Annotated in this window: 125 protein-coding genes, 3 tRNA genes and 1 pseudogene (1 of these 129 cut by a window edge); 88 read left to right on the top strand and 41 right to left on the bottom strand. The window is 45.4% G+C overall.

The genetic code is table 11. From position 1 onward, the window contains the following. From aceF to A2X74_RS08675, 14 genes are all read left to right on the top strand, one after another. Positions 1-603, top strand: the final stretch of a protein-coding gene (aceF, locus tag A2X74_RS08740) for a dihydrolipoyllysine-residue acetyltransferase (RefSeq protein WP_293626900.1). The gene continues 708 nt to the left of window position 1, outside the view; the window shows 603 of its 1,311 coding nt (coding positions 709-1,311); its start codon lies beyond the left edge, outside the window; its stop codon occupies positions 601-603. A 9-nt stretch (positions 604-612) separates the two neighbouring features. After that, positions 613-2,397: a dihydrolipoyl dehydrogenase gene (gene lpdA, locus A2X74_RS08735; protein WP_293626902.1), complete on the top strand. Its 1,785-nt coding sequence runs from the start codon at positions 613-615 to the stop codon at positions 2,395-2,397. 71 nt (positions 2,398-2,468) lie between these two features. Continuing rightward, positions 2,469-3,329 (top strand): AraC family transcriptional regulator, encoded by an 861-nt coding sequence (locus A2X74_RS08730; protein WP_293626904.1) that lies wholly within the window; start codon positions 2,469-2,471, stop codon positions 3,327-3,329. 124 nt (positions 3,330-3,453) lie between these two features. Continuing rightward, a complete protein-coding gene (locus A2X74_RS08725) occupies positions 3,454-6,441 on the top strand; it encodes a molybdopterin cofactor-binding domain-containing protein (protein ID WP_293626906.1) in 2,988 nt (995 codons plus the stop codon). After that, positions 6,438-7,277: an FAD binding domain-containing protein gene (locus A2X74_RS08720; protein ID WP_299765322.1), complete on the top strand. Its 840-nt coding sequence runs from the start codon at positions 6,438-6,440 to the stop codon at positions 7,275-7,277. The genes A2X74_RS08725 and A2X74_RS08720 overlap by 4 nt, the downstream gene beginning before the upstream one ends. Next, positions 7,274-7,768: a (2Fe-2S)-binding protein gene (locus A2X74_RS08715; protein WP_293626908.1), complete on the top strand. Its 495-nt coding sequence runs from the start codon at positions 7,274-7,276 to the stop codon at positions 7,766-7,768. Before A2X74_RS08720 ends, A2X74_RS08715 begins: the two co-directional genes overlap by 4 nt. Continuing rightward, complete coding sequence (locus A2X74_RS08710; protein WP_293626910.1) at positions 7,761-9,296, top strand: AMP-binding protein; 1,536 nt, start codon at positions 7,761-7,763, stop codon at positions 9,294-9,296. The genes A2X74_RS08715 and A2X74_RS08710 overlap by 8 nt, the downstream gene beginning before the upstream one ends. 19 nt (positions 9,297-9,315) lie before the next feature. Beyond that, complete coding sequence (locus A2X74_RS08705; RefSeq protein ID WP_293626912.1) at positions 9,316-10,125, top strand: enoyl-CoA hydratase/isomerase family protein; 810 nt, start codon at positions 9,316-9,318, stop codon at positions 10,123-10,125. A gap of 19 nt (positions 10,126-10,144) precedes the next feature. Continuing rightward, complete coding sequence (locus tag A2X74_RS08700; protein ID WP_293626914.1) at positions 10,145-11,329, top strand: ABC transporter substrate-binding protein; 1,185 nt, start codon at positions 10,145-10,147, stop codon at positions 11,327-11,329. A gap of 88 nt (positions 11,330-11,417) precedes the next feature. Then, entirely contained in the window at positions 11,418-12,302 is an 885-nt protein-coding gene (locus A2X74_RS08695) for a branched-chain amino acid ABC transporter permease (protein WP_293626916.1), read from the top strand. After that, a complete protein-coding gene (locus A2X74_RS08690; protein WP_293626918.1) occupies positions 12,295-13,287 on the top strand; it encodes a branched-chain amino acid ABC transporter permease in 993 nt (330 codons plus the stop codon). Before A2X74_RS08695 ends, A2X74_RS08690 begins: the two co-directional genes overlap by 8 nt. Continuing rightward, complete coding sequence (locus A2X74_RS08685; RefSeq protein ID WP_293626920.1) at positions 13,280-14,038, top strand: ABC transporter ATP-binding protein; 759 nt, start codon at positions 13,280-13,282, stop codon at positions 14,036-14,038. Before A2X74_RS08690 ends, A2X74_RS08685 begins: the two co-directional genes overlap by 8 nt. Then, complete coding sequence (locus A2X74_RS08680; protein WP_293626922.1) at positions 14,035-14,745, top strand: ABC transporter ATP-binding protein; 711 nt, start codon at positions 14,035-14,037, stop codon at positions 14,743-14,745. The genes A2X74_RS08685 and A2X74_RS08680 overlap by 4 nt, the downstream gene beginning before the upstream one ends. Before the next feature lie 14 nt (positions 14,746-14,759). Further along, on the top strand, positions 14,760-15,746 hold the full coding sequence (locus tag A2X74_RS08675) for a tripartite tricarboxylate transporter substrate binding protein (RefSeq protein ID WP_293626924.1): 987 nt from the start codon (positions 14,760-14,762) through the stop codon (positions 15,744-15,746). Positions 15,747-15,768: 22 nt separating this feature from the next. On the opposite strand, the gene A2X74_RS08670 is transcribed toward A2X74_RS08675, so the two are convergent. Further along, positions 15,769-16,662: a LysR family transcriptional regulator gene (locus A2X74_RS08670; protein ID WP_293626926.1), complete on the bottom strand. Its 894-nt coding sequence runs from the start codon at positions 16,660-16,662 to the stop codon at positions 15,769-15,771. 101 nt (positions 16,663-16,763) lie between these two features. On the opposite strand from A2X74_RS08670, the gene A2X74_RS08665 reads away from it, so the two are divergent. From A2X74_RS08665 to A2X74_RS08630, 8 genes are read left to right on the top strand one after another with little or no spacing between them, the layout of a single operon-like run. Next, positions 16,764-17,942 carry a mandelate racemase/muconate lactonizing enzyme family protein gene (locus tag A2X74_RS08665; protein ID WP_293626928.1) on the top strand — a complete coding sequence of 393 codons (1,179 nt, stop codon included), beginning with the start codon at positions 16,764-16,766 and terminating at the stop codon, positions 17,940-17,942. A 21-nt stretch (positions 17,943-17,963) separates the two neighbouring features. Further along, on the top strand, positions 17,964-19,418 hold the full coding sequence (locus tag A2X74_RS08660; protein ID WP_293626930.1) for an aldehyde dehydrogenase family protein: 1,455 nt from the start codon (positions 17,964-17,966) through the stop codon (positions 19,416-19,418). A gap of 29 nt (positions 19,419-19,447) precedes the next feature. Continuing rightward, positions 19,448-20,431 carry a tripartite tricarboxylate transporter substrate binding protein gene (locus A2X74_RS08655; protein ID WP_293626931.1) on the top strand — a complete coding sequence of 328 codons (984 nt, stop codon included), beginning with the start codon at positions 19,448-19,450 and terminating at the stop codon, positions 20,429-20,431. A 6-nt stretch (positions 20,432-20,437) separates the two neighbouring features. Continuing rightward, entirely contained in the window at positions 20,438-21,589 is a 1,152-nt protein-coding gene (locus A2X74_RS08650; RefSeq protein WP_293626933.1) for an alpha-hydroxy acid oxidase, read from the top strand. 24 nt (positions 21,590-21,613) lie between these two features. Then, entirely contained in the window at positions 21,614-23,296 is a 1,683-nt protein-coding gene (locus A2X74_RS08645) for a thiamine pyrophosphate-binding protein (RefSeq protein ID WP_293626935.1), read from the top strand. A 32-nt stretch (positions 23,297-23,328) separates the two neighbouring features. Next, positions 23,329-24,753 (top strand): UbiD family decarboxylase, encoded by a 1,425-nt coding sequence (locus A2X74_RS08640; protein ID WP_293626937.1) that lies wholly within the window; start codon positions 23,329-23,331, stop codon positions 24,751-24,753. A 6-nt stretch (positions 24,754-24,759) separates the two neighbouring features. After that, complete coding sequence (locus A2X74_RS08635; protein WP_293627132.1) at positions 24,760-25,338, top strand: UbiX family flavin prenyltransferase; 579 nt, start codon at positions 24,760-24,762, stop codon at positions 25,336-25,338. Beyond that, positions 25,335-25,619, top strand: coding sequence for a DUF4936 family protein (locus A2X74_RS08630; protein ID WP_293626939.1), 285 nt, complete (start codon positions 25,335-25,337; stop codon positions 25,617-25,619). Before A2X74_RS08635 ends, A2X74_RS08630 begins: the two co-directional genes overlap by 4 nt. 59 nt (positions 25,620-25,678) lie before the next feature. On the opposite strand, the gene A2X74_RS08625 is transcribed toward A2X74_RS08630, so the two are convergent. After that, positions 25,679-26,221, bottom strand: a complete 543-nt coding sequence (locus A2X74_RS08625; RefSeq protein WP_293626941.1) for a phasin family protein — start codon at positions 26,219-26,221, stop codon at positions 25,679-25,681. 203 nt (positions 26,222-26,424) lie between these two features. On the opposite strand from A2X74_RS08625, the gene A2X74_RS08620 reads away from it, so the two are divergent. Together A2X74_RS08620 and A2X74_RS08615 are read left to right on the top strand one after the other, a co-directional pair. After that, positions 26,425-27,312 carry a DMT family transporter gene (locus tag A2X74_RS08620; RefSeq protein ID WP_293626943.1) on the top strand — a complete coding sequence of 296 codons (888 nt, stop codon included), beginning with the start codon at positions 26,425-26,427 and terminating at the stop codon, positions 27,310-27,312. Between the two features lie 90 nt (positions 27,313-27,402). Then, positions 27,403-28,455 (top strand): serine hydrolase, encoded by a 1,053-nt coding sequence (locus A2X74_RS08615; RefSeq protein WP_293626945.1) that lies wholly within the window; start codon positions 27,403-27,405, stop codon positions 28,453-28,455. Positions 28,456-28,480: 25 nt separating this feature from the next. Here the strand turns inward: A2X74_RS08615 and A2X74_RS08610 are convergent, their stop codons facing one another. The 13 genes from A2X74_RS08610 to A2X74_RS08550 all read right to left on the bottom strand — a co-directional run bounded on the left by A2X74_RS08610 (position 28,481) and on the right by A2X74_RS08550 (position 40,279). Then, positions 28,481-29,299 (bottom strand): IclR family transcriptional regulator, encoded by an 819-nt coding sequence (locus tag A2X74_RS08610; protein ID WP_293626947.1) that lies wholly within the window; start codon positions 29,297-29,299, stop codon positions 28,481-28,483. Between the two features lie 82 nt (positions 29,300-29,381). Beyond that, positions 29,382-30,413 carry a quinone-dependent dihydroorotate dehydrogenase gene (locus A2X74_RS08605; RefSeq protein ID WP_293626949.1) on the bottom strand — a complete coding sequence of 344 codons (1,032 nt, stop codon included), beginning with the start codon at positions 30,411-30,413 and terminating at the stop codon, positions 29,382-29,384. A gap of 9 nt (positions 30,414-30,422) precedes the next feature. Then, complete coding sequence (locus A2X74_RS08600) at positions 30,423-31,178, bottom strand: arginyltransferase (protein WP_293626951.1); 756 nt, start codon at positions 31,176-31,178, stop codon at positions 30,423-30,425. Next, positions 31,175-31,912 carry a leucyl/phenylalanyl-tRNA--protein transferase gene (gene aat, locus A2X74_RS08595; RefSeq protein WP_293626953.1) on the bottom strand — a complete coding sequence of 246 codons (738 nt, stop codon included), beginning with the start codon at positions 31,910-31,912 and terminating at the stop codon, positions 31,175-31,177. The genes A2X74_RS08600 and aat overlap by 4 nt, the downstream gene beginning before the upstream one ends. Positions 31,913-31,925: 13 nt before the next feature. Continuing rightward, positions 31,926-32,486 carry an NUDIX hydrolase gene (locus A2X74_RS08590; RefSeq protein ID WP_293626955.1) on the bottom strand — a complete coding sequence of 187 codons (561 nt, stop codon included), beginning with the start codon at positions 32,484-32,486 and terminating at the stop codon, positions 31,926-31,928. Positions 32,487-32,495: 9 nt separating this feature from the next. Continuing rightward, complete coding sequence (locus A2X74_RS08585; RefSeq protein WP_293626957.1) at positions 32,496-34,322, bottom strand: bifunctional anthranilate synthase component I family protein/class IV aminotransferase; 1,827 nt, start codon at positions 34,320-34,322, stop codon at positions 32,496-32,498. 35 nt (positions 34,323-34,357) lie between these two features. Continuing rightward, positions 34,358-34,933, bottom strand: a complete 576-nt coding sequence (locus tag A2X74_RS08580) for a peptidylprolyl isomerase (RefSeq protein WP_293626959.1) — start codon at positions 34,931-34,933, stop codon at positions 34,358-34,360. A gap of 54 nt (positions 34,934-34,987) precedes the next feature. Continuing rightward, positions 34,988-35,629, bottom strand: coding sequence for a DsbA family protein (locus tag A2X74_RS08575; RefSeq protein ID WP_293626961.1), 642 nt, complete (start codon positions 35,627-35,629; stop codon positions 34,988-34,990). Beyond that, the gene (locus tag A2X74_RS08570) at positions 35,626-36,939 is read right to left on the bottom strand and encodes a replication-associated recombination protein A (RefSeq protein WP_293626963.1); all 1,314 of its coding nucleotides are present in this window, start codon (positions 36,937-36,939) and stop codon (positions 35,626-35,628) included. Before A2X74_RS08570 ends, A2X74_RS08575 begins: the two co-directional genes overlap by 4 nt. Before the next feature lie 10 nt (positions 36,940-36,949). Continuing rightward, a complete protein-coding gene (locus A2X74_RS08565; protein WP_293626965.1) occupies positions 36,950-37,429 on the bottom strand; it encodes a DUF3429 domain-containing protein in 480 nt (159 codons plus the stop codon). A gap of 42 nt (positions 37,430-37,471) precedes the next feature. Then, positions 37,472-38,326 (bottom strand): 3-hydroxybutyryl-CoA dehydrogenase, encoded by an 855-nt coding sequence (locus tag A2X74_RS08560; protein ID WP_293626967.1) that lies wholly within the window; start codon positions 38,324-38,326, stop codon positions 37,472-37,474. Position 38,327: 1 nt separating this feature from the next. Next, positions 38,328-39,035 carry a glutathione binding-like protein gene (locus A2X74_RS08555; RefSeq protein WP_293627134.1) on the bottom strand — a complete coding sequence of 236 codons (708 nt, stop codon included), beginning with the start codon at positions 39,033-39,035 and terminating at the stop codon, positions 38,328-38,330. Positions 39,036-39,076: 41 nt separating this feature from the next. Beyond that, on the bottom strand, positions 39,077-40,279 hold the full coding sequence (locus A2X74_RS08550) for a methionine aminotransferase (RefSeq protein WP_293626969.1): 1,203 nt from the start codon (positions 40,277-40,279) through the stop codon (positions 39,077-39,079). Positions 40,280-40,347: 68 nt separating this feature from the next. Between A2X74_RS08550 and yaaA the strand changes: the two genes are divergently transcribed. After that, positions 40,348-41,124, top strand: coding sequence for a peroxide stress protein YaaA (gene yaaA, locus A2X74_RS08545; protein ID WP_293626971.1), 777 nt, complete (start codon positions 40,348-40,350; stop codon positions 41,122-41,124). 11 nt (positions 41,125-41,135) lie between these two features. Beyond that, the gene (locus tag A2X74_RS08540; protein WP_293626973.1) at positions 41,136-42,347 is read left to right on the top strand and encodes a DUF2863 family protein; all 1,212 of its coding nucleotides are present in this window, start codon (positions 41,136-41,138) and stop codon (positions 42,345-42,347) included. 82 nt (positions 42,348-42,429) lie between these two features. Here A2X74_RS08540 and A2X74_RS08535 read toward each other — a convergent pair whose 3' ends face one another. Further along, a complete protein-coding gene (locus A2X74_RS08535; protein ID WP_293626975.1) occupies positions 42,430-42,798 on the bottom strand; it encodes a hypothetical protein in 369 nt (122 codons plus the stop codon). Positions 42,799-42,810: 12 nt separating this feature from the next. After that, entirely contained in the window at positions 42,811-43,800 is a 990-nt protein-coding gene (locus A2X74_RS08530; RefSeq protein ID WP_293626977.1) for a malate dehydrogenase, read from the bottom strand. 150 nt (positions 43,801-43,950) lie between these two features. On the opposite strand from A2X74_RS08530, the gene A2X74_RS08525 reads away from it, so the two are divergent. The 25 genes from A2X74_RS08525 (at position 43,951) to A2X74_RS08405 (ending at position 67,243) form a co-directional block, all read left to right on the top strand. Next, the gene (locus A2X74_RS08525) at positions 43,951-44,688 is read left to right on the top strand and encodes a GntR family transcriptional regulator (RefSeq protein ID WP_299765296.1); all 738 of its coding nucleotides are present in this window, start codon (positions 43,951-43,953) and stop codon (positions 44,686-44,688) included. A 142-nt stretch (positions 44,689-44,830) separates the two neighbouring features. Then, entirely contained in the window at positions 44,831-45,250 is a 420-nt protein-coding gene (sdhC, locus tag A2X74_RS08520) for a succinate dehydrogenase, cytochrome b556 subunit (RefSeq protein WP_293626981.1), read from the top strand. A 24-nt stretch (positions 45,251-45,274) separates the two neighbouring features. Beyond that, positions 45,275-45,640: a succinate dehydrogenase, hydrophobic membrane anchor protein gene (sdhD, locus tag A2X74_RS08515; RefSeq protein WP_215374285.1), complete on the top strand. Its 366-nt coding sequence runs from the start codon at positions 45,275-45,277 to the stop codon at positions 45,638-45,640. Positions 45,641-45,644: 4 nt separating this feature from the next. Next, positions 45,645-47,423, top strand: coding sequence for a succinate dehydrogenase flavoprotein subunit (gene sdhA, locus A2X74_RS08510; RefSeq protein ID WP_293626984.1), 1,779 nt, complete (start codon positions 45,645-45,647; stop codon positions 47,421-47,423). Positions 47,424-47,440: 17 nt separating this feature from the next. Further along, positions 47,441-48,145 (top strand): succinate dehydrogenase iron-sulfur subunit, encoded by a 705-nt coding sequence (locus A2X74_RS08505; RefSeq protein ID WP_015421181.1) that lies wholly within the window; start codon positions 47,441-47,443, stop codon positions 48,143-48,145. Beyond that, entirely contained in the window at positions 48,142-48,414 is a 273-nt protein-coding gene (locus tag A2X74_RS08500; RefSeq protein WP_293626987.1) for a succinate dehydrogenase assembly factor 2, read from the top strand. The genes A2X74_RS08505 and A2X74_RS08500 overlap by 4 nt, the downstream gene beginning before the upstream one ends. Positions 48,415-48,496: 82 nt before the next feature. Continuing rightward, positions 48,497-49,810: a citrate synthase gene (gltA, locus tag A2X74_RS08495; RefSeq protein WP_293626989.1), complete on the top strand. Its 1,314-nt coding sequence runs from the start codon at positions 48,497-48,499 to the stop codon at positions 49,808-49,810. Between the two features lie 18 nt (positions 49,811-49,828). After that, positions 49,829-51,238, top strand: a complete 1,410-nt coding sequence (gene leuC, locus A2X74_RS08490) for a 3-isopropylmalate dehydratase large subunit (protein WP_293626991.1) — start codon at positions 49,829-49,831, stop codon at positions 51,236-51,238. Positions 51,239-51,249: 11 nt separating this feature from the next. Further along, entirely contained in the window at positions 51,250-51,456 is a 207-nt protein-coding gene (locus A2X74_RS08485) for a hypothetical protein (RefSeq protein WP_293626993.1), read from the top strand. 28 nt (positions 51,457-51,484) lie between these two features. After that, positions 51,485-52,132 (top strand): 3-isopropylmalate dehydratase small subunit, encoded by a 648-nt coding sequence (gene leuD, locus A2X74_RS08480; RefSeq protein ID WP_293626995.1) that lies wholly within the window; start codon positions 51,485-51,487, stop codon positions 52,130-52,132. A gap of 23 nt (positions 52,133-52,155) precedes the next feature. Next, positions 52,156-53,229 (top strand): 3-isopropylmalate dehydrogenase, encoded by a 1,074-nt coding sequence (gene leuB, locus A2X74_RS08475; protein ID WP_293626997.1) that lies wholly within the window; start codon positions 52,156-52,158, stop codon positions 53,227-53,229. 51 nt (positions 53,230-53,280) lie between these two features. Next, positions 53,281-54,438, top strand: a complete 1,158-nt coding sequence (gene asd, locus A2X74_RS08470) for an aspartate-semialdehyde dehydrogenase (RefSeq protein ID WP_293626999.1) — start codon at positions 53,281-53,283, stop codon at positions 54,436-54,438. Further along, positions 54,438-55,823, top strand: a complete 1,386-nt coding sequence (locus tag A2X74_RS08465; RefSeq protein WP_293627001.1) for a FimV/HubP family polar landmark protein — start codon at positions 54,438-54,440, stop codon at positions 55,821-55,823. Before asd ends, A2X74_RS08465 begins: the two co-directional genes overlap by 1 nt. 8 nt (positions 55,824-55,831) lie before the next feature. After that, positions 55,832-56,659, top strand: coding sequence for a tRNA pseudouridine(38-40) synthase TruA (truA, locus tag A2X74_RS08460; protein ID WP_293627003.1), 828 nt, complete (start codon positions 55,832-55,834; stop codon positions 56,657-56,659). A 38-nt stretch (positions 56,660-56,697) separates the two neighbouring features. Then, positions 56,698-57,372 carry a phosphoribosylanthranilate isomerase gene (locus A2X74_RS08455; protein ID WP_293627005.1) on the top strand — a complete coding sequence of 225 codons (675 nt, stop codon included), beginning with the start codon at positions 56,698-56,700 and terminating at the stop codon, positions 57,370-57,372. A gap of 32 nt (positions 57,373-57,404) precedes the next feature. Beyond that, positions 57,405-58,598 (top strand): tryptophan synthase subunit beta, encoded by a 1,194-nt coding sequence (gene trpB, locus A2X74_RS08450; protein WP_215333246.1) that lies wholly within the window; start codon positions 57,405-57,407, stop codon positions 58,596-58,598. A 48-nt stretch (positions 58,599-58,646) separates the two neighbouring features. Beyond that, positions 58,647-59,444 carry a tryptophan synthase subunit alpha gene (trpA, locus tag A2X74_RS08445; protein WP_293627012.1) on the top strand — a complete coding sequence of 266 codons (798 nt, stop codon included), beginning with the start codon at positions 58,647-58,649 and terminating at the stop codon, positions 59,442-59,444. Positions 59,445-59,466: 22 nt separating this feature from the next. Then, on the top strand, positions 59,467-60,354 hold the full coding sequence (accD, locus tag A2X74_RS08440) for an acetyl-CoA carboxylase, carboxyltransferase subunit beta (protein ID WP_293627014.1): 888 nt from the start codon (positions 59,467-59,469) through the stop codon (positions 60,352-60,354). Between the two features lie 5 nt (positions 60,355-60,359). Then, complete coding sequence (gene folC / locus A2X74_RS08435) at positions 60,360-61,685, top strand: bifunctional tetrahydrofolate synthase/dihydrofolate synthase (RefSeq protein ID WP_293627016.1); 1,326 nt, start codon at positions 60,360-60,362, stop codon at positions 61,683-61,685. 3 nt (positions 61,686-61,688) lie between these two features. Then, positions 61,689-62,486 carry an SPOR domain-containing protein gene (locus tag A2X74_RS08430; RefSeq protein WP_293627018.1) on the top strand — a complete coding sequence of 266 codons (798 nt, stop codon included), beginning with the start codon at positions 61,689-61,691 and terminating at the stop codon, positions 62,484-62,486. Continuing rightward, positions 62,486-63,052 carry a CvpA family protein gene (locus A2X74_RS08425; RefSeq protein WP_293627020.1) on the top strand — a complete coding sequence of 189 codons (567 nt, stop codon included), beginning with the start codon at positions 62,486-62,488 and terminating at the stop codon, positions 63,050-63,052. The genes A2X74_RS08430 and A2X74_RS08425 overlap by 1 nt, the downstream gene beginning before the upstream one ends. Before the next feature lie 4 nt (positions 63,053-63,056). Continuing rightward, entirely contained in the window at positions 63,057-64,595 is a 1,539-nt protein-coding gene (gene purF / locus A2X74_RS08420) for an amidophosphoribosyltransferase (protein ID WP_293627022.1), read from the top strand. A gap of 69 nt (positions 64,596-64,664) precedes the next feature. Beyond that, positions 64,665-65,873 carry an O-succinylhomoserine sulfhydrylase gene (locus A2X74_RS08415; protein ID WP_293627024.1) on the top strand — a complete coding sequence of 403 codons (1,209 nt, stop codon included), beginning with the start codon at positions 64,665-64,667 and terminating at the stop codon, positions 65,871-65,873. Between the two features lie 33 nt (positions 65,874-65,906). Beyond that, positions 65,907-66,530 (top strand): class I SAM-dependent methyltransferase, encoded by a 624-nt coding sequence (locus tag A2X74_RS08410; RefSeq protein ID WP_293627026.1) that lies wholly within the window; start codon positions 65,907-65,909, stop codon positions 66,528-66,530. Beyond that, positions 66,527-67,243 (top strand): Crp/Fnr family transcriptional regulator, encoded by a 717-nt coding sequence (locus A2X74_RS08405; RefSeq protein WP_293627028.1) that lies wholly within the window; start codon positions 66,527-66,529, stop codon positions 67,241-67,243. Before A2X74_RS08410 ends, A2X74_RS08405 begins: the two co-directional genes overlap by 4 nt. A gap of 64 nt (positions 67,244-67,307) precedes the next feature. Here the strand turns inward: A2X74_RS08405 and A2X74_RS08400 are convergent, their stop codons facing one another. Continuing rightward, the gene (locus A2X74_RS08400) at positions 67,308-67,616 is read right to left on the bottom strand and encodes a high-potential iron-sulfur protein (RefSeq protein WP_293627030.1); all 309 of its coding nucleotides are present in this window, start codon (positions 67,614-67,616) and stop codon (positions 67,308-67,310) included. 202 nt (positions 67,617-67,818) lie between these two features. Here A2X74_RS08400 and A2X74_RS08395 point away from each other — a divergent pair, with 202 nt between their 5' ends. From A2X74_RS08395 to A2X74_RS08365, 7 genes are all read left to right on the top strand, one after another. Continuing rightward, the gene (locus A2X74_RS08395) at positions 67,819-68,394 is read left to right on the top strand and encodes a rhodanese-like domain-containing protein (RefSeq protein ID WP_293627032.1); all 576 of its coding nucleotides are present in this window, start codon (positions 67,819-67,821) and stop codon (positions 68,392-68,394) included. 150 nt (positions 68,395-68,544) lie between these two features. Next, the gene (locus A2X74_RS08390; RefSeq protein ID WP_293627034.1) at positions 68,545-69,069 is read left to right on the top strand and encodes a YeeE/YedE thiosulfate transporter family protein; all 525 of its coding nucleotides are present in this window, start codon (positions 68,545-68,547) and stop codon (positions 69,067-69,069) included. A 1-nt stretch (position 69,070) separates the two neighbouring features. Beyond that, entirely contained in the window at positions 69,071-69,640 is a 570-nt protein-coding gene (locus A2X74_RS08385) for a YeeE/YedE thiosulfate transporter family protein (RefSeq protein WP_293627036.1), read from the top strand. Positions 69,641-69,659: 19 nt separating this feature from the next. After that, positions 69,660-69,893, top strand: a complete 234-nt coding sequence (locus tag A2X74_RS08380; RefSeq protein ID WP_293627038.1) for a hypothetical protein — start codon at positions 69,660-69,662, stop codon at positions 69,891-69,893. Between the two features lie 8 nt (positions 69,894-69,901). Next, positions 69,902-70,525, top strand: coding sequence for a hypothetical protein (locus A2X74_RS08375; RefSeq protein ID WP_293627040.1), 624 nt, complete (start codon positions 69,902-69,904; stop codon positions 70,523-70,525). Positions 70,526-70,538: 13 nt separating this feature from the next. Further along, positions 70,539-71,516, top strand: a complete 978-nt coding sequence (locus A2X74_RS08370) for a rhodanese-like domain-containing protein (RefSeq protein ID WP_293627042.1) — start codon at positions 70,539-70,541, stop codon at positions 71,514-71,516. Between the two features lie 67 nt (positions 71,517-71,583). After that, positions 71,584-71,799: a DUF2892 domain-containing protein gene (locus tag A2X74_RS08365; protein WP_293627044.1), complete on the top strand. Its 216-nt coding sequence runs from the start codon at positions 71,584-71,586 to the stop codon at positions 71,797-71,799. A gap of 50 nt (positions 71,800-71,849) precedes the next feature. On the opposite strand, the gene A2X74_RS08360 is transcribed toward A2X74_RS08365, so the two are convergent. Both A2X74_RS08360 and modB read right to left on the bottom strand, forming a co-directional pair. After that, on the bottom strand, positions 71,850-72,971 hold the full coding sequence (locus tag A2X74_RS08360; protein ID WP_293627046.1) for an ABC transporter ATP-binding protein: 1,122 nt from the start codon (positions 72,969-72,971) through the stop codon (positions 71,850-71,852). Further along, entirely contained in the window at positions 72,971-73,621 is a 651-nt protein-coding gene (gene modB, locus A2X74_RS08355; RefSeq protein WP_293627048.1) for a molybdate ABC transporter permease subunit, read from the bottom strand. The genes A2X74_RS08360 and modB overlap by 1 nt, the downstream gene beginning before the upstream one ends. 103 nt (positions 73,622-73,724) lie before the next feature. Here modB and A2X74_RS08350 point away from each other — a divergent pair, with 103 nt between their 5' ends. The 17 genes from A2X74_RS08350 (at position 73,725) to mnmH (ending at position 86,534) form a co-directional block, all read left to right on the top strand. Then, complete coding sequence (locus A2X74_RS08350) at positions 73,725-74,066, top strand: metalloregulator ArsR/SmtB family transcription factor (protein WP_293627050.1); 342 nt, start codon at positions 73,725-73,727, stop codon at positions 74,064-74,066. 38 nt (positions 74,067-74,104) lie between these two features. Then, positions 74,105-75,505, top strand: a complete 1,401-nt coding sequence (gene soxC, locus A2X74_RS08345; RefSeq protein ID WP_293627052.1) for a sulfite dehydrogenase — start codon at positions 74,105-74,107, stop codon at positions 75,503-75,505. Then, positions 75,489-76,568, top strand: coding sequence for a c-type cytochrome (locus A2X74_RS08340; RefSeq protein ID WP_293627054.1), 1,080 nt, complete (start codon positions 75,489-75,491; stop codon positions 76,566-76,568). The genes soxC and A2X74_RS08340 overlap by 17 nt, the downstream gene beginning before the upstream one ends. A gap of 85 nt (positions 76,569-76,653) precedes the next feature. Next, positions 76,654-77,106 carry a thiosulfate oxidation carrier protein SoxY gene (gene soxY, locus A2X74_RS08335; protein ID WP_215300805.1) on the top strand — a complete coding sequence of 151 codons (453 nt, stop codon included), beginning with the start codon at positions 76,654-76,656 and terminating at the stop codon, positions 77,104-77,106. A 54-nt stretch (positions 77,107-77,160) separates the two neighbouring features. After that, a complete protein-coding gene (gene soxZ / locus A2X74_RS08330; protein WP_015421154.1) occupies positions 77,161-77,469 on the top strand; it encodes a thiosulfate oxidation carrier complex protein SoxZ in 309 nt (102 codons plus the stop codon). A 37-nt stretch (positions 77,470-77,506) separates the two neighbouring features. Continuing rightward, on the top strand, positions 77,507-78,349 hold the full coding sequence (soxA, locus tag A2X74_RS08325) for a sulfur oxidation c-type cytochrome SoxA (protein ID WP_293627057.1): 843 nt from the start codon (positions 77,507-77,509) through the stop codon (positions 78,347-78,349). A gap of 18 nt (positions 78,350-78,367) precedes the next feature. After that, complete coding sequence (gene soxX / locus A2X74_RS08320) at positions 78,368-78,973, top strand: sulfur oxidation c-type cytochrome SoxX (RefSeq protein WP_293627059.1); 606 nt, start codon at positions 78,368-78,370, stop codon at positions 78,971-78,973. A gap of 45 nt (positions 78,974-79,018) precedes the next feature. Then, a complete protein-coding gene (soxB, locus tag A2X74_RS08315; protein ID WP_293627060.1) occupies positions 79,019-80,752 on the top strand; it encodes a thiosulfohydrolase SoxB in 1,734 nt (577 codons plus the stop codon). A 15-nt stretch (positions 80,753-80,767) separates the two neighbouring features. After that, positions 80,768-81,202: a DsrE family protein gene (locus tag A2X74_RS08310; RefSeq protein WP_293627062.1), complete on the top strand. Its 435-nt coding sequence runs from the start codon at positions 80,768-80,770 to the stop codon at positions 81,200-81,202. A gap of 15 nt (positions 81,203-81,217) precedes the next feature. Next, the gene (locus tag A2X74_RS08305) at positions 81,218-82,189 is read left to right on the top strand and encodes an MBL fold metallo-hydrolase (RefSeq protein WP_299765267.1); all 972 of its coding nucleotides are present in this window, start codon (positions 81,218-81,220) and stop codon (positions 82,187-82,189) included. A gap of 60 nt (positions 82,190-82,249) precedes the next feature. Next, positions 82,250-82,567: a hypothetical protein gene (locus tag A2X74_RS08300; RefSeq protein ID WP_293627066.1), complete on the top strand. Its 318-nt coding sequence runs from the start codon at positions 82,250-82,252 to the stop codon at positions 82,565-82,567. Between the two features lie 16 nt (positions 82,568-82,583). After that, positions 82,584-83,705 carry a YeeE/YedE family protein gene (locus A2X74_RS08295; RefSeq protein ID WP_293627068.1) on the top strand — a complete coding sequence of 374 codons (1,122 nt, stop codon included), beginning with the start codon at positions 82,584-82,586 and terminating at the stop codon, positions 83,703-83,705. A gap of 21 nt (positions 83,706-83,726) precedes the next feature. Then, complete coding sequence (locus A2X74_RS08290) at positions 83,727-84,164, top strand: YeeE/YedE thiosulfate transporter family protein (protein WP_293627070.1); 438 nt, start codon at positions 83,727-83,729, stop codon at positions 84,162-84,164. Between the two features lie 3 nt (positions 84,165-84,167). Beyond that, the gene (locus A2X74_RS08285; protein WP_293627136.1) at positions 84,168-84,599 is read left to right on the top strand and encodes a DUF6691 family protein; all 432 of its coding nucleotides are present in this window, start codon (positions 84,168-84,170) and stop codon (positions 84,597-84,599) included. Between the two features lie 61 nt (positions 84,600-84,660). Continuing rightward, positions 84,661-85,005 (top strand): TIGR01244 family sulfur transferase, encoded by a 345-nt coding sequence (locus A2X74_RS08280; RefSeq protein WP_293627072.1) that lies wholly within the window; start codon positions 84,661-84,663, stop codon positions 85,003-85,005. A 27-nt stretch (positions 85,006-85,032) separates the two neighbouring features. Beyond that, on the top strand, positions 85,033-85,452 hold the full coding sequence (locus A2X74_RS08275) for a thioesterase family protein (protein WP_293627074.1): 420 nt from the start codon (positions 85,033-85,035) through the stop codon (positions 85,450-85,452). 8 nt (positions 85,453-85,460) lie between these two features. Then, positions 85,461-86,534, top strand: a complete 1,074-nt coding sequence (gene mnmH, locus A2X74_RS08270; protein ID WP_293627076.1) for a tRNA 2-selenouridine(34) synthase MnmH — start codon at positions 85,461-85,463, stop codon at positions 86,532-86,534. On the opposite strand, the gene A2X74_RS08265 is transcribed toward mnmH, so the two are convergent. Beyond that, positions 86,531-87,709: an acyl-CoA dehydrogenase gene (locus A2X74_RS08265; RefSeq protein ID WP_293627078.1), complete on the bottom strand. Its 1,179-nt coding sequence runs from the start codon at positions 87,707-87,709 to the stop codon at positions 86,531-86,533. The two genes, mnmH and A2X74_RS08265, sit on opposite strands and share 4 nt — an antisense overlap. Before the next feature lie 96 nt (positions 87,710-87,805). Between A2X74_RS08265 and A2X74_RS08260 the strand changes: the two genes are divergently transcribed. After that, positions 87,806-88,516, top strand: a complete 711-nt coding sequence (locus tag A2X74_RS08260) for a queuosine precursor transporter (protein WP_293627080.1) — start codon at positions 87,806-87,808, stop codon at positions 88,514-88,516. A gap of 101 nt (positions 88,517-88,617) precedes the next feature. Continuing rightward, positions 88,618-90,225, top strand: a complete 1,608-nt coding sequence (locus A2X74_RS08255; RefSeq protein ID WP_293627138.1) for an ABC-F family ATPase — start codon at positions 88,618-88,620, stop codon at positions 90,223-90,225. On the opposite strand, the gene A2X74_RS08250 is transcribed toward A2X74_RS08255, so the two are convergent. The 8 genes from A2X74_RS08250 to A2X74_RS08215 form a co-directional block, all read right to left on the bottom strand. After that, complete coding sequence (locus A2X74_RS08250; RefSeq protein ID WP_293627081.1) at positions 90,222-90,476, bottom strand: DUF1289 domain-containing protein; 255 nt, start codon at positions 90,474-90,476, stop codon at positions 90,222-90,224. The two genes, A2X74_RS08255 and A2X74_RS08250, sit on opposite strands and share 4 nt — an antisense overlap. Next, entirely contained in the window at positions 90,473-91,645 is a 1,173-nt protein-coding gene (locus A2X74_RS08245; protein ID WP_293627083.1) for a GNAT family N-acetyltransferase, read from the bottom strand. The genes A2X74_RS08250 and A2X74_RS08245 overlap by 4 nt, the downstream gene beginning before the upstream one ends. A gap of 15 nt (positions 91,646-91,660) precedes the next feature. After that, entirely contained in the window at positions 91,661-92,047 is a 387-nt protein-coding gene (gene gloA, locus A2X74_RS08240; protein WP_293627085.1) for a lactoylglutathione lyase, read from the bottom strand. Between the two features lie 90 nt (positions 92,048-92,137). Beyond that, positions 92,138-92,932, bottom strand: a complete 795-nt coding sequence (locus tag A2X74_RS08235) for a peptidylprolyl isomerase (protein ID WP_293627087.1) — start codon at positions 92,930-92,932, stop codon at positions 92,138-92,140. Between the two features lie 51 nt (positions 92,933-92,983). Then, positions 92,984-93,268 carry a BolA family protein gene (locus A2X74_RS08230; protein WP_293627089.1) on the bottom strand — a complete coding sequence of 95 codons (285 nt, stop codon included), beginning with the start codon at positions 93,266-93,268 and terminating at the stop codon, positions 92,984-92,986. Further along, positions 93,265-93,813, bottom strand: coding sequence for a septation protein A (locus tag A2X74_RS08225; RefSeq protein ID WP_293627091.1), 549 nt, complete (start codon positions 93,811-93,813; stop codon positions 93,265-93,267). The genes A2X74_RS08230 and A2X74_RS08225 overlap by 4 nt, the downstream gene beginning before the upstream one ends. A 26-nt stretch (positions 93,814-93,839) precedes the next feature. Next, positions 93,840-94,253, bottom strand: a complete 414-nt coding sequence (msrB, locus tag A2X74_RS08220) for a peptide-methionine (R)-S-oxide reductase MsrB (protein WP_293627093.1) — start codon at positions 94,251-94,253, stop codon at positions 93,840-93,842. A gap of 18 nt (positions 94,254-94,271) precedes the next feature. Further along, positions 94,272-95,738 carry a protein adenylyltransferase SelO gene (locus tag A2X74_RS08215; protein WP_293627095.1) on the bottom strand — a complete coding sequence of 489 codons (1,467 nt, stop codon included), beginning with the start codon at positions 95,736-95,738 and terminating at the stop codon, positions 94,272-94,274. Between the two features lie 54 nt (positions 95,739-95,792). Here A2X74_RS08215 and A2X74_RS08210 point away from each other — a divergent pair, with 54 nt between their 5' ends. Then, positions 95,793-96,278, top strand: coding sequence for a PaaI family thioesterase (locus A2X74_RS08210; protein WP_215300764.1), 486 nt, complete (start codon positions 95,793-95,795; stop codon positions 96,276-96,278). A gap of 19 nt (positions 96,279-96,297) precedes the next feature. On the opposite strand, the gene A2X74_RS08205 is transcribed toward A2X74_RS08210, so the two are convergent. Together A2X74_RS08205 and A2X74_RS08200 are read right to left on the bottom strand one after the other, a co-directional pair. Next, the gene (locus A2X74_RS08205) at positions 96,298-97,155 is read right to left on the bottom strand and encodes an NRDE family protein (protein ID WP_293627099.1); all 858 of its coding nucleotides are present in this window, start codon (positions 97,153-97,155) and stop codon (positions 96,298-96,300) included. A 27-nt stretch (positions 97,156-97,182) separates the two neighbouring features. Continuing rightward, positions 97,183-98,190, bottom strand: a complete 1,008-nt coding sequence (locus A2X74_RS08200; RefSeq protein ID WP_293627101.1) for a folate-binding protein — start codon at positions 98,188-98,190, stop codon at positions 97,183-97,185. A 19-nt stretch (positions 98,191-98,209) separates the two neighbouring features. On the opposite strand from A2X74_RS08200, the gene mltG reads away from it, so the two are divergent. From mltG to A2X74_RS08170, 6 genes are all read left to right on the top strand, one after another. Beyond that, entirely contained in the window at positions 98,210-99,286 is a 1,077-nt protein-coding gene (gene mltG, locus A2X74_RS08195) for an endolytic transglycosylase MltG (protein WP_293627103.1), read from the top strand. Between the two features lie 5 nt (positions 99,287-99,291). After that, the gene (gene tmk, locus A2X74_RS08190; protein ID WP_293627105.1) at positions 99,292-99,930 is read left to right on the top strand and encodes a dTMP kinase; all 639 of its coding nucleotides are present in this window, start codon (positions 99,292-99,294) and stop codon (positions 99,928-99,930) included. Beyond that, positions 99,931-101,076 carry a DNA polymerase III subunit delta' gene (locus tag A2X74_RS08185; RefSeq protein ID WP_293627107.1) on the top strand — a complete coding sequence of 382 codons (1,146 nt, stop codon included), beginning with the start codon at positions 99,931-99,933 and terminating at the stop codon, positions 101,074-101,076. Between the two features lie 11 nt (positions 101,077-101,087). Next, on the top strand, positions 101,088-101,876 hold the full coding sequence (locus tag A2X74_RS08180) for a TatD family hydrolase (protein ID WP_293627109.1): 789 nt from the start codon (positions 101,088-101,090) through the stop codon (positions 101,874-101,876). Next, on the top strand, positions 101,873-102,574 hold the full coding sequence (locus tag A2X74_RS08175) for an ankyrin repeat domain-containing protein (RefSeq protein WP_293627111.1): 702 nt from the start codon (positions 101,873-101,875) through the stop codon (positions 102,572-102,574). Before A2X74_RS08180 ends, A2X74_RS08175 begins: the two co-directional genes overlap by 4 nt. A gap of 76 nt (positions 102,575-102,650) precedes the next feature. Next, positions 102,651-103,187: an ion channel gene (locus A2X74_RS08170; protein WP_293627113.1), complete on the top strand. Its 537-nt coding sequence runs from the start codon at positions 102,651-102,653 to the stop codon at positions 103,185-103,187. 9 nt (positions 103,188-103,196) lie between these two features. On the opposite strand, the gene A2X74_RS08165 is transcribed toward A2X74_RS08170, so the two are convergent. The 4 genes from A2X74_RS08165 to hyi form a co-directional block, all read right to left on the bottom strand. Further along, a complete protein-coding gene (locus tag A2X74_RS08165) occupies positions 103,197-104,210 on the bottom strand; it encodes a DUF3108 domain-containing protein (protein WP_293627115.1) in 1,014 nt (337 codons plus the stop codon). Positions 104,211-104,214: 4 nt separating this feature from the next. Further along, positions 104,215-104,802: a YqiA/YcfP family alpha/beta fold hydrolase gene (locus A2X74_RS08160; RefSeq protein ID WP_293627117.1), complete on the bottom strand. Its 588-nt coding sequence runs from the start codon at positions 104,800-104,802 to the stop codon at positions 104,215-104,217. Between the two features lie 9 nt (positions 104,803-104,811). Then, the gene (locus A2X74_RS08155; protein ID WP_293627119.1) at positions 104,812-105,708 is read right to left on the bottom strand and encodes a 2-hydroxy-3-oxopropionate reductase; all 897 of its coding nucleotides are present in this window, start codon (positions 105,706-105,708) and stop codon (positions 104,812-104,814) included. Between the two features lie 89 nt (positions 105,709-105,797). Further along, positions 105,798-106,580: a hydroxypyruvate isomerase gene (hyi, locus tag A2X74_RS08150; RefSeq protein WP_293627121.1), complete on the bottom strand. Its 783-nt coding sequence runs from the start codon at positions 106,578-106,580 to the stop codon at positions 105,798-105,800. A 152-nt stretch (positions 106,581-106,732) separates the two neighbouring features. Here hyi and A2X74_RS08145 point away from each other — a divergent pair, with 152 nt between their 5' ends. The 3 genes from A2X74_RS08145 to A2X74_RS08135 all read left to right on the top strand — a co-directional run bounded on the left by A2X74_RS08145 (position 106,733) and on the right by A2X74_RS08135 (position 109,329). After that, a complete protein-coding gene (locus tag A2X74_RS08145; RefSeq protein WP_293627123.1) occupies positions 106,733-107,332 on the top strand; it encodes a hypothetical protein in 600 nt (199 codons plus the stop codon). Positions 107,333-107,361: 29 nt separating this feature from the next. Further along, entirely contained in the window at positions 107,362-108,192 is an 831-nt protein-coding gene (locus A2X74_RS08140) for a M48 family metallopeptidase (RefSeq protein ID WP_293627125.1), read from the top strand. A gap of 78 nt (positions 108,193-108,270) precedes the next feature. Further along, entirely contained in the window at positions 108,271-109,329 is a 1,059-nt protein-coding gene (locus A2X74_RS08135; protein ID WP_293627127.1) for a 3'-5' exonuclease, read from the top strand. 50 nt (positions 109,330-109,379) lie between these two features. Here A2X74_RS08135 and A2X74_RS08130 read toward each other — a convergent pair. The 4 genes from A2X74_RS08130 to gltX form a co-directional block, all read right to left on the bottom strand. Continuing rightward, positions 109,380-109,456, bottom strand: a tRNA-Asp gene (locus A2X74_RS08130). Positions 109,457-109,511: 55 nt separating this feature from the next. Then, a tRNA-Glu gene (locus A2X74_RS08125) sits at positions 109,512-109,587 on the bottom strand. A 41-nt stretch (positions 109,588-109,628) separates the two neighbouring features. Then, a tRNA-Ala gene (locus A2X74_RS08120) sits at positions 109,629-109,704 on the bottom strand. An 81-nt stretch (positions 109,705-109,785) separates the two neighbouring features. After that, a complete protein-coding gene (gltX, locus tag A2X74_RS08115) occupies positions 109,786-111,189 on the bottom strand; it encodes a glutamate--tRNA ligase (protein ID WP_293625851.1) in 1,404 nt (467 codons plus the stop codon). Between the two features lie 67 nt (positions 111,190-111,256). Between gltX and A2X74_RS08110 the strand changes: the two genes are divergently transcribed. Next, complete coding sequence (locus A2X74_RS08110) at positions 111,257-112,222, top strand: Hsp33 family molecular chaperone HslO (protein ID WP_293625849.1); 966 nt, start codon at positions 111,257-111,259, stop codon at positions 112,220-112,222. 9 nt (positions 112,223-112,231) lie between these two features. On the opposite strand, the gene ftsB is transcribed toward A2X74_RS08110, so the two are convergent. Both ftsB and eno read right to left on the bottom strand, forming a co-directional pair. Continuing rightward, a complete protein-coding gene (ftsB, locus tag A2X74_RS08105; RefSeq protein WP_293625847.1) occupies positions 112,232-112,558 on the bottom strand; it encodes a cell division protein FtsB in 327 nt (108 codons plus the stop codon). 21 nt (positions 112,559-112,579) lie between these two features. After that, positions 112,580-112,792: pseudogene (gene eno, locus A2X74_RS08100) on the bottom strand (phosphopyruvate hydratase); the annotation flags it as partial.

Here is a 112,792-nt window from a genome sequence, read left to right as displayed (position 1 = left end):
ACTTATCACGAAGATGCTGATATTACCGATCTCGAAGCATTCCGAGTTCTGACGAATAAAGAGAATGAAAAGCAGGGTCTTAAAATCACGATGTTGGCTTTCTTGATGAAAGCTGCTGTTGCTGCGCTTAAGAAATTCCCTGAGTTCAATAGCTCTATTGATGGCGATGACTTGGTGTTGAAGAAATATTTCAATATTGCATTTGCCGCAGATACGCCAAATGGTTTAGTGGTACCAGTGATTCGTGATGCGGATAAAAAAGGTATCTTTGAGCTCGCTCGCGAAACTTCAGAGTTAGCTGCCCTAGCCCGAGATGGAAAACTCAAGCCAGAGCAAATGCAGGGCGCTAGTTTTACGATCTCTTCTTTAGGTGGAATTGGTGGTACGTATTTCTCACCGATCGTGAACGCACCGGAGGTGGCAATTTTAGGGGTAAGTAAAGCTGCTATGAAACCAGTGTGGGATGGTAAGCAATTTGTACCGCGCCTAATTTGCCCATTGTCCTTAAGCGCAGATCATCGCGTGATTGATGGCGCTTTGGCAACTCGTTTCAATGTCTATATCGCTCAGTTGATGTCCGACTTCCGTCGTGCAGCGCTATAAGGAGAAGATATGGCTAAGCAAATTATTCTCGTCCCAGATATTGGTGATTACTCAGACGTACCCGTAATTGAAGTGCTCATCAAAGTGGGCGATGTTATTGAAAAAGAACAGCCATTACTTGTGCTCGAGTCTGACAAGGCTACTATGGAAGTTCCGGCTGATGCTGCCGGCACTGTTCTAAGTATTTCCGTTAAGGCTGGCGACAAGGTTAGCAAGGGTAGTGCGGTTGCTGAGATTGAAGTAGGGGCTGCATCTGCGCCTCAGGCTTCTTCACCCTCAGCTAGTCCAACTCCGGCACCAGCCCCAGTAGCAGCGCCAGTCATTGCTGCTCCTATCGCCGGCCAATATAGCGGCAAAGTCGACCACGAGTGTGAAGTGCTCGTATTAGGTGCGGGTCCTGGCGGCTATAGCGCCGCATTCCGCAGCGCTGATTTGGGTATGAGCACTATTTTGGTGGAGCGCTATGCGACTTTAGGCGGCGTTTGCTTGAACGTGGGCTGTATTCCATCAAAAGCCTTGCTCCATACGACTGCAGTGATGGATGAAGTCAAGACGATGTCTAAGCATGGCATTAGCTATGGCGCCCCAAAAATTGAAATAGATCAACTGCGTGGCTACAAAGATTCTGTCATTGCCAAGTTAACTGGCGGATTGGCTGGCATGGCCAAAGCGCGCAAAGTGACTGTGGTGCGCGGATTAGGGCGCTTCTTAGATGCAAATCACGTTGAAGTAGAGTTAACGAAAGGTGATGGCCAGGATCTGGCCGGTCAAAAAGAAGTAGTGCGCTTTCAGAAGGCAATCATTGCAGCCGGAAGCCAGCCGGTAAAACTCCCGTTTTTGCCTGAAGATCCTCGTATTGTCGATAGCACCGGGGCCTTATTGCTCAAGAGCATTCCAAAACGCATGCTAGTCATTGGTGGCGGCATTATTGGTTTGGAAATGGCTACTGTCTATAGCACCTTAGGCTCTCGTATTGATATTGCCGAAATGATGGATGGCCTGATGGCCGGGGCTGATCGTGATTTAGAAAAGGTTTGGGAGAAATTTAATGCCGGCCGTTTTGAAAAGATCATGCTCAAGACTCGTGCATCTAAAGCTGAAGTGAAAGCCGATGGTATTCAGGTGAGCTTTGAGGGTGAGAACGCTCCGGCAGAGCCGCAGACTTACGACTTAGTATTGGTCGCAGTGGGCCGCACACCTAACGGTAAAAAGATTGATGCAGCGGCTGCAGGCGTCATCGTTGATGAGCGTGGCTTTATTCCGGTCGACAATCAAATGCGCACTAATGTAAATAATATTTTTGCTATTGGTGACATCGTTGGCCAACCTATGCTTGCCCATAAAGCCGTGCATGAGGGTCATGTTGCTGCCGAAGTAGCGGCTGGTGAAAAGTCTTATTTCGATGCCAAGCAAATTCCATCTGTTGCCTATACCGATCCAGAGGTGGCTTGGGCCGGCTTGACTGAAGAGCAATGTAAAGCTCAAGGAATTGCTTATGAGAAGGGCTTATTCCCATGGGCTGCCAGTGGCAGGGCGATTGCTAACGGTCGTGATGAAGGTTTCACGAAGCTTATTTTTGATGCTACAAGTAAGCGCATTATTGGCGGCGGTATTGTAGGCACCCATGCTGGCGACTTAATTGGCGAAGTCTGTCTTGCGATTGAGATGGGTGCTGATGCCGTTGATATCGGCAAAACCATTCATCCGCACCCAACTTTGGGTGAGTCTGTTGGCTTGGCTGCGGAAGCAGCTCATGGCCACTGTACCGATCTCCCGCCGGTTAAGAAGAGGTAACAGCGCATTATTTTGCAGTGCAATATAGCAATGCTTAGCACTGCGGTTTGCTCTGTGAGATCATCTACACCATGTCAAAGGTAATTCGTTTATTGCATGGTGAATTTGGAAGGGTGGCACTCCTAGAAATGGATGCCCCTCTTGTGACTCATGCGCACCATCACTGCCACATACTTTGCAAGGTGGCGGGCCCTGACATTGCATTTCAGGTAAGGGGTGCGCATTGTCCTTTGACGAGCGATAACGCTGTTTTAATTAATGCTTGGGAAGAGCACTCCTATTTACATTTGCCGGTAAATGGAGAGAGTCCCATACTGCTCGCCTTATACCTTGAGCCAAAGTGGCTTGCTTCCTTTAGTAAGAAATTCTTAGCCAGTAGTCACCCTCGTTTTTTCTCAAGTAATCTTTCGGCGATGAGCGCTATGCAAAAGCAGATTCTTGAGAAGATCTCAATGGAACTATGGTGGTCTGATCAAATTACCCATGACCATCTAGAGTCTCTGTTGTTAGACCTCACAGCCACTTTTATGGAAGATATTGGATATATATCTCAAGGTGACCTCCGCGCTGCGGGAAGTGCTTTAGCTTTCATGGACCCAAGAATTCGTAAGGCAATTCATTTGATGCGGACATCTCCGCAAGGCTTTAGCGATATCTCTACCATTGCTAAAAGCGTTGATTTATCGCGCTCTCACTTTTTTGATCTTTTCCGTCGCTGTACTGGCCTATCGCCAGTTGTTTTTGCAAACGTACTCAAGATGGAGTTTGCCTTCGATGCGCTTGCCAGTAACGAAGAAAGCCTCATCCACATTGGCGATGAGCTCGGTTTTTCTGCGCCTAGTCATTTCACCAGATTTTTTAAGCAGCATCAAGGCGTAGCACCAAGTCAGTATCGACTGCAGGTAGAAAAGACCTCCAAGCTCGATTCCTAGGGTTTTCCTGATATATAAAATCAGACTCTGGGGTAAGTGATCCGACTCTAAGGTAAGCGCACGCGGCAACAGTTCATTACTCTTCTTTCAGGTTTAGAAGTATTCCATTTTCTGAAAGACGGTATTGACTCAAACTTCGATCCATTTAGGTAGACCCCATGAGCGCGTAGAGGATGCTGCGCTTTTGACTGGTGCTGGCCGCTACCTCGATGATTTACCTTTACCGATTGGCACGCTTTACGCTGCCATCGTTCGTTCGCCCATTGCGCATGGAAAAATTCTATCGGTAGATATCCATGAGGCTTTGGAGATAGCCGGAGTGCGCGCTGTCTTGACAATCGAAGACGTACAGTCTTGGTCCAATCCATTGGTGGTTGCAGTTAAGACGCCAATGCGCCAATGGGTTTTGGCTGATCAATTTGTTCGTTATGTTGGTGAGCCCATTGCTGTTGTCATTGCTGAATCGAGGGCCTTGGCTGAGGATGGTGCTGAAAAAGTTCAAGTAAATATACAGCCGCTCCCAGCCGTGGTCGATGTAGATGCGGCCTTAATGGATGACGCGGTAATTTTGCATGCGGATATGGGTAGTAATTGCGTCTCGGACCGCTCATTTCATTATGGGGATCCAGATAAAGCCTTTTCACAGGCCAATCATGTAATTGAGGTTGATATTCGCTATCCTCGTAACTCATGCACTCCGATGGAGACGGGCGGGGTGATTGCGCAGTGGCGCGCTAGTGATTCCTCTTATGAGGTGAGCTCAAATTTTATGGGGCCATTTTCACTTCACGTAGTGATGGCTGCCGCATTAAAAATTCCAGGAACAAAATTACGCCATCATGTGCCTCCTGATTCAGGGGGTAGCTTTGGAGTGAAGCAATCGGTTTTACCTTACATTATTCTCTCCTGTCTGGCCTCTCGAAAAGCGGGTGCTCCTGTTAAATTTATTGAGGATCGTTTAGAGCATTTGCAGGCTGCCACCTCTGCAACGGCACGTCATACCCATTTACGGGCGGCAGTTGATTCTGATGGAAAGATTCTCGCTCTAGATTACGACCAAATTGAAGATTGCGGTGCATATCTTAGAGCTCCTGAGCCGGCAACACTATACCGAATGCACGGTTGCGTTACTGGCCCATATCAGATTGAGAATGTAAAAATTCGTAATCGAGTGGTATTGATTAACAAAACCCCCACTGGACTGGTGCGGGGCTTTGGAGGTCCTCAGGTGTATTTTGCACTAGAGCGACTAGTTCATCAGATTGCTAAACGGCTTGGCAAATCCCACCTAGAGATTGCGGCACTCAATTACGTAGAGAAAAATCAGTTTCCATATCAAGCTGCTGCAGGGGCATTGCTCGACTCAGGAGACTATCAACAAGCGCTTGCTACCGTAAAGTCTTCGCCTGAATATCAAAGATTAATAGCGCGTCGCGATGAGGCAAGAAAAAATGGTCGTCACTATGGCATCGGTGTTGCATCCATTGTTGAACCATCCGTATCCAATATGGGATATATCACCACCGTATTGACTCCAGAGCAAAGGGCAAAATCCGGACCTAAAAATGGGGCAATTACATCGGCGACAGTCAGTGTTGATCCATCAGGCAATGTCGCCGCCAATATTGCATCTGCACCCGCTGGTCAAGGCCACCAAACTGTAATTGCCCAACTTTTAGCCGATGTTTTTGGTCTTACTCCTGCGCAAATACAGGTCAACGTGGATTTTGATACCGCCAAGGATGCATGGTCGATTGCGGCAGGGAATTACTCCAGTCGTTTTGCTGGCGCGGTAGCAGGGACGGTATTTTTGGCGGCTGAAAAATTAAAAGCACGTATAGCCGCTTATGCTGCCCATGTCCTTAAAGTCAATGCAGATCAATTGCTGTTTGCGAATGGCCACATATCCTTCGTAGGTCAAAGCGAAGGGTCGATACCGTTTTCAAGAGTCTGCGGAAATTTCCATTGGTCGCCAGGCCTTGTTCAAGAGGCCCTTGGTAAAGACGTTACTCTAGCGTTACAAGAAACCTCATTCTGGAGTCCCGATGTACTTCATGCTCCAGATGGAAATGACCGTATTAATACATCTGCCGCATACGGATTTGCGCTTGATGTTTGTGGTATTGAAATTGACCCTGATACCTGCTTTGCTAAGGTTGATGAGTACATCACCGTTCATGATGCTGGAAAAATTCTTAATCCATTGCTTGCGGATGGTCAGATATATGGCGCGTATTCGCAAGCGGTAGGTGCGGCCTTATTCGAGGAGTTTGTATACGGTAGTGATGGTAATTTCTTATCGGGTACTTTTGCTGACTATCGTTTACCAACAGCAAGTGAGATTATTCCTCCAAAAATTTACCATCAAGAGTCCCCAAGCCCCTTTACTCCAATGGGGGCAAAGGGAATTGGCGAGGGTAACAGCATGAGTACTCCGGTATGTATTGCCAATGCAATTGCTGATGCTCTTGGGGTCGAAGATATTGTCCTGCCCGCAACGCCAAGTCGAATTCATGCGCTACTCGTATCTCAAGGTAAGTTAATAAAAGATATTGAGCCCACAACATCATCCGCATTGAAGGTCAACCATGACTACCCACTTAGGGCGCAGGGCCAGATTAGATTAAAGGTTGTCCCAGAAGAAATTTTTGCTGTTCTCTTGGATCAAAATCGTTTGAAGAATGTCATTCCTGGTTGTGAGTCTATTAAAGAGTCATCCATTCAGAATGGAATTCGATTTGATTGTGTAGCCGTTGTCAGAATTGGTGTTGCAAAAGCACGCTTTAACGCAAAAATTGATTTGACCGATATCGTAAGACCCACTAGCTTTTCATTGGGAGGCGAGGGAAGGGGTCCCTTAGGCATGGCCCTTGGAATGGGTGGTGTGCGCCTAGAGGCGATCGATGGTGAAACACTGTTGCATTATGACTATCAAGCCCAAGTCTCCGGAAAGTTATCTGCAATTGGTAGTCGTTTATTAGAAGGCGCAATTCGCTTGGTTCTAGATCAGTTATTTCGCGCCTTGGCTAAAGAAGCTGGAGCCCAAGGCGGGCAGAATGCATTGATGAGCTTATTCACTCAACTCTTATCTGTATTGGGGTTAAAAAAGTGAAATCAGCCGCCTTTCAAATGCATCGACCAAGTTCGATAAGAGAAATTTTGGATTTATTAGAGTTGCATGGTGAGGATGCCCGCATTCTAGCCGGCGGTCAAACTTTGGTACCCATGTTGGCTATGCGTGTTGCTAGCCCTGCCCATTTAATTGATTTATCTCTTACTCAAGAGTTGCATCAATTTAATGTAACGAAAGGGTCCCTGCGTGTTGGAGCGGGTGTAACTCAGTCGACACTAGAGGGGTGGGATCTACTAGCAATCACGCAGCCATTATTAAAGATGATGTTTCCATGGGTGGCGCACTCCCCAATTCGTAATCGTGGCACTGTATGTGGATCTATCGCGCATGCTGATCCAAGCGCTGAGATGGTTTTAGCGCTCATGACTCTCGGCGGATCTGTCACGCTTGCCTGTAAAAAGCGGGAACGAAGAGTTAAGGCTGCCGATTTCTTTCTTGGCGCTCTTCAGACTAGTCGTGAGTCGAATGAGTTGATTGTATCTGTTGAATTTCCGATTCAATCAGCAGGGACAGGTTTTGGTTTTGCTGAATATGGCTATAGGCATGGTGATTTCGCTGTTGTAGCGGTAGCCGTAGTCAGAAATGGTAAATCCTGGACGATTGGATTTGGTGGTGTGGATGATACCGTCAAAGTATCCCGTATCGAAGCTAGTTCGCTGGCTGAAGTTAATGAACATATTAATAAATTAGCCAGCACAATTGAAGTGCGCGAAGATCCTACCGCTACTTCAGGTTTGAGGAGGCATCTGATGCGCTCTATGGGGGCTCGAGCAGCAAAACAAGCATTTGAATTTGAGGGCGAATACCAATCATGACAGAGCAATCGATTCACTTAACCATCAATGGTATCGAGAGAGCGGCAAAGTGTGAGGACCGCACCGCATTACTTGATTTCGTGCGTCACGATCTTGGATTGACGGGCACTCATGCAGGCTGTGAGCACGGTGTGTGTGGCGCATGCACGGTTGAGGTAAATGGCCAAATTGTGCGCTCATGTTTGATGTTCGCTTGCCAGGCAAATGGAGCAAGCGTTAAAACTGTTGAAGGCATTGCACAGGCTGGTGAATTATCGGATTTGCAGGCTGCCTTTAAAAAGCATCATGCCTTGCAGTGCGGATTTTGCACCCCCGGTTTTTTAATGGCGGCAGAGGATCTGCTCCAAAAAAATACCTCCCCCTCGGATTCAGAGGTGAGAGAGGGTTTATCTGGGAACTTATGTCGATGTACCGGTTATGTTGGCATCGTTGAGGCTGTTCTAGAAGTTGCCGAACAAAGAAGAAATGCGATTGGAGATACCCATGCTTGATTTAGGCAGGACATTTTTACAGGCTGTTGAGCGTGAGCCTGATCGGCTGGCCATCGTGGATGGTGATCGTAGGTTAACTTACCGTGAATGGGCTAATTGTATTGGTGCGCTGCAGAAGTCTTTCTATAAAAGAGGACTCACTCGCGGTGATCGCATATTAACTATTTTGCAAAATCGTTACGAAGCGGCAACCATTCATTGGGCTTGTCAGATGTCCGGCATCGCTGTGGTTCCTCTTAACTGGCGTTCAAAGCCTGAAGAAATTGACTATTGCGCTCAAAATTCTGATGTAAAGCTCGCTTTTGTGGAGGAAATTTCGCTACAAAATTACCTGGACTCCGAGACTAGCAAATCAATCCCCGTTGTTCTATGTACGGATACAGCCTCTTCAAGTACTCACGTCTATTTTGATAGCTTGATGGAGGAGGTCGGCGAACCTACCCCTGATGGGCATGTTGAAGATATCTCTGTGATGCTATTTACCTCGGGAACTACAGGCAAGCCAAAAGGGGTTCCTCGGAAGCAACGAGCAGAGCGGGCGGCTGGAGTCGCCCATGTCGCTCAAAATCAATATGCCATGGGTGAGGTCACTCTTGGTGTGATGCCGCTCTACCATACGATGGGAGTTCGCACATTGCTTTCACTTTGCATAGTGAATGGAACTTATGTTGCTGTTCCACGCTGGGATGTTGAAAAAGCGATCGATTCAATTGAGGCAGAAAAGGTCACGCATTTATACCTCGTTCCCACTCTGTATCACGATATGCTGGAATCAAAAAATTTCAGTCCATCGCGCGTCTCCTCCGTTAGAAAACTTGGCTTCGCTGGTGCTCCGATGCATGACGCACTTTTATTGAAATTAGATAAAGCATTTTCTCCTGAATTATTTGTGAATCACTATGGATCTAGTGAGATCTACACCTATACGATTAACCAAAGTGCTGTTGCTAAGCCTGGCTCGACAGGCAGGGCCGGCATTAACGCGCGTATTCGCGTCGTGAAACTAGATGCAGGTTCTCAAGTGACTGCTCCAACGGATTTGGCTACCCCAAATGAAGAGGGTCAAATTATTTGCGATCTATGTGGGGATGAAGCCTTCGAAGGATATTGGAAGCGCCCTGATGCAGATCAGAAATCGATACGGAATGGATGGTATTTCACGGGGGATACCGGTTATTTCGATGAGTCTGGCGAGCTTTTTGTTACGGGGCGAGTCGATGACATGATTATTTCTGGTGGAGAAAATATCTCTCCGGTAGAAATCGAATCCATACTTTCTTTGCATCCCTCGGTGAGCGAGGTTGCTGTGGCAGGCCTCAAGGATGATCGCCTGGGACAAAAGGTAGTTGCATTTATTAAGACTGCTGCATCAGTTGATTCAAAATCGCTAGACGATTATTGCCGAGGTTCTGACTTGGTGAATTTTAAGCGCCCAAGAGAATATATATTTGTAAAAGAAATTCCCAAATCGCCCGTGGGAAAAGTATTGCGACGTAAATTAGTGGCCGGCGAATATGAAAGTGTTTAATTTTTACTAGAAAGACCTTATGACAACAGCTTTAAAACACCCCTTTAGCAATATTCTGGATAATCTCGATGGCTTTTATGTTGAGATTGATGCTGACCATGAAAGGGCTGATATTGTTCTCAAGCGCCCGCCATTTAACGTCATCCAAATGCCACAAAGAGATCAGTTGCGTGCGACATTTGAAGCTTTGGATGCCGATGATCGTGTGCGAATCATTGTGTTGCGAGCCGAAGGTGAGCATTTCTCAAGCGGTGGCGACATTAAGGGATTCTTGGAGGCTACACCAGAGCACGTCTCTAAATTAGCTTGGAATATTGCTGCTCCTGCGCGCTGTACGAAGCCAGTGATTGCAGCTAATCATGGCTATTGCTTTGGCGTCGGCTTTGAGATTTCGCTTGCATGCGATTTCCGGATTGCTGCCGAATCTACTTTGTATGCACTCCCAGAGCAAAAACTAGGTCAAATTCCAGGCTCTGGTGGTTCCGCACGCTTGCAGAAAATGGTTGGCATTACCAGAACTAAAGATATCGTGATGCGTTCTCGAAGGATTAAGGGTCAGCAGGCTTACGAGTGGGGGGTTGCAACAGAGTGTGTCCCTGATGCTGAGTTGGCGCAGGCCGTCTCAAAGTTAGTTGACGAGTTGAGAGCCTTCTCGCCAATGGCCCAAAGAATCGCTAAGAAAATGTTGAATGAGACTGAAGATTGTTTGTTAACAACAGCAATTGAAGTGGAGGGTCATTGTTATAGCCGTTTGCGTAACTCTGAAGATTTTAAAGAAGGGGTAGAAGCTTTCCACGGAAAGCGTCAACCCAAATTTGTTGGTCGTTAATTTTTCACTGGAGACATGAATGATGCAAAATGAATTTAAAGCTAAAAAAATTGCTATTGCTGCAGCCCTAAGTTTTGGTATGTCAATTGCGATGGCCCAGTCTGGCCCAATCAAAATTGGCGTAGTAACTCCACTTTCCGGGACATATACCCCAATTGGTGAGCAAGTCAAAATGGGTTTAGATTTGGCAGCCAAGGAGATTAATGCTGCGGGTGGTATTAATGGCCGAAAAATTAACCTTATCTATGAAGATGAAGAGGCTAATCCCGCTGTCGCGACTCAAAAAGCTGAAAAGCTGTTTCAAGTTGAAAAGGTGGATTTTTTAACTGGTACTGTCAATTCTGGATCAACACTGGCTGTTGGTCAGCTGGCAGAGCGCAACAATAAACTGATTGCCACTACAGTTTCTTTTGCTGACTCAATTACGGGTGATAAGTGCTCTCCTAACGTATTTCGAGTTAACGCACGCGCAGGTATGCAATCTGCAGCTTTGGCGGCTTGGGTTGATAAAGAGATTCCAAAAGCTAATATTTTCTTCATCGGGCCTGATTATGAAATGGGTCGCAGTACCGTAGCTGCATTTAAGAAGGCTTCAACTGAAAAGGGAGCTAAAGATGTTGGTGAGGTATTTGCGCCATTGGATAACAAAGACTATTCACCATATTTTGGACAAGTTCGCGCCGCTAAGCCTAATGTTATCTATACTTCAGTAGCTGGTAACGATACTGTCCGTCTATTTAGTCAGATGGAAGAATACGGTGTTAATAAGGGCGTTACCGTTGTGGGCGCTTCGGGCACTGTTACTTCCCAAAATATGGGAGCGATTGGTAAGTCGGCTAACGGCTTTGTTACTGGTGTTGGTTATTCTCCAAAATTGGATAACCCGGCTAATAAGAAATTTGTTGCTGACTTCCAGAAGGCCTATAACAAACTGCCTGATCTCTACGGCGCTGATTCTTATGGTTTGCTGTACTTCTATAAGGCAGCTGTTGAAAAAGCAAAATCTACTGAGACCGATAAGGTGCGTACTGCTATGAATGATTTAACTTGGCAGACTCCACAAGGCGCAAAGAAGATGCGTGCTGGAGACCATCAAGCTATGCAGGATATGTTTGCTGTACGCGTTGAGAATGGTGAATTCAATATTGTTGGAAAAGTGGCATCTGATCAGGCAATTGGTCCTGATGCTTGCACACGCTTCTAATTTATTTGCGTATCAACCCCATGCTTGAGATGAAGCTTGAGCATGGGGGTTTATAAGTATTTGATTTTAAATATGCGATTGGTTTTCTATGCTTGAAGCCTTACAGTACATCTACACGCCACAAGTGATTAATGGTCTTTCGATAGGTGTGGCCGTCATATTAATGGCCCTCGGTTTGACCATCATTTTTGGTTTGCTTGACGTGATCAATATGTCTCATGGTGAGTTTTACGCTGCCGGAGCATTTATTAGTGTGACTCTGATGGCGATGGGAATTTCCTTTTGGTTGTGTCTACTTTTAGTTCCTTTGCTATTAATTCCCATTGGGTTTGCCATGGAAAGGCTCTTAATCCAAAAAGTATTTCATTACAAAGATCGTCATATTCTGACGCTCTTGTTGACGTTTGGCGTTGCAATGGTGCTGGAAGATGCCTATAAGATTATTTGGGGAGCAAACCCAATTAAGCCATCTGCGCCGATTTCTGGGGCTAGTGAGTTTCTTGGGGTGATGTTTCCAAACTATCGCCTATTTCTGATGGGATTTGGTGCGATATTAATTTTTTGTGTTTGGGCTGTGATTTATAAAACCCAAATCGGAGCGATTGTGAGGGCGGCTGCTTACGATAAAGAGATGAGTTCATCTCTAGGTATTCCGGTAATGAGGGTCTATGCACTCACATTTGCATTTGGAATTGCGCTAGCTGGCCTAGCTGGGGTTTTGCTTGCGCCGATTTATTCTGTTTTCCCAACGATGGGCCGAGATTTTATTTTGATGGCATTTAGCGTGGTGATTGTGGGTGGTCTCGGAAGTATTAAGGGTGCTGTCGTTGCTGGCCTTCTATTAACTCAACTGCAATCGATCTCCTCACTGTTTATTTCACCAGTTTGGTCGGACCCTTTGGTTTTTTCTGTCATGGTCTTGGTGCTCATGTTTAAACCCGCCGGATTGTATGGGGGGATGAAAAATGCTTAATACGAAAGCGCGCGCTATTCGACTGGTGGAGTTAGTGCTGCTTGGTTCGGCTGCAGCTTTATTTATTGTTGGTACTTATCTTGGCGATACTTTCTTCCTAAGACTGGCTACAGAGTCACTCATCTTTGGTGGACTAGCACTCTCTGTTGATCTATTGCTGGGCGTTGTAGGACTTCTATCTCTGGGACAGGCGCTGTATTTTGGATTTGGTGCTTATTTATCCGCACTGATACTGAAAGAGCTCGCATCTTCATTCGCTCTAGCAATTTTAATTGTGACTATCGCCTCGGCCATCTTAGGCTGGGTGGCTAGCTTCATTGCATTAAGGTCAAAAGGAGTGTACTTCGCATTGATTACCTTTGGCTTGGCGCAAGTAGCGGCAAAGGTTGTGTACAACACGCGCAGCCTTGGGGCATCTGACGGCATGATGGGGGTTCCCATTCTCCAAATTTGGACTCCTTTTGGTCTGATTGATACGTCTCATCCAGGTATATTTTTCCTGATTTGTTTATTAACGATTTCTATCTTGTATGGCATCTTGAAATATTTCCTATCAACACCAACAGGCTCACTTTGGCTGGCTATTCAGTCTAATGAGAATAGGCTTGCCTATATTGGGTATAAATCAAAAGGGCCAAAACAAGTTGCATTTATCTTGGCCGCAGTAGTTGCCGCTGTATCTGGCGCTCTTTATCCTATGCTCAGAGGTTTTGTTTCTCCCGAACTAATGTTCTTTAGCGTCTCGGGAAATGCCGTTGTTACTGTTGTACTTGGTGGTGTAGGCACATTGATTGGACCTATTTTAGGAAGCGTCTTGCTCACCTCCTTTAAGTCTGTCATTGGCACCTGGACTTCCCACCACCATATTGTGATTGGACTTATTTTTGTGGCTATTGTTATTTCAGCGCCTAAGGGCTTGATTGGTTTAATTGTGACCCGTATGAATAAAGTCGATGCTAAAAAAGAAGAGGGAAAGCATGAATAACGCGCATTCCATCATTCTTGAAGCAAAAGGTCTAAGCAAACGATTCGGAGGCTTAATTGCTGTGGATGAGGTTTCCATAGCCGTTCAGAAACTCGGTGTCACTTCAATTATTGGTCCGAATGGGGCGGGTAAAAGCACACTCTTTAATTTATTGAGCGGAACCTTTCTTCCAGATAATGGCGCTGTTCATATTGATGGCGTAGATGTAACCCGTCTTAGCCCAGAGGGTCGGTTATTCTGTGGAATGGCTAGGTCTTTTCAGATCACCAATTTATTTTTTGATTTGACGGTGATGGACAATTTGAGAATTGCCAGTCAGGTTCTTGAGCCACGTTCACACTTATATTTACCTTTAGGAAAAAGCGAAATTGCTCTCAAAAGGGCAAATGAGCTTCTTGAAGAATTTGGTTTAGAGGAGTCACGTGATCAGCTGGCAGGTGCTTTATCCCATGGTCAGCAAAGGCGTCTTGAAATTGCCGTTACTTTAGCCACCAAACCAAAATTACTGTTATTGGATGAGCCTACCCAAGGGATGTCTCAGGTGGATACCCATGAAACCGCGGATTTGATAAAACGTGTTGGCCTTAATACAACCGTGTTGTTGATTGAGCATGATGTTGATCTTGTAATGGATCTGTCTAAAACAGTGTTTGTCATGGCTCAGGGGCGAAAATTGGCTGAGGGTACTCCCGCTGAAGTTCGTAAAAATCCCTTAGTTCAGGCCGCCTATTTTGGCGAGGAGCTCGCATGATTCTGCAGATGAAAGATGTCCATGTAAACCTGGGACTCTCCCATGTATTGCAAGGCGTTAATTTGACCATTCAAGCTGGTGAAACAGTAGGCCTTTTTGGTAGAAATGGTGTCGGTAAAACTACTATTGTTAAAACGATAGCAGGCTGGCATAAGCCCTCAAAAGGTGAAATTGTTTTTGATGGAGCCAAAATTGATTTACTTCCAGCAAATGAAATTACCCGTCTTGGTTTAGGTTTGGTACCCGAGGATCGCCGTATTTTTCCTGGTTTAAGTGTCGAAGACAATCTGAAGCTTGGATTAATGCAGGTTCCTTCAAGTGGCCGTGATGCGGCTAAGGAGCGTATTGAGCAAGTTTTTGAACGCTTTCCTAGGCTAGGTGAGAGGCGTCATCAAGCTGGTACGACGCTTTCTGGCGGCGAGCAACAGATGTTGGCGATGGGTCGCGTTTTAGTTGGTAAGCCAAAATTACTCTTAATTGACGAGCCTACAGAGGGTCTCGCGCCTATGGTGGTTGTCGAGATCTTCAAATTAATGGAGGAGCTCAAGTCACAAGGCATCGCTATCTTATTGATAGAGCAAAACATTCATAAGGCTATTCATTTATGCGATAGACATTATGTAGTTGAGCGAGGTCAAGTTGTGCTTGAAGGTAATTCAAAGAATGAAAACGAACGTGAAAATTTAATTAAAAAAGTCAGTGTATAACTGAAGGAGATAGCATGAAAATCAATCTAAAGCTCGGTATTCTGTCATTAATGTGTGGGATGATTTTTTCATCTGTGAGCGGTGTTTACGCCCAAAGCGCAGATTCCTATCCCGATAAGCCAATTACGATTGTTGTCCCGTATCCTCCAGGTGGCTTTAACGACACACTGGGTCGCATTGTAGGAAAAAAACTCAGTGATGCTTGGGGAAAGACAGTTTTAGTTGAGAACAAACCAGGGGCTGGAACGGTTATTGGCAGTAATTTTGTTGCCAAGTCTGCTCCAGATGGCTATACGATTTTGGTTGCGCAGTTTCCATTTGCAGCCAACCCCTATTTATATAAGTCGCTGCCATATGACACGCTAAAGGCCTTTGTTCCAGTCATTTTGGCCGGTAGGTCCCCGATGGTCTTGGTTGTCAATTCCAACTCTCCGATTAAAACAACTGGTGATTTACTAGCTTTAGCTAAAGCAAAGCCAGGCTCGGTCAATTATGGGTCTTCAGGGCCGGGATCTTCCAACCATTTATCAATGGTGTTATTCGAGAGTATGTCTGGTACAAGTCTTACTCAGGTGCCTTATAAAGGCAGCACACCATTACTCACTGACTTGGCTGGAGGGCAAGTAGAGGTTGCTTTTGATGCATATCCCCATGTACGCCCATTCCTCCAGTCTGGAAAAATTAGACCTATTGCCATTGCTACTGAATCTAGATCTTCGTTAATGCCAGAAGTTCCTACGATTAATGAGTCTGGCGTTAAAGGTTATGAGGCATCCTCTTGGCATGGATTTGTTGTTCCAGCTGGAACACCTCCTGCAGTTGTGGATAAGTTAAATAAACAAATAAATTTAATCTTGAAGCAGGAAGACATCAAAAAAACATTTCAGGAGCAGGGCGTTGTTCCTGATGGTGGAACTAGCGCACAATTTGAAATCTTTATTAAGAAGCAAATGGAAATCTGGAAAAAGGTTGTTGCTCAATCAGGCATTACACCAGAGTAACTTGCTATTGGTTTGAAGGCCATTACTTTGCATGGGTTTCAATTGATAATCGCGTGCATATTTCTATGAAGCTTGCGACGGCTGCATTGAGCGGTCGTCGCGGGTGTGATACGCAGGATATCTGGCGAGTGAGGGTGGGAGAATGAATGCTATTAATCAACCATTTCGCTCTATTAACCCCCTTCAAGGCAAGTTGCGGTAATAACGTTACGTAATCGCTGATTTCTACCAATTGCATAATTGCATTGATTGAGTCAATCTCATGAACTGGGGATAACTCTAGATTTTCTGAAGAGGTAATGCTGTCCAAAATCTTCCGTAAGCCGTGCTGCTTAGTCGGCAATACCATCTTTAAGCCTAATACTTTTTTGAGTGTTAAATTTTCCTTGTCAATGTTCGCTTTTGCCCCACTGACGAGTACTATTTCTTCATCTAGCATGAGATCGTTTCGTAATGTCAATCTGGTTCGTGGTCTATTAATGATTGCGGCTTCAAGCTGTCCGCCGGCGACTAGATCGCATAATGCCTCGCTAAATCCCTCTGTGATGGAAAGACTCACTCTAGGGTGTTTTGCTGTGAATTCATTCACCACTTTTGCCAATATGCTCTCGGCAATGGATGAAATAACGCCAATTCGAATATTCCCCGATAGTTCGGCATGGGAGTTGATCACCTGATTTTTCGAGCGTTCAAACTCTTCTAGGAGCGGTTGAAATAACTGATACATTCTTCGTCCCGCAGGGGTGGGATGCATACCTTGGGAGCTTCTTGTGAACAATAATTCACCAATGGATCCTTCGAGGTTCTTAATTTGTGTGCTCAGGGCGGGTTGAACAATGTTTAATCTGTTTGCCGCACGGGTGACAGTACCTTCTTCGTATAGGCAGGCGAAGTACTGTATTTGCTTAAATTCCATTGCGTTTTATCCATCATTTTAAGTGATGGGTAGTATAAATAAGTATTAATTGATTTGATACCACTAAATCCATACACTGACAGCATAAAAATAGTAAGGATATGCACTTGAGACAGCATGGCGAGCACAGCAACTCGGATTTGGAGATTTCCGACGTAAAAGCCTGGGCAATTTCTTTCCCAGTATCACCAAAAAATAGCGTTCGCTTGGGTGTGGGCCAGGCTTTAAAGCGAGATGCTGTTGTGGTTAAGGTGACAACTGCATCTGGTCTTTATGGGTGGGGAGAGTCCCATCATGGAAGGGCGCCATCAAGCATTGCCCATTTCATTAACCATGCATTAAGGCCTATGGTAGTGGGTAAAGATGCCAGCAATGTTGTTGGCATATGGAAAGATATTTATTCCAAGCAATTAGCCGCCATGGGGATTGGTGCGGGTTGCGCGATTGCGATGAGCGGTATTGATATGGCGCTTTGGGATATTAGGGCCAAGGCAGTGGGGTGGCCGCTTTATAAATTGCTCGGTGGAGCTTCCAAAAGCATTCCCGCATATGCCGGTGGTGTTGCGTTAGGGTGGCAGGAACCAGAAAAATTAGTTGAAGAAGCTCGAGTATTAATTGAGTCTGGATATAAGGCGATTAAATTAAGATTGGGCGAGAGCGTTCACCATGATTTGAGTAGGATTACGGCTGTTCGTAAGGAATTTGGATCTCAAGTGGAGATCTTGGGCGATGCCAATTGCGCATACTCATTAGATGATGCAAGAGCCATTATTCCGGCCTTGGATGAATTGGGTTTGGGGTGGCTGGAAGAGCCCTTTCCAGCGCATGATTATCGCCAGTATGAATTAGCTAGAAGTTTTGGCAAGATTGCATTTGCGGCTGGTGAGAATCATTACACGCGCTTCGAATTTAATCGGTTGGTGGATGATCGGGTCGTTAATATTCTTCAGCCAGACCTGTCAAAAACGGGTGGCCTTACCGAGGCCTTGCGGATCGCTGCCTTGGGGTCCGCTTACAAATTGCCAACCCATCCACATACCTCCATGACTGGAATTAATATGGCCGCAACAATTCATTTCATTTCATCCATTGAACAAGGTGGGTACTTCGAGGCGGATGTATCTAAGGAAAATCTATTTAGGGATGAATTAGTCAGCACTCCTTTTAGTTTAGATGTGAATGGCTGTGTAAGACCTTTGGATCTTCCGGGAATTGGTGTTGAAGTGAACGAGGATTTTATAAAGTCGCACCCGGTTATTGAGGGTCCCGCATATGCATAAGCTGGCTAAAGACTATTAACGATGATTACAGCACTTAATCTGATCAATGGCTCGTGGCAAGCATCTGCGACTGGAAAATTTTCCACTTCCCGCGACCCACTAAATGGTCAGGTGATTGGGCGATTTTCGGATTCATCCGCTGCAGATGCCAAAAATGCAGTAGATGCCGCAAACGTCGCATTTGAGAATCCGCAATGGTCGCAAAACCCCCGTTTGAGGCAGATGGTTTTGATGCGCTGGGCGGATCGTCTTGAGCAAAACTTGGAGTCCTTGGCGGTTCTATTGACGCGAGAAAATGGCAAGGTCATCGCCCAGTCGCGCGGTGAAATGGCTGCCGCTATTTCAGAGATACGCTATTACGCTGGCCTCAGTAGATACATGCCTGGACATGTGTTTGAGGTAGAGCCTGGCGTGTTCTCCACGATACTAAAAGAGCCTGCTGGAGTTGTTGGCATTATCGTGCCATGGAATGCCCCAGCAGTTTTGCTTATTCGCTCTCTTGCGCCAGCGCTGGCTACTGGTTGCACCGCCGTCATTAAGCCGGCACCACAAACAACTTTAATTACTGCGGCCATTATTCAAGAGTTGATATCTGTAGAGGGATTTCAACCTGGTGCTGTCAATATAGTCAGCGAGGAGTCATTTGAAGCAGCTTCTTATTTGACAGCCTCACCCGAGGTGGCTGTATTGAGTTTTACAGGCTCCAATATTACTGGTCAAAAGATTATGTCTGCCGCAGCGCCAACGATGAAAAAATTATCGCTTGAGTTGGGCGGTAAGTCAGCTTGTTTAGTGTTTCCAGATATCGATATTGCTAGCGTCGCATCGCATCTTGCCAATGCGGCAACGATTATTTCGGGACAGCAGTGCACAGCCGCAAGAAGGGTGTTGGTTCACGCTAGTTGTTATGAAGAATTCAAACTGGCTCTTGCGTCTAGGTTAAAAAATATCCGCGTTGGATCTGGATTTGAGGATGGCATTCAAATGGGTCCGATGATTGATGTGGAAAGCGCCAATTTAGTCGGCAAGCGTATTGAAGAGGCTATGGCTTTGGCAGATGAGGTCGTGGTGAAGGGCTCAACCAGAGTAACTTGCGCTGAAGATGGTGCATTCTTGACGCCGACTTTGCTAGCCCATGAGGATTGCAAGGCCAGCTTCATTCAGGAAGAGATTTTTGGCCCCCTAGTGGTGATCGAAAAATTTGCTGATGAATCTGATGCGGTAATGCGAGCAAATGATTCTATTTTTGGTTTGTCGGCTAGCGTATGGACGAGCGATGGAGCTCGATCGATGCGTGTGGCTAGAGCCCTGAAGAATGGTACGGTATGGATTAATGATCACAACAAGCTCATTGCTGAGGCTGAAACAGGCGGCTATCGTCAGAGCGGACTAGGGCGATTGCATGGGTATGATGCATTGATTGATTTTCAAGAGATTAAACATATTTACCAAAACGTTGGCGTTCTTAAACAGTAGTGTTTTTTATAAATTATTGGAGTTACAGTATGAAAATTATTAAAAATATTTGGCATCTACTTGTATTGGCCTCAATATTTGGAGCTTCCTTCGCTGCTTTCGCGCAGTCGACTGCCAACTATCCGGATAAGACAATCAAAATTATTGTTCCTTATGCTCCGGGTGCGTTTAATGATGCAATGGCAAGAATTTTTGCTAGAAAATTACAGGCTTCAATGGGTCAACCGGTTGTAGTCGAGAACAAGCCTGGTGGCGGCACTGTTATCGGGACTGATGCGGCCGCAAAGTCTGCCCCAGATGGTTATACCTTGGTAGTGAATGGATTTCCGTTAACAGTAAATCAGTTTTTGCTTGCTAAACTTCCATACGATACAAAAAAAGATTTGACCCCAGTGATTCTTGGTGGCGAAACACCTAATGTTCTCCTCGTAAGGGAGGATTCCCCATTTAAGACGCTTCAGGAGTTCGTTGCATATGCAAAAGCAAATCCTGGAAAACTAAATTACGCAGCATCTGGCGCGGGAACTTCGCAAGCTTTATCGATGGAGTATCTTAAAAGTATCGCTGGCATTTATGTGACTCAGATTAACTATAAGGGAAGCGCCCCTATGGTGACGGATTTGCTGGGTGGTCATGTAGATGTAATGTTTGATAACTTCCCCAATGCGATGCCACATGTTAAGGCTGGAAAAATGCGCGCACTAGGAATCACCTCTGCTAAACGAGTCGCTAGCGCCCCAAATATTCCAACTATTGCTGAACAAGGATATCCAGGCTTTGATGTTTCAGTTTGGTATGGGATATTTGCACCGGCAAATGTGCCTGCACCTATATTGCAAAAACTGAATGCTGAATTAAATAAGGCTTTAAAGAGTGACGATGTAAAAGATAATTTTGCCGCTGCTGGCGTATTTATTTTGGGCGGCTCTATAGACGACTTCGCAAAATTCAATAAAGCTCAGGACGCAAAATGGAGTTCCGTCATTTCTAAATCTGGAATTAAAGCGGAGTAATTGCTAATGGGTATTGCTGCCGCTCTCTCCATTTCTGATTTGCGCTTGCTCGCCCAAAAGCGTTTGCCGGCTAGTATTTTTGGATACATCGACGGTGGCTCCGAAGATCAGGCTACCGTATTAGCTAATAGACGTGCATTTTCAAAGTGGGCTTTTCTTACTCATCCTTTGGTTAACGTGTCGCAACGGGATCTTTCTGTAGAAATTTTTGGCGAGCGGTTTGAATTGCCTTTTGGCATCAGCCCAATGGGCGTCTCTAGTTTGTGCGAATTTGAGGGTGATCTCGCCTTGGCAAATGCTGCAAAGAGTGTTGGCTCCCCCTTCATTCTGAGCGCAGCATCCACTGTTCCATTGGAGCGGGTCATGACGCTGTACCCAAATGCTTGGTATCAGGCATATATTCCGGCCAATTTTGATGTCATTACGCCATTGCTTGCGCGTTTGGAGCGTGCTAAGGTGAAAGTGTTAGTCATTACGGTAGATGTTCAGCTTGCTTCTACGCGTGAAAATGAGTTGAGAAATGGGTTTTCATTACCCCTTAGACCTAATCTGAAATTACTCATTGGCGGAATATTGAGGCCGCGCTGGGTGATGAATGTATTCTTGCGAACCTTATTACTAAAAGGAATTCCGCATTTTGAAAATTTCACGGCTGAGCGCGGAGCCCCTATTGTTAATGTCGTCAAAGGTGATCACCGCTCGGGTAGGGCGGCCATGACTTGGGATGAGGTTGCAAAGATTCGCAAGGCCTGGACTGGAAAGCTTGTTCTCAAGGGTTTATTGAGGCCTGAAGATGCATTACAAGCAGAAAAAATTGGAGTTGATGGAATTATTGTTTCTAACCATGGCGGTAGACAGCTTGATGGTGCTGTTGCTTCGCTTGATGTGCTGCCGGAAATTATCGAGTCCGCCCCTAATTTGACGGTAATGCTGGATGGCGGTATTCGTAGAGGTACAGATGTATTGAAGACTTTGGCTTTGGGTGCCAAATGTGTTTTTATCGGTCGCCCAGCATTGTATGGCCTAGGTGCAGGTGGTGAGAGGGGTGTCCTACGCGCTTTGAATATTATTAAGAGTGAGGTGGATGTTGATTTGGCTTTACTGGGTTGCCCCCACTCAAAATCTCTTGATTCCTCTTATATAACCCCTGTTAATTAACTATATTTCTAAATAAAGCTTTTTATGATCAATAAAGAAAATATAAAGAAAAGTGGCGGCCAGATTCTGGTGGATGCGCTGATCGCTAATGGCACTAAAACAATTTATTGTGTGCCTGGAGAGAGCTTTCTGCCCGTAATTGATGCGCTGTACTTATCGAGAGAAAAGATTCAAACGGTTGTCTGTAGGCATGAAAGCGGCGCTGGCAATATGGCCGAAGCTTATGGAAAATTAACCGGTGAGCCTGGTGTATTTTTTGTGACTAGAGGTCCTGGTGCTACTAATGGCAGCATCGCAGTTCATACGGCTAGACAGGATTCAACGCCAATGATTTTATTTATTGGCCAAGTGGAAAGAGCTACGCTTGGTAGGGAGGCTTGGCAAGAAATTGACTATAAAAAAATGTTTGGTGATATCGCAAAGTGGGTTGATCAGATCGATGATGTGAAGCGATTGCCTGAAATGATTTCGCGGGCCTATAGCATTGCTACATCTGGTAGACCTGGTCCGGTAGTCTTGGCGCTACCCGAGGATATGCTTTCAGAACTGACTGACAGCGTAGACTTGAAAAGATATCAGCCATCAGGGGCCGCTCCATTGGATGCCGATATTGCAACAGCCGTTCAATTGATTGCAAATTCAAAAAATCCCATCATGATTTTGGGCGGTAGTGGCTGGGATACTGCGTCAAGTGATCAGATTAGCGGTTTTGCTGAGCGCCTTAACCTCCCTATTGCATGCGCATTTAGGCGTCAAGATATTGTCGATAACCAGCACGTTAATTATGTTGGTGAAGCAGGTTTGGGTATGAATCCAAAGCTGACCAAGAGAATTAGTGAAGCTGATTTAATTTTATGTGTCGGTGCTCGCCTAGGCGAAACAACTACCAACGGCTATACGCTATTAAATATTCCAAGACCTACTCAGAAACTCATTCATGTGCATGCTGATCCACTTGAGCTAGGGAAAATTTATCAGGCACAACTATCCATTAATGCAACGCCAAAGAATTTTGCGGCCGCCGTTTCCTCGATTGAAGCGCTGAATTCTGGTAATACTGAAAGAATATCTTGTCTTGCTTCAGCTAGGGAAGATTATCTAGAGACTCTTAATCCTGTTGCATCTGCTGAAGGTGCAAATTTAAGTGAGATTATGAAATCTCTCAGGGAAATGTTGCCTGCAGACTCCATTATTACTAACGGTGCTGGAAATTACACATTATGGGTTCAGCGTTTCTATCAGTATCGCGGCTTACGTACGCAATTAGCTCCAACTAGCGGAACGATGGGCTACGGATTGCCAGCGGCAATCGCTGCAAAGCTACTTTACCCATCTCGAACAGCGGTGTGTTTTGCGGGTGATGGCTGTTTTTTGATGACGGGTCAAGAACTTGCGACAGCCGTTCAATACGGAGCAAATATCATTGTGATCGTGGTGAATAATAATATGTATGGCAGCATTCGCATGCACCAGGAACGGCATTACCCAGGAAATGTCTGGGCAACAAGTCTGAATAATCCACATTTTGTGGATCTCGCAAAATCATACGGCGCTTATGCAGAAAGTATTTCTGACGCAAAAGATTTTGAGGCCGCATTTAAGCGTGCACTTGCATCAAATAAGCCTGCGCTCATTGAAGTACTGACTGATCCTAACGCCTTAACTCCGCGCTTAACAGTACAAGACCTCCGAGGGGCTAGTGTTTAAGCGCTTTTAACGACTCCATAATGTAAATATCTATGAAAAAATATACCGAACTCAGATCTTGGCTTAAGCAATTGGCCCAAACAAATCGACTGGTTGCCACTCAAAAGAATATTGTGTTGAAGCATCAACTTGCCGCCATTGCTAAAAAGTTAGACGGTGAGAGCGGAGTGCTTTTCCCGGCGCCTGATGGTCATGCCATTCCCGTTGTATCTGGATTTATGTCTTCTAGATCTTGGATTGCCGAAGCGATGGGCGTTGAAGAAGGGCAACTTTTGGACTCTTTTAGAGCGGCTGCCGACAATCCGTTACCTTGTCATATCGTCAAAGATGCACCATGCCAGCAAATCGTCCATAAAGACTTTGATTTAAGAGTGCTGCTGCCAGTCCCAACGCATAGCGAGCATGACAGCGGTCCTTACATTACTGCAGGTTTAGTGATTGCAAAAAACCCAAAAACTGGTGTTCAAAACGTATCTATTAATCGTATACAGGTTAATTCAAAAGACCGGATGGCAGTATTGATTTTGCCCCGCCATTTGCATGCCTTTCAGCAAGCAGCTGAAGAGATGAATCAGTCTTTACCAGTTGCCGTAGTGATTGGTGTCGATCCACTAACATTACTTGCATCTCAGGCAATTGCACCAATCGATTCTGATGAACTCGAGATTGCTGGTGCTCTTCATGGAAAGCCTTTGGATGTTATCTCATGCCTAACGAATGATGTATTGGTTCCTGCAAACGCTGAAATCGTGATTGAAGGACACATCCCTCCAAATGTTCGCGAAATCGAGGGGCCATTTGGTGAGTTTCCTAAATACTATAGTTCTCAAGAAAAGCGCCAAGTGATTGTTGTTGACGCTGTTACGCATCGAAAGGATCCAATATTCCATACGATCATTCCGGCCGAATTAGAGCATTTACTGTTAGGTTCGATACCTCGAGAATCCACCATTCTTTCTCACCTAAAGCGAAGCTTCCCGAGCGTTCGTGATGTGCATCTTTCTCTGGGAGGCGTTGGCCGATACCATCTATACGTGCAGATTAAGAAAACCCATGAGGGTATGCCAAAGAATGTCATCCTGGGTGCGTTTAGCTCGCATTACGATGTTAAGCATGTGATAGTCGTTGATGAGGATGTTGATGTGCATGACCCAGCCCAAGTTGAATGGGCCATTGCAACTCGCTTTCAGGCCAAGCGCGATTTAGTGGTCATACATGATGCTCAGGGCTCTGTGCTTGATCCTTCTACAACTGTTGGTTTGCCAGTGGATGCTGATGGTGTGATTCCTATGTCCTATCAAGGCATGAGCTCTAAGGTGGGTTTTGATGCCACTAAGCCGCTCACTTATGAAGGACATGTCTTTACAAAGGTGAGGATACCGGGTGAAGAATCAGTCGATTTGAATCAGGTTCTCGACCCCAGTGTTTCTATCGAATCTTTTCTGAATGACAAGTAAGGAAATATTTTGAAAAAGCGCTTAATAGTTGCCATTACCGGAGCATCAGGAACGATTTATGGTGTTCGAATTCTGGAGGCTTTAAAGGATTTGAATATCGAGTCGCATCTTGTGATGAGCGACTCGGCCAAATTAACGATGGCAGCGGAGACCGACTATAAGCCAGCTCAAATTGAGGCATTGGCTGATTTTGTGCATTCAGCAAAGAATATCGGGGCATCAATATCTTCGGGCTCCTTTCACACTATGGGAATGGTAATTGCACCTTGTTCAATCCGAACGCTTTCTGAAATCGCCACTGGAGTTACTAGCAGTTTGGTCTCTCGTGCAGCCGATGTCATTTTAAAAGAGCGTCGCCGCCTAGTATTGCTAGTCAGAGAAACCCCGCTTCATGCTGGACACTTGCGTTCGATGACTCAGGTCACTGAGTACGGCGCCATTGTGATGCCGCCAGTCCCAGCCTTTTATGCCAGACCAAGCTCTTTAGATGAGATGGTCAATCATACGGTGGGTAGATGCTTAGACCTTTTTGATCTTGACAATAATATGGTCAAGCGTTGGGATGGCATGGGTGGTGAAAAATGAATCTCTATGTTTACTATAAATTTCTGGTCGATGAATTGCCGGGAGTATCTAGCGTAGTTCAGCGTGTACAGGAACAACTCGCTAAAGAGTTTCCGGGTCTTGAGTTTGATTTATTAAAAAGGCCAAATAAGGATGATGCTGGTAGGGAGACGTGGATGGAGATTTATATCTTGAGCGATGCTGTGCTTCCACAATTTCGATTGAGGCTTGATCAGCTTGCTCTTGAGGAGGGTTTGCCACACCCACGTCTGAATGAGCTATTTGTGCCGATAGACTCATAAAAGAAATTGGCCTCGAAATTCGAAGCCAATTATTTACCACTACTATAGAAATAATCTGACTATTTCTTTTTGCTTGTCTTGCTAGCGGCTGTTGCTGAGTTAGTGGCCTTGCTGAGATTGCTTTGTGCTACCTCCACCGCATGCTTTACCGCTTTTTGACTAGTCTCAAAAACATTATTAGCGGATGCGATAGCTTGTTTCATTGCTTGAACAGCAGCATCAGAGCCGGCTGGTGCATTTTTCGTCCAGTCTTCAACTAGGGCGTTGATTTTCTTTTGCCCAGCCTGAAATTCTTTTTCAGCTGACTCTGTAAAGCTCGCTTGAGTTTCGTGGGCCAATTCATAGAGATGGCGACTGTAGGCCATGATCTTTTCCGCCATTGGCTGAACAGCCGCTGCTTGATGTGCGAGTAGCTGCTGGATATCTTTTACTTCTAGCGCCTTTTTAGCGCTGCTCATGCTATCGCTCAAACTTTGTTTGGCAATATGCATATTAAGCTCTACTAATTTTTCTATGCTTTGAAGTGCTTGATTTGTTAATCCACTCAAGGTTTCTAAATTCGCTTTTTGAGCTGCTGCAATTTGTTCCGGCGTTAAGTTCATCTCAATCCCTTATCTTGTGGCTTTGACTTATTTTGCCCGTGATAGCTAATTTTTGTTGCTGTTTTTTTGTTGTGGTTTGTACCCATCCCTTATTGCGTTGCAACATTAAATTCCCCGAGTGAGGTAATTGAGCTGTGTGAGATGTAAATAAGCCTAAAATCATGGTTTACAGAAAAAATTGCCCCAATTTCAATAAGTTGCTTATGACTTTCAAGCTTGATAGCCTCATTGCCCCCATATTTGTATTGATTTGGAGTACCGGATTTGTCATTGCTAGGATGGCAATGCCTTATGTAGAGCCAGCAACCTTCCTTTTTTGGCGTTTTTCTGGGGTTTTGATGGCTATGGCCTGTTTAAGCCTTGTTTGGAAAATTACTTGGCCAAGTTGGTCGCAAATGCGGCATATCGCTATAGCGGGCGTATTACTTCAGTTTGGATATTTAGCAGGGGTTTGGTTTGCAGTTCGCTTAGGCATGACCGCGGGATTGGTCGCTATTATTGTGGGGCTTCAGCCGATTTTGACGGCATGGCTGGCCGCCTGGGTTTCTGAAAAGGTGACAACGAGACAGTGGGTTGGACTCGCTTTTGGTTTTGCTGGAGTCGCTCTAGTAGTTTTTGAAAAGATTGGTTTTGCGCATATTCCACTATTAAGTTACATGCTTGCATTTGCGGCGCTACTGTCAATTACTTTTGGCACTCTTTATCAGAAGAAATACTGTCCTGTATTTGATTTGCGCGCGGGATCGTCTATTCAATTTGGCACCTCAGCCATCCTATGCTTTATCTTGATGTTTTATTTCGAGTCTGGAGTGATGGTGTGGAATGCCTCAGTCACCGGGGCTTTGCTCTGGTCGATCTTTCCGATATCGATTGGGTCTATCAGCTTGCTCTTTATGATGATTCGCAAAGGGGCGGCAACCAAGGTGACCAGCTTGCTCTATTTAACGCCTCCAACTACGGCTGCAATGGCTTGGCTTCTATTTGATGAGCCTTTTACGATATTGATGGCAGGAGGTTTAGCTCTCACAATGACTGGCGTTGTATTGGTTAATGCGCGGCAATCAAACTCAGTTGCGACGATTGCTGAGTGAGTTTCTGGGGCATGAGGATGAATAAGATTTGCTGATGAGTAAAAGTTATTTATTATTCGGTATGTTAAAAGTTTTGGAAGGCAATTTGGGATGCATTTGAATCGATTTTGGCGTATCGCTTTAGTTGGACTAATGTCATTCGGCCTATCTACTTCTTTTCAGGTGAGTGCGGCTAATAATGATTCTAAGTCTGCCAAATCATCTAAAACATCGTCTAATTCAGCCGCTAAATCAACTACCAAAGTAGTTGTAAAGAAGTCTGCAAAATCCACTAAGAAATCTAAATCCGTTCGAACTACGGTCACGCGTTCAAGCGAGCCAGTTGTAGCAGCAAGACCTTCATTTGCAACTGCTTTGGGCTTACGTGGGCAGCATGATGATCTGAATCTTAAGTCCAGCGTTGCCATGGTCGTTAATCAAGATACCAAAGATGTCTATTTTGAAAAGAACTCCTCAGTGAGTTTGCCGATTGCATCCATTACTAAACTGATGACCGCAATGGTAGTGCTCGACTCTAAATTGCCAATGGATGAAACACTGGTCATTAACTCAGATGACGTGAACATTTATAGAAGCTCTCGTCTTTCTGGTGGCACGGTTTTAACGAGAGAAGAGGCCTTATTGCTGGCTTTGATGTCGTCTGAAAATCGTGCAGCATATACCCTTGGTCGAAATTATCCGGGTGGTATTTCAGCCTTTATCGATGCCATGAATCGTAAGGCCAAAGAGATTGGCATGACGCATTCCAACTTTGCTGATCCTACCGGTCTCAAGAGTGAGAATGTCGCTTCAGCGGAAGACCTCGCCCGTATGCTGAGCGCTGCTTACCAATACAAAGTAATTCGCGAGTTTTCCACCTGGCCTGATTTAACTATGGTGATTGGAAAGCGACCCCAGAAATTCGTAAACACTAATCGTTTGGTGCGCGCTGGTGATATGAATATTGGCCTGCAAAAAACGGGCTTTATTAATGCGGCAGGCAGATGTTTAGTGATGCAGGCCAGAGTCAATAACACACCCTTGCTATTGGTTTTCTTGGACTCGGTCGGTACGCAATCGCGTTTTGCTGATGCGGTAAGGGTTCGGGATTGGTATGAGCACATGCCCTCAGGCGAGCCTCAAGCTATTCGTCGCTTAATGTAATTGAAGTTACAAGCCTAATTGTTCTTCAATGATTATTTTCATTGACCTTGGGTTTGTAGCCCATTCCTTTGGAAATCTGCAAGGCGGTGTCTTGCAGGAGTTTTAACCAGTCAGACTGAATGCGATCGGTAGGGGAGCTTAAGGAGAGCCCTGCGACCAATTTACCGCTGTCATCATAAATCTCAGCAGCAACGCAACTCACACCTAGCTCCAATTCTTCATTGTCGCTTGCATGACCCAATTTACGTACTTGATTTAGCTCTACATCGAGTTTACTTAGCTCCGTAATGCTATTCCTAGTATGTCCCGCTAAGCCAGTACGCGTGACATAAGCACGTACTTGACTCGGATCATCACTCGCTAAGAATAATTTGCCTACCGAAGTGAGGTGTAGTGGTGCACGTCCACCAATCGCACGGACTACTTGCATGCCAGAACGTTCGCTATAGGCTCGATCAATGTAAACAATCTCATCACCTTGTCTAACAGAAAGATTGATGGTTTCACCGGTGAGCTTATGCAGGGCACGCATCGGTGCTTGTGCAGCTTCGCGGACAGATAAGCGCGCCTTTACGAGGTTGCCAAGCTCCAGCAGCTTGAGGCCTAGCCTATAGGTTCCGCCATCACCTCGCTCAACCAAGCGGCAGGCTACTAGGTCATTGAGGATGCGGTGAGCTGTGGAGGGGTGTAGATCGGTTTCTTCAGCAAGACTTTTAAGGCTGGTGGACTCTTCATGATTAGCCAGGGCATCCAGTAGGTTCATCATGCGCTCAACCACCTGAATCGCTGTTTTACCAGCCTCACCAGGTGTTTTTGACACTTTTTCGGTTTTGCTCGTACTCATATTGTCAATTGTAGCGATTTTTGGTGAAATTGCACAATATGAAATGCAGAATACCTGTGTAGACCCATATAGGCCTATCTATTTACCTCTTTAGAGCAGCGGCACACTCGGTAATCAGTTGAGGGCCTCGGTAGATAAGCCCGCTATAGATTTGCACTAGGCTGGCACCTGCCTCAACTTTTTCCAAAGCATCCTTACCCGAGAGAATGCCACCAACACCAATAATTGGAATGGCATCGCCCAAATATTGTTTGAGATTTTGAACTATTTCTGTGGAGGCAATTCGAACTGGTGCACCAGAGAGACCACCAAGCTCCTCTCCAAACTGGAGTCCTTTCACTGCATCTCGTGCAATGGTTGTATTAGTTGCGATGACAGCATCAATCTTAAATTCCAAAAGGAGATCGGCAATGAGTTTGATATCGGTTTGATCTAAGTCTGGTGCAATCTTTAAAAAGAGAGGCTTGCGTACGCCATACTGATCACTTAGTGCTTCGCGTGATAAATCTAGTGAGCTTAGGAGGGCACGCAGCATATCTTCACCCTGAAGTGCACGCAAGTTCTGGGTATTGGGAGAGGAGATGTTGACGGTAATGTAAGAGGCAACTTCATAAACTGCTTGCATCGCAGTGATGTAATCACTCGCAGCATTCTCAATTGGGGTGCTTGCATTCTTGCCAATATTTAATCCAACAATGCCACCATTCTGCCAATAGTTAGAATTCCGTACGCGCTTGACGCAGGCATCGACACCATCGTTATTAAAGCCCATGCGATTGATGATGGCTTGCGCTTCAGGCAGGCGAAACATGCGGGGTTTTGGATTGCCGGGCTGTGGTTTCGGTGTGACGGTTCCAATTTCTAAAAAACCAAAACCTAAGGTAGCTAGCGCATCAATATGCTTACCATCTTTATCAAGCCCGGCAGCAAGCCCCACGGGATTCGGAAAAGTGATGCCGCAAAATTCGCGTGGATCCAAATCGGGTTGATTCACTAAGCAACGTAACAGTCCCCAACGCTGAGCGCGATCCAGATTGCTCAGGGTGAGGTTGTGAGCTTGCTCTGAATCTAAAGAAAAAAGCCAGGGGCGCAAAAGGGGGTAGCTATCGATCATGGGTAGATATTATGGCCCAATGATTGGCTGCCAGTAATCATTGATTAGACCCTCAATAGGCTGAAATTTAGCCTTATAGGACATTTTTTCACTATTCTGAATGTAGTAGCCTAGGTAAAGGTAGGGAAGATCCAACTCTAAAGCTTGTTGAACTTGCCATAGGATGCTGTAACTCCCATAGCTTGCCGAGAGATTGCTGGTGTCATAGAAGGTGTAAACAGAAGAGATGCCCTGATCCAAGATATCGATCATGCTAACCATGCGCAGACGACCAGGTTCGCTTTCGTCTGGACCATCCCGAAATTCAACGATTCTGGAATTCACTCGACTTTGCAATAGAAATTGCATGTACTGATCTTGGCTCTCGTCCTTACTTTCATCCATATCGTTAGCAGCATGACGATCATTTTGGTAGTTTTGATATAGCTGGAGGTGCTCTTCTTGGTAGCCCAAATTGAGAATGCGAATCTCCAGTCCAGCATGCTTCTTCAGTGCGCGCTTCTGGCTGCGATTAGGCTTGAAGTCTTTAACTGGAATGCGGGTTGCGGTGCAGGCATTGCATTCATCGCAATAGGGGCGATAGGTATATAAACCACTTCGACGAAATCCCGCGTTGACTAGCTCGCTATATAAATCAGCATGTATTAAGTGCGATGGGGTTGCTACCTGTGAGCGCGCAGTTTTGCCCGGCAGGTAGCTGCAAGGGTAGGGCGCTGTTGCATAAAACTGTAGCTCGGTTAAAGGCAGCTCTTTTAGTTGTGTCATAGCCAGTGACGCAGAATTTCTTTATTAAATTTCCAAGGAATCTCTATATTAGTTTGCTTTAAGGTAATTTGCAGACGGGCTAAAAAATGATCGCGTGAAATTGGTGCCGCGCCTAGCGAGTCAAGATGGGCAGTCTCCTGCTGACAGTCAATCATTTCCACCTGATGTTGCTCGCACCAAGCTGCCAGAGCTGCTAAGGCAATTTTTGAAGCATCGGCTTGGTAGCTAAACATAGACTCCCCGAAGACCATCCCACCAAAAGCGACGCAATAGAGTCCGCCTATCAGATGCCCATCCTCCATTACAGCAATACTGTGGGCGTGACCTTGTTCATGAAGGCCGGTATAGGCGTCCATGATTTCATGGGTGATCCAGGTTCCGTCCTGATCTTTTCTGCTGGCAGTTGCACAGGAGCGAACGACTGCTCCAAAATCATGATCAACCCAAATATCTCTCCTAGAATCCACTAAAAAATGACGTATGGTTTTCTTTAATGAGTCATGGCATTTAAATTGTGCAGGCTTTAACACCATTCGAGGATTGGGAGACCACCAGAGCACTGGTTGGTTGTCCGAGTACCACGGAAATATTCCCATCTGATATGCACGTTCCAGTTGTCCGGGATAAATGCGTTCACTAACTGCAATTAAACCTGGCACAGTTGGATCGGGATCTGGACAATTTATTGGATTTGGAAATTCATCCTGAGATCCTAGCCAATTGATGTTGCTCATAAACTTGCTGCGTCTAGATCTTTTCTGTTGGAAGAATATCTCTACTGCGCACGCTAAACTCTTTGCTTGTATCAAATAACCCTTCAGCACGATCAGCAAAGAACCACTCTAAGGTTTGCTTGACTGTCGGAAATGCGATCTCACTCCAGGGGATATCCTTTTCATCAAACAGCGCAACCTCTAAACTCTCTTCTCCAGCCTGAAAATCTGGTGAGTTCATTGTGGCGAGATAAAAAAGATGTACTTGCTCTGCATGCGGCACATTGAGTAGTGAATAAAGTGGGCCAATTTGAACAATGGCACCAGCTTCTTCTTGTGTTTCTCGAGCCGCTCCAGTAGTCGTGCTTTCACCTAACTCCATAAAGCCAGCTGGCAGGGTCCAAAAGCCATGTCTAGGTTCAATTGCGCGACGACACAATAGGACTTGATCGCGATAGACTGGAATGGATCCAACTACATTGCGGGGGTTGAAATAATGAATGACACCGCAAGAGTCGCAAACATGACGCTCCCGCGAATCATCTGCAGGAATCTTGATGCTAATTGGTGATGCACAGTGAGAGCAAAACTTCATGCAGTCTTTCTAAAAATGGGCAGAGATGTGGCCGCGTAAGGCGTTACTAAGCATAATCTCTTTTGCATTTAGAACATCCTCAATAGTCAGGTTAGCCTCATGGGCATTCCACTCTGGATTATTCAAGATGATTGATCTCATTACCCCTGGAAGAAGACCGGCGGAGACTGGTGGTGTGAGCCAGCGATTTCCGGACTTAATAAAAACACTACTTCTCCCACCTTCAGTCACGAAGCCATTTTCATTAATAAATAGGGCATCAAAGCCACCGCGTTCCTCTGCTAACTTCCAAGCTTGGTCATAGACATCTCGACTATTCACCTTATGCTTCAATAAGATATTGCCCGAGTGAAGGGTGGCTTTACTTGGGTCGGGAAGAATATCGCTCGCCCAAAAGATCTTTACTGGACCTTGCAGTGGTTCAATTGGATATGTTTGGCAGCTCGGTTTGCCGGCGAAGTTCAAATCTAATCGCAATCGATAGTGAGTTGCTTTAGTGCAGTTTGCGCACGCATCTTCAATAGATTTAAGGATATTGCTCAAGTCGCAGGATATACCTAGTGCCAGCGCAGAGTCAGCCAAGCGTTTCAAGTGGAGCTGCAAATATTGAGCCTTGCCTTGATGAACTAGGATAGTTTCAAATAATCCTATTTCGCTTGGCATCTCGCTCAAGAAGGCTGCTTTAATTTGGCACTCCTCCCATTCTTGATTCGCCTCAGAATCAATCGTGATGCCGGCGCCAATGCCCAAAGTAAAAGGTGAGGCTAGGGTCTTTGGATTCCGATCAATTTCAAGGGTGCGAATCGGCACGCTAAATGCAAAGTCACCACTGGGATCAATCCAACCAAGTGCCCCACAATAGTAGCCGCGATCTTGCCCCTCTAATTCTTGGATAATCTCCAGGCTGCGCTTCTTGGGTGCGCCAGTAACTGAGCCACAGGGGAAGACTGCATGAATGACATCCCGTAATTCAATCCCAGGTTTCACCTCTGCCTTAACTGTTGAGGTCATTTGTAGAACGTCACCGTATCTGGCAACCTCAAAAAGTTGAGGAACACTTACCGTTCCTGGCAGGGCTAAGCGACTCAGATCGTTGCGGAGTAAATCAACGATCATGACGTTCTCCGCTTGATTTTTGGCATCTGCCGATAAGTGCTCTGCTGAATCATTCAGCGCACTTGCGGTCCCTTTCATCGGCATAGCCTTTAAAGTGCCGCCTTGCTTCTGAATAAATAATTCAGGGGACTGGGAAAGAATGTAGTTCGAGTCACTCTCAATAAATGCCCCAAATCTTCCTGGCTGGCGATTTCTTAGTCGCGCATACAGTGCGAGTGGGTCACCATAGGTCTCTCCCGTAATTCGAAAGGTGTGATTAATTTGATACGTATCACCATTACGAATGTACTCTTGAATAGCCTCAATATCAGACTTAAATTTCTCTACATTAATGGAAAAATGAAGATTGCTAACGCCTGCAATTTGAGAGTCAGAATCAAGCGTCTTAACTCTGCCTCTAATGAGTGCATCAACTTCCTGCTTGCTTAAGCTCTCATAGGATTTAAACGACCATGCTTGAACTAGTGGATGCTGATGCTTTACGCCATCAAGGCGCCGATCAATGTTGTGAATGTATAGGCCTAATTCATAAGCAAATGCAGCGACAACATATTCACCGCGAGTCAATGCTTCATTAATGCTCCGCAGACATTCATCTACCGCAGTGATTGTTTGTGAGGAGCTGGATTGGGCATACACAGTCCAGCACTGCAGTGCCTGTTCATAGAGGCGACTGCTCGGCTCTGCCTGAGTGCTTTGTGCGTCATCTAGCAATATCATGCTATTGACTATCAGGGTTCAAGTAAGGATGAAAACTACTTCAAAACAGTTGCAGATTCAATCGTGACAGTCTTGCTGGGCACGTCCGACATACGTCCCATTTTTGGCGCTGTTGCAAGCATAGTTGGGATCTTGCGAATGGCATCAATGGTTTGCGTACCAGAAATCACTTTCCCGAATACGGTGTAGCCATTGCCCATCGCATTGGGATAATTTAAGCCTTCATTATCTTTAACATTAATAAAGAACTGAGCTGTAGCTGAATCAGGATCTGAAGTGCGCGCCATAGCAATGGTGTAAGTTTGGTTCTTGAGGCCATTTTGAGCCTCTGAAGCTACCGGCGCATTAGTAGGTTTTTGAACTAGGTCTGGAGTAAAGCCTCCACCTTGAATCATGAAGCCATCAATCACGCGGTGAAAAATGGTACCGTTATAAAAACCGCTATTCACATAGTTTAAAAAATTGGCCGTGGTCTTTGGTGCCTTGACCGAATCCAACTCAACAACAAAATTACCCATGGTGGTTTTAAATTCCACCTTAGGACCTGCAAAGCTTGCGGCACTAGCAATCAGGCTGGTGATAATGAATAGAGAAGCAATGATCTTGCGCATAGTAGTAGGTCCTTAAAAATCAAATAAAAAATAGCTAATGACTGATTGTATTGCTCAAAGTCCAGATGGGACTTGGGCGGCATAGCGATAAGCCGCTTCTTCAAACATGTTTGGCCTATCAAGATAATCTAGTACCCAGGCAATGGTGTCTACACCCCAAAAAGCATGGTCATTGATGATGAGGGTTGGCACTCCAAACGCACCATCCGTTTTTGCGCGTTCGGTATTGCTAATCAGCTTTGCCTTAATTTCCGGCGCATCTGGCTTGGGGGTGTCGGCTGATAGGCCAAGGTGTAGACAAAATTCCGGCCAAGATAAATTGGGATCCTTGCCCTCAACCCAAACATACTCGAATGCACGCTCAACCATTTCCCAATCAGCATGTTCTTGAACCAGTAAACGCTGTGCTGCCACTGTAAGAAAGGGGTGATGTTCAGGAAAACGAAAAGGTAAACCTAACTTTTCAGCAAGCCATACACAGTATTGGTAGGTGTGAGGGCGCTTTGCTTCTACTTCACCTGGGCCGCGATTATCTGTCGCTCGAAAGAGGCCGCCGAGCAAGATTGGGACTGGTTCAATATCTATGCGATGATCAAGTTGATGGCGCTGCTTGACATAGAAGTATGAAAATGGAGAAATGATGTCGTAATAAAAAGTCCCTTTAAGAACCTTAGTGCCAGTCTTATCTTGAATCATTTCTTTTTAGACTCCCTGTCTAAATTACGCAAGAACGCCATCTTCTCGGCAATTTGGCTCTCTAGTCCACGATCAACTGGCTCATACCAATGAGGCTCTGCCATTCCTTCTGGAAGGTAGGACTCGCCGGCAGCGTAGGCATGGGGCTCATCGTGCGCATAGCGATATTCTTTTCCATGTCCCAATTCTTTCATGAGCTTGGTTGGAGCGTTGCGTAAATGGTTAGGTACGGGTTTACTTTGATCGTTGGCAACATAGGCTCTAGCGGCATTAAAGGCCTTGTAGCTTGCATTACTCTTGGCAGCAATCGCCAAATAGACGACTGCTTGACCAAGCGCTAGCTCTCCTTCGGGAGAGCCGAGTCTTTCAAAGGTTTGGGCTGCATCGTTTGCTAGCTGCATTGCTCTGGGGTCGGCAAGACCAATATCCTCCCAGGCCATGCGAATAATTCTTCTTGCGAGATAGCGGGGATCAGCACCACCGTCGAGCATTCGGCAAAACCAGTACAGTGCAGCATCTGGATTAGAGCCGCGCACAGATTTATGTAGCGCAGAAATCTGATCGTAGAAGTGGTCGCCCCCTTTATCAAAGCGACGTGCTTGAACAGTCAAAGCATTTTCAATAAATTGCTGGTCTACCATCTCAATATTCGAGTTTGGTGTGGAAACTGCATTGCGTACTTGCTCTACTAAATTGAGTAACCTCCTAGCATCACCATCTGCATGCTCTATGAGGCTGTCTATTGCTGGTGATTCAAACTGGATACCAGGCATGGCATATTCACGTGCCCGATCAAATAATTGCTTAAGCTCCTCAGTGCTTAATGATTTGAGTACATAGACTTGTGCGCGCGAGAGGAGGGCTGAGTTAACTTCAAATGAGGGGTTTTCGGTGGTGGCGCCAATGAAGGTAAACAACCCAGACTCAACATGGGGCAATAAAGCATCTTGTTGGCTTTTATTAAAGCGATGGATCTCATCTACAAACAAAATAGTTTGTCTGCCGTATTGAGACATGCTCTGTTGGGCCTGTTCAATAGCTTCACGAATTTCTTTTACACCGGCAAGAACAGCTGATATTGCTATGAATTCTCGGTCAAAGGCTTTTGCTGAAAGTCTTGCTAAGGTAGTCTTACCAACACCTGGCGGCCCCCAAAGAATCATTGAATGCGGCTTGCCAGAAGCAAAGGCGAGATTAAGTGGCTTACCGGAGGCTAGTAGATGTGTTTGTCCAATAACCTCTTCAATGCTTGATGGGCGCAAGGCTTCCGCCAATGGAGGCGGAGGCGCTTGATCAAATAGATTGCCCATTTTTAAGGATTTAGTTTTGTACAAACAAAATAACTAGCGCGGCCCAAATTAAGCAGCTGACAGAAACAAATGTCAGTCGATTGCGCAGGGTGATAAAAGCTGCGCAAGCCTCTTCACTAGAAAAATAGTACTGATAGGTTTCTTTATCAATATTGCGCTGTATCACCAATGCTGATGCCAAGATTACCAAGCCAACCGGAATATAAATATGTAACGCAACCCAGGCTACTATTGCTGGTATCACACCCCAAATCCAGGCGTTGCGGTCTTCCCAGCGGTCGCCCGGAGGTGCCTTCCCCAGCGTATGTAAATTAGCACCCCAATGTAATGCGCCCATAAAAGCAGTAATCACAGCCCCATAACCGGCTAGTGATTCAGCGCTTAAGTAGTTGAGTGGAGTTGGTGCAAGCTGCACCATTAAAGCGAGACTCACAAAAGGGATGAGACCAGCGTAGGCTAATTTACGAACAAGAGGGGGTAATGGGTTCACAAAAACTTCTTTACTCGGATTAATGGATGATGGGATGAAAAATTATTGATCGTAGGTATAGACGCCACGACCCGTCTTGCGGCCGAGATATCCTGCTGCAACCATCTCACGAAGCAATGGGCAAGGGCGGTACTTGGAATCACTGAAGTTCTCAAAATAAACTTCCATTACCGCCAAGCAGGTATCAAGACCAATCAGGTCAGCTAAAGCAAGTGGGCCAATGGGTTGATTGCAGCCCAATTTCATACCAGCATCAATGTCCTCCGGGCTAGCTAGCCCTTCGTGCAGGACAAAGAAGGCTTCATTAATCATCGGCAACAAAATGCGATTGACAACAAAGCCGGGTGAGTTCTTGACTGTGATGGGCTCTTTACCAATACGCTTAGCCATTTCAATAATGGCTGCGTGTGTTGCATCAGAGGTTTGCAAACCTCGAATCACCTCTACCAAGGCCATCATTGGCGGCGGATTAAAAAAGTGCATACCGATAAAGCGACTTGGGTTGGAATCTAAAGCAGCAAGCTTGGTAATGGATAGTGAGGAAGTATTCGTAGCAATAATGGTTTCTTTGTCGACAATCTCATCAACTTGTTTCAAGATCTTCTCTTTAATGGCTTGATTCTCAGTGGCAGCTTCAATCACCAATTGCAGACCCTTAAAGTCAGAATAAGATGTGCTTCCCTTGATCCGGCCTAATGCAGCATCTTTGTCTTTTGCTGTGAGAGTTTCCTTTTTGACGAGGCGATCTAAGCTCTTGCTGATTTGACTCAAACCACGTTCAACAGCAGCGTCATTGATATCCACCATTACAACATCAAGCCCTGCAACAGCGCAAACCTGCGCAATGCCATTGCCCATCGTGCCCGCGCCAATAACTCCGACCGATTGAATCTTCATGCTATTTCCTTTTTTGATACTGTGATGAACCAAATAATTGTTCTCTTGCTTTATCGTCATGCAAGGGCTTACGTAATGCGGTTAATACTTCAACACCACGCTTGACAGCAGGGCGCTCACCAACCATTTCAAACCACCGCTTGAAATGCGGGTACTCATCAATCTCAATCCCTTGGTTTTTCCAGTTTCGCGTCCAAGGAAAAATTGCAATATCCGCAATGGAATAATTTTTACCAGCAATATAGGGATTATCTTGCAGTTGATGATCTAACACCCCGTATAAGCGCTTAGCTTCATTAGTGTATCGAGTGATTGCATAGTCTATTTTTTCTGGTGCATAGAGCCGGAAATGGTGGTTTTGCCCCAATAGAGGCCCCAAGCCACCCATTTGGAACATGAGCCATTGCAAGACTTCGTATTTACCTCGAGTGGATTTGGGTAAAAATTTTCCCGTTTTGGATGCTAGGTAGAGCAGGATTGCTCCAGACTCAAAAAGGTGGATTGGTTTGCCATCAGGTCCTTGTGGATCCACGATGGCGGGAATTTTATTGTTCGGACTAATTGCCAAGAACTCTGGCTTGAATTGATCGCCAGCCCCAATATCAATTGGATGGGCAATCCAGTCTTTGCCTAGCTTATATCCACATTCCTCAAGCATGATGTGCACCTTATGACCATTTGGTGTTGGCCAGCTATAAACATCAATAATGTCTTTCTTGGGTTTGCTTATTGCCACGATGAATTCCTCTTCTACAGGGTTTGTAAACGCTCTAATGCTTTTGAAAGCGTCTCTTCTTTTTTAGCAAAACAAAAACGGATTACGCCAGACTCAACCGGATGGGCGTAAAAAGCGGAAACTGGAATAGCAGCAACACCAATCTTGGTGGTAAGCCACAAGCAGAAATCAGCTTCCCCCATCTTCGCTTGAGGGATCTGTAAATTTGTGTAATTGACACACTGAAAATACGTTGCTGGAGCTGGTAATAATTCAAAGCCTGTTTCAGTCAAGCCCTTACTAAAAAAATCCCGCTTAGCTTGATAAAAGGATGACAGTCCTAAGTAGTGATCTGGATTCTCAAGGTACTTGGCCAAACCAAATTGCATTGGCGTGTTTACTGTGAACACATTGAATTGATGTACCTTGCGAAACTCCGCCATCATCGATGCGGGGGCAGCAACATAACCCACTTTCCAGCCGGTGACATGGTAGGTTTTACCGAAACTCGATATCAGAAAACTTCGCGCTGCTAACTCAGGATGGCTGGCTATGCTAGCGTGTTGATGCCCGTCGTACACCATATGCTCGTAGACCTCATCACTTAAGATCAATGCATTGGAGTTTCTGACTAAATCTGCCAGGCGATCTAGATCCGTCTTTTGCCAAATCATCCCAGTTGGATTATGGGGAGTGTTGATGATGATGAGTCGTGTTTTTGGATTAATAGCTTTAGCTAAATCATCCCAAGGTATTGAGTAAGAATTCACACTACCTTGATCATCGCGATTAGCGATTAAAGATACGGCAATTACTTTTCCGCCAGCCAATTCAATTGAAGGTCGATAGCTATCGTAGGCTGGCTCAATGATGACAACTTCATCGCCTGCGCTGACACATGACAAGATAGCCGTGAGAATTCCTTGGGTGCCCCCAGCGGTGATAGTAATTTCTGTATCGGGGTTGTAGTCATGGCTATACAAAGCGGATATTTTTTTTGACACGCCTTGACGTAAGTCCGCAATCCCGATCATTGGTGGATATTGATTGTGATCAGACAGCATTGCTGTATTGACCTGAGATATGAGTTCCCGATCACAAGGAAAGTCTGGAAAGCCTTGCCCTAGATTGATTGCTTTGTGCTCTGTAGCGAGGGCCGACATGACTGTAAATACCGTGGTTCCTACCTCAGGTAGGCGACTGGGAAATACTGGCGTCAGAAGGGGGTTTTGGTTCATGCGGATGGTTTAGGGCAAATAAGGTAGGTAGTCGCTAGAATGGGAGTAATTCATTCTCAAATTGTGCCATGTTGATCGTCCTTTCACCTGCTAAATCCTTAGATTACAAAACCCCTGCCAAGGTTAAGGCTCCGACCTTGCCTGAGTTCGTCTCGGAATCAGCTAAGTTGATAGCTGACTTAAAGAAACTCTCCCCTCAGGAGGTTGCCAATCTGATGGGCTTATCGGATCAGCTAGCTGCGCTGAATGTGGGGCGCTATCGTGACTGGTCTAAGAAATTTACTGATGAGAATAGCAAGCCAGCGATTTATGCCTTTGATGGCGATGTCTATGATGGATTTGACGTGAAGACGCTTGATGCCAAGGCGATTGCTTTTGCCCAAGATCATGTGCGCATCCTGTCAGGCTTGTATGGTGCTTTGCGCCCCTTAGATTTAATGCAGCCTTACCGCCTAGAAATGGGCACCCCTTTCAAAAATGCTCGAGGTAAAGACCTGTACGCGTTTTGGGGTGAGCGCGTGACCAATTCCTTGAAGGCGGTTCTGGAAAAGCAAAAGAAACCTGTTCTCCTCAATTTAGCTTCTGAAGAGTATTTCAAGTTATTGCAGGCGAAGAACTTGGATTGCCCGGTAATCTCCCCAGTATTCCAAGATGGTAAAGACGGTAAATTCAAAATCATTTCCTTCTACGCTAAGCGAGCTAGAGGTTTAATGGCACGTTATGTGGTTGAGAATCGCATTACTGATCCAGTAGATTTGAAAGGCTTCAATTTGGATGGTTACAAATATGTTGCCTCTGAATCTAAGCCAGAGAAGCCCATGTTTAGACGACCTGAAAGAAAGTAGGAGAGTGCACCATGGCCGTTCATCGCACTAAATCCTCGCAGCGCACCTCACCGGATGTCGAACGTCTTGTAGCGGATGCTATTTCTTTGGCGGCCTCCGGGAGTCATATTGAGGACCAATATTGGGAAGAGCGCTTAAATGTTCGCTTAATGCGCCTTCTCAAAAGCCAAAATCAAAATGTAATTGATGCCGCTCTTGATCAAACATTTCGAATTAATACTGTAGCCTTCGAGGTGCTTGCAGATTGCGCTGAGACCTTGGCAGAGTCTTTGCTTATGGTGCATGAGGATCAGAATTGGGATGTGCTTTTATTGGCCTTACCGATCGTTGCACATACCCGCTATCAGATTCCTTCAGGTGCGCTTCCAGTGAGCGTCATTGAATCTACGGCTGCCGCACTGCATAGCTCAATTGCTTCTACTGATGCGCGCCTAGCCATTGTTCCCTGGCTTTACAGCATTGATCAGATGCCGCACTCGCATTGTCAAACGCGCCTACTTACAGAGGCCTTAGCAAGCGCTGCTATTAGCGCTAGTGAGGTGAAGTTAGAGTTGCGAGAGATGTCAGAGACCATTGCAGTTTTGGCCGATCCGCGCTTCATTATTGCTGCTGTTGCTGCACCTTCTGGCTCTCCACTTTTCAGATGGCAAGCTGATGCACCAACACGTCAAGAGCGTGGTGTCAGCTTGATCGGTTGGCAAAACATGATGCAAGAACCTATTGCCGCACTTTTACCGGGTTGTGAGTTTGAGCTCTTATTGCCAGAAGCATATTTTACGAATTGCCGACTGGCGGATAAGCAGGTCCGTCCACTAAGTATCCGGGCTGCTGTCAATTTTCTTGAGAGCACACTTGGAGTTCTGCCGGCAGGATTGTCTTGCGTAGTAGGGGCATTTGGCGAAGATCAAGCTGATGAGTATCGAATCTCCTTTAGCTTAAAAGGCTCCTCTGAGGTTGTGTATGGTGTGATTTGGCCTTTATACGACCGAGAGAGTGTTGCTAATGATGCGCTCAATGATTTATCGGATGATGAGAGTCCGATGAAGCGAATTGCAGATGCGCTTAGGGATGCCGGGGTTGATGATGTCTTCCGCCATGCAATGCTATTTGACCCAGAGCTTTGCGATGATTGCGGAGCACCACTGTTTCCAGATCGATCGGGTGATGCCGTGCATGCGGAGTTGCCTGATGATGCGCCTACACAGCAACCTTTATTTCATTAGTATTTGAGTAACTCTATAGATCTTGATAAGTAAAAAAGCCGAGAATTTCTCGGCTTTTTTATTGTGGAGTCAGGGCTAAGATTTAGTTCTGTGTAAACGGTTCCGCGTCAGCAAATAAATGAGGAAGGTCGCCCCTTTTCATTTCTGCGGTTTGGCAGAAATCTGCAAGACGAGTTCCAGACTTAATATTAAAAAGCATAGCCTTGTTACCGAGCACCACCAGATCATGCCCGCTGGTAGTATTTTTGTAACGCAAACTACCAGGCAAAGAATTTTCACGAACCAGTTCAAAAGTTTTGGATTGCCATGTTAGGCGAATCTTTTCTATTGTCCCGGTCGTATTAAATTGTTTGCTTTCGCTACAAGTCCAAGTCGATACTGCCTCGCTTGCACTGGCTGTGCCAACAAAGCCAGCAGCCATCATGCTTACGAGGAGAAGGGTACGCTTCATATATGCAGGTCCTTATGAAAGAAGGTGTTTAACGCCTGCTTGTTCTTCAAGCAATTCGTTAAGAGTGTGATTCATGCGCTCACGTGAAAACTCATCGATTTCCAATCCTTCAACCATTTTGTATTCACCGTTTTCGCAAACTACTGGGTAGCCGTAGATCACTTCCGCTGGAATGCCATATTCACCTTTAGATGGAATACCCATCGTGACCCATTTGCCATTCGTGCCGAGAACCCAGTCACGAATATGATCAATCGCTGCGTTAGCAGCAGAAGCAGCAGAAGATAGTCCGCGTGCCTCAATGATGGCGGCACCACGTTTACCAACTGTAGGGATGAATGTATCTTTGTTCCATGCTGGATCATTAATGCTGTCTTTTACAGACTTGCCATCAACTGTTGCAAAGCGATAGTCTGGGTACATTGTTGGGCTATGGTTACCCCAAACAACTAATTTCTCGATATCGGCAACTGGCTTATTCAACTTATTAGCTAATTGTGAAAGGGCGCGATTGTGATCCAAGCGCAACATTGCAGTGAAGTTCTTCGCAGGAATATCTGGAGCAGATTTCATAGCGATGTAAGCATTGGTATTTGCTGGGTTACCAACAACCAATACCTTGACAGTCTTCTTCGCTACAGCATTCAAAGCTTTACCTTGTGCTGTGAAAATCTGAGCGTTGGCTGAGAGCAAATCTTTGCGCTCCATACCAGGACCGCGTGGACGTGCACCAACTAACAGAGCAACATCAATATCCTTAAACGCTGTCATTGGGTCAGAGTGGGCTGTCATGCCTGCCAACAATGGGAATGCACAGTCTTCTAATTCCATCATGACGCCAGCTAAGGCTTTTTGAGCCTTTTCATCTGGAATTTCAAGCAACTGGAGGATTACTGGCTGATCTTTACCTAACAAATCGCCATTGGCGATGCGAAATAGGAGGGAATAACCGATTTGACCGGCTGCACCGGTGACTGCAACACGCATTGGGGCTTTTGCCATTACTAATAACTCCAGTTGAGGTTAATTAATGAAATCTTTTCTATTATCCATTCAAGTGTAGGGACTTTCCATTTACACTGTCAATCATGTCTTATATAAGATATGAGATAAGCTTGAATTTTATCCAATTGAAGACTCTGTGGAGTGAATTTGTCACTAACATCCGAACCAATTGCCTCATTTAGCCCGCTTTATGAGCAAATTAAAGCCATGATTTTGGCTAGCTTGCAGGCCTCAGAATGGTTGCCTGGGGATGCTATCCCCAGTGAAATGGAGCTAGCGGCACGCTATGCAGTGAGCCAGGGGACTGTTCGCAAGGCCATTGATGAGTTGGCAACCCAAAATTTACTTGTACGCCGTCAAGGTAAGGGCACTTTTGTAGCTACCCACCAAGAAGAGGACTTTCAATATCGCTTTTTACGCTTAGAACCGGACTCTGGTGAGAAGTTGCACCTCAAAAACCAGTTTTTAGCTTGCGAGAATGCCCAATCCGACGCCTATACAGCAAAGTTGCTTAAATTAAAGGCAGGTGACCCCATTATTCGAATTGACCGTGTTCAAAGCTATGCGGGTCGTCCGATCGTTTTTGAGGAGATTTGGTTGCCGGAGGGGCGCTTCAAAGGCCTTACGCTTGAAGCTCTTAACTCTTGGCCTGGGCCGATGTATGCCTTCTATGAGTGTCAATATGCCACCCATATGGTTCGGGCTGAAGAGAAAATTAAGGCGGTTTTAGCCAATCCAGAGCTAGCTAACTATCTTCAAGTTCAAGAGGGGTCTGCCTTATTGTCGGTTGAACGTGTTGCTTTTACATACGGGAATAAACCAGTAGAAATTCGGCACGCAAGATATGACACTTCTGATCAGCACTACGACAATAAATTGCACTAGGTAGTACACTAAAAATCAGTAAAAACCACTATTTAACCCCTTTAAACGCTAAAAAGTCCCCACCATCCCCAAGGTTTCCAATAGAATATGTTGCAACACAACAAAACCACACTGAACCTCCACCGAAAGATTGAGATTGCCCATGGTTGATGCACAAGAAAACGTAAAAAAAGATAGACCGGTTTACCGAAATATTGGTCTTGCCCAGTTAATCAAATACCGCCTACCTTGGGCTGGAAAAGTTTCCATTCTTCATCGAATTAGTGGGGCAGCCCTGTTTTTGATGTTGCCTTTCTTGCTCTATCTTTTTGATCAGAGCCTAGCTTCAGAGATGAGCTATCAAAAATTCCAGGCAATCACTGGTCACGTAATCGTAAAACTGATTCTCTTGGGCTTGATTTGGTCTTTCTTGCACCATTTCTGCGCTGGTATCCGCTACCTCTTGTTAGATTTAGAGATTGGCGTTGAAAAGGCGGATGCCAATCGCTCAGCGATCTTTGTATTTTTCTTAGGTCTCGCTTTGACTGCGATTGTTGGTCTAAAACTATTCGGCTTGTACTAAGCACTTCTTCATTAAGGAAATCTAATGCCTATTTATCAAATCGGACCGAAGCGCTTAGTTGTGGGCGCGCACTACGGCCTTAAAGAGTGGATTATTCAACGTGTGACTGCCATTGTTATGGTGGTCTTCACAATCGTATTGTTAGTTGACTATTGCATTACTGGTAGTGCAACTTATGAAGGCTGGGCTGGGTTGTTTAGCAATCAGTTCATGAAGCTATTGACGCTCTTATTCTTCATCAGCTTGTTCTATCACGCTTGGATTGGTATCCGTGATATCTGGATGGATTACATCAAGCCTGTCAGCATTCGTTTAACACTTCAGGTGTTAACTGTTTTGTATCTCGTAGCCTGTGCGGCTTATGCCGTACAAATTTTGTGGAAAGTGTAATTCAATGACCGCGATTAAAAAAGCATTGCCACGCCGCCGTTTCGACGCGGTAATTATTGGTGCAGGTGGTTCAGGTATGCGCGCTTCTTTGCAATTGGCAGAAGCCGGCCTCAACGTTGCGGTATTAACTAAAGTATTCCCAACTCGCTCGCATACTGTTGCTGCACAAGGTGGTATCGGCGCCTCGCTGGGCAATATGAGTGAAGATAATTGGCACTATCACTTCTATGACACCATCAAAGGTTCTGACTGGTTGGGTGACCAAGACGTGATCGAATTTATGTGCCGCGAAGCTCCTAAAGTGGTTTACGAGTTAGAGCATTTCGGTATGCCTTTTGACCGTAATCCAGATGGCACGATTTATCAGCGCCCATTTGGTGGTCACACAGCCAACTATGGTGAGAAAGCTGTTCAACGCGCTTGCGCAGCAGCTGACCGTACTGGTCACGCGATGTTGCACACTTTGTATCAGCGTAATGTCCGCGCAAAGACTAATTTCTTCGTTGAGTGGTTAGCCTTGGATCTCATTCGTGACGACGCAGGCGATGTGGTTGGTGTTACTGCGCTTGAAATGGAAACAGGCCAGGTTTATATCTTGGAAACTAAAGTAGTCATGATGGCTACTGGTGGTGCCGGTCGTATTTGGGATGCATCTACTAATGCATTTATTAATACCGGCGACGGTATGGGTCTGGCAGCGCGTGCAGGCATTCCATTGGAGGATATGGAGTTCTGGCAATTCCACCCAACTGGCGTAGCTGGTGCAGGCGTGTTGTTGACAGAGGGTTGCCGTGGTGAAGGCGGCATCTTGCGTAATAAGGATGGTGAGCGCTTCATGGAGCGTTATGCGCCTACCTACAAAGATTTGGCACCACGCGATTTCGTTTCTCGCTGCATGGACCAAGAAATTAAAGAAGGGCGCGGTTGTGGTCCTAACGGAGATTATGTAGTTCTCGACTTAACGCACATTGGTGCCGAGACCATCATGAAGCGTTTGCCTTCTGTTTATGAAATCGGTATTAACTTTGCTAACGTTGACGTTACTAAAGAGCCAATTCCAGTGGTGCCAACAATTCACTATCAGATGGGTGGTATTCCTACCAACATTAATGGTCAAGTTGTTGTCCCAGCTAATGGTAAACATAACGAAATCGTTAATGGTCTTTATGCAATTGGCGAGTGCTCTTGTGTATCTGTTCACGGTGCAAACCGTTTGGGTACTAACTCATTGCTCGACTTACTCGTATTTGGTCGTGCAGCAGGTAATCACATTGTTGCAATGGATCTCAAGAATCGCGAGTTCAAACCATTGCCTGCAAATGCTGGTGAACAAACAATGGCTCGCATTGCCGCTCTTGATAACTCCACTTCTGGTGAGTACGCACAAGACGTTGCAAACGATATTCGTAAAACTATGCAGAAATATGCTGGCGTATTCCGCAACCAAGAGTTGATGGATGAGGGCGTTCGCCAGATGGCTAAACTCACAGAGCGCGCAAAGCATTTATGGCTCAAAGACAAGTCTGAAATTTTCAATACAGCTCGTATCGAGGCTTTGGAAGTTGCTAACTTGATCGAAGCTGCTAATGCAACGATGATTTCAGCAGCTGCTCGTACTGAAAGTCGTGGCGCACACTCACATGATGACCATCAAGATCGTGATGATGCTAACTGGATGAAGCACACACTTTGGTATAGCGAAGGCAATCGCTTGGATTACAAGCCGGTTGTTCTCAAGCCATTGACTGTTGAGTCCTTCCCTCCTAAAGAACGTACTTTCTAAGCGAAGAGAAATTAAAAATGAGTGATATTCGTATATTTGAAATTTACCGCTACGATCCAGATGTCGATGCAGCCCCACGCATGGAGCGTTATGAGCTTGAATTGACTGGTGAGCGTATGTTGTTAGACGCTTTGATTTCTCTGAAGAAGCAAGACGAGACCATTTCCTATCGTCGTTCTTGCCGTGAAGGTGTTTGTGGCTCTGATGCCATGAACATTAACGGTAAGAATGGTTTGGCTTGTTTAACCAATATGTTGACTTTGCCTAAAGTCATTACATTGCGCCCATTGCCTGGCTTGCCAGTTGTTCGCGATTTGATTGTCGACATGACTTTGTTCTTCAAGCAATATTTGTCTATCAAGCCTTATTTGGTAAATGACAATCCATTCCCTGAGAAAGAGCGTCTCCAGAGTCCTGAAGAGCGTGAAGAGTTGAATGGTTTGTATGAGTGCATCTTGTGCGCATCATGCTCAACTTCATGCCCATCTTTCTGGTGGAATCCAGATAAATTCGTTGGCCCAGCAGGTTTACTACAGGCGTATCGCTTTATTGCTGATAGTCGTGATGAAGATACTGCAGCGCGCTTGGATAACTTGGAAGATCCGTATCGTTTATTCCGTTGCCACACCATCATGAACTGTGTGGACGTTTGTCCTAAGCATTTGAATCCGACCAAGGCAATTGGGAAGATCAAGGAATTGATGGTACGCAGGGCAGTATGATCCTGAGTAATGCAGAGTTATATCGTCTAAAGAGTGATGCCCGCAGGGGTTTACTTGAAAACGATTTAATTCTGCAGCGTTTCTTTGGTCGCTATGGTGATCAACTTAGCGCAGAAGATGGAAAAGTATTAACCCAGCTATTTTCTTTGGAAGATAACGACCTGATGGATTTGTTGATTGGTCGCAAAGATTCTGTAGAAGCGCTGGAAAAAGATTTGCAAGAAGAAGTTGCCTTTAAGGCGGTTTTACAAAAGCTGAGACAGAAGTAATTCAGCCCTTGAATGCAACAGCAGTACAGACGCATGATCAAATAGTGTATTAATCATCAATTTGAATGACTAAGGATTAGAAATGATTGAATCGGACATCAAGGCAAAATTATCGTTTTCGGACGGCACACCAGACATCGACTTGCCAATTTATAAAGGCACGATTGGTCCTGATGTAATTGATATTCGTAAGCTTTACGGTCAAACCGGAAAGTTCACCTACGATTCAGGTTTTTTATCTACAGCTTCATGTAATAGCAAAATCACATATATCGATGGCGATAAAGGTGAGTTGCTCTATCGCGGCTACCCAATTGAAGACCTTGCACATAACTGCGACTTCTTGGAAGTATGCTACCTGCTTCTGAATGGTGAGTTACCAAACGCCAAACAGAAAAAAGATTTTGAACAATTGGTCATGCACCACACGATGGTTCATGAGCAAATGCAATTCTTCTTGCGTGGCTTCCGTCGTGATGCACATCCAATGTCCGTATTGACTGGCTTGGTTGGTGCCATGGCTGCCTTCTATCATGATGAAATTGATTACAGCGATCCTCATGCTCGTGAAGTTGCACAAATTCGCTTGATTGCAAAAATGCCAACTTTGGTTGCGATGGCCTATAAGTATTCTGTAGGTCAGCCATTTATCTATCCAGATAATTCATTGTCATACACTGCAAACTTCATGCGCATGATGTTTGCAACACCATGTGAAGAATACAAAGTCAATCCAGTTTTGGTTCGCGCTTTGGATCGCATCTTCACATTGCATGCCGATCATGAGCAAAACGCATCTACATCAACAGTTCGCTTGTGTGGCTCTTCTGGCACCAATCCATTTGCTGCAATCTCTGCTGGTATTGCGTGTCTATGGGGTCCAGCACACGGTGGCGCTAATGAAGCTTGTTTGCAGATGCTCAATGAGATTCAAGCCAATGGTGGTGTAGATACGATTGGTGAATTTATTGCCCAAGTTAAGGATAAGAACTCTAGTGTTCGCTTGATGGGCTTTGGCCATCGCGTTTATAAAAACTTTGATCCACGCGCCAAATTGATGCGTGAAACATGCCATGAAGTATTGAAAGAGATGGGTCTTGAGAATGACCCATTATTCAAGTTGGCTATGACGCTTGAAAAGATTGCCTTGGAAGATGAATACTTCGTAAGCCGCAAGCTTTATCCAAACGTAGACTTCTACTCAGGAATTGTTCAGCGCGCTCTAGGTGTTCCTACAGAAATGTTCACTTGTATTTTTGCTTTAGCAAGAACAGTAGGCTGGATTGCTCAGTGGGAAGAAATGATTACTGATCCTGAGTACAAGATTGGTCGTCCCCGTCAGCTATATGTTGGAGAAACTTCACGTAAAGTTCCTAACATCACTGTACGTAAATAAAAGTATTAGAGGGCATACATGTCACGCACGCTTTACGACAAATTGTGGGATGACCATGTCGTCTATTCCGAAGAGGACGGCACGGCCACAATTTATATAGATCGTCAGTTATTGCATGAGGTGACGAGCCCTCAAGCTTTTGAGGGATTAAATCTGGCTGGCCGACCAGTGTGGCGAATCTCTGCCAATCTGGCTGTTTCTGACCACAATGTTCCCACCACAGATCGTTCTGAGGGAATTACGGATCCGATTTCGAAGCTACAAGTAGACACGCTGGATCAAAACTGTGATGCCTTTGGTATTACTCAATACAAGATGAATGATCTCCGTCAAGGGATCGTTCACGTTATTGGACCAGAGCAGGGCGCTACATTACCTGGCATGACAGTGGTTTGTGGCGACTCTCATACAAGCACGCATGGTGCATTTGGTGCGCTTGCGTTTGGTATTGGTACATCCGAAGTTGAGCATGTATTGGCCACTCAAACCTTGCTCATGAAAAAGAGTAAGAACATGCTGGTCAAGGTAGATGGCCGCCTGCAACCAGGCTCCACTGCGAAAGACATTGTGCTTGCTGTAATCGGAAAGATTGGCACTGCTGGCGGAACTGGTTACACCATTGAGTTTGCAGGCGAAGCCATCCGCAATTTGTCTATGGAGGGTCGCATGACCCTCTGCAATATGGCAATTGAGGCAGGTGCTCGTGCTGGACTTGTAGCTGTAGACGAAACTACGATCGAATATATTCAAGGTAGACCTTACGCCCCTAAAGGCGAGGCTTTGCGTCATGCCTTACAGTACTGGCGTACTTTGCATTCAGATGCCGATGCGCATTTTGATGCTGTGGTTGAGTTGCGAGCTGAAGAGATCGCACCTCAAGTCACTTGGGGTACTTCACCAGAAATGGTTCTCGCAATTAGCGACCGTGTTCCAGATCCAGAAAAGGAGCTCGATCCTAATAAACGTTCCGCAATGGAGCGTGCGCTAGAGTACATGGATCTTGTTCCAAATACTCCATTAAGTAATATTTCGATTGATAAAGTATTTATCGGATCTTGCACCAATAGCCGCATTGAAGATATCCGCGCTGCGGCAAAAGTGGTTGATCGTCTAGGTAAAAAAGTAGCTGCTAATGTGAAGTTGGCCATGGTCGTTCCTGGCTCTGGATTAGTCAAGGCACAGGCTGAGCGTGAAGGTTTAGACCGCGTATTTAAGGCTGCAGGCTTTGAGTGGCGCGAGCCAGGTTGCTCTATGTGCTTGGCAATGAATGCCGATCGACTCGAGCCAGGTGAGCGTTGCGCATCTACCTCCAATCGCAATTTTGAAGGTCGCCAGGGCAATGGCGGAAGAACGCATTTGGTTAGTCCTGCAATGGCTGCTGCTGCAGCTATTGAGGGTCACTTTGTTGATGTTCGCAAGATCTCTTAAGGAAAAGCACAGTGCCTAAATTATCTTCACTCACCATGATTCAGCGTTTGGCTGCAGTTGCAGTTATTGGAGTACTTCTCTCTGCGTGTGCCAACACCATGGAAGGCGTTGGTAAGGATTTGCAAACGATGGGTAATTCAATGGGTGGTAGCGGCAACAGCAATAACAACCAGTCCCAAACTAAAGGGAAAGATGTGGTTGTAACCCCCGTTAAGTAATTCGGTAGAAGCGAACTGGTAAGACATTATGGAAAAATTTACGGTATACAAAGGATTGGTTGCTCCCCTTAATCGCGAGAACGTGGATACCGATGCCATCATTCCAAAACAATTCTTAAAATCGATTAAAAAAACGGGTTTTGGTCAGAATTTATTCGATGAATGGCGCTATTTGGACCATGGTGAGCCGGGTCAGGATTGCAGCACACGCCCGATTAACCCAGATTTTGTTCTAAATCAGCCACGCTATAAAGATGCCGGTATTTTGCTGGCCCGCAAGAACTTTGGTTGCGGTAGCTCTCGCGAACATGCTCCATGGGCTTTGGATCAATACGGCTTTAGAGCTGTTATTGCACCGAGTTTTGCCGATATTTTTTACAATAATTGCTTTAAAAATGGTCTTTTGCCGATTGTTCTCACTGAACTGCAGGTAGACCATTTATTCAATGAAACCATGGCTTTTAGCGGTTATCAGCTCACGGTAGACCTGCAAGCACAAAAAGTAATTACCCCTGATGGCACCTCCTATAGCTTTGATGTAGCGCCATTCAGAAAGCATTGCCTGCTTAACGGCTTGGATGATATTGGCTTAACCCTGCAACATGCAGATAAAATCAAGGCTTATGAAGCTGAGCGCATCCTCAAGATGCCTTGGCTTGCGACACAACTGCCGTAGTTTTATAGAGTTAGAGGCCTTTCATGAAAATTGCAGTCCTACCGGGCGATGGTATCGGCCCGGAAATTGTTGCTGAAGCCGTTAAGGTATTAAACGCACTCGGCCCAAAATTTGATCTTGAGACTGCTCCTGTAGGTGGGGCAGCTTACGATATTTCTGGTCATCCATTGCCGCCAGCAACTTTAGAGTTGGCTAAGAAAGCGGATGCTATTTTGTTTGGTGCTGTAGGCGACTGGAAATACGACGCCTTGGCTCGTGAACTCCGCCCTGAACAAGCTATCTTAGGTTTACGTAAGCATTTGGAATTGTTTGCCAATTTCAGGCCAGCCATTTGCTATGACGAACTGACAGCTGCTTCTAGCTTGAAGCCAGAAATTGTGAGTGGCCTGGATATATTGATTATTCGTGAGCTGAATGGCGATATCTACTTTGGTCAGCCGCGAGGAATTCGTACTTCTGAGCTACCTTTGTTTAAGGGTGCACGTGAAGGCTACGACATGATGCATTACAGCGAGCCAGAAGTAGAGCGTATTGGTCGCGTTGCATTTGAGGCGGCACGCAAGCGTGGCAAGAAAGTATGTAGCGTTGATAAAGCAAATGTGCTGGAGACTTCACAGTTGTGGCGTGATGTCATGATTCGCGTTGGTAAAGATTACCCTGATGTCGAGTTATCACATATGTATGTTGATAACGCCGCAATGCAGTTAGTCAAAGCGCCAAAAGCATTTGATGTTGTGGTGACTGGGAACTTATTTGGCGACATCCTCTCTGATGAGGCCTCAATGTTGACTGGCTCCATCGGTATGTTGCCATCTGCCTCATTGGATAAAAATAATAAAGGGCTGTATGAGCCAAGTCATGGTTCTGCTCCGGATATTGCTGGCAAAGGTATTGCTAATCCTTTAGCAACCATCCTGTCTGCCGCAATGATGTTGCGTTATTCCTTAGGTATGCCTGCGGAAGCCGATCGAATTGAAGCGGCGGTGCAAAAAGTCTTGTCTCAAGGCTTGCGCACGGCTGACATCTATACCGATGGTACGAAAAAAGTTTCTACCGTTGAAATGGGCGATGCTGTAGTAGCAGCTCTTTCAAAATAAGAGTTTCATATATTTAAATCATTCATCACACTCAATAGATAGTTGATCATCATGGCAAATACAAAAACACCATTAGTAGGCTTAGTCGGCTGGCGCGGTATGGTTGGTAGCGTTCTTATGGAGAGAATGCTCGCTGAGAAGGATTTTGATCTTATTGAGCCAGTATTTTTTAGTACCAGCCAAGCTGGCGGTGAAGTGCCACTCTTAAATGGTCAAAAGGTCACTAAGAGTGAAAATACTTTGCTGGATGCGAATGACATCAAGGCGCTCTCGCGTTGCGACATTATTTTGACTTGTCAGGGTGGCGACTACACCAATGAGATTTTCCCTCAGCTACGTGCCGCCGGTTGGCAAGGTCATTGGATTGACGCTGCAAGTGCATTGCGCATGAAAGATGATGCTGTATTAATTTTGGATCCAGTAAATCGACCTGTGATTGACAAAGCATTAGCAGCCGGTGGAAAAAACTGGATTGGCAGTAACTGTACAGTTAGCTTAATGATGATGGCGATGGGTGGCTTAGTTAAAGCCGACATGGTTGAGTGGATCAGTGCCATGACTTATCAAGCGGCTTCTGGTGCTGGCGCACAAAATATGCGCGAGTTGCTTCTACAGATGGGTGCTTTACGTGATAGCGTAGCAACAGAATTGGCAGATCCATCCTCTTGGATCTTGGATATCGATCGTAAGATTACTGAGACTTTACGCTCACCTGATTTTCCAAAGAAAAATTTCCGCAATACGCCTTTAGCAGGTAGCTTGATTCCTTGGATTGATGTCCCCGTTGAGAATGGTCAAACCAAGGAAGAGTGGAAGGGCGGCGCTGAGTTTAATAAGATTTTAGGTCGTCCTCCATTTAGAACGCCTGGAAGCATTCCAATTGATGGTTTGTGTGTTCGTGTTGGTGCGATGCGTTGCCACTCACAAGGCCTCACAGTCAAACTCAAAAAAGATATTCCACTAAAAGAGATCGAAGCCATTTTGGCCAACGATAACCAGTGGGTTAAGGTCATTCCAAATGATCGCGAGACCACTGAGCGTGAATTGTCTCCAGCTGCAATTAGCGGTACTTTGACTGTGCCTATTGGCCGCCTCCATAAGATGGCTATGGGCCCTGAATATCTTGGTGCATTTACGGTCGGCGATCAACTCCTATGGGGTGCTGCAGAGCCATTGCGTCGCATGCTCCGTATCTTGTTAGAGCACTAATGTTCAGATTTAGCCAGATTCAGTTTGCAAGAGCGCTTTGCTTAGTTTGGCTAAGTTGGTCCTGTGCAGCAGCAGCCATTTCCCTTGGTTCTCCAAAGCTCCTTTCTAGGCCCGGAGAACCACTCAAGGTAGAGTTTCCAATTCGAGTTGGTGCTGATGAGCAATCCGCACTTTCCAGCTTAAATGTCAGTATTGCTAGTAAGACTGCATATGACCGATTAGGGATATCTCAAAAGGTCCTTGATCTCAATCCTCAGGCGATGATTTATCGCAATCAACAAGAGCAGTTGATGATTCTGCTTGAGACAGTTGAATCTGTGCCAATGACAGAGGATCCATTCTTGGATGTTATGGTCACCTTAAATTGGTCTGCGGGAAGCATCACTAAAGCCTACACATTGCTCCTTGGCGACGCTCAGAAAATTCTAGTGAGACAAGGTCAAACCCTTTCTGAAATTGCTGCGCAATTAGCGCCCCAAATGCAGGGCGCAAATCTTGATCAAACCATGATGGCTTTATTTAAAGCCAATCCCGATGCATTTGCTAGTGGCAGCATTAACCGTCTTGAGGCTGGTGCTGAGCTTAATCAGCCGAATCAAGCCTTGTTACGTTCAATTAGTCCGGCAGAGGCTCATCAGTTTGTGGCCGAGTCAAATGCTCAATGGTTGGCCGAACGAGAAACAAGAAGCGGGGTGCAAGGCTCAAATGCTCAAAAGAATAGTCCCGATGCACCAGCTAAAGATAGACTCAAAATTGGATCGAGTACTGAAGGCAGCTCTGAAGAGCGCCGCTATACAGAAGATCTTGTAGCGCAAGAAAAAGCACTTGAACAAACACGAATTCGTGTTGCTGAACTTGAAAAGAATATTGCTGATTTGCAACGCCTTCTTGACCAAGCTAAAGGCAAGACAGCAGAGCCTGTAAAAAATGATGGTTCTTTTGGCATGGGTGGTTTTGCACCAGCAATCTTCGCATTAGCATTGATGGGGCTTACTGGTTTATTGCTCTGGTTGCTAGCCAAAAATGCTCGTCGCTCCGAAGCTCGAAATTTTTCAGAGAGTATTCCCAATGAAAATGCTACCCCTCAACAGCATCATTCTTCGAATACTGCAATGCCGGATCGTGCTAAGGCATTATTCGCTGGAATTGATCTCGACTTGACGCCTGTTAAAAAACCGACTCAGCCTCCAGTTGCTGAGATTAATCCGCTGGCTGATGCTCTTCGTGTGAAGTTAAATTTGGCTCGGGCGTACATCACGATTGAAGATTTCGCCGCAGCCAAAAAATCTCTTCAAGAAATTGTCCACATTGGAAGTTCAATTGATCCTGCAATTACGGTTGAGGCTCAAGGTCTACTGACCGAGTTGTCGCAGAGAGATTCTTAAACGTTACTATGCGTATCGCCTTAGGCCTTCAATATGATGGCAGCCCTTATTCAGGATGGCAGTCCCAAGTAAATCGGAATACGATTCAAGATGAGTTAGAAAAGGCTATTTCTGCCTTTGTTGGGACAGATGGATTGAAATCCAATCCTATACGTGTCATTACAGCGGGCAGAACAGATACGGGCGTCCATGCTTTAGGTCAGGTCGTTCACTTTGATGTTGAGGTTGAGCGAGAGAGCTGGTCTTGGGTTAGAGGGGTTAATACTTTCTTGCCAGAGTCGATTGTGGTTAATTGGGCTCAAGTGGTGCCAGAAGAGTTTAGCGCTCGTTATTCTGCACATGAGCGCACCTATATTTACGCATTACATGCTGGCCCATGCCGTTCTCCTATGGCAGTAGACCGCGCGGGTTACGTCATGCTGCCAGCAGATCGCTGGTTTGATGTGGATGCCATGAAAGATGCTGCTCAATGTTTGATTGGTGAGCATGATTTCACCTCATTTCGATCTTCGGAGTGTCAAAGTAAGACCCCAGTAAAGACGATGTATTCCATCGAAATTTTCTCTGATGAGCCTTGGCTCTATTTAAAGATTAAAGGGAATGCTTTCCTGCATCACATGGTTCGTAACTTAGTTGGTAGTTTTATCCAAATTGGTATTGGCAAGCAAAAAGCAGGGTGGATGGCAGAAGTCCTAGCGGCAAAGGATCGTAGTATTGCGGCGCCTACGTTCTCACCGGCCGGTCTCTATTTAACTCAAATTGGCTATCCAGACGAGTTTCAGATCCCCAGGCCATGGCTAGCTAATTCTTGGTTGCCTAAGGCGGTTTACGCCTAGGCAGGCCATTATTTGCCTAAGGCCTTATCATTTCCCATATGGGCTTACTTACTAACTCTCTTGGCCGTACTAGGGTCAAAATCTGCGGCCTCAAGACGCCTTCAGATGTTGATGCTGCTGTAGCTGCCGGCGTAGATGCAGTTGGCTTTGTTTTCTATCCGCCAAGCCCAAGGGCCGTTAGCCCTAATATTGCTGCCGCATTGATTTCCAGGCTTCCGGCTGGGGTTGATGCCGTGGGCTTGGTCGTTAACGCCTCAGATGCCGAATTTGAGGCTATTCGGGCAGCTGCTTCGATCACTTTATGGCAGTTTCATGGGGATGAGTCTCCGGCCGAATGCCAGCGCCTAGCGGCAGGTCAACCCTGGATGAAGGCGGCTCGCGTTGGAGCAGGCTTCGCCTTTGACGATTTTTCCCTACAATACAGGCAAGCAAATGCCTTTTTGCTCGATGCTCTCGTTGAGGGCTATGGAGGAGGGGGCGTTCCTTTTGATTGGTCAGGAATTCCACAAGCATGGATAAGCGCAAACGCGCCTCAGGTCGTTTTGAGTGGTGGATTGAACGTTCACAACGTGGGCGAAGCTATTGCTCGTCTTCATCCTTGCGCGGTTGACGTCTCAAGCGGCGTAGAAATCAGCAAGGGTGTAAAAGATCACGCCTTGATGAAGCAGTTTATCGAGGCAGTGCGAGCGGCAGACGCAAGCACATCACCTTAATTATTTGCTGTAACTAATCAAAAGAGGTATTTATGTACGATAAGCCAGATGCACGAGGACATTTCGGTCCTTACGGTGGCGTATTTGTTTCTGAGACACTCATGTTTGCTTTGGATGAACTCAAAGCAGCTTACGCAAAATACCAACACGATCCAGAATTCTTAGAAGAGTTCCATTACGAGCTCAAACATTTTGTAGGTCGTCCTTCACCTGTGTATCACGCCAAGCGTTGGAGTGAAATGTTGGGTGGTGCGCAGATCTATCTCAAGCGCGAAGATTTAAATCACACTGGCGCTCACAAAATTAACAATGTGATTGGTCAAGCAATGCTGGCTAAACGTATGGGTAAGCCACGCATCATTGCTGAAACAGGGGCAGGGCAGCATGGTGTTGCTACAGCAACAATTTGCGCTCGCTTTGGTTTAGATTGCACTGTGTATCAAGGTTCTGTTGACGTAGCACGTCAAGCGCAAAACGTATTTCGTATGAAATTACTTGGTGCAAAAGTAGTTCCTGTGGAATCAGGAACGAAGACTCTCAAAGATGCGCTGAATGAGGCGATGCGTGATTGGGTTACTAACGTAGAAGATACTTTCTACATCATCGGTACTGTTGCAGGTCCCCATCCATATCCCATGATGGTCCGAGATTTTCAGAGTGTCATTGGTGAAGAGTGCAAAGTACAAATGCCAGAGATGACTGGCCGTCAGCCTGACTATGTCATGGCATGCGTTGGCGGTGGTTCTAATGCAATGGGTATTTTCTATCCTTATATTGATTACCCAGAAGTGAAATTGGTTGGTGTTGAAGCTGCAGGCCATGGTTTAAATAGCGGTCTTCATTCTGCCGCGCTTTGTGTCGGTAAGCCGGGCGTATTGCACGGTAACCGTACTTATCTATTGCAAGATGAGAATGGTCAGATTTCTGAAACACATTCCGTTTCAGCGGGCATGGATTATCCCGGTGTTGGGCCTGAGCATGCCTGGTTGAAAGATTCGGGCCGTGCTGACTATGTTGCGGTCACGGATGAAGAAGCCTTGAAAGCATTTCATGATTGTTGCCGTATCGAGGGCATCATTCCGGCGTTAGAGTCCTCGCACGCAATTGCCTATGCTTGCAAATTAGCGCCAACACTTTCTAAAGATAAGACGATCTTGGTAAATCTCTCTGGTCGCGGCGATAAAGATATGCATACCGTTGCTCAAGCTACTGGCTCCGAAGGTTAATTCGAAGTCACTCACGAACTTACATAAAAATAATAACTACGAATTGCCATGTCAAAAATTACTGCACTGTTTAATGAACTAAAGGCTACTGGAAAAAAAGGATTGATTCCTTTTATTACAGCAGGCGATCCTGATCCAAAACTCACTGTTGATTTAATGCACGCATTAGTTCGTGGTGGCGCTAATGTTATTGAGCTCGGAGTGCCTTTTTCTGATCCAATGGCAGATGGTCCGGTGATTCAACGTTCGTCTGAAAGAGCGCTCACTCAGGGTGTGACTTTGCATGGCTGTTTGGAGATGGTGAAGGAGTTTCGCAAGCTTGATAGCAATACCCCAGTAGTTTTGATGGGATATGCCAATCCTGTTGAGCAGATGGGTGCAGAACGCTTTGCAACAGAGGCTAAAGCTGCTGGTGTTGATGGTGTTCTTGTTGTGGATTACCCGCCAGAAGAGTGTGAGGACTTTGCTGCTCGAATGAAAATTGCTGGTGTTGACCCAATTTTCCTATTGGCGCCTACTTCATCACCAGAACGCATAAAAGATGCAGCCAAAATAGCTTCTGGTTATATCTATTACGTCTCTATGCGGGGTGTAACTGGTGCCTCCCACCTAAATACCCAGGATGTGGCCAGCATCATCCCTAAGATCCGTGAAGCCACTCCAATCCCGATTGCGGTGGGTTTTGGCATTAATGATGCTGAAAGTGCCCGTGCAGTATCAAAAACAGCGGATGCGGTGGTAATTGGCAGTCGAATTATTCGTCTTTTAGAGGATTCTGCCCCTGGCCAGGCGGTACAATCGCTGGAAACCTTTATACGTGAAATTCGCGTCGCTTTAGATAGTTAATGCACTGGATAGTTAAAAACTGATGAGCTGGATCGATAAATTACTACCCCCACAAATCCAACATACGGATCCTGCGAATCGCAAATCCGTACCAGAGGGTCTATGGGTTAAGTGCCCTGGCTGTGAAACGGTCCTTTACAGCACTGATATTGAAGCCAATTTATCGGTTTGCCCAAAATGCAGTCACCATATGCGTATCGGTGCACGATTGCGTTTGGATAGCCTGTTGGATGAAAAGGGTCGCTATGAGATTGGTGCCGATATCTATCCAACCGACCCGCTTAAATTTAAAGATTCCAAGAAATACCCAGACCGTATTAAGGAGGCCAATGATGCCTCTGGTGAGTCTGAAGCCTTAATTGTGCTTGGTGGAAAGATTGAAAGCATCCCGGTAGTGGCTGCTTGCTTTGAGTTCCAATATATGGGCGGCTCCATGGGTTCAGTTGTTGGCGAGCGTTTTGCTCGAGGCGTTCAAGAGGCTATTGCTAAGAAGTGTGCATTTATCTGCATTACGGCAACAGGTGGCGCGCGCATGCAAGAAAGCTTGCTGTCTCTTTTTCAGATGGCTAAAACAAACTCCATGCTGACTTTGTTGTCTAAAAAAGGTTTGCCATATATCAGCGTCTTAACCGATCCAACCATGGGTGGAATTTCTGCCAGCTTTGCTTTTATGGGTGATGTAGTGATGGCTGAGCCAAAAGCATTGATTGGCTTTGCAGGTCCGCGTGTTATTGAGCAAACTGTTCGAGAAAAATTGCCAGAAGGCTTTCAGCGTTCTGAGTTCTTGTTGCAAAAGGGCGGTATTGACATGATTGTGGATCGTCGCCAAATGCGCGGTGAAATCGCTCGTCTCTTGGCATTGCTCCAGCAGCTTCCTGAGCCTGCGATTGCGGGTAGCGCAGCTGTATAAAGCGCTTGAGTTCCGCACACCAACCCCCCATTCTGTTTTCTAGCCTGACGGCTTGGCTGAGCCATCTTGAAACAGCCCACCCAGTCGGCATCGACATGGGTCTTGATCGCATCAATCGAGTCAAAGAAGCTTTAGGCCTTCATTTTGATTGCCCTGTGATCACTGTTGCCGGGACTAATGGCAAGGGTTCTACCTGTGCCTATCTTGAAAGCATTTTGCTGGCTTCTGGGTATAGAGTGGGTTGCCACATGTCTCCTCATTTACTCGTTTTTAATGAGCGCGCTCGGGTCAACGGTGAGGAAGTTAAAGACGATCTCTTGCTGGAGCATTTTGCTGCGGTAGAGCATGCGAGAGTTAGCTTAGTGGATGCGCCAACGCTAACGTATTTTGAATTCACTACCCTGGCAATCATGCATTTATTTTCCAAGTCGAATTTAGATGCTGTAGTGCTTGAAGTTGGTATGGGTGGACGATTAGATGCTGTCAATATTGTTGATGCAGATTGCGCCATAGTTACCAGTATTGATATTGACCATGCTGATTTTCTCGGCGACACTCGCGAAGCTATTGGACGAGAAAAAGCGGGTATCTTCCGCGCTGGCGCTATTGCGGTTTGTGGTGACCCGGTGCCACCACAGTCTCTGATTGACTACGCTGAAGAACTGGGTTGTGACTTATGGCTTCAAGGCCGTGATTACAACTTTCAGGGTGATAAGCAGCAGTGGGGTTGGGCAGGGCGTCAAAAACGCTTTAGCGGTCTTGGCTATCCTGCTTTGCGAGGTGCCAATCAAATTCTTAACGCCTCTGCTGTGATCGCCGCCTTGATGGCACTTCATCAACGCCTCCCAGTCAGCGCACAAGATATTCGTAATGGATTTGCATTGGTGGAGTTGCCTGGCCGTTTTCAAGTTCTTCCAGGCCAGCCAACCATCGTTTTAGATGTTGCCCATAATCCCCATGCGGCCGCAACCTTAGGCCAGGGCCTAGATAAAATGGGTTATCACCCGTACACCTACGCTATTTTTGGCGCAATGGCCGATAAAGATATAGCAGGCGTTATTAAGCCTTTATTGAACAGTGTTGACTTCTGGTTTTGCACTGATTTGCCAACTCCTCGTGCCGCTAAAGCTTCTGCCTTATCTGACAAGCTGGTGGAGCTTGGTGTAGCTGTTAAAAATGGGGAAGATGGCGGTATTGAGTGCTTTCCGGATCCTGCTGCAGCGTATCAAAAAGCGCTTTCTAAGGCAGGTGAGGGTGATAGAATTGTCATCTTCGGATCCTTCTATACCGTTGCCGGCGTATTGGCATATCGAAATAACCAGGCGCATTGATCCATGATTCGTTTACCGAAGCTTTTTAAGCGAAACCCTGAGACTGAAGACCTTGATCAAGGTTCGGTGAGGGGTCGTCGCACCGTCAATAAATTAGCCCCCCGTAGTTTTCAGCGTGCTCAAGAAGATGAAGAGCTTGCGCTTACCGAAGATCCAGAGCAACAGCGTGCCCGCCATCGCTTAATTGGTGCCGCAGTCTTGGTATTAATTGCAGTTGTCGGCCTACCTCGCATCTTGGATAACAAGCCTAAGTCTGTGAACAACGATATTGCTGTGAATATTGTGACTAGTCTTCCTGCTCCCAATGCTGCTATGCCAGCAAATGAAGAGAAGGTTAAGCCAGTCGCTTCCATTCCCGCTCCAATTGTAGGAAAAGAAGTTTCTCAGGCTAAAGAAAATATTGTTACCTCAACTCCTGATGTCAAACCCGAAACCAAGCCCAATATTGCAACGCCTAAAGTTAACTCAACGATAGGTCTAGCAGTCGGTGAAGAGGTAGTTGCTGTCCCAAATGCGACTCCTAAATCTAAAACTGAAGAGCCCCCTAAAAAGGCGGGCTCCGTTAAGTACATTATTCAGATTGGTGCCTTTGCTTCCGAGGAGCGTGCAAAAGGCTGGATCACCAAGATGAAGGATCAAAAGATCCCGAATTATGTAATTAATAAAAACGGTGCTGATGGTGTCAAGCTGTATGTTTTGAGGGCAGGCCCATTTACTGATAAGGATGCGGCTGAAGCGGCAGAGAAAAAAGTGAAAGCCATGGGTTTATCCCCAAGACTGGTTGAGGTTGGGAACCCTTAATGGAATTTTTATCCACCCTAAAATTAACTACGGTGGATTACTTCACCCTGGTAGTGCTATTGGTTTCTGCTTTGGTAGGAATTTCTCGGGGCTTATTTAAGGAAGTCTTGGCGCTTGCATCTTGGTTTGTTGCAGCTTGGGTTGCTTATCACTACACCAATTATCTTTCTGTTGAATGGTTATCTACCTTTCATATGGATGAGTTATTGAGTTTGGGAGTCAGCTTTCTGATTCTGTTTATTTTGACTTTGATTGTTTGCGGATTGATCGGCAACGTCATTCAAAAAATTATCTTATCTGCTGGCTTGAGTATGACCGATCGTTTTTTAGGTTTGGTTTTTGGTCTAGTCCGTGGTGGCTTGGTCGTCGTTGTGATGGCTACCTTGGCAGCGCTTACACCAATACCGCAAAGCGCAGCTTGGCAAAAGGCTATTACACGCCCAGCAATCGATATGGCAACCGGCTTAATTAAGTCTTGGTTGCCTGCGGATTGGGCAAAGCAATTAGGCGATTCAATGCCTAAAATTACTCCTACCGTAACACCTTCATTAACCATAGGGATCTAGGCTTATGTGCGGCGTTGTTGGAACAGTTTCCCACTCCCCAGTTAATCAGCTCATATACGACGCTTTGTTGCTCTTGCAACATCGCGGTCAAGATGCTGCCGGTATGGCAACGATGAATGGCAACTCATTCACGATGCATAAAGCAAACGGTCTAGTTCGAGATGTATTTAGAACTCGTAATATGCGTAGCTTGATCGGTAACGCTGGCATCGGCCAGGTACGTTATCCAACTGCAGGCTCAGCTAGCAGCGAAGAAGAGGCTCAACCTTTTTACGTAAGCGCTCCATATGGAATTATCTTGGCGCATAACGGCAATCTCACTAATGCAGCTAGCCTACGTGTAGAGATGGCATACCGTGATCGTCGCCATATCAACACGAGCTCTGATACGGAAGTACTGCTAAATGTTTTGGCTGACGAGCTTCAAAAAGAAACCAATAGCGCGGCACTGGATGAGGGTGCGATGTTTAATGCGATTACTGAGGTAACTAAGCGCGTTAAGGGTTCTTATGCGGTTGTTTCTTTGATTGCTGGTTATGGTTTATTAGCATTTCGCGACCCATACGGTATTCGCCCATTATGTATCGGGCGCATTGATACCCCTAAGGGGCCTGAATGGATGATTGCCTCTGAGTCTGTTGCGCTTGATGGTCTTGGCTTTACTTTTGTGCGTGACGTTAATCCAGGTGAAGCAATTTATATCGATTTAGATGGTAATTTCTATTCACGCCAATGTGTTCCTGACGCTGTTCTAACGCCTTGTATTTTTGAATACGTTTACATGGCTCGTCCAGACTCGACGATTGATGGCGTTACTGTTTACAACGTACGTATGCGTATGGGTGATTACCTTGCTGAGAAGATTCGTAAAGAAACTATCCCTGGTGAGATCGATGTTGTAATGCCAATTCCAGACTCTAGTCGTCCAGCAGCAATGCAGGTTGCCAAACGTCTAGGTGTTGATTACCGCGAAGGATTCTTTAAGAATCGTTATATTGGCCGCACCTTCATCATGCCTGGCCAGGCAGTTCGAAAGAAGTCTGTACGTCAAAAGCTCAATGCAATGCGTATTGAATTCAAAGATAAGACGGTATTGATTGTGGACGACTCTATTGTTCGCGGCACAACTTCATTTGAGATTGTGCAGATGGCGCGGGAGTCTGGTGCAAAGAAAGTCATTTTTGCTTCTGCTGCACCTCCTGTGCGATTCCCGAACGTCTATGGTATTGATATGCCAACCCGTAGTGAGCTAGTAGCCTATGGTCGCACTGACGAAGAGATCAACAAGATGATTGGCGCGGATCAACTGATTTACCAAAGTGTTGAAGATATGAAGCAGGCTGTAAAGGATATCAATCCCAATATTCAGCACTTTGAAGCCTCTTGTTTTGATGGCAACTATATTACTGGTGACATCAATGAGTCCTACCTAGATGCACTAGAGGCAGCTCGTAATACTTCCGAGGCTAAGGCCGATCGTCAACGTGACTCTAGCGATTTCGCTCGCTCACAGCTTCACCTGCACTTGGCTACCGAAGACTAAAAACAACGATCGAGTTCCTCAGGCATGCGTGTCTGAGGCAATTCTGCAATTCAGTGTCAAAATAGCGGTATGAAGAGTAAAACTACCCGCAAAAAACCTGACTTCTCAAAACTTGCGCTTGAAACCTTAGCGGTTCGAGCTGGAACTCGACGTACCACTGAATACCAAGAGCATTCAGAGGCGATGTTCCTCACTTCTAGCTTTTGTTTTGATAGTGCCGAGTTGGCTGCTGATGGTTTTGCCCATGCCGACCAGGGATTTATTTATTCTCGATTCACTAATCCGACAGTGAGTATGTTTCAGGATCGTCTTGCTGCCTTGGAAGGTGGCGAGGCCTGCATTGCAACATCTTCGGGAATGGCTGCTATTTTGACGATGGCGATGTCTCATCTGCAAGCGGGTGACCATGTAGTCTGTTCGCGCTCCGTATTTGGTGCAACCATCCAATTGTTTAGCAATATTTTGGGACGCTTTGGCATTACAACCACTTATGTGGATTTATCTGATACCAAGGCTTGGCAGAGTGCCGTCCAAGAAAATACTAAGCTGTTCTATTTAGAAACGCCTTCTAATCCCTTGACTGAGATTGCAGACATTAAAGCAATTTCTACGATAGCGAAGAAGGCGAACGCACTTTTTGCTGTTGATAACTGCTTCTGCACACCCGCATTGCAAAAACCGCTCTCATTAGGCGCTGATGTAGTCATTCATTCAGCCACAAAATACTTGGACGGCCAAGGTAGGGTGGTTGGTGGTGCGATTGTGGGCAGCAATGATTTCATTATGGGTAAAGTATTCCCGTATGTAAGAACTGCTGGACCAACACTCTCAGCATTCAATGCTTGGGTGTTCTTGAAGGGTTTGGAAACCCTCGAATTGCGTATGAAGCAGCAGAGTCAAAATGCCTTAGAGATTGCCCAGTGGCTAGAAAAGCAGCCTGGAGTAGAGCGCGTCTACCATCCAGGACTGAAGTCGCACCCTCAGCACGCTTTGGCTAAGCGCCAGCAAAAGGCGGGTGGCGCTATTCTATCTTTCACGCTTAAAGGTGGAAAGAAGGCTGCATTCAAATTGATTAATCAAACCAAGCTTTGCTCCATTACTGCAAACCTTGGTGATACTCGTACAACAATTACTCACCCTGCAACAACAACACATTGCCGCGTTAGTCCAGTAGCCCGTAAGGCGGCCGGCATCACTGATGGCCTTGTTCGAATTGCAGTTGGTCTTGAGAATGTGATTGATTTAAAGAATGACCTCGTTGGCGGTCTGAAGAAGTAATTTCATAAACACTAATTGAGGACCACAATTTACATGTCCTTTACCGATGCTACCCAGTTCTGGAATCAGCGCTTTGATAAAGAAGAGTTTATCTTTGGTAAAGAGCCAAATGAGTATCTTGTTGAGCAGGCATCCCAATATTTAAAGCCGAATTCTTCCATTCTCTGCATTGCTGATGGGGAAGGGCGTAATGGCATTTGGCTTGCTAAGCAGGGAATGTATGTCACCGGTTTTGATGTTTCTGATATTGCACTTGCCAAGGCCAATCAGTTTGCAAAAGATAACCAAGTTAATATTCAATATAGCCTCTGCGATACGGATGGATTTAATTGGCAGACTAATTCGTATGATGCAATCATTGCTATCTTTATTCAGTTTGCAGATCCAGAGATGCGAGCTAGAATCTTTCAGCAAGTTCATCAGGCTTTGAAACCAGGTGGTATTTTTATACTCCAGGGTTATACGCCAAAGCAGTTGGAATATAAGACGGGCGGTCCATCTTTAATCGAGCATCTTTATACCGAAGAGATGATTCGTGAGCTTAGTCAGGAATTTGAAATTCTAGATCTTCAGTGTTACGAAAAGGAATTGTCTGAAGGTGCTAGACATACTGGCATGTCAGCCTTACTCGGTATGGTTGCTAAAAAGAGTCCATGAAGACCATTGAAATCAAAAGTGCCTGGCAGGGGAATAGTGACTGCAATTCCTGCTCAATTAGAAGCTCGGTTCTTTTTTCCGAGTTGAGCGAGGATGATTTTTCCAAGATACATGAGCCAATCGATGATCTTCGATTTGAGGCGAACTGCAGCATCTACACACAAGGGGATGCGGCTGAATATGTATATACCCTCAGAGATGGGTATATCAAGTTACTTCATATCAACCCTGATGGTTCTGGAAGAATTGTTCGCCTGGTAGCTCCCGGAGATTTATTCGGTATGGAGGCACTGCTAGGTGATAGTTATGGGCATTCAGCTGCCGCACTGTCTAATATCCATCTTTGCCGTATTCCCAAAAAAATCATCTCTTCTTTAGGTGAGGAGTCCCCTCGCTTGCATCGTCAGATTGTCAAGAAATGGGGTGAGGCTCTCGCTCAATCCGAGTCGTGGTTTTCTGAAATCAATACTGGTCGAATTGAAGTGCGTCTAGCCCGTTTCTTTTTAAGGGTTGCAAAGATTTCTGGTGATATGGCCATTGCCCCATTATTTAAACGTGAAGATATGGGTCTCATGATGGACGTCAAATTTGAGACTATCAGCAGGTCACTAGCCTCTATGGCTGACCAGGGAATTATTTCAAATGTCTCCCGCCTGAGCGTTCAAATACCCAGCATTGAGAAGCTAAAGGTGTTTTCACAGACAAGCACATAACTGTTAGGCGATAAAAAAGCTGCCGAAGCAGCTTTTTATATTTAATGCAGAAGCTAATTTGGAATTAAGCTTTTTTAGCGTAAGCAGAGCACCAGCCTTTGCCAGCAACTTTCTTAGTGCCAAACAAAGAGCAGCCACCAGTCGCATCACCTACTTTGCCTTGGAACAAAGCGCAGTTATCGCACTCTTGGCCAGCTGCGTATTTTGCATACTTTGCTTTATCAACTGATGTGGCAACAGCTTTGTAACCCAAAGCAGCAGCTTGAGGATCGGTTTCAGCAACCATGGCTTGAGCTTGAACTTTACCGTTCAAAGCCAATGTGCAAGCACCAGCAGCGGACAAAATCATAAATTGGCGACGACTATTTTTCATATGGATTCCAGGTTATTTGGGGTCAATAAATTTATTAATTACTTACCCTTTTGATATTAATTGGTAAAACCCCAGCATCAATAGGGGTTTCTCTGTATTAAGTTTATCAACACTTAGCCTCAGACTGTCAAATATTGCGTTTATGCGCATAAAAGCATTTAAATCGTCATTTAGCGGCCATCTAATTTAAAAAAGGATTTGTATGTATAAGTTTTTATCGCTTAGCTTGTTTCTTCTATCAAGCTTCGCATCGGCTCAGACAGCTGCCCCAGAATTGCTCCAAATTATCGATAAATCAACCAAATTTGTTGTGAATACACCTAAGGGTCCCGTTGAGATTACCCGCGTGATGACACCATGCGCTAAGAATAAAGGTTGGTTGCAACCCTTAATCCCCATTAAAGGCGTTGTTCCTGTTGATGAAATTGATGTATTGAATGCACTTAATGACAAAGATTCTATTGTTGTGGATATGCGCGTTGTTGACGATCGTGTAAAGGGAACAATCCCAGGGTCCGTGGGCATTCCCTATACCGAAGTTGCCATGCGTATGGATGAACTTGGTTGCAAGAAGCCAACCACTGGATCTACTAAATGGGATTGCTCTCAAGCTAAGAAGGTTTACGCATTCTGTAATGGGCCAGTTTGCCCACAAAGTCCAATGGCAATGGCTGCAATGACTAGGGATGGCTTTCCAGCAACAAAGATTTATTACTATCGCGGCGGCATGCTTGACTGGGATGCATTGGGTCTAACAACAGTTAAGGGTGAATTCTAAGATTTCCTATTCACTTAATTTATGGGGGCTTAAGCCCCCATTTTTTTGATCTACATCAAATTCCTTGTGTTTCTCACTTGACTCATTTGATCCTTGACAATAATATATAAATAAATATATTATTAATTCCTTAAATGAGGATATTTAAAGATGGATCAAATAAATCAAAAATGCCCAGCACCGTACTGGAACCCACTGATTGCGGGAATCGCGCTGGGAATTGTACTTTTATCAACATTCGCCTTGACTGGCCATGGTTTAGGGGCCACTGGATTCACAACGCGCCTGACAGCATGGTTTGGAATGTACTTATTGCCAGTAGCAACCAATGCAAATGACTATTTAGGCGGCATGGTTGAAGAGGGTCGGCCATTGGATGCTTGGATTAGCTGGCAAGTCGTCGGTGTTGCCCTCGGCGCCTTAATCTCTGCGCTCATCGCGGGAAGAATTGCAGTGAAGCTGGATGGCAAGAAGTTCTTAGGCGGGTCTAAGCGTCCATTAACAGCCCTATTTGGCGGATTATTGGCTGGCTTTGGTGCACGTATTGCTGCAGGGTGCACAAGTGGTTTAGGTCTGTCTGGTGCAGCGGTGCTTAGTCTCGCTGGTTTCACATTCTTAGGTGCGTTTTTCGCGGTTGGCTTGTTAGCAAGCCGCTTCATGAAAGAGGAGAAATAAGATGGGAACAATTCTTTCGGGTTTATTGCTTGGTGGAGCTTTTGGCTTTGTCCTTGAGCGCGCTGGTTTTGGTAATCCTAATAAATTAACAGGCCAATTTCGTTTGACAGATTGGTCTGTATTTAAGGTCATGTTTACTGCAATCGTATTTGCTGCCGTTGGACTTTTGATACTAGAAAAAATTGGATATGTGGAAAGTGGTAGTCTTTTTGTTCCACCATCATTTCTAGGTGCTGCTGCATTAGGTGGTGCCTTTGTTGGGGCAGGTTTTGCTATAGGTGGCTATTGTCCTGGGACTTCAGTCGTTGGCCTAATGTCTGGTCGTATTGACGCTGGCATCTTCTTAATCGGATTACTTCTTGGAACAATCATATTCGCAGGTATTTACCCAAGTATTGAGTCCCTTACCACGCTGGGTGAAATTGCCAATGCAGAGTCATTGCCAGAACTCTTGAGCGTATCTAGTTTATTCATTGATATTGCAATGGTCATTGCAGCAGTTGGCGTATTTGCATTGGGATCCTGGATGGAAAAGAAATCACGTGGTCCCGTTACTTCACAAGAAATTTAATACTTCAAAAGGAAAAATAATGTCTAAAAAATCAACTGTAGCCGCATTAGCATTAGCATTAGCAGGATTGGCATCAGCCCCAATGGCAAATGCGGCGGATGCCCCAGCAACACCTGCTGGCACTGAGCAAAAGAATCCTTGCGGCCCTAAAAAAGAATCAAACAACCCATGTGGTCCCGCCAAGAAGAAAGCGGCCAATCCTTGTGGCCCATCAAACCCTTGTGGACCAAAAAAACGCAAATCAGCTGACTAATCATCGCCATGTTGATTCAATCTACTCTCTGTTTGGCTGCTCAAGAAATTGCTGGCATCCAAACGCGCTACGCGAAAAAGGGCATGACACTTAGCGAGGTAGCCTTATGTGGCTCTAAAGAGTTTATTGAGTGGAATCATTACCCGGCTAATGACTTGGTTGACGAAGTAAGTGGTTATGAGTTTTATTACCACGCACACTCAGCAGATGAGATGCATGATGGAGAGCATGGACACTTCCACTTGTTTAAACGATATGGAAATGATTTCCACCACCTCATTGGGATTGCGTTAAATCAACAAGGTTTGCCAGTTCGACTATTCACCACAAATCAATGGGTCACTGGTGAAAAGTTTGTATCGGCAAAATCGGTAGTCGCTGAGCTACGTGATTTTGATATGGCAACAAAAGGGAGAATGGGGCCGATAGCTCGGTGGATCAGTGCATTTACAAAACTATATTTTAATGAGATGGAAATGCTGATACTTGATCGAGATGACAAAATTAGCCAGCTTGAAATTGAGATGGGCGATTTAAATAGGGCATTGGATTCGAAGAGTCATCATGTTTTAACGGAAAGCAAGATTGATTTATTGGATCGGCTTTCACAACATTTATTACTTTCAAATTAACCTAGGAGTTCATATGAAAAAGATGCAATTAGGATTGGCTATTGCTATCGCAAGCTTTATGGGAATTGTTCAGGCTGTGACATTGCCCGGTCCCGTGGTTAGCGCAGAGTGGTTGGCGGCCAATCAATCAGAGGTTCAGATTCTTGAAGTTCGCGGTGATGTAGCTAGCTACACTCGTGCCCCCGAATTTGAAGTTGATAAAAAGACTGGCAAGAAATTTTTGGTTGAGGTAGGTGGTCATATTCAGGACTCCACACTTTTGGATTTCAAAAAAGTCAGAGCGGATCGGATGATTGACGGCAAAAAGATCAAATACCTTATTCCGGAAAAGGCGGACTTTGAAAAAATTATTCAGTCAGTAGGCATTAATTCTGACAAGCCAATTGTTCTGGTGCCGATTGGCTTGGATATATCTGACGTTGATGAGGCTTTGCGTGCTTATTGGCAATTTAAAGTTTACGGCGAGGACAACATTGCCGTATTGGATGGCGGAATGGCAGGCTGGCTTTCTGAAGGCCGCGATTATTCTGTTGCACCATCCGTTAAATTGAATGGTACTTGGCTCGGTAAGGCGGAGCGCAAAGAGTTGATTGCTAATTCAGAGCAAGTAGCCCTTGCCTCAAAAACAGGTAAATCAACTTTGATTGATGCACGTCAACCCGTCCAGTATTTTGGCCTTAGCAAGCGTGACTATGTGAGTGCTTATGGCCATATTGCTGGAGCGAAAGAATTAGCCCCTGAGCTGTTAGCAAAGCCAGTAAAAGGTGCTTTGTATTTCTGGGATAAAAATACTTATAACTCTTTATTTGCTGCCAATGGTATTAATCCCAAGACTCCTGCAATTAGCTATTGCAATAGCGGTCACTTAGCTGCCGGTGGTTGGTTTGTGATGTCTGAGTTGATTGGTAATAAATCTACCAAACTCTATGACGGGTCTTTATATCTTTGGACTTTAGAAGGTCGTCCTTTAGTGGGCGTTTCTCTGAATTAATCTGTGCTGAATGTTGCTTATTGACTTAAGTTAAATAATTTCTGTAATTTTAAAAAAGGATGTTGATATGAAATGCAATGTTGGCGGTACTGACCGTATGTTACGAATTATTCTTGGACTGGTGTTGATTGGTTTGGCTATTACAGGAACGACTGGTGCTTGGGCTTGGATTGGTATTGTTCCTTTGGCAACAGGATTATTTAGATTCTGCCCAGCCTATCCATTACTAGGAATCAATACTAGTGGGAGCGGTTCTTGTGGTGGTGGCGATTGCTCTAAGTAATTCCGCCTATATCGATCCGCTTGCTTGGATGAGAATCCGGCAAGCGGATTTTAATGTTCAGATTGGTGATCTATAAATCGTCTCGGATCATTGATTGGGCGTAAAGGCATGATGTGAATTTGATTGCCATCAAGCTCAAGATGCATTGGACTGCCAACAACCATTCCTAGCCTTCTTACCTCTGCAGAAGAGGCCTCCCATTCAATCGTGTTTTCACTATCTTGAATTCTCAATTGAATAACTGCAATTTGACCAAGGCTGCTCATCTTTTCAACTATCACTGAGACGCTGTCAATGGTTGCGTTGTTATGTACGCTCAATCCACTTTGAGGAATAACCCAAGCTACACGAACTTTAGGTGGAATCTTGCCTTTATCAGCAACCATAAATGTCTTATTGCAGCCGTCCCAACTCAAGTTACCTGAGTCGAACACGCCATGAAACATATTGCTGATACCAACCAATTGGGCAACACGAGAATTTCTGGGTTTTTGGAAAAGAGTTTGTGGAGCGGCAGTTTGCAAACTAATGCCTTGATCTATGACGGTAATTCTGTCGGCTAATAAATCGGCCTCACGCAAGTCATGCGTTACCAAGATCATGGGGATATTTAAGTCCGTTCTTAGCTCTGCTAAGGTTTTATAAAGACCCTGGCGTGTTGGTGCATCAATGGCTGAAAATGGCTCATCTAACAGTAAGACTTTAGGTTGTCGAGCCAATGCTCGGGCCAGGGCAACACGTTGCTGCTGTCCCCCGGATAGCTGATGAGGCATGCGGCCTGAAAGACTAGCGATACCCATGCGATCCAATAAGTCCATTCCAATGATCTTACGTTCTGATTTGCTGAGGTTGGAATTTTGCAAAGGGATTACTACATTATCGATTGCGCTGAGATGTGGGAAAAGCGCGTACTGCTGAAATAGGAAACCACATGAACGTTCTGCTGGAGAAAGATGGTGAATCTTCGTGCCCAGGCCATCACTTTCAAGCCAGATCTCACCATTGCACTCAATTTTTCCGCTGGCTGTTTTGTTTAGGCCGGCAATAGATCTGAGGACTGTAGTTTTACCGCTTCCAGAGGGACCCACTAAAGCATGTAATTCACCAGGCGCGCACTCCAGACTTATTTGCAGTGGGCTTGGGTTGATCTGCTTAATCTTTACCTTCAGCATTAATTGAGTCCCCTGCGCCGATTTGGGTTGCCACCAAATATTCCAAAGGAAAGCGCTATGCATACCAGTGAGGTACCCAGGAGAACAAGCGCTATAGCACCAGCACCAGCAGTATCAAAGCTCTGAACCTTGTCATAAATTGCAATTGAGGCTGTTTTGGTCTCCCCTGGAATGGCGCCGCCAACCATGAGGACAACGCCGAATTCTCCCAAGGTATGGGCAAAGGTGAGGGCGGCTGCTCCTGTTATACCTCGCCAAGATAGAGGTAACTCTATTAAACGAAAGATCTGCCAATCACTCAGACCGCTCACCTGAGCAGCTTCTCTGATTTCTGGGTTGATTGCCTCAAATGCCCTTTGAATAGGTTGAATAGCAAAGGGGATATTCACAATGAGTGATGCTATGAGGATGCCCGTGAATGAAAACACGATTGGGGCACCAAAAATACTAGTATTTCCAAAGGAAACGAGAAAGTAATAGCCTAAAACGGTGGGTGGCAGGACTAAGGGAAGCGCCAGGGCCGCCTCAAGCCAAGGACGACTTCTATTTAGCTTAATTAGCTTATGAGCCACCCAGATCCCAAATGGCAGTATCAGAGCCATGGTCCAAAAAGCGAGCTTTAAGGACAGCAGAATTGCATCAATATCCATTTTTTGATTGTATTGCCTTTGGAGCCTAGGGTATCCCACTATATAAGTGTTTTAGGCTTAGGTGTCCAATATATGCACGTATACGTATATATTGTTAAAACCAGTGAATATCAAAGCAAAAGTTAAAAAAGCCACCAAAGATCTTTCTCCAAAAGCGATGGAAAAGGTGTTTGCTCATGTGGCTGAATATTTCAGCGTTCTTTCAGAGCCATCACGCTTACGCATCATGTATGCGGTGTGCAGTGGTGAAAAGTCTGTTTCTGAGGTTGTTGAGTTATGCGGTTCAAGTCAGGCCAATGTTTCTCGGCACCTTTCCGCACTTCATAAAGCGGGAATTTTACTCAGACGTAAAGAGGGAACAATCGTTTATTACTCTATCGCAGATAACGCAACTGTAGAAATGTGTCAGACAGTGTGCGCGAAGATTGCTGAGAGTCTGCATTAATTTTTTTTGAAGCATCTATTCATTTAAGTAGAGATCACATGACCAACAAACAAATAGAGATTAGTGCGCAAGACATTGGCGCTATCGAAAAGCCTGCCAATCAGGCTCGTCTCGTGAAGGCACCCGAGCATTTCATTTCACAGGAGCTGATAGCTGACATTAACGCTAATGGCTTAGATGAAAATCGTCGCGGTTTCTTACGTAAGGGCTTCATGTCTGCCCTTGGCGGCGCGGCCGCGGGCCTAACGGCTCCTTTGGCTATGGCTGCAGGTGAAGGTGATCCTGCGATTCTTGAGAAGCAGGAGTGGCAAACCACTCTTGGTAAGAATGTGGCAACGATGCCGTATGGTGTGCCATCCATTTATGAATCAAATCTCATTCGACGTGAGTCTCCTGGTTTAACTCGTGTATCCGCTGCCTCGGTTGCTTTCACACCCCTACAGGGATTGTTTGGAACCATTACTCCAAATGGCCTGCACTTTGAGCGTCACCATCAGGGTTGGTACAACCTCAATCCCGAAACTCATCGCCTGATGGTAAATGGTTTGGTAAAAAACCCACGCGTTTTCACCATGAACGATTTGATGAGATTGCCATCAGTTTCTCGTACTCACTTTATTGAGTGCGGTGCTAATACTGGTCTTGAGTGGGGTAATGTTGCCGTACCTACTGTTCAGTACACGCACGGCATGCTTTCTTGCTGTGAGTTCACTGGCGTTCCTTTAAAAGTGTTGCTTGAAGAATGTGGCGCTGACCTCAAAAAAGGCAAGTTCATGCTTGCTGAAGGTGGTGATGGTTCAGGCATGACTCGCACGATTAACTTGGAAAGCTGTTTAAACGACACTATCGTGGCTTGGGCGATGAACGGTGAGATGTTACGCCCTGAAAATGGTTTTCCATTACGCTTGGTAGTTCCTGGTGTTCAAGGTGTTAGTTGGGTGAAATGGTTGCGTCGCCTTGAAGTAGGTGATATGCCATGGAATGCGAAGGATGAGGCAGTTCACTATATTGAATTGATGCCGGATGGATCGCACCGTCAATATGCATCGATTCAAGAATGTAAATCGGTCATCACAACACCATCTGGTGGTCAGCAGTTGCTGGATAAAGGTTTCTACAACGTGAGTGGCATGGCATGGTCTGGCCGTGGAAAAATCACCCGTGTAGACGTTTCATTTGATGGCGGCAATAACTGGCGTACAGCTCGTTTGGAGACGCCGATTCTGACCAAGTCAATTACTCGATTCAATATCGATTGGGTTTGGGATGGTTCTCCAGCTATCCTGCAATCGAGGGCTATGGACGATACCGGATACATTCAACCTACTATTAAAAAGTTGCGTGATGTCCGTGGAACTCGTTCCATCTATCACAACAATGCAATTCAGTCATGGAAATTGGATTCAAACGGCGAGGTGAGCAATGTTCAAGTTGGATAAATTTAGCGTCCGCTTAGGATTTGCGGCTCTCATCGTAATGACTGCGCATCAAGCCTTGGCGCAATCAGGTTCGGCAAAGTTCCCTGGTATTGGTAGAACAGCCACGCCTGCAGAGGTTGCTGCATGGGATATTGATGTCAGGCCTGACTTTAAAGGTTTACCAAAAGGATCTGGCTCTGTTGAAAAAGGTCAAGCCATTTGGGAAGCTAAATGCGCAAGTTGTCATGGCACCTTTGGTGAGTCAAATGAAATCTTTACACCTATCGCTGGTGGTACCACCAAGGATGATGTGAAGACAGGTAAGGTTGCCTCATTAAAAGATATGAAGCAGCCGCAAAGAACAACCTTAATGAAGGTGCCAACGGTATCTACATTGTGGGACTACATTTACCGTGCTATGCCGTGGAATGCCCCAAGATCTTTAACGCCTGACGATACCTATGCGGTTGTTGCTTTCATTCTCAGTCTTGGTGAAATTGTTCCTGATGATTTTGTGTTGAGCGATAAAAATATTGCTGAGGTCAAAATGCCAAACCGAAATGGTATGACGACCAAACATGGTTTCTGGAATGTTAAAGACAAGCCGGATGTCAATGGAAGTTCTTGCATGCATAACTGCGTTCCATTTGTTCAAATTGGTTCAACATTGCCTGATTTTGCTCGTAATGCCCACAACAATATTGCCGAGCAAAACCGCATGTATGGCCCTTATAGAGGCGCGGATACAACCAAGCCTCCAATTAAGCAATTGCCTGGAGCTTCTGGTGAGGGCTTGGCTCATGCAGCAGATACCCATTCTTCTGCAGCAAAAGGACCAGCAGCACTCTTTAAAAATGAGAACTGCTCAGCCTGTCATGCGCCTAATGCGAAGTTGGTTGGCCCATCAATAGCCGATATTGCCAAGAAATATGATGGGCAGAGTGGTGCGGTCGATAAACTCATGGCAAAGGTTAAGGCCGGCGGGGCGGGTGTATGGGGTTCCATTCCAATGCCGCCACAGGCCCAGCTTTCTGATGAGGATCGCAAGACTTTAGTGACGTGGATACTCTCTGGTGGCAAATAAAATAGCCAATTAGGTAGTAACCTCAATGTTTTAATGCAAAATAAGCAATAAATTGACAGAAGTTAAGATTAATAAAGGAGTTTTTATGAATCAGCAGCGACGCAGTTTGATGAAGTATTCAGCAGTATTTGGCCTAATGGCTTCTGCAGGCCTTATCAGCACTGCTCAAGCTCAAGAGTGGAACAAAGCCGCTTTTGAAGGCAAAGGTATCGATGATGTATTCAAGATCTTGGGTGCTGATAGTCCAGATAAATCCTCTGCAGTGACTTTGAATGCCCCAGATATCGCTGAAAACGGTGCAGTTGTTCCTGTTGGAATCACTTCTACGCTTAAAGCGGAGCAAATGGCTATCTTGGTTGAAAAGAACCCAAGCTCGCTAGCAGCTCAATTCTTTATTCCTGCTGGCACAGATTCATTTGTGACAACACGTATCAAAATGGGTCAAACATCCAATGTATACGGCTTGGTAAAAGCTGATGGCAAGTGGCTAATGACTGTTAAAGAAGTCAAAGTAACGCTTGGTGGTTGCGGCGGTTAATCCCGAAGCATATTAATAAACACAATTCATACATAGAATAAAAGAGGAACCAAAATGGCTGATCCAATGCGCGTAAGAGCTGCTGAAAATGGCGGTACTGTAGATGTAAAAATTTTGATGAAACATGATATGGAATCTGGTCAGCGTAAAGACGCTTCTGGTAAAACTATTCCAGCATGGTTTATCAGCACCATCAATGTCAAAGCTAACGGCAAAGATGTATTCAATGGTCAATTTGGCCCAGCAGTATCCAAAGATCCATTCTTGAACTTCAAGTACAAGGGTGCTAAGGGCGACAAGATTGTTGTGACTTGGAACGATAGCAAAGGCGACAAACGTACTGATGAAGCTACAGCTTCTTAATATTAGTACGCATAATTAAAACTATAAAAGGGTTACCATGAAAACACGCATTTTATATGGCGTCATTATTGGCTTGTTTGCAGTATTGCAAGGCTGTTCTAGCTCTGCAAAAAATGAGGCTTCTACAGCCGCCGCTCCTGCTGGAGGGGCTCCAACTGACGAAATTGAAAAATATCGTGCAATGATTGCCGATGGTAACCCTGCTGATTTGTATGAAGCAGCTGGTGAAGATATTTGGAAAAAGCCCATGGGGCCTAAGAATGTATCTTTACAAAAATGTGACTTAGGTATGGGTCCGGGTGTAGTTAAAGGCGCCTATACACAGTTGCCTAAGTACTTTAAGGACACCAATCAAGTTCAAGATCTGGAATCTCGCCTTGTTACCTGCATGACCAAATTGCAAGGCTATGATGCAAACGAGATCATTAAGGCAGGATTTAGCAAAGGCAAGCGTAAAGATTTAGAGGCTGTTGTGGCATATGTTGTCGCAGAATCTAAGGGAATGCCTATTAATGTTGTTGCCAAGCATCCTAAGGAAAAGCAGGCATACCAAATGGGTAAAGAATCATTCTTTTATCAGGGTGGCCCAATGGATTTCTCCTGCGCATCATGCCACGCGTCTAATGGCAAACGAATTCGTTTGCAGGATCTGCCTAATCTCACCGAGCAAAAAGGTGCTGCTTTAGGTTGGGGCTATTGGCCGGCATACCGTGTTTCCAGCGGTACTTTCTGGACTATGCAACGTCGTCTGAACGACTGCTACCGTCAGCAACGTTTCCCAGAGCCAATCTATATTTCCGAAGATACCATTGCAGTCTCCATGTACATGGCTGTGAATGCTAAGGGCGGGACTATGAATGCACCAGGACTGAAGCGTTAATCGCTGGAGATAAATAATATGAAAAACAAATTATCAATTTTGGCGTTTACGCTCCTAGCTGTAGCTGGTACTGTTAGTGCTGCTACTCCTTTTGAAAAAATGATGTCTAGCAGCTTCCAGGCTAAAGGACAGGCTGGTTTAGATCGCTTAGATCAAGATGCAGCTCAGAAGTTTTGTTCTAACCCTGTAAATCTCGATGGTGGTGGAGATCCTAAGACTCGTGAAAAGATTCAAAAGGAAAATATGGCCACCATTAAACAGCCATCCGATGGTAAATACCTTGGTGACTGGAAGAGCGGCGAAAAAATTGCACAAAGCGGTCGAGGTGCAACCTGGTCTGATAAGGCTGGATCTGTAAATGGTGGCGGTTGCTATAACTGCCATCAGATCAATATTAAAGAAGTATCTTATGGAAATATTGGTCCATCACTTTGGAACTATGGAAAGTTACGTGGTTACTCTAAAGAGGTAGTGGAATACACCTGGAACCGAATTAATAATTCGAAGGCATATAACGTGTGTAGCAATATGCCTCGATTCGGGCACTTCAAACTCTTAAATGAGAAGCAAATGCAGGATGTCATGGCATTGCTCTTAGATCCAGAGTCGCCTGTTAACAAGTAATAAAAATAAACAGGCCGAAAGGCCTGTTTTCTTTAGGAAAATACTATGTCTTTAAATCGTCGCGAGTTTTTGCAAGCATTGGCTATCGCCTCAGCAGGCGGCATGAGTTTGCAATCCAATTTTGCAAGCGCCCAAACTAGTGCGCAAAAGTTCTATGATTTGCCGAAATTTGGTAATGTGCACTTCCTGCATTTCACCGATTGCCATGCGCAACTTCTACCAATTTATTTCCGTGAGCCTAATGTCAATCTTGGTATTGGTGCTCAAGAAGGCAAAACCCCGCACTTGGTCGGAGAGTATTTCTTAAAGGCAAATGGAATTAAGCCTGGTACACGTGATGCACATGCCTTCACTTATCTTGATTACGTAGCAGCAGCGCAGAACTACGGAAAAGTTGGTGGCTTTGCCCATATGGCAACCCTCATTAAACAAATTAAAGCAAGCCGCCCAGGCGCGCTCTTGTTGGATGGTGGTGATACTTGGCAAGGTTCAGGTACGGCGCTTTGGACTAATGGCCAGGATATGGTTGATGCAGCGCTACTCTTGGGTGTTGATGTTATGACTCCACACTGGGAAATGACTCTCGGTGAGAAGCGTGTCATGGAGATTGTGAATGGCGACTTCAAAGGCAAAGTGTCTTTCGTTGCTCAAAATATTAAAACTGCAGACTTTGGTGACTCAGTATTTAATCCTTACGTCATGAAAGTGCAGAATGGCGTTCAAGTTGCCGTCATTGGCCAAGCATTCCCATACACACCGATTGCTAACCCACGTTATTTCACTCCTGATTGGACATTTGGTATTCAGGAAGAGAATTTACAGAAAACCATTAATGAAGTGAAAGCTAAGGGAGCAAAAGTAGTTGTCTTGCTCTCGCATAACGGTATGGATGTTGACTTAAAAATGGCATCCCGTGTTACCGGTTTAGATGCCATTATGGGCGGTCACACCCATGACGGAGTTCCAATTCCTGTCAAGGTAAAGAATGCTGGTGGCGTCACTTTGGTTACCAATGCTGGCTCGAATACCAAGTTCTTAGGTGTATTGGATTTTGATGTAAAGGGTGGCAAACCGGTAGATTTCCGTTACAAGCTCTTCCCAATCTTCTCCAATATGATCCCTGCTGATCCTGCAATGAATAAGCTGATTCAAAAAATCAGAGCACCATATGAAGCTAAGCTCAATGAAAAATTGGCTACTACAGAAGGACTCCTGTATCGCCGTGGAAACTTCAATGGTAGTTTCGACCAATTAATTTTGGATGGTCTCATGGCACAAAAGAATGCAGAGATTGCATTCTCACCAGGCTTCCGTTGGGGAACTAGCCTATTACCAGGTCAACCAATTACTCGTGAAAACTTATTGGATCAAACGGCTATTACTTATCCATACACCACGGTTACTAACATGACCGGTGAAATGATCAAGACGATTCTTGAGGATGTAGCAGATAACCTATTTAATCCTGATCCGTATTATCAGCAGGGTGGTGATATGGTTCGTGTCGGCGGAATGCAATACACCATTGATCCGGCTGCATCTGCCGGCAAGCGCATTAGCGATATGCGTCTCAATGGCAAGGACATCGATCCAAGCAAGACTTATAAAGTTGCCGGCTGGGCTCCTGTGAGCGAAGAGGCGAAGAATGCTGGTGGAGAGGCGATTTGGGACGTTATTGAGCGCCATCTTCGTGATGTCAAGGTGGTCAAAGCAGTCCAGCTTAATGAACCAATCATTAAAGGCGTTACAAACAATCCTGGCATGGTTGCCCTTAAATAAGAAAGTGGGACTTTCATGAAAAAATATCTATCTTTAGCTGCATCAATTCTTATTGCTTGTTCTGCGTTGGTTTCTCAACAGGCGTTTGCTGCGGGCTCAAGCGTTGTTTATCACATTGATGATGCTGATACTCAAGGCATTAAAGGCTTGAGAAACGTACGCAATCACATGGACGTAGCGCCTGACACCAAGATCATCGTTGTAACTCATGCTAACGGGGTTGACATCATGATGGAAGGCGCAAGGGATAAGAAGAACAACATTGAATATGCCCCTTTGGTTGGTGCATTGAAGTCCCGCGGCGTTCGCTTTGAAGTTTGTGAGATTACTTTAAAAAATAGGAATCTCAAGAAGGACCAATTTATTCTGGATACCGACTTCACGCCATCTGGCGTAGCAAGAATTGGTGATCTTCAATTTAAAGATCATTTTGCTTACATCAAACCATAATCCTATTCTGTGAGCATGCTCCTGCATTGTCTTCGCCATCTAAAAATAGCATTATTGATTAATGCTATTTTTTTTAGCTTCTGCTTTGCTCAAAGCGGCCCAGTTGAAAAGGATCCAGCAGGTGTGTTGCTTAATCCGATCAAAGTAGCGCCGCATACTTACTTTGTTCAGGGTAGGGCAGAATTAGGTAGCAGCGAGAATCAAAACTTTATCTCTAACGCAGGTTTTGTTGTTACTCCCAAGGGTGTAGTTGTCATAGATGCCTTAGGCTCTCCAGCCCTAGCGAAAAAGTTGATTCAAGAGATTTCAAAAGTTACCAAGCAAAAAATTATTGCTGTTGTAGTGACTCACTATCACGCCGATCATGTCTATGGACTTCAAGAGTTCAAAAAGATTGGCGCGAAGATTTATGCTCAGGGTGAAGGCAGAAGTTACATTTCCTCTGAAACTGCAAAGCAACGGCTTATTGCATCCAGAGTTGACTTTGCACCCTGGGTTAATGAGCAAACCAAGTTAATAGCCGCAGATACATGGATTGATCAGCAATTGAAGTTGAATATTGGCGGAGTGGAGTTTTTAATTAGCCGAGTTGGCCCGGCCCATGCGCCTGAAGACTTATTGGTCTACGTTCCGTCCGAGGGGGTCTTGTTTGCCGGAGATCTCGTTTTCCGCGGTCGAATCCCATTTGTGGGTAATGCTGATAGCAGGGGGTGGCTAAAAGCCTTAGATGAGTTTGAGAAATTTAAGCCTAAGGTGGTAATCCCTGGCCATGGACCACAATCTGTTAATCCAATCGAGGATATCCGCTTTACAAGGGATTATTTGAGATATTTGCGTGAATCAATGACGGAATCGGCCATAAATATGGATCCCTTTGAGGAGGCCTATAAAAAGACGGATTGGTCAGAATATGACGGGATGCCCTTATTTAGGGCTGCAAACCGTATGAACGCCTATAACGTTTACCTGTCGATTCAGGCGGAATAAGGCAAATTTATCATCTGGGCTTTAAAATAGTCGTTTACATCGCTAAATGACTGATTTCAAATGAAATTACTACAACTGAAGCTGTGCTTTGCCCTGGTTGCTATCTTTGGCCTCAACTTATATGCATCTGCAAGTCCGGATATTGCCAACGGCAAGAAGATTGACGAGCAGAAGTGCTACGCCTGTCACGCCAAGAAAACGGGCTTTGGTAATGGCGATATGATCTACACCCGCAGCGACAGCAAGGTTAAAAACCTTCAGAATTTAAAGTCGATGGTTGCAATGTGTAATACAGAACTGCGGCTAGATCTCTTTCCTGAAGATGAGGCAGATGTCACGGCCTTTCTCAATCAGCAGTTTTATAAATTTAAAAAATAATTAAAGAATTTTCATTATGGAAGCAGTGGATATCAGCAGTTTGAGTAAGTCAGTTCTATGGGCGACCTTCGCAATTACTTTTTTGCTTGGCGCCGTAATGCAAAAAACGGGTTTTTGCAGCATGGGTGCAGTTTCAGATATTTATATTATGTCCAGTTGGGGTCGCCTTAAGCAGTGGTTTCTTGCTATTGGTGTTGCCGTCGTTGGCTTTGCACTGATGTCTTACTTTGGTTTGATTGATCCGCTGAAGAGCATGTATACCGGCAGTAAGTTTTTATGGTTATCTACTATCGTAGGTAGCACATTATTTGGCTTTGGTATGGTGCTCGCATCGGGTTGCGGAAGCAAAACGCTGGTTCGTATTGGTGGCGGCAATCTCAAGTCAATTATTGTATTTATTGTTCTTGGACTAACAGCCTACATGACTATGAAAGGCTTCCTCGGAGTTATTCGCATTAACACCTTGGATTCTGTATTTATTACGCTAAATACTCCTCAGGATTTACCAAGCATTTTGAGTCCCGTTACCGGCATTGCCAGAAATAATTTACATCTTGCTCTTGGTTTGATCGTCGGCTTTGCTTTTATTGCCTACGCTCTTGCTAGCAAAGCATTCTGGACAGCAGAAAACGTATTTGCCGGAATATTTGTTGGTCTGGCTATCTGCGCAGTATGGTTTGTATCTGGAAACTTAGGTTTTGTTGCTGAAGATCCTAATACCTTGGAAGAGGTTTTCTTGGTCACCAATTCTGGGCGGATGGAGAGTCTCTCCTTTGTTGCGCCTTATGCTTTTTCATTAGATTGGTTAATGCTCTACAGCGATACCTCAAAAATTATTACTCTTGGTATTGCTGCGGTAGCTGGAATGATTTCTGGATCAGCGTGCGTATCGCTGATTACTAAGTCATTTCGCTGGGAGAGTTTTCGTAATACTGAAGATACCGCCAACCACTTGGTTGGAGCCAGTTTGATGGGCTTTGGCGGTGTTACAGCGCTTGGATGCACCGTTGGTCAAGGTTTGAGTGGTATTTCTACCTTAGCAATTGGCTCGTTACTTGCATTGCCAGGCTTTATCTTTGGCGCTTACTTGGCCCTGCGTTATTTAGAAACACGCAATGCACCTAATCCTTGCAGTTAATTCAAAGGCTAGATAAATAATATGCAGATAGATTGGTTGGCTTTCTCCCCGGGCCCCGCATTTTTTGGTGGAATCTTGTTAGGTATTGCAGCAGCTTTATACGTCATTCTTCATGGACGTATTCTTGGTATCAGCGGCATCATTTCAGGATTGCTATCACCCAAAGAGGGTGATGTTAGTTGGCGCATCAGCCTAGTTCTTGGCTTATTGAGTGCGCCATTTTTGGGAAGCTTATTTTTTGACCTGCATACAAGCTCAGTGATAGATGCTGAATGGATTGCAATCATTATTGCTGGTTTGCTAGTAGGTTTTGGTTCCACATATGGCTCAGGATGTACTAGCGGTCATGGTGTTTGTGGCTTATCTCGATTGTCCCCAAGGTCTTTGGTTGCCACCTTATCTTTTATGGGCGCTGGGTTTTTGACGGTTTTTGTTATTCGCCATATATTGGGTCTTTAAATGATGAGAAGACATTTTAATTTTTATAGCCAATACTTGATTGGTGTTTTGTTTGGATTTGGCCTGATTATTTCTGGCATGAGTAATCCACAAAAGATTCTCAGCTTTCTAGATCTTGCTGGTAATTGGGATCCCTCTTTAATGTTTGTCATGGGTGGGGCTATTCTTGTGGGTCTAGGCGGCTTTTATTTAGTCTCTAAACGTACTGAGGCATTTTTTGGTGGCGCCCTCCACATCCCAACTAGAAGAGATATCACTAAACCGCTCGTAATCGGCGGCATCATTTTTGGGGCGGGTTGGGGTATTGCTGGATTTTGCCCTGGCCCTGCGCTTGTTGCGCTTGGTGCCGGGCATCTGAAGGCTTTAGTCTTTGTATTGGCAATGCTGGCTGGTATGGCGCTTTGCAATCGATTCTTTACCGGTCACAAGAAGTAAGTCTGATTTAAAATCTGGATAATTCGTTTTTATACACTTTTATCTATTTTTTGAGGTTTAGATGAGCCTTCCTATTTCCTGCCACACCGATCAGTTCGGAACACTCGGTCAGATTGATCCCAGCCACTTAGCTGAAATTGTTAAGCAGGGTTACAAAAGCGTAATCAACAATCGACCAGATTTTGAAGGTGGGCCAGACCAACCCACAAATGCCCAAATTCAGGCTCAAGCTGAAGCTTTGGGTTTGAACTACGCCTTTTTACCTGTCATCCCAGGTGCGTTTACTCAGGATCAGGTTATTGAAATGGCGCGTTTACTCAAAACAATGCCGCGTCCAATATTGGCCTTTTGTCGTTCAGGTGCTCGCTCCACCAATTTGTATCAAATGGCTCTTCAAGTTCGCTGATTCATCTTTGATTGCCACTGAGAATTCATGCGCATAGAAATCCCAGAGGAGAAAAAGTTTGTTCATGAGATGAGTATGCCGATTCGTTGGGGTGACATGGATGCATATGGACACGTCAACAATACGGTGTACTTTCGCTACATGGAGCAGGCTAGGGTGGAGTGGATTACATCCCTTGGGTACAACGTCGCGCCTGGTGATGAGTCTATGCTGATGATGAATGGTTTTTGTAATTTTTATCAGCAACTTTCTTATCCAGGCGATCTCATTTTAAAAACCTATATTGGAAATATTGGTCGTTCAAGTTTAGATGTTTACACCACGATGGCATTAACTACTGAGCCTGATACGATGGCAGCAGTAGGGGGCGCCACTATGGTGTGGGTTGATCTAAGGACTGGAAAATCTACGCCCTGGCCTGATCATGTGATCAGCAAGCTACGATAGGATATTGTTTGCAATCCAGCAACCCGCACATTTTGAGTATTGAAAAGCTGGCATCATCTTTGGATCAGTTCGACGCCATCATTGATGTCAGGTCACCAGCAGAATTTGCTTTAGATCATATCCCTGGTGCCATTAATCTCCCGGTCTTAAGTAATGATGAGCGTATAGAGATCGGCACCCTGTATAAGCAGGTTTCACCATTTGCAGCAAAGAAATTAGGTGCCGCCTATGTCTCACGCAATATTGCTAACCATCTAGAAAATTCTCTTATCGACTTTCCAAGAGAATGGCGTCCTTTGATTTACTGTTGGCGTGGTGGCGAGCGCAGCGGTGCATTTACCCACATCCTCAATCGCATTGGCTGGAAGGCCATGCAGCTACAAAGCGGCTACCAAGGCTTTCGTCGTGTTGTGATTGATGGCCTCGATCAGGCTGCTAAAGATTTTTCTTTCCAGGTCATTGCTGGTATGACTGGAAGCGGCAAGACTCGTATCCTCCAGGAGATTGGTTTACTTGGTCAGCAAATACTGGATCTTGAGGGCTTAGCCATTCACCGTGGCTCAGTCCTTGGTAATGAGCCGAATATTGAGCAGCCCTCACAAAAAGGCTTTGAGACGAATTTGTGGAATGCATTGAATCAATTGGACACCAGCAAGATTGTATTTGTTGAGTCTGAAAGCAAGAAGGTGGGGGGCTTACATATTCCGGATCCATTAATGGAGCGGATTCGTGAAGGTCAATGCATTGAACTTCGTTCAAGTACTGCTACACGCGTTTCTTGGCTTCTGCGTGAGTACCGACATTTTTTATCTAACCCAGAAAGCTTTAAGCAAAAGCTTGGCTTGCTAACATCGCGTTATGGCAAGGTTCAAATTGCCAAATGGCATGAAGCAATTGATGCGGGAGATTTTGAGAGTTTAGTGGAAGAGTTGTTGGTCATGCATTACGACCCATCCTACCAATCTTCTATCGTTCGCAACTTTCCAAGCTATCGCGAAGATCATTTCGTAGAACTTGAGAATGACAGTGATGAAGCTTTTGCAAAGACTGCAAAAGACCTCATCACCAAAATTCAGCTTTAACTAAAAGCCTGTATTCCGGTTTGTGCACGGCCCAAAATGAGGGCATGAATGTCATGCGTACCTTCATAGGTGTTGACGACTTCCAGATTAAGCATATGACGTACTACGCCATATTCATCTGAGATGCCGTTTCCGCCATGCATGTCTCTAGCTAGTCGCGCTACATCTAAGGATTTTCCGCAAGAATTACGCTTCATCATGGAAGTGATTTCTGGGGCAGCGATACCTTCATCTTTCATACGACCTAAGCGCAAGCAGCCTTGAAGAGCTAGCGTAATCTCAGTCTGCATATCAGCCAATTTCTTTTGAATGAGCTGATTGGCTGCAAGAGGGCGATCAAATTGCTTACGATCCATAGTGTATTGGCGTGCAGCATACCAACACCACTCAGCGGCACCAAGCGTACCCCAGGCAATGCCGTAACGCGCTGAATTCAAGCAGGTAAATGGGCCTTTGAGACCTGTAATTTCCGGGAATTCATTTTCAGCTGGGACAAAGACTTCATCCATTACGATTTCGCCGGTAATAGAAGCGCGTAGACCCATCTTCCCGCTGATCTTAGGTGCAGATAGACCTTTCATACCTTTTTCTAAAATGAAGCCTCTAATCAGGCCCTCATCATTTTTAGCCCAGACTACAAATACGTCTGCAATTGGGGAGTTGGAGATCCACATCTTGGAGCCAGTGAGTGAGAAGCCACCTGGAACTTTCTTAGCTCTCGTGATCATGCCGCCGGCATCAGAGCCAAAATTTGGCTCAGTTAATCCAAAGCAACCAATCCATTCGCCAGTAGCCAGCTTAGGCAGGTATTTCTGTTTTTGAGCCTCACTGCCAAACTCATTGATAGGAACCATGACTAAGGATGACTGCACGCTCATCATGGAGCGATATCCAGAGTCCACGCGCTCAATTTCACGAGCAATCAATCCATAGGAAACGTAATTGAGATTTGCGCCACCATATTCTTCAGGGATGGTGATACCTAAAAGGCCGAGTTCACCCATTTCACGGAAGATGGCTGGATCAGTAGTTTCATTGCGATAAGCATCATGAATACGCGGCATTAAACGACCCTGGGCATATTCAGCGGCAGCGTCGCGCACCATGCGCTCTTCTTCAGTTAATTGCGTATCAAGGAGTAGGGGGTCTGCCCAATTAAAACTAGCTTTGCTCATGGTTCTTTGTTGTCCTATCGTAGTTTTTAATCTGCACACTGTGAAATTCCATGAATGCAGATATTCTCCTTCCATTATCCATTTTTTTCTTGTTTGATGGACTCTCCTAGACGCCACCACCGCTACTACGACCTGATACTGACAGCGTTTGTAGTAGTCCTGCTGTGCTCCAACTTTATTGGCGCCGGTAAGGCTGCGACGTTGGATTTGCCTTATTTTGGCAATGTCACATTTGGGGCTGGGATCCTGTTTTTCCCGATTGCTTATTTTTTTGGCGACATACTTACTGAGGTCTATGGCTATGCTTATGACCGCCGAGCAGTATGGGCGGGATTTACAGCCCTGGCTTTTGCTGCCATCATGGCTCAAGCAGTAATTGCTTTGCCGGTTGCCCCAGGGTCATATATGGCCAATTACCAGCAGGGCATGGAGACTGTATTTGGCAATTCTTGGAGAGTGGCTCTTGCCTCCATGATTGCCTTTTGGTGTGGGAGTTTTGTTAATAGCTACACATTGGCCAAAATGAAGATTTTGTCCCAGGGTCGCCACCTCTGGATGCGCACCATAGGCTCCACGGCTAGCGGCGAGCTAGTGGACTCATCGCTGTTCTATTTGCTGGCTTTTTACGGCCTATGGCCCATAGATGAGGTTTTAGCTGTGGCAGCTTCCCAATACGTCTTAAAGACCGCCTGGGAGGTTCTAGCAACCCCCATGACCTACTGGGTAGTCAGTTTTCTGAAACGTAAGGAAAACCAAGACCACTATGACATTCATACCAATTTCACGCCGTTTAAGCTGAAAGTCTAATTTACGGCTTTTTTGAGCGCTAGCCGTTAAAATAACGGTCTTTGATGCAAAACCTGCATCCGCACCCTAGTATCGACCTATCAGAAAGTAAGAACACATCCGTGCTGTCCGCATCTAATATCACTATGCAGTTTGGGGCGAAACCCCTGTTTGAAAACATCTCCGTTAAGTTTGGTGGCGGTAATCGCTATGGCCTAATCGGCGCCAACGGTTGCGGTAAATCTACCTTTATGAAGATTTTGGGTGGCGAGCTAGAGCCAACCAGTGGAAATGTGAGCTTGGATCCTGGCATTCGCCTTGGTAAGTTGCGCCAAGACCAGTTTGCGTATGAAGATGTGCGTGTATTGGACGTAGTGATGATGGGTCACGAGGAGATGTGGAAGGCTGCAGCCGAGCGTGATGCCATCTACGCCAACCCAGATGCTACCGATGAAGATTACATGAAGGCTGCTGAGCTCGAGGGCAAGTATGCTGAGTACGGTGGCTATACCGCAGAAGCAAAAGCAGGGGAGCTGTTATTAGGTATTGGTATTCCTATTGAGCAGCACAATGGTCCAATGAGCAATGTGGCTCCAGGCTGGAAGTTGCGTGTATTGCTGGCGCAAGCCTTGTTCTCTGATCCAGATGTACTCTTACTCGATGAGCCAACTAATAACTTAGATATCCACTCCATTCATTGGCTTGAAGATATTCTCAATCAAATTAAGAGCACGATTGTCATCATTTCCCATGATCGCCACTTCCTTAACGAGGTGTGTACGCACATGGCAGACATGGACTATGGAACACTCAAGGTGTACCCAGGTAATTACGACTCGTACATGCTTGCATCCGTACAAGCAAGATCACAGCAGCTCAGTAATAACGTTAAAGCCAAAGAAAAAATTGCCGAATTAGCCGCATTCGTTGCACGATTCTCTGCTAACGCATCGAAGGCACGTCAAGCGACATCACGTCAAAGACAGTTAGAGAAAATTGAGATTGTTGAAGTGAAGCCTTCTTCACGTCAGAACCCATTTATTCGTTTTGATGCTGAGAAAAAACTTCATAACATGGCCGTGGAGTGCAATGCACTAAGCAAGGCTTACGACCGCCCGATTTTTAAGAACTTCAAGATTGGTATTCGTGCTGGCGAAAAGATCGCGATCATTGGTCAAAACGGTGCAGGTAAAACCACCTTATTGAAAACAATCTTAAGCAAACGCTTTGAAGGAATTCCTGCGGATAGTGGTGATGTGAAGTGGGCAGAAAACGCTAATGTTGGCGTCATGCCTCAAGACAATACTGAGATGTTTGCAAAAGACGAATTGCTCATGGATTGGATGAATAACTGGCGTAATACTGGCGATGATGATCAAGTGATTCGTGGCACATTGGGCCGCTTACTATTCTCAGGCGATGATATTGGTAAGTCTGTCAAAGTATTATCTGGTGGCGAGAAGGGCAGAATGATTTGGGGCAAATTAATGCTTCAAAAATATAACGTCCTTGCAATGGATGAACCAACCAACCATATGGACATGGAGTCCATTGAGAGCTTGCAAATTGCGCTTGAGAAATTCGATGGCACTTTGATATTTGTTTCTCATGACCGTGAGTTTGTTTCTGCTTTGGCCAACCGCATCTTAGAAGTCAAGATGGACGGCACCGTAGTGGATTACTCTGGAACCTACGAAGAATATTTACGCAGCCAAGCTTTAGCTGGTTAAGTATTTTCTTTAGATTGACGTTGGAATCGCATCGCAGTGCCATCGGCACGGATGCGTTTCCATACCGAATCTTTTTCTTCTTGACTAAAGAAGACCCAATTACTGACCTCGCCTAGAGTGCGGCCGCAACCCCGGCAGATTTCATCATAGAGAGTCGTACAAACGCCAATACAGGGCGAATCAGAAGCGTCATCACCAACCCCTAAAGAATTGGCTCCAGCTTGTTCTGGTGAGTTATTGGACGAAGTCATGGCAGTACTTTAGACGATTTCAGGGGAATGTGTTGCTCAAGCTCATCCACATATGCAGCCATTCCTTCATGTTCTCGCTCCAAAAAGCGCTTAACCGCAATGGAGAAGTTCGCATCTGCAATCCAATGTGCAGACTGCAGGGTAGTGGGCAAGAATCCTCTAGCCATTTTGTGCTCGCCTTGAGCACCACCCTCAAACACTTGAATACCTTCCTTGATGCAATACTCAATTGCTTGGTAGTAAGCCAATTCAAAATGTAAACAAGGGATATGTTCAATCGCTCCCCAGTAGCGTCCATATGCTTTTTTATTTAGCTTATCGACTACGAGCAAAGATGAGGCTATCGGCATCTCATTCTGAGTGGCAATAATGAGATGAAAATTCTCAGGCATGCTACTGCCAAGTAATTGAATGCATTCTTCAGTCAAGTACGGTGAAGAGCGGTGTTCAATATAGGTGTTTTCATAGCAACGATAAAAGAAGTTCCAATCGCTCGGCGTAGCAATCTGACCCGGAATATGTCTGTAGCTGATTTGGTGACCTTCTACAGCAGCGCGTTCTCGACGAATATTCTTACGACGCTTCATGGTTAAGTCGGCTAGGTAATGCTCAAAATCTGGATAGTTGTGGTTGTGCCAATGAAACTGCACTGAGTCGCGCAGCATAAAACCTTGTTGCTTGAGCGCCTCTAATTCTTCATTTTCTGGGAAGAGTACATGAGCAGATGAAAGCCCATTTTGACTTACTAGTGTTTTTAAGCTTGAGACCAAAGCTGCTTGTATAGCCCCTTTATCCGCTTTAGGAGATACAAGTAGCCTAGGGCCACGAACTGGAGTAAATGGAATGGCAGATAGGGCCTTTGGATAGTAAGTCATCCCGTTCTGCTCGTATGCCTGAGCCCAGGGCCAATCAAAGACAAACTCACCATAGGAATGTCGCTTAAGGTAAAGCGGCATTGCACCAAGCAATCGTGATTTTGAATCTTCAATAATGAGGTGGGCAGCTTGCCATCCAGTATTGCCGCCTACACAACCAGTTTTTTCTAGCGCATTAAGAAAAGCATATTTTAAGAATGGGCCAGAATCAGGTGTCAGTAGGGCATCCCAATCACTCTCAGCAACATCTGAAAGGGCGTCGATGATTCGAAGTTGGATAGCTTCCTGTTTCAACTAAGGCGTAGGAATTCAGCGTTGAATTAACTCAATCTTGTAGCCATCAGGATCCGTAACAAATGCAATGATGGTGTCCCCACCCATTACGGGGCCAGCTTCACGAGTGACACTGCCACCAGCGGCTTTGATTTTTTCACAGGCTGCATAGGCGTCGGGAACACTGATTGCAATATGTCCAAAGGCATCGCCAAGATTGTATTTTTCAACACCATGGTTGTAGGTCAGCTCAATCTCAGATTGTCCGTCTGCATTACCCTTTCCGAAGCCTACAAATGCCAGCGAATATTTTTGTTCAGGGCGTTCAGTAGTCCGAAGCAAGTTCATACCTAAAACTTTGGTATAGAAATCAATTGAGCGAGTCATATTGCCGACTCTCAGCATGGTATGTAGGATCATCATTGCTTAAATATAAAGCTAAACGTCGTTTTTTGTTGAGCAAGAAAAAACCCAGGGGATTGGCCTGGGTTCGTGGGTTGGAGCAGCTGGATCTTATTGAATCTTTGCCTTAGCGCGGAGCTTTTGCATTAATTCAGAGAATTTTGCTTTTTGCCAATTCTGATCTGCTGCGATCATCTGCTTTAGCTGATCTTTGATTTCATCCATGCTGGGTGGCTGGACATCACGTACATCATCCAGTTTGATGATATGCCAGCCATACTGAGTTTTTACCGGCTTATCGGTAACTTGACCTTTTTTAAGTTGGACCATGGCCTTAGAGAACTCTGGCACCAGCGATTTATCACTTACCCAGCCTAGATCCCCACCATTTGGTGCGGAGCCAGGATCTTTAGACTTTTCTTTAGCAATTTGCTCAAAGTTGCCGCCAGCCTTAATTTGCGCAGTAATCGCTTTTGCATCAGCTTCTTTTTCAACGAGGATATGTTCAACGTGATATTCCTTGCCGGTGTACTGTCCCTTAACTTGCTCATAAGCAGCTTTTAGCTCAGCTTCGGTTACGCCTTCTCTTTCAACGAAGTCCTCAAATACAGCCGCAATGAGCACACCCATCTTGGACTGCTCTAGTTGCTCGCGAACAGACTCTTTTTGTGTGATTCCCCGGTTATTCGCCTCTTGTAAGATCAGCTCACGTGTCACCAGCATTTCTCTGGCCTGATCTCGCACTTGAGGGCTATCCGGTTGATTCGATTTTTGAATTAATTTATCTAATTGCGCTTTCGGAATAGGTTTGCCATTCACGATCGCAGCATTTTGCGCATGAACTGCTGAGGTTAGAAGTGCAAGGCTAAAAGCGCTAATGGTCAAAATTGGGCGTATGTTCAACATGGGCTAGAAAATATAAATAGGGATAAAAGGGAATCTTAAAGCAATCTGAGGTTAATTAGTGCTTTCACTAGGGGTGAATGCCAGAATGGTCAGGGCGTGGATCGCATCAGGAAAGTGTTTGTTTAGGGCGGCATAGATAGCTCTATGCCTAGCGACCTTGTTCATACCCTCAAATTCTGGAGCTACGATCGTGAGCTTGAAATGCCCGCCGCCCGAGGCCGCTCCAGCATGACCTGCGTGGAGGTGGCTTTCATCTTCAATAGTTAAATGCTTTGCCTGAAATGCGGATCTTAGGTCGGACTCAAATAAAGCAATTCGGGCTTGATTAATGCTCATTCTGCAGGGTGCTCCATGTGGCGACTGAGCCAAACGCCTTGAATAATTACAAAGACTACCAGCAGAGCTGTGCTACCAAATAGTTTGAAGTTAACCCACGTTTCTTCAGAGAACTCAAAAGCAATGTAAAGATTGAGTGCACCCATCAAGAAGAAAAAGATTGACCAGGCCATATTCACTTGATGCCAAACCGACTTAGAGCTGTGCTCTTTTAGGGTAATTTGTTTTCCCATTAAAACCTGTATCCAGTTTTTTTGAAAAAACTGAGCGCTAATAAATAGAGCGCCTGCAAAAAGCCAATATAGGGCCGTTGGTTTGAGTTGAATAAAAGTCTTATCGTGCAGGAATATAGTCAGACTACCAAAAACCAGAATCATGACCAGGCTGACCCATTGCATCGCATCAATCTTACGATGGCGATAGTAAACCCAGAGAATTTGTCCAATGGTGGCAACCATAGCTACGATGGTTGCTGTGTAAATGTCTGCAAATTTGAATGCAATAAAAAAGAGGATGATCGGGAAGAGGTCAAATAGAAATTTCATGCGGTGATTATCCAGCTATTTCAGAATTATTCAGTCTTAGTAGTAGTGGCATTCTCGGAAGGTTCAAATCTTAAGGATGCTGAATTAATGCAGTAGCGAAGCCCCGTAGGCTGCGGACCATCTTCAAATACGTGCCCCAAATGCGCATCACAATGGGTGCAGCGGACTTCGGTGCGAATCATGCCATGGGACATATCCCGAACTTCGGTAATCGCTGCAGCATTCTCAGGTGCGTTATAGCTAGGCCAACCGCAACCTGCATCGAACTTGGTCGAAGATTGAAATAGGGGGGTATCACAGCAAATGCAGCGATATTGACCATTTTCCCAGTGATCCCAGTACTTGCCAGTAAAAGGCCTCTCTGTTGCGGCCTCACGCGTTACCCGGTATTGGGTGTCACTCAATGTATCTCTGTATTCCCGATCTGTTTTCTTTGTCATGACAATGAATTTCTTTCATTAAGAAGAGCAACTGACTGCAACTCGTTGCATATCCAGTGGCGGTGGTTTTGAGTAATCATTAAATAACAACTGCTCATCGAATGGCTTGCTCAATATTGTTAATAGGGTATCGACTTCAGAAAAATCATCCTGCTGCGCCTTTTCAATTGCAGCTTGAGCTAAGTGATTTCGCAGAATGTATTTTGGGTTGACTTTATCCATCAGACTTTTTCTATCATCATCGGATAAATTCTCAGATTGAAGTCTACTGGTGTAGTCGGCAAACCATTGATCAATACGTTCACGATCAACAAATTCATTTCTTTGTAAGATCTCTGTTGGATTAGATTCTTTTTTGAGATTGCCCAAATTGCGGAAGAAGCTGGTGAAATCTACCTTTGAGTCATGCATAGCTTGGAGGAGGCGTTCAATGAGTTCTACATCAGCATCCTGCTCTGATTGCAATCCTAGTTTTTGTCGAAATGCTTGTTGCCATTCTTTGGCGTAGATCAATGGAAAATCTTCAAGGGCTGAGCGCAACAGGTTTTGAGACTCTTCTGCAGAATGCTCTAGCTCCAATAGAGGAAGCATTGCACTGGCAAGACAGGCCATATTCCAATGCATGATTTGGGGCTGACGATGGTATGCATATCTGCCGCCATGATCACTATGATTGCAGATGTGGTCGATTTCAAAATGATCTAAAAACCCAAAAGGGCCATAGTCAATAGTCAGGCCTAGAGCGCTGATGTTGTCGCTATTTAAAACGCCATGACAAAATCCTACCGATTGCCACTGCGCTACCAACTTGGCATTGCGAGCACTAATCTGTTTAAAAAGACTTAGATAGGGATCCTCTTTGGATGCACACTCTGGATAAAATTCTGCAATCAGTAGATCCGCTAATTCTTTCAGGCGGACAATATTTTGGAGCGAAGCAAAGTGTTCAAAGTGGCCGATGCGAATAAAGCTTGGGGCAATGCGAGAGCAAACCGCAGCTGTTTCCATGGTTTCACGTCTAACCGCCTGTTTTGATCCAACTACGGAAAGAGCGCGGCTAGTAGGTATACCAAGCGCATGCATTGCTTCGCTACACAGAAATTCTCGAATAGAAGATCTTAAGACTGCTCTTCCGTCACCCATTCTGGAATAGTGCGTTCTGCCAGCACCTTTTAACTGTAGCTCTAAATGATTGATATCACCCAGTAGGATTGCGCGACCATCGCCTAATTGTCCTGCCCATGATCCGAATTGATGTCCGCTATAAGCCGTTGAAATCGGATTAGAAAATATGTGCTTGCCCACATTCAGTTGATTTCCTCCCAATACCTCCAGCCATTCTGGATCTTTAGGCAAACCATTATTTCCAAGCTCCAAATGGATTAGCTTGGCGACAGCCGGTGAAAATGCAACCCAGTAGGGATTGGGCAGTGGAGTAGGTGGGGTTGCTTGGCATACATCATCGCCACGGAGGGTAAAAGGCATATTTGTATTCTATGGGTAATTCACAAGTACCGCAGAAGCCTCTAAAATGTCCCTATGACAAATAAAGTACAACTGAATGCGGCAACACAGCTTGCCAATCTGGGTGAAGAGCTCAACGTCCCATTTTTGAAATTGCTGGGCGTTCGTCTTATCAGCGCTGAAATGGGCAAAGGCGAAATACTGCTTGCCCTCAAGCCTGAGCATACCAATACCTGGGATGTAGCGCATGGCGGTGTATTACTTACGCTGATGGATGTAGCTATGGCGGTTGCCGCTCGATCTAGCGATCCCGGTGATCGCAGTGTCGTGACGGTGGAGATGAAAAATAATTTTATGCAGGCTGCCAATGGCATCTTGCGTGTAAAGGCTGATACTGTTCGACGTACTGCCACAATGGCTTTTTGTGAGGCTAAGCTTTACAACGATCAGGGTGAGATCTGTTGCATGGCAACAGGAACGTTTCAGTTTCTAAAGCGACTCGCCACTAAAGATGCAAATGGCGAACGAGTCATCAATGAGGATTCGCGTCAGCAGAAATGATGCAATGTTGATCGAATATCTAGACTGATAGATTTGATCCTGGGGCAGAACTAAGCTCTCCAGTCACAACATCGTGGCCCACAGTGCCATTGGCATCGAACCGTCTCTCCACCATTTCAAACTGACCATCTTTGCGAACTCGCAAAATGGTGCTCGAACGTGTTCCGTAAGAGGGCGTCTTGATAAATGCAGCTGATAGGGCTCTTTCCCAATCTGGGTTCACACCGGTACTAGGCAGCTCCTGTGGGCTGGCTTCATGGGTATCAGCCAATACACGTAAGTAGTGATCTGCATTTTTAAGCTGCCCACTATCCATTGCCAATGTTTGAGCGAATGCTGCAACTCGGTGATTAACTTTGGGCCATGGTGTGTCGAGCATGGCATTGGATAAGCCATAGACGCCAGGACTAAGAGCTTGCTCTGGAAAAACTTTTCTGGGGCGAATATTTTGACCCATCATCAGGCGATTGCTGACCCAATGCATTTCAGCGTTCTCAGGATCACTGAGATCTGCCATGAGTAGGTTGAAGCCATTGTATTGATCAAATCGCTTTGCATTTTCTTGTACATAAGCATGTGGCTTATGCTGACCAGTAAGGTACCGAAGACTAAGCTCCCCACGTGTTCTAGCGTCAGGATTTTTTTCACTAGGAGCTCTGACATTAGTTAGCGCAGCAAAGCGACCTGTTTTAGTAAAACCCAGCCAAGTTCCTGGACTGCCTAGAACATCAGCTCGATCTTTTCCAGCCAAAACATGAGGATGCTCATCCCACCAACCCAGGGGGTCAGTGTCACGCTCATAAAACTCATCTCTATTTGCCGCTACTACCAAAGGGTAGTCTGGATGTGACTTCCAGGCAAAGAGAATTAGGCACATAAGGAAATAGTTGAGCTAATGATGAAATTAAATTTCTAATAAGGGGTAGGGCAATATATCCATTTTTAACACAGGGCCGGTAGGCATGCCTAGATGGATTTCCCCAGTCTCAAGAGCATCTAGCTTGAGTTCGATCTGAAAATCAATTCGATCCGCATTTTCTGGGTTAGTAGCCGCAAGTACTACCATGCCGCATGGCTGACTCGCATCGCTTTCGTGAAATAACTCTACGCCTGGTTTGGCAAAATCTAGAGCGGATGAACTTAAATCGCTATGGGCAAGTTGCAGTCTACGTTTAACCGCGCCCCGGTATTGGCTTCTGGCAACAATCTCTTGTCCAGGGTAGCAACCCTTTTTGAAATCAACGCCTGCTACGGATTCAAGATTGACCATTTGCGGGACAAATTGCTCTTGGGTAGCTAAGACAATCCGAGGAATTCCACTCAATACCTCTAGGGAGTTCCATTGCCCTAATGCATCAATCTGAATCATGGATTCACTCGATTCAGTTTTTCTTTTGGCAATGAGCAAGCGCTCAAATGTGTGATTGGCAATTGAAACATCCGGCATCCGCAATGCAAAAGAGTGAGCAACTTCATAAGCTGGTTCAAGATCTTGATCATCTCGATATGCGCCAAAAATTTCCCAATCATTTGAGGCATCCGAAACTTTGACTTTTGACCGCAAAACATACATCGCCAACCGCTTGGCAATACTAGCGGCAATATCTTTAGAAGCAAAGAGTGCAAAGCGATCATCTGAGTCAGTGGATTCAGGAAATAAGCCAATCCAAGCGCTAGCCAAGAGACGTCCTTTGGGACTGCAATACCCCGCCAGGCGAACCGAGCCTAGTCCTTGCGCTATTTCTCCTGAAAAAGTGCGCTTCAGACCCAAAACAGAATTACTGAGCTGACTTTGAAGGAGGGTGGCGGCATCAGGCCCTTCAACCAGAATTAAGCCCCAATTGGGCAAAACAGTGCATCCATGGTTCAAAAAGGTTGTTGGCATTGGGTGGTTTTTAGGGCTTAAGGTCATGAGCTTTTATCATAGCTTGATGAGCAGAAAATTTCAGCGAAGAACGCTTTTCATAAAGCATTCCAAAGGAGGGGGATGGAAAGCCTATGGACTTTACCTGCTTGCTATTCTGATTTTGGTGTACGGGGCCATCTTTTTGTGGCCTGTTGTCCCATCGGTATCAAATGTTTCAGGGGGCTCCGCATACAAAATTAAGATTGCCCCTCAATCCAGCCTATCTTCTATTTCTAAGCAGTTAGCGACGCAGGGCATATCGTCCAATGTGTTGACCTTTCAGATAGCCGCAAGAGCGCTATTGGTTGGCTCAAAGCTCAAACCAGGAACCTATCTACTACCTCCCCGCGCTAGTCTCGGGAATATCCTGTTACAGATTGCACGAGGTGATCGAGTGCGAGAGAGCATAGCAATTATTCCCGGCATGACTATATGGCAGCTGCGAGCTCTCATTGACAATCACCCAGCCTTGATTCATCAAACTAAAGGCATTAGCTCAAAGGAGTTATTGCAATCTCTGGGCCTCTTCTATCCGGGTGATGAGGGACTTTTTTATCCAGATACCTATATTTTTGACCCAGATGACTCCGATATTTCTATTTACAGAAGGGCTTCACAGGCAATGCAAAAGCAGCTTAATGCTGTTTGGGAGCAAAAAAATGCAACCTTACCGCTTAGAACCCCTTATGAGCTTCTCATCCTGGGCTCAATAGTCGAAAAGGAGACTGGACGGTCTAGCGACCGATCCCTGGTTGCCGCAGTATTTATCAATCGACTGAATTTGAATATGCCATTGCAGACTGATCCAACGGTGATTTACGGTATTGGGCCTCGATTTGACGGTAATCTTCGAAAAGCAGATTTACGCAAAGACAGTCCCTACAATACTTATATGCGTAAAGGTTTGCCACCCACTCCAATAGCCATGCCAAGCAAAGAGTCCCTCCAAGCCGTAATTAACCCAGCAAAGAGCGATGCAATTTATTTTGTGGCACGCGGTGATGGCAGCAGCCATTTTTCAAAGACATTAAAAGAGCATGAAAGCGCCGTTGACCAATTTCAACGTAAACGTAGTGCACCAACTAAACCGAATTCACAATAATCTTTATGACGACTCCATTTCCAGGTTATTTCATTAGTTTTGAGGGTATTGATGGTGCCGGCAAGAGCACGCACATTCAATCATTTAGTCAACTGTTAAAACAACGCTATGCTGACCGTGAGGTTATTATGACTCGAGAGCCGGGTGGCACTCAATTAGGCGAACAGCTACGCGCATTATTGCTTGATGCCCCCATGAATTTAGAGACTGAAGCTTTGCTTATGTTTGCGGCTCGTCGCGAACATATTGCTCAAGTAATAGAGCCCGCATTGAAGGCTGGAAAGATTGTTATTTCTGATCGCTTTACCGATGCTAGCTTTGCTTATCAAGGTGGAGGTCGGGGCTTAAGCTTGACCAAGTTAAATGATCTAGAGCAGTGGGTGCAGGGTCGTCCAGATGGAACATTACTTCAACCGAATCTAACTTTTCTTTTTGATTTGCCCGGCTCAATTGCCGAAGCTAGAAGATCCAAGGTGAGGGCGCCTGATAAATTTGAGAAGATGGATTTAGATTTTTTTGAGAAGGTACGTCAAGAGTATCTTCGTAGAGCAAAGGCTGATTCGAAACGCTTTTATCTCGTTGATGCCACCAGAACGCCAGAAGCAATTTGGAGTGAGCTTGAATCACTGGAGATCAAACTCTAAATGAGTGATCTGATGTTTCCAAATGATTCGACTAAGAAAATAGCGCCTTGGCTTGAACCCATCTGGGCTGGCCTTGATTTAACTGCATTTCCCAATGCGGTATTGATTCATGGTCAATCAGGTATTGGAAAGTTTGAATTTTCTATTGAATTAGCTAAAGCGCTTTTATGTGAATCCTCGTCAAACGCGAAACCCTGCAATCAATGCGAAGCTTGTCGGTGGTTTGATTCGGGTAATCACCCTGACTTTATTGCCCTTGTGCCTGAGACGCATCGCAAGCTTTTGCCTCATGGTGACTTTGATTCCGAAGTCGACTCCCCTAAAAAAACTAAGGCCGCACAAGCTGACAGTGATAGTGATGGGCCCGAGAAGAAAGAGAAGAAAAGTATTTCCATTGAGGATGCTAGAAGTGCAATTGAAGGTCTATCGATTGGATCTCACCGGGGTGGGAATCGAGTAATTTTGGTTTATCCACTAGAGATGCTGAGGCCAGATTCTGCGAATACTTTATTGAAGTCTCTCGAGGAACCACCCAAGAATACGATCTTTATTTTGCTTGCTGATCGCCTTGATCGTGTTTTGCCAACAATTCGCTCTCGTTGTCGCTTATTGTCTGCGCCACGACCAGATCGATTAAGTGGCTTAAGTTGGTTGCACGCTCAACTTAATAAAGTACCTGGCCTAAAGATAAGTGATCCCGATATTGAGTCTATCTATGACGAGCAGGGTGGGGCGCCTTATGCAGTGTTTGAGTCCTTGAAGGCGCGCCACAACAAAGATGAAAAGGATGAGCTCACTATAGTTAACCAAGCCTCACGATATTTATTGCAGGCAATGTCGCAGGGCGCTCGCATCAATTGGTTAGATGCTGCAGATAAGACGCAAAAGGCACGCTATTCAGTTTTGCTGACAACTATGCAGCGCTGGGTCTCAGACCTGCAGAGTTGCGCTCAATTAGGCTCACCCCGTTATTACCCAAAGCATGAGGACTCAATTAAGGCCCTAGCTAAACAGGTCCGCCTACCAAAGTTGCTTCGTTTCTGGAAGTCTTTGACACAGGCGCGGCGTCATGAAAATCACCCTTTGGCAACTCGCATTCAATTAGAAGCCTTACTTTCTCAATACCAGCAGGTATTTGAAGATTAAAATGATGGGTCATGTTTATAGACTCACACTGCCATCTCGATTTCCCAGAATTTCAAGCTAGACTTCCTGAGGTTTTAGCCAATATGGCCGCCTGCAAGGTTAGTCATGCGCTTTGCGTTTCGGTTGATATCCCTGATTTCCCCAAAGTACGAAAACTTGCTGAGGATCACGCTCATTTATTTGCCTCGGTTGGAGTTCATCCGGACTACGAAGACACGCCAGAGCCTAGCTTTGAATTTTTGGTTGAAGAGGCCAAACACCCCAAAATCGTTGCTATAGGTGAGACTGGTTTGGACTACTATCGTATGGGTTATCGCAGTTATGAATCCATGGAATGGCAAAGAGAGCGATTTAGGACTCATATCAGAGCTGCCGTGGCATCCAAAAAGCCCCTCATCATTCACACTCGCTCATCTTCAGAAGATGCCCTCAAAATTCTAAAAGAGGAGGGTGCTGATCGAGTTGGTGGGGTTATGCACTGCTTTACGGAATCCACCGAGGTAGCTAAGGCAGCCATGGAAATGGGCTTTTACATCTCGTTTTCAGGTATTGTGACCTTTAAAAGCGCCAAAGATCTTCAGGAAACCTGCAAACAAGTCCCGCTGGATCGCATGTTGATTGAAACTGATTCACCTTACTTAGCCCCAATTCCTTATCGCGGCAAGACCAATGAGCCAGCCTGGGTATCCAAGGTTGGTGAATTTGTAGCCAACCTGAAGGGCGTCTCTGTTGAAGAGATTGCAGAGCGTACTTCCAGTAATTTTTTCCAATGTTTTCATATAAATAGAGCAATTTCATGAGAAATTCATTTAAATTATTTTTTGCTGCAAATGTAGCAACGCTATGCTTTGCAAGCAGTGTATTTGCGCAGACGGCCGATCAAATCGATGACTTTACAAAGGCCGCTAAGTTTGATGATGTTTCTGAGGTTCAGTCCCTGCTCAAGGCCGGCGTTAGTCCAAATACCTTGGATCCCAAGGGAAACCCCATGTTGATCGTTGCTATACGCGATAAATCCAAGAAAGTGACTGATTTACTCCTTACCAACCCTGCAACTAACGTCAATTTAGCTAACAAGAGCGGTGAAAATGCCCTGATGATGGCCGCTTTTGATGGTGATCTGCCAACAGTCAAGATGTTGGTTTTGGAAAAGAAGGCTTCCGTGAATAAGCGCGGCTGGGCACCAATTCACTATGCAGCTACTAACGGGCATCTACAAATTGTTCAATTTTTAATGACCCATGGAGCTAAGGTCAATGCCTTTAGTCCTAGCGAAACGACGCCTCTCATGATGGCTATAGGCTCTGGGAATGATGAGCTTATTAAGTATTTGCTAGATAACGGTGCCGACTTGAGTTTAAGGAATCATGAAGGCTATACAGCGATTGATATAGCGCAGTTATTTGGTAAAGACGATATTCGTGATGGCCTGACATCCAGATGGCAAAAGCTTTATAAAGAGCCTTATCCAGGCGGCCCAAAGAAGTCACCTACATAATTGATATTCTTGCTAATTGCGTATAATCATTATTATGTCAAATAAGAAATGAATCTAGAAAATCTTGGTATCGACTATGACATTCAGTAACTTATTAGAAAGGCTTCCAGGCCTTCACTCCCTACCCAGCATTAGCAATCTGTTTTCTGAAGTTAATGCCGATGTGGGCAATAGCGACATTGTGTTTTTATTAGTTATAGCTTGTTTGATGCTGACAATTCATGGAGTTGCCGTGTTGGTAATAGCGGGTATTTTCCACTGGGTTGATAACAAGTTAGAAGATAAGCGGGTTTATGGTGCTAACTTTTTGTCCTACTTCATAGCAATCTTGTTGATTGTTGGCATACATCTTCTAGAAATCATTGGCTGGACCTATATCTGTATTGGCTTGCAAGTTTTCCCCACCAACCTCCAAACGCTGTATTTCGCTGGAGAGATGTATACAACCGTTGGTTTCGGTGATTACATATTGACCGAGCGCTGGAAAATCATTCCTATCATCATTTCATTTAGTGGAATATTTGCGGTATCCCTCTCTGGTGCCGCACTTTACACCATGATGGGTGCCTTACTGGGAAAGCCTCAAAACCCTAAATCAGGTTCAGGGTTTTAGGCCGATCGATTAGTTAATGAGCTTAGAGTTGTCAATGGGCACTCTTTGCTTAAATACTAACTCAAGCACCCGACCATTTGACTCTAGTGAGCGCATCCTGCCGGGCAGCCAATCCAAATCTTTTGCTAACCAAATATCGACTTGGCGCTTGTAGGGGCTGCTTTCTCGTTGCATCAATGCATAGTGGCGATTGATTGACTTACCAAGGCTGGGTATGTCCTCTGACTCGTTTTCGCCATAGCTTTTAAATTGCCACATCTCTAAGGTGTCGTAATCAACTACTGGAATACCGCGAATCGACCCTGCCTCATCAATTTTGTCGCTTCCATTTAGCAATGATGCCAATTGAAACATTAGGCTAAATCGATCTTGAGTACCGGGAACAATTTCTGGAGTGTGATCAGGCTTTTCTGAGAAGAACATTTTTCCACTGCCCTGACCATCGCGTTCGAATCGAGAGTATCTGGGCGGCTTGTCACCGCGCTGAGTCCAGTAAATTGCTGGAGCAATTCCGTATGCATCGACAGAGCCACGAGATTCAAATACAAATGGCCCGACCACTGCATAAGGGATGTTGATATAAAGACGGTATTGATTACCTTCTGTAATCCAATCAAGTTGCGCCGTTTGGTAAAGCTGCCCATCTGCATAAGCATCAAAATAATAAGTGCCAGATTCGGGCAATTGAAAAGCTTGGCCGGATTGATCTCCCGGACCGCCCTGCTTTCCTTTACCATCGCCGTCGGCATTAGGTAATGGATCGGTTGAAACTGCGTTGGCACTTTTGGGTTGCTCTCGCTTCTTTGGGGAGCTTGAGAGTTGAATCTTCTTCGGTGGCTCAACTCGTAGATCTGTTTTGATGATGAGATCTTCAGATATTGGGGGTGCGCTACTAAACGAAAGAAAAGGTACCCCGAAAAATAAAATAAGGTGACCGGCAATAGATAGAAAAATTGCGGTAATCAGAATCCACAGAGATTTTCTGCGAATAGATAAAAGCAGATCGTCAAAAAAATCAATCAAGACATTAATGCTCGATAAAGTCGATCACCGCCCGAAGATGGTTGGCATAGTCAGCAATTCCATGATCACTTCCTTCAAGAATAAGCTGATTTGCGCCCGCGTAAAAAGCAGACATCTCTTTCCAATCGAGAAGCTCATCACCTTTTGCGGCAATTAAAAAATATCGCTCTGGATTGGAAATAGACTCAACTTGTAAATCACGTAACTGATCAATGTATTCAGCTTTAAAGTCGAAAGGTTCTTCGCTGTCATATGCTGTCATCATGCCCACATGCGGTTCCAATTCTCTGGCTGCATACACAGCAGGATTGAGTGCAATAGCTTTACATTGATATTTTTCAGCAAGGTAGTTTGTATAAAATCCACCCAAGGAGGACCCGATAATCACTATCCGATCAGCCTCAGATTGATCAATGTGACTTATCACCATATCCATACTTTCTTTTGGTGATGCCAGTAATTGTGGGCAATACCATTCATATCTATTTTCAGCATTTGAAAGCGCCCTCACCGCTTCACCAGTCATGATCGCCTTGGTAGAGTTTGGTGATGAACGAAAACCATGAAGGTAAACCAACAAAGTTCTTCTCATCAGTGCGCCTTAAGCTTTCTGCCCAATTTCAAAGTTCGCCATTTTCTCTAGCGCTTTAACCATCGCTGAATGATCCCAAGCTTTACCGCCATGTGCAGTACAAGAGTTGAGCAATTCTTGCGCTGTAGCAGTATTGGGTAGCGATACGCCTAATGCTTTGGCACTACTGAGTGCGAGGTTTAAATCTTTTTGATGCAATTCAATTCTGAAGCCAGGATCGAAAGTACGCTTGATCATACGCTCACCATGAACTTCTAATATCTTGGAGCTGGCAAAGCCTCCCATTAGTGCTTCGCGTACCTTGGCAGGATCGGCGCCCGCTTTAGCAGCAAATACTAGGGCTTCAGCAACGGCTTCAATGTTTAAAGCAACAATAATTTGATTGGCTACTTTAGTAATTTGACCAGCGCCATTGCCACCAACTAAGGTAATATTTTTGCCCATCAATTCAAAGACGGGTTTGACCTTTGCGAAAGTTGCTTCACTAGCGCCTACCATGATGGTCAGGCTCGCTGCCTTTGCCCCAACTTGGCCGCCAGAGACGGGGGCATCCACGTACTCACAACCTAGGGCATTAATACGCTTGGCAAACTCTTGAGTTGCAATCGGAGAGATTGAACTCATATCGACGACGATCTTGCCAGCCTTTAAGCCTTGGGCAATACCATGATCCCCAAAGAGAACTTTTTCCACATCAGGGGTATCTGGCACCATGGTGATAATGATGTCTGCTTTACTGGCGACCTCTGCCGGGTTAGAGCAAGCAATTGCAGCGCTATTGGCCAGCTCCTCTGGAATTTTGCTTCGGGTGGTGATAAATACTTCATGACCAGCGGCCACTAAATGGCTTGCCATCGGGGCACCCATAATTCCTAATCCAACAAAACCTAGTTTTAACTTGCTCATCGTGTCATCCTTAGTTATTAATTATTTGACTTACTAATTTGCCGCTTAATTTCAATATTGGTTCACCAATTTTTTTATCTACTACTAGCTCATTCCTGCTCATACGGGCCCATCCATCCAAGACCTGCTTCAGTTGATTTGAGGGGTTTGTATTCGCAACCGATGTAGCCGCTATATCCCAGTCGATCCAATAAACCAAAGAGATAGTTGTAGTTAATTTCACCTGTACCGGGCTCATTGCGACCTGGATTGTCGGCTATCTGAATGTGGGCGATGCGGCTAAAGTACTTTTGGATCGTATTGGCAAGCTCGCCTTCCATGCGTTGAGCATGGTAGATATCGTATTGTAAAAAGGCGTTATCTGCACCAACGGCATCCAAAATAGCAATACCCTGCTCTGTCTTTGATAAGTAAAAGCCTGGTATATCAAAGGTATTGATGGGCTCAATCAAGAGCTTCAAGCCCGCTTTTTTAAGTTCACCAGCAGCGTATTGCAAATTAGCAACCAGGGTATCGTGCAACGCTTTTGGGTCTGATCCCACGGGAACCTTGCCAGCAAGACAATTGAGCTGGGGCACACCCAAAATGGTGGCGTATTCGATTGCTTTAGCAACTCCAGAGCGAAATTCTGCAACCCGATCAGGCAAGCACGCAATACCGCGTTCTCCCGCACCCCAATCACCAGCAGGTAGGTTATGCAGTGCCAGCTTCAGGGCATTGTGGTCTAGAGCTGATTTAATCGCCTGAACATCAAATGCATAGGGAAACAGAAACTCAACAGCCTTAAACCCGCCGGTCTTGGCAAGCGCAAAACGCTCCAAGAATGGAACTTCATTAAATAACATGGTGAGGTTAGCGGCAAAACGGGGCATGGAATTCCTTTGGCTTGAATCACTCAGAAAGAAGTGATGTTATCAAAGAAGCTTATAAATTTCCTTGAGCACTATGGGATGGCACTTTAAGTGAATTTGGGGGTAAAAATACGCTAATATCATGATAGAAACACACATTATTAAGGAAAGTTATGAAAATCAAATTCGCCCCAATTACCCTTGTAGCCGCCGCCCTTTTAGCAGGCCCAGCACTCACAATGGCTCAAACCCCTAGCGCACCAAATGCGGTTGTGGTGGATGCTGCCGTTACTGACAATATTTTTCAACTCTATGAGGGTACCGTTACTAAGATTGATAAGAAAACACGCACAATTTTCTTTAAAAACAATGAAGGTGAATCCAAATTCGTTGCAGGCCCTGAGATCAAAAACTTTGATCAAATCAAAAAAGGTGACCAGCTGAGCGTAACCTATGAACTTGCTGTTGCAATTGAACTGATCAAGACTAAGAGTGATGGAATTCGTAGCAAAGTGGAGGCTTCCTCTGAGGTTGCTTCTAAGCCTGGTGAAAAGCCAACGCGCACGATTACCAACACCACTACCATCATTGCCGACATTATTGCCGTTGATCGCCCTAAGAAACTCGTTTCCGTTAAGGGTCCTAGTGGCAAAGTTACTGTCGTAACAGTAAAGAACCCGCAGCTGTTAGCGGATGTAAATGTTGGCGAGCAAGTTAAGGTAATTTATTTCGATGCAATGGCCGCATCCATCACCACTCCGAAAAAGAAGTAAAAAGTATTGAATAAACGCAGGGATCTGATTTGAGCATTCGCATCTATTGGGTCCTTGCGCTTGTCGCCCTACTCTCAGCTTGTGCTAACACCACTCGCCCAGGAGTGGTTGGAGTAAACCGATCACAATTCATGATGGCTTCATCCGAAGAGGTGAATCGCCTTTCTGCTGCAAGTTACAGTGAGCAAAATCAAAAAGCAAAAGAGAAAAATATACTGGTTAGCTCTGGGCCTACTTACAATCGCTTAAAGTTGATTGCCAATAGGTTAATTCCTCAGACTGAGGCATTTAGAGATGACACCAGACAATGGGATTGGCAATTAACTCTTATTGATGCGCCAATACTGAATGCCACCTGCGCACCTGGCGGAAAGATTACTTTCTACACCGGAATAATTGAACAACTCAATCTGAATGATGATGAAATAGCTGCCATCATGGGTCATGAGATTGCCCACGCATTAAGAGAGCATGGTAGAGAGCGCGTATCTCAAGCGGTAGCGCAAAATGTATTAGTAAATATTGCTTCAGCTCTAGCTGGCCCCTATGGTTCTGCAGTAAGCGCTGCCAATCAGGTAGCTCACTACGCAATCGTTTTACCTAACTCACGCGAGGATGAGTCTGAAGCAGATGCAATTGGATTGGAGTTGGCAGCAAGAGCAGGCTATAACCCCATGGGTGCAATTAGCGTATGGCAAAAGATGCTAAGAGCAACTAAAGATAAAAGCTCTCCTGAGTTCCTATCCACCCACCCTTCTGGGGAAACTCGTATTGAACAATTAACTGCTCTAATGCCAGCGGTTGAGCCCATCTACAAAGCGGCACCTAAACCGCCTTCAAGCAATCAAAAGAAGATATAACTTGTCAATAGAGTACATTTAAGTGTGATGGATGGATTCTGTCACAGCAATAAGCGCAATCTATCAAGGGGGTAATTCATGGAAAAGCTAACAGCTCGGCAGCGTTATTTAATTGCCGTGATTGTCATGGCAGTGCTAATGGCAGGCCCCTTTATGGCACTTGGCTTGTATGCTTGGTTTGAAGGGGTTGAGGAGCACCGTGCTATTTTTCTTCAGTATTTACAGCAGCTTTTTCCTCTTGGAGTTGCGCTCACCTTGGGTGCCTTGATATTAGGCTTTGTGGTGCTTAATCGACTGTTTAATACATATGTCACTGGTATTGCCGCTACCTCAGAGCGCCTCAAAGTTATGCTCAATAGCAATCGAGAGTTGCGCCTTGAACTTCAAGGTCCGCCAGAATTGCGTGAAGTCATTCATGCCATGAATCGCTTGGCTGATCAACGGGATCATAAGATTGATGAGATTGAAGAAAAAATTAAAGAGCAGATTTCCATCTATCAATCACTATGTGATAGATCGTCAGATGCCTCACTATTGGACAGGCCATTAGCGAGTCTTATTTACACAGCGTTTGATACTGAAACAACGGGCTTGCAACCGAGTCATGGTGATGAAATTATCCAGATTGGTGCGCTAAAAGTTTCCAGTGGAAAGATCCATACGGATGAGACCTTTGAAGCTCTCATTGATCCAAGGCGCTCAATCTCTGCAGAGAGTATCAAAATTCATGGAATAACCCAAGCAGAAGTAGATGGAAAGCCCACCATTGATCAGGTGTTACCAATTTTTTATAAGTTTTGCGATGGCAGCGTGCTACTTGGTCATAACGTTGCATTTGATATGCGGTTTTTGCAGTTAAAAGAGCAGTCAACCCATATCGTCTTTAAGCAGCCTGTTATTGATACCTTGTTGCTTTCAGCGGTAGCCTACCCAAATCAGCCGCTACATAGCCTGGAATCTAGTATGGCGCTCTTAGGTGTGCAAATTGAGCATCGTCACAATGCCTGCTCTGATGCAGTCGCTACAGCACAAGTATTTTTGAAGCTAGTTCCTCTATTGGAGGAGCGTGGGATTATTACGCTCGGGCAAGCGATTGAAGCTTCCAAGAAAACACCCTATGCAAGACTTTCTTACTAATAAGAAATGGGGAAATAAAAAAGGGCCAAAAGGCCCTTAATTATTGATATTGGCGGAGCGGACGGGACTCGAACCCGCGACCCTCGGCGTGACAGGCCGATATTCTAACCAACTGAACTACCGCTCCAATACAGCGAGTGCTACTTGTGTCACTACTTACTACTCACAACTAGCCAAAAATTTGGCGTCCCCAGGGGGATTCGAACCCCCGTACTCACCGTGAAAGGGTGATGTCCTAGGCCTCTAGACGATGGGGACCTGGACTACTGCAAAAAACTAATACCGCCATTTTAAATGCTTGGTGGAGATAAGCGGGATCGAACCGCTGACCTCTTGCATGCCATGCAAGCGCTCTCCCAGCTGAGCTATACCCCCGTAATCTCGCTAAAAATCTACAAGACACTCAAAACAATCCAAGATTTTATCCTATTTTTGTAGGAGGACGCAAATTCTGCTCTAGACGACCTTGGAAAGCCTTTGTACGACCTCATCCTTGCCCAAAACAACCATGACAGAATCAATCGCCGGGGTCTGTGTTGTCGCAAATAAGGCGTAGCGAACAGGCATAGCTAGGGCTGGCATTTTGATCTGGTGCTTGGCTAAAACTTCTTTAAAGGCTAGTCCATAAGCCGCCTTTGTATGCCCTGCTGATTTAACCGCTTCGATCAAATCTTTTAGCGCCGGGATGATTTCAGCGGGAATATTTGCAGCAATCTGTTCTGAACTATGTACGGGTGCAGGCAGATAAAAAAGCTTTGCGCCTTCTGCAATTTCTATCAGTGTGTTGGCACGATCTTTCAGAAGCCCCACTACCTGAACAAAGTCTGGACCATTTTCTGTATCGATGCCTAACTCGTGAGCGAATGGCTTAGTCGCCTCTGCCAAGATCGCAGGATCAGCATTCTGAATATATTGATGATTAAGCCAAAGTAATTTTTCAGGATTATGTTGTGCGGGTGAGCGACCGAGACTGTCTAAATCAAACCAATTCACAAACTGCTCTTTAGTAAAAATTTCCGCGTCACCATGAGACCACCCTAGCCTTGCCAGGTAATTCAGAATGGCTTCCGGCAAATACCCTGCTTTTTGGTAATCACGCACGCTCATAGCTCCATTACGCTTGCTCATTTTTTCGCCAGAGTCATTGAGGACTGTTGGTAAATGGGCATATACCGGCGGCGTTCCGCCAAGCGCCTTCATGATGTTGATTTGGCGAGGCGTGTTATTCACATGATCATCGCCACGAATGACGTGGGTGATATTCATATCGAGATCATCCACCACCACGCAGAAGTTATAGGTCGGAGTGCCGTCGGGTCGGGCAATCACCAAATCATCTAACTCATCATTGCTAATTTCGATTTTGCCTTTAACTGCGTCTTCCCAGATAACGGATCCACCTATGGGGTTCTTAAAGCGAATTACCGGCAGAACACCCTCAGGTATTGCTGGCAGTGTTTTTCCTGGCTCTGGGCGCCATTGGCCGTTATAGCGAGGCTTTTCTTTATTGGCCATCTGATGGTCGCGGAGCTTATTAAGCTCTTCTTCGCTCATATAACAAGGGTATGCGAGACCAGCATCCAACATCTGCTTCACAACTTCACGGTAACGATCAATGCGTTGCATCTGGTAAATCGGGCCCTCATCCAAATCGAGGCCAAGCCAGGCCATACCCTCAATGATGACGTCTACCGCTTCTTGGGTAGAACGCTCAACATCGGTATCCTCGATGCGCAGAATAAAGTCACCCTTATTGTGGCGAGCAAAAGCCCATGGATATAAGGCGCTGCGAAGGTTGCCCAAATGAATAAAGCCCGTTGGACTGGGGGCGAATCGTGTACGTATTTGCATAAATGACATTATCTCAGGTCAGCCTAGAAATTGGCCATTTAGGACTCAATTCTGAAAAAAGTGGATACTTTCACTTATGAATGAATTACTTGTATTTATGTGTGATGGCGCCCCGGTCCGTGGGGAAATTGTTTCCATTAGCAGTGCCTGGCAGGCCGTTTTGGAGCGTCGTAATGATCCTCCTGTAGTGCGCCGAATGCTGGGTGACTTTGTGGGCGCAGCAACCCTCTTGAGCGCTAGCCTTAAATTTGATGGGACCCTGATTATTCAAGCCCAGAGTAAAGGCCCTATTCAGCTTCTCGTGGTTGAATGCAAATCTGATCTAACTATGCGCGCCACAGTCAAGCTCTCCGTAGAGGCAGATAGCATTGACCCCAATGCCACGCTAGGTGAATTGCTAGATGCCGACAATACGGGTCGCCTCGTCATTACCTTGGACCCTTCCGACCGTCAGCCCGGTCAACCACCCTATCAAGGCATTGTGGCCCTCCAGGAGCATCGTGGCACGGTTATTAAGCCCGTTACCAGCGCTGCTGAAGCCATTGCTTTGTATATGCAAAATTCAGAACAGGTAGATACCCGGATTTGGCTGGCATCAAACGACACCCATGTAGGTGGATTGCTTTTACAGCGCTTGCCTGACTCTGGGGGGCATGCTCACCTAGATCCGCAACTTGCAGCTGAAGGCTGGACCAGAATTCAGACTCTTGGTGAGACGATCACAAATGAAGAATTGTTAACCCTTCCGCCCGAAACAATACTGCGTCGACTTTTCTTGGAAGAGTCAGCAGAAAATGGTGTCCGAAGCTTCCCAGCTCGCCCTGTTCGTTTTAGTTGCCGTTGTTCGCGCGCCAAGGTGGCTGATGTCCTCAGAATGCTCGGCGAAGAGGAGGTTGAAAGCATTCTTGCAGAGCAAGGTGCTGTAGAGACTGAGTGTGATTTTTGTGCCAAAGCCTATCGCTTTGACGCCGTTGATTGCAGGCAAGTGTTTAAAACAGATTTGTTAGCAGATGCAACAAGGCCGCCATCGAGCGGTCACTAGGAAACAGTACTAGCGTTTAGTGCTTGTTGGCTTCACGCCATCTGCATCATTTGTGGTGGGTTTTTCAGTTGGCAAAATTTGAACGAAAAATTCGCCTTCTTTAATCATGCCATGCTCAACACGAGCACGTTCTTCGATTGCGCGGGTACCCTCTTTTAAATCTTTCACATCACCAGTGAGTTTGGCATTACGCAAGCTGAGCAGGCTATTTTTAGCCCGCTGCAAATCAAGCTGCCTCTCCATTTCATAAACCTTGAGCCATCCACCCTTACCCAACCAAAGCGGGTACTGTATTGCAATCAGCAATAACAGCATAGAGTAGATGGCGATGCGCATAGACTAAAAGCTAATTAGTGATTAGCGCTTGAGGTTGTAAAAAACAGATTTTCCTGGGTAGGTAGCAACATCGCCCAAGTCTTCTTCAATGCGCAATAACTGGTTGTACTTAGCAATTCGATCAGAGCGAGACAAAGAGCCAGTCTTTATCTGGCCAGCATTCGTGCCAACAGCAATATCAGCAATAGTGCTGTCTTCTGTTTCACCGGAGCGATGAGAAATCACTGCAGTGTA

The sequence above is a fragment of the Polynucleobacter sp. GWA2_45_21 genome (assembly GCF_001830325.1).
Classification (GTDB): domain Bacteria; phylum Pseudomonadota; class Gammaproteobacteria; order Burkholderiales; family Burkholderiaceae; genus Polynucleobacter.
Note: the sequence above shows the minus strand (reverse complement) of the source record. Positions and strands in the feature narration are given on the sequence as shown.

What these genes read in the sequence shown, in the direction of transcription:
- soxA (WP_293627057.1), top strand. Translation starts at nt 77,507, where the DNA reads ATGAAAACACGCATTTTATATGGCGTCATTATTGGCTTGTTTGCAGTA.
- A2X74_RS08430 (WP_293627018.1), top strand. Translation starts at nt 61,689, where the DNA reads ATGATTCGTTTACCGAAGCTTTTTAAGCGAAACCCTGAGACTGAAGAC.
- A2X74_RS08665 (WP_293626928.1), top strand. Translation starts at nt 16,764, where the DNA reads ATGCACTTGAGACAGCATGGCGAGCACAGCAACTCGGATTTGGAGATT.
- A2X74_RS08275 (WP_293627074.1), top strand. Translation starts at nt 85,033, where the DNA reads ATGCGCATAGAAATCCCAGAGGAGAAAAAGTTTGTTCATGAGATGAGT.
- yaaA (WP_293626971.1), top strand. Translation starts at nt 40,348, where the DNA reads ATGTTGATCGTCCTTTCACCTGCTAAATCCTTAGATTACAAAACCCCT.
- modB (WP_293627048.1), bottom strand. Translation starts at nt 73,621, where the DNA reads ATGGATATTGATGCAATTCTGCTGTCCTTAAAGCTCGCTTTTTGGACC.
- A2X74_RS08265 (WP_293627078.1), bottom strand. Translation starts at nt 87,709, where the DNA reads ATGAGCAAAGCTAGTTTTAATTGGGCAGACCCCCTACTCCTTGATACG.
- A2X74_RS08675 (WP_293626924.1), top strand. Translation starts at nt 14,760, where the DNA reads ATGAAAATCAATCTAAAGCTCGGTATTCTGTCATTAATGTGTGGGATG.
- A2X74_RS08670 (WP_293626926.1), bottom strand. Translation starts at nt 16,662, where the DNA reads ATGGAATTTAAGCAAATACAGTACTTCGCCTGCCTATACGAAGAAGGT.
- leuB (WP_293626997.1), top strand. Translation starts at nt 52,156, where the DNA reads ATGAAAATTGCAGTCCTACCGGGCGATGGTATCGGCCCGGAAATTGTT.
- A2X74_RS08155 (WP_293627119.1), bottom strand. Translation starts at nt 105,708, where the DNA reads ATGAGCAAGTTAAAACTAGGTTTTGTTGGATTAGGAATTATGGGTGCC.
- mltG (WP_293627103.1), top strand. Translation starts at nt 98,210, where the DNA reads ATGAGCAGAAAATTTCAGCGAAGAACGCTTTTCATAAAGCATTCCAAA.
- A2X74_RS08225 (WP_293627091.1), bottom strand. Translation starts at nt 93,813, where the DNA reads ATGAAATTTCTATTTGACCTCTTCCCGATCATCCTCTTTTTTATTGCA.
- A2X74_RS08170 (WP_293627113.1), top strand. Translation starts at nt 102,651, where the DNA reads ATGACATTCAGTAACTTATTAGAAAGGCTTCCAGGCCTTCACTCCCTA.
- A2X74_RS08500 (WP_293626987.1), top strand. Translation starts at nt 48,142, where the DNA reads ATGATCCTGAGTAATGCAGAGTTATATCGTCTAAAGAGTGATGCCCGC.
- A2X74_RS08415 (WP_293627024.1), top strand. Translation starts at nt 64,665, where the DNA reads ATGAAGAGTAAAACTACCCGCAAAAAACCTGACTTCTCAAAACTTGCG.
- A2X74_RS08660 (WP_293626930.1), top strand. Translation starts at nt 17,964, where the DNA reads ATGATTACAGCACTTAATCTGATCAATGGCTCGTGGCAAGCATCTGCG.
- A2X74_RS08540 (WP_293626973.1), top strand. Translation starts at nt 41,136, where the DNA reads ATGGCCGTTCATCGCACTAAATCCTCGCAGCGCACCTCACCGGATGTC.
- lpdA (WP_293626902.1), top strand. Translation starts at nt 613, where the DNA reads ATGGCTAAGCAAATTATTCTCGTCCCAGATATTGGTGATTACTCAGAC.
- soxX (WP_293627059.1), top strand. Translation starts at nt 78,368, where the DNA reads ATGAAAAACAAATTATCAATTTTGGCGTTTACGCTCCTAGCTGTAGCT.
- A2X74_RS08290 (WP_293627070.1), top strand. Translation starts at nt 83,727, where the DNA reads ATGCAGATAGATTGGTTGGCTTTCTCCCCGGGCCCCGCATTTTTTGGT.
- A2X74_RS08570 (WP_293626963.1), bottom strand. Translation starts at nt 36,939, where the DNA reads ATGGGCAATCTATTTGATCAAGCGCCTCCGCCTCCATTGGCGGAAGCC.
- tmk (WP_293627105.1), top strand. Translation starts at nt 99,292, where the DNA reads ATGACGACTCCATTTCCAGGTTATTTCATTAGTTTTGAGGGTATTGAT.
- A2X74_RS08620 (WP_293626943.1), top strand. Translation starts at nt 26,425, where the DNA reads ATGACTTTCAAGCTTGATAGCCTCATTGCCCCCATATTTGTATTGATT.
- A2X74_RS08310 (WP_293627062.1), top strand. Translation starts at nt 80,768, where the DNA reads ATGAAAAAATATCTATCTTTAGCTGCATCAATTCTTATTGCTTGTTCT.
- A2X74_RS08400 (WP_293627030.1), bottom strand. Translation starts at nt 67,616, where the DNA reads ATGAAAAATAGTCGTCGCCAATTTATGATTTTGTCCGCTGCTGGTGCT.
- A2X74_RS08575 (WP_293626961.1), bottom strand. Translation starts at nt 35,629, where the DNA reads ATGATTCAAGATAAGACTGGCACTAAGGTTCTTAAAGGGACTTTTTAT.
- A2X74_RS08630 (WP_293626939.1), top strand. Translation starts at nt 25,335, where the DNA reads ATGAATCTCTATGTTTACTATAAATTTCTGGTCGATGAATTGCCGGGA.
- A2X74_RS08390 (WP_293627034.1), top strand. Translation starts at nt 68,545, where the DNA reads ATGGATCAAATAAATCAAAAATGCCCAGCACCGTACTGGAACCCACTG.
- A2X74_RS08295 (WP_293627068.1), top strand. Translation starts at nt 82,584, where the DNA reads ATGGAAGCAGTGGATATCAGCAGTTTGAGTAAGTCAGTTCTATGGGCG.
- A2X74_RS08710 (WP_293626910.1), top strand. Translation starts at nt 7,761, where the DNA reads ATGCTTGATTTAGGCAGGACATTTTTACAGGCTGTTGAGCGTGAGCCT.
- gloA (WP_293627085.1), bottom strand. Translation starts at nt 92,047, where the DNA reads ATGATGATCCTACATACCATGCTGAGAGTCGGCAATATGACTCGCTCA.
- A2X74_RS08695 (WP_293626916.1), top strand. Translation starts at nt 11,418, where the DNA reads ATGCTTGAAGCCTTACAGTACATCTACACGCCACAAGTGATTAATGGT.
- A2X74_RS08610 (WP_293626947.1), bottom strand. Translation starts at nt 29,299, where the DNA reads ATGAGTACGAGCAAAACCGAAAAAGTGTCAAAAACACCTGGTGAGGCT.
- A2X74_RS08175 (WP_293627111.1), top strand. Translation starts at nt 101,873, where the DNA reads ATGAGAAATTCATTTAAATTATTTTTTGCTGCAAATGTAGCAACGCTA.
- A2X74_RS08210 (WP_215300764.1), top strand. Translation starts at nt 95,793, where the DNA reads ATGACAAATAAAGTACAACTGAATGCGGCAACACAGCTTGCCAATCTG.
- A2X74_RS08285 (WP_293627136.1), top strand. Translation starts at nt 84,168, where the DNA reads ATGAGAAGACATTTTAATTTTTATAGCCAATACTTGATTGGTGTTTTG.
- A2X74_RS08340 (WP_293627054.1), top strand. Translation starts at nt 75,489, where the DNA reads ATGTTCAAGTTGGATAAATTTAGCGTCCGCTTAGGATTTGCGGCTCTC.
- leuC (WP_293626991.1), top strand. Translation starts at nt 49,829, where the DNA reads ATGTCACGCACGCTTTACGACAAATTGTGGGATGACCATGTCGTCTAT.
- A2X74_RS08530 (WP_293626977.1), bottom strand. Translation starts at nt 43,800, where the DNA reads ATGGCAAAAGCCCCAATGCGTGTTGCAGTCACCGGTGCAGCCGGTCAA.
- A2X74_RS08730 (WP_293626904.1), top strand. Translation starts at nt 2,469, where the DNA reads ATGTCAAAGGTAATTCGTTTATTGCATGGTGAATTTGGAAGGGTGGCA.
- A2X74_RS08425 (WP_293627020.1), top strand. Translation starts at nt 62,486, where the DNA reads ATGGAATTTTTATCCACCCTAAAATTAACTACGGTGGATTACTTCACC.
- A2X74_RS08370 (WP_293627042.1), top strand. Translation starts at nt 70,539, where the DNA reads ATGAAAAAGATGCAATTAGGATTGGCTATTGCTATCGCAAGCTTTATG.
- A2X74_RS08280 (WP_293627072.1), top strand. Translation starts at nt 84,661, where the DNA reads ATGAGCCTTCCTATTTCCTGCCACACCGATCAGTTCGGAACACTCGGT.
- A2X74_RS08235 (WP_293627087.1), bottom strand. Translation starts at nt 92,932, where the DNA reads ATGTTGAACATACGCCCAATTTTGACCATTAGCGCTTTTAGCCTTGCA.
- hyi (WP_293627121.1), bottom strand. Translation starts at nt 106,580, where the DNA reads ATGCCCCGTTTTGCCGCTAACCTCACCATGTTATTTAATGAAGTTCCA.
- asd (WP_293626999.1), top strand. Translation starts at nt 53,281, where the DNA reads ATGGCAAATACAAAAACACCATTAGTAGGCTTAGTCGGCTGGCGCGGT.
- A2X74_RS08360 (WP_293627046.1), bottom strand. Translation starts at nt 72,971, where the DNA reads ATGCTGAAGGTAAAGATTAAGCAGATCAACCCAAGCCCACTGCAAATA.
- A2X74_RS08405 (WP_293627028.1), top strand. Translation starts at nt 66,527, where the DNA reads ATGAAGACCATTGAAATCAAAAGTGCCTGGCAGGGGAATAGTGACTGC.
- A2X74_RS08655 (WP_293626931.1), top strand. Translation starts at nt 19,448, where the DNA reads ATGAAAATTATTAAAAATATTTGGCATCTACTTGTATTGGCCTCAATA.
- A2X74_RS08715 (WP_293626908.1), top strand. Translation starts at nt 7,274, where the DNA reads ATGACAGAGCAATCGATTCACTTAACCATCAATGGTATCGAGAGAGCG.
- soxY (WP_215300805.1), top strand. Translation starts at nt 76,654, where the DNA reads ATGAATCAGCAGCGACGCAGTTTGATGAAGTATTCAGCAGTATTTGGC.
- A2X74_RS08135 (WP_293627127.1), top strand. Translation starts at nt 108,271, where the DNA reads ATGGAAAAGCTAACAGCTCGGCAGCGTTATTTAATTGCCGTGATTGTC.
- A2X74_RS08690 (WP_293626918.1), top strand. Translation starts at nt 12,295, where the DNA reads ATGCTTAATACGAAAGCGCGCGCTATTCGACTGGTGGAGTTAGTGCTG.
- aat (WP_293626953.1), bottom strand. Translation starts at nt 31,912, where the DNA reads ATGAGCAACATCAATTGGCTAGGATCTCAGGATGAATTTCCAAATCCA.
- A2X74_RS08410 (WP_293627026.1), top strand. Translation starts at nt 65,907, where the DNA reads ATGTCCTTTACCGATGCTACCCAGTTCTGGAATCAGCGCTTTGATAAA.
- A2X74_RS08650 (WP_293626933.1), top strand. Translation starts at nt 20,438, where the DNA reads ATGGGTATTGCTGCCGCTCTCTCCATTTCTGATTTGCGCTTGCTCGCC.
- ftsB (WP_293625847.1), bottom strand. Translation starts at nt 112,558, where the DNA reads ATGCGCATCGCCATCTACTCTATGCTGTTATTGCTGATTGCAATACAG.
- A2X74_RS08550 (WP_293626969.1), bottom strand. Translation starts at nt 40,279, where the DNA reads ATGAACCAAAACCCCCTTCTGACGCCAGTATTTCCCAGTCGCCTACCT.
- A2X74_RS08230 (WP_293627089.1), bottom strand. Translation starts at nt 93,268, where the DNA reads ATGAGCATTAATCAAGCCCGAATTGCTTTATTTGAGTCCGACCTAAGA.
- A2X74_RS08145 (WP_293627123.1), top strand. Translation starts at nt 106,733, where the DNA reads ATGAAAATCAAATTCGCCCCAATTACCCTTGTAGCCGCCGCCCTTTTA.
- sdhA (WP_293626984.1), top strand. Translation starts at nt 45,645, where the DNA reads ATGACCGCGATTAAAAAAGCATTGCCACGCCGCCGTTTCGACGCGGTA.
- A2X74_RS08260 (WP_293627080.1), top strand. Translation starts at nt 87,806, where the DNA reads ATGGACTCTCCTAGACGCCACCACCGCTACTACGACCTGATACTGACA.
- sdhD (WP_215374285.1), top strand. Translation starts at nt 45,275, where the DNA reads ATGCCTATTTATCAAATCGGACCGAAGCGCTTAGTTGTGGGCGCGCAC.
- A2X74_RS08685 (WP_293626920.1), top strand. Translation starts at nt 13,280, where the DNA reads ATGAATAACGCGCATTCCATCATTCTTGAAGCAAAAGGTCTAAGCAAA.
- A2X74_RS08615 (WP_293626945.1), top strand. Translation starts at nt 27,403, where the DNA reads ATGCATTTGAATCGATTTTGGCGTATCGCTTTAGTTGGACTAATGTCA.
- trpB (WP_215333246.1), top strand. Translation starts at nt 57,405, where the DNA reads ATGTACGATAAGCCAGATGCACGAGGACATTTCGGTCCTTACGGTGGC.
- soxC (WP_293627052.1), top strand. Translation starts at nt 74,105, where the DNA reads ATGACCAACAAACAAATAGAGATTAGTGCGCAAGACATTGGCGCTATC.
- A2X74_RS08395 (WP_293627032.1), top strand. Translation starts at nt 67,819, where the DNA reads ATGTATAAGTTTTTATCGCTTAGCTTGTTTCTTCTATCAAGCTTCGCA.
- truA (WP_293627003.1), top strand. Translation starts at nt 55,832, where the DNA reads ATGCGTATCGCCTTAGGCCTTCAATATGATGGCAGCCCTTATTCAGGA.
- gltX (WP_293625851.1), bottom strand. Translation starts at nt 111,189, where the DNA reads ATGTCATTTATGCAAATACGTACACGATTCGCCCCCAGTCCAACGGGC.
- A2X74_RS08590 (WP_293626955.1), bottom strand. Translation starts at nt 32,486, where the DNA reads ATGAAGTTTTGCTCTCACTGTGCATCACCAATTAGCATCAAGATTCCT.
- A2X74_RS08455 (WP_293627005.1), top strand. Translation starts at nt 56,698, where the DNA reads ATGGGCTTACTTACTAACTCTCTTGGCCGTACTAGGGTCAAAATCTGC.
- A2X74_RS08160 (WP_293627117.1), bottom strand. Translation starts at nt 104,802, where the DNA reads ATGAGAAGAACTTTGTTGGTTTACCTTCATGGTTTTCGTTCATCACCA.
- A2X74_RS08110 (WP_293625849.1), top strand. Translation starts at nt 111,257, where the DNA reads ATGAATGAATTACTTGTATTTATGTGTGATGGCGCCCCGGTCCGTGGG.
- A2X74_RS08305 (WP_299765267.1), top strand. Translation starts at nt 81,218, where the DNA reads ATGCTCCTGCATTGTCTTCGCCATCTAAAAATAGCATTATTGATTAAT.
- A2X74_RS08205 (WP_293627099.1), bottom strand. Translation starts at nt 97,155, where the DNA reads ATGTGCCTAATTCTCTTTGCCTGGAAGTCACATCCAGACTACCCTTTG.
- A2X74_RS08505 (WP_015421181.1), top strand. Translation starts at nt 47,441, where the DNA reads ATGAGTGATATTCGTATATTTGAAATTTACCGCTACGATCCAGATGTC.
- msrB (WP_293627093.1), bottom strand. Translation starts at nt 94,253, where the DNA reads ATGACAAAGAAAACAGATCGGGAATACAGAGATACATTGAGTGACACC.
- A2X74_RS08250 (WP_293627081.1), bottom strand. Translation starts at nt 90,476, where the DNA reads ATGACTTCGTCCAATAACTCACCAGAACAAGCTGGAGCCAATTCTTTA.
- A2X74_RS08705 (WP_293626912.1), top strand. Translation starts at nt 9,316, where the DNA reads ATGACAACAGCTTTAAAACACCCCTTTAGCAATATTCTGGATAATCTC.
- A2X74_RS08375 (WP_293627040.1), top strand. Translation starts at nt 69,902, where the DNA reads ATGTTGATTCAATCTACTCTCTGTTTGGCTGCTCAAGAAATTGCTGGC.
- A2X74_RS08700 (WP_293626914.1), top strand. Translation starts at nt 10,145, where the DNA reads ATGATGCAAAATGAATTTAAAGCTAAAAAAATTGCTATTGCTGCAGCC.
- A2X74_RS08680 (WP_293626922.1), top strand. Translation starts at nt 14,035, where the DNA reads ATGATTCTGCAGATGAAAGATGTCCATGTAAACCTGGGACTCTCCCAT.
- A2X74_RS08645 (WP_293626935.1), top strand. Translation starts at nt 21,614, where the DNA reads ATGATCAATAAAGAAAATATAAAGAAAAGTGGCGGCCAGATTCTGGTG.
- A2X74_RS08560 (WP_293626967.1), bottom strand. Translation starts at nt 38,326, where the DNA reads ATGAAGATTCAATCGGTCGGAGTTATTGGCGCGGGCACGATGGGCAAT.
- sdhC (WP_293626981.1), top strand. Translation starts at nt 44,831, where the DNA reads ATGGTTGATGCACAAGAAAACGTAAAAAAAGATAGACCGGTTTACCGA.
- A2X74_RS08365 (WP_293627044.1), top strand. Translation starts at nt 71,584, where the DNA reads ATGAAATGCAATGTTGGCGGTACTGACCGTATGTTACGAATTATTCTT.
- A2X74_RS08580 (WP_293626959.1), bottom strand. Translation starts at nt 34,933, where the DNA reads ATGCGCAAGATCATTGCTTCTCTATTCATTATCACCAGCCTGATTGCT.
- A2X74_RS08200 (WP_293627101.1), bottom strand. Translation starts at nt 98,190, where the DNA reads ATGACCTTAAGCCCTAAAAACCACCCAATGCCAACAACCTTTTTGAAC.
- purF (WP_293627022.1), top strand. Translation starts at nt 63,057, where the DNA reads ATGTGCGGCGTTGTTGGAACAGTTTCCCACTCCCCAGTTAATCAGCTC.
- A2X74_RS08535 (WP_293626975.1), bottom strand. Translation starts at nt 42,798, where the DNA reads ATGAAGCGTACCCTTCTCCTCGTAAGCATGATGGCTGCTGGCTTTGTT.
- gltA (WP_293626989.1), top strand. Translation starts at nt 48,497, where the DNA reads ATGATTGAATCGGACATCAAGGCAAAATTATCGTTTTCGGACGGCACA.
- A2X74_RS08600 (WP_293626951.1), bottom strand. Translation starts at nt 31,178, where the DNA reads ATGACACAACTAAAAGAGCTGCCTTTAACCGAGCTACAGTTTTATGCA.
- A2X74_RS08465 (WP_293627001.1), top strand. Translation starts at nt 54,438, where the DNA reads ATGTTCAGATTTAGCCAGATTCAGTTTGCAAGAGCGCTTTGCTTAGTT.
- A2X74_RS08215 (WP_293627095.1), bottom strand. Translation starts at nt 95,738, where the DNA reads ATGCCTTTTACCCTCCGTGGCGATGATGTATGCCAAGCAACCCCACCT.
- A2X74_RS08585 (WP_293626957.1), bottom strand. Translation starts at nt 34,322, where the DNA reads ATGATATTGCTAGATGACGCACAAAGCACTCAGGCAGAGCCGAGCAGT.
- A2X74_RS08300 (WP_293627066.1), top strand. Translation starts at nt 82,250, where the DNA reads ATGAAATTACTACAACTGAAGCTGTGCTTTGCCCTGGTTGCTATCTTT.
- A2X74_RS08625 (WP_293626941.1), bottom strand. Translation starts at nt 26,221, where the DNA reads ATGAACTTAACGCCGGAACAAATTGCAGCAGCTCAAAAAGCGAATTTA.
- A2X74_RS08185 (WP_293627107.1), top strand. Translation starts at nt 99,931, where the DNA reads ATGAGTGATCTGATGTTTCCAAATGATTCGACTAAGAAAATAGCGCCT.
- trpA (WP_293627012.1), top strand. Translation starts at nt 58,647, where the DNA reads ATGTCAAAAATTACTGCACTGTTTAATGAACTAAAGGCTACTGGAAAA.
- A2X74_RS08385 (WP_293627036.1), top strand. Translation starts at nt 69,071, where the DNA reads ATGGGAACAATTCTTTCGGGTTTATTGCTTGGTGGAGCTTTTGGCTTT.
- A2X74_RS08380 (WP_293627038.1), top strand. Translation starts at nt 69,660, where the DNA reads ATGTCTAAAAAATCAACTGTAGCCGCATTAGCATTAGCATTAGCAGGA.
- A2X74_RS08180 (WP_293627109.1), top strand. Translation starts at nt 101,088, where the DNA reads ATGTTTATAGACTCACACTGCCATCTCGATTTCCCAGAATTTCAAGCT.
- A2X74_RS08640 (WP_293626937.1), top strand. Translation starts at nt 23,329, where the DNA reads ATGAAAAAATATACCGAACTCAGATCTTGGCTTAAGCAATTGGCCCAA.
- soxZ (WP_015421154.1), top strand. Translation starts at nt 77,161, where the DNA reads ATGGCTGATCCAATGCGCGTAAGAGCTGCTGAAAATGGCGGTACTGTA.
- accD (WP_293627014.1), top strand. Translation starts at nt 59,467, where the DNA reads ATGAGCTGGATCGATAAATTACTACCCCCACAAATCCAACATACGGAT.
- soxB (WP_293627060.1), top strand. Translation starts at nt 79,019, where the DNA reads ATGTCTTTAAATCGTCGCGAGTTTTTGCAAGCATTGGCTATCGCCTCA.
- leuD (WP_293626995.1), top strand. Translation starts at nt 51,485, where the DNA reads ATGGAAAAATTTACGGTATACAAAGGATTGGTTGCTCCCCTTAATCGC.
- A2X74_RS08605 (WP_293626949.1), bottom strand. Translation starts at nt 30,413, where the DNA reads ATGATCGATAGCTACCCCCTTTTGCGCCCCTGGCTTTTTTCTTTAGAT.